The sequence below is a fragment of the Pantoea sp. X-Soil-TKNS-1280 genome, from assembly GCF_059730475.1.
In genome coordinates, this window is record NZ_AP035965.1 from 343,793 (window position 1) to 426,742 (window position 82,950).

86 protein-coding genes and 3 pseudogenes (1 of these 89 running past the window's edge) are annotated in these 82,950 nt (G+C 50.9%); 40 read left to right on the forward strand and 49 right to left on the reverse strand.

Annotation, left to right across the window (positions count from 1 at the left end):
- A protein-coding gene (locus tag AC6I8X_RS26810) for an ISL3 family transposase (protein ID WP_497841776.1) crosses the window boundary here: on the reverse strand, positions 1-483 show its 5' portion. It extends 1,128 nt beyond the left edge of the window; the window shows 483 of its 1,611 coding nt (coding positions 1-483); the start codon lies at positions 481-483; its stop codon lies off the left edge, out of view.
- A 103-nt stretch (positions 484-586) separates the two neighbouring features.
- A pseudogene (gene arsH / locus AC6I8X_RS26815) lies at positions 587-1,153 on the reverse strand (arsenical resistance protein ArsH); the annotation flags it as partial.
- 86 nt (positions 1,154-1,239) lie between these two features.
- On the opposite strand from arsH, the gene AC6I8X_RS26820 reads away from it, so the two are divergent.
- The 3 genes from AC6I8X_RS26820 to arsC are packed head-to-tail and all read left to right on the forward strand — an operon-like array spanning position 1,240 to position 3,332.
- A complete protein-coding gene (locus tag AC6I8X_RS26820) occupies positions 1,240-1,560 on the forward strand; it encodes a transcriptional regulator (RefSeq protein WP_497841777.1) in 321 nt (106 codons plus the stop codon).
- A 44-nt stretch (positions 1,561-1,604) separates the two neighbouring features.
- The gene (locus AC6I8X_RS26825) at positions 1,605-2,894 is read left to right on the forward strand and encodes an arsenic transporter (RefSeq protein ID WP_497841778.1); all 1,290 of its coding nucleotides are present in this window, start codon (positions 1,605-1,607) and stop codon (positions 2,892-2,894) included.
- Positions 2,895-2,906: 12 nt separating this feature from the next.
- Entirely contained in the window at positions 2,907-3,332 is a 426-nt protein-coding gene (arsC, locus tag AC6I8X_RS26830; RefSeq protein ID WP_497841779.1) for a glutaredoxin-dependent arsenate reductase, read from the forward strand.
- A 175-nt stretch (positions 3,333-3,507) separates the two neighbouring features.
- On the opposite strand, the gene AC6I8X_RS26835 is transcribed toward arsC, so the two are convergent.
- Positions 3,508-4,242 carry a metallophosphoesterase family protein gene (locus tag AC6I8X_RS26835; RefSeq protein WP_497841780.1) on the reverse strand — a complete coding sequence of 245 codons (735 nt, stop codon included), beginning with the start codon at positions 4,240-4,242 and terminating at the stop codon, positions 3,508-3,510.
- Between the two features lie 1,070 nt (positions 4,243-5,312).
- Between AC6I8X_RS26835 and AC6I8X_RS26840 the strand changes: the two genes are divergently transcribed.
- From AC6I8X_RS26840 to AC6I8X_RS26860, 5 genes are all read left to right on the forward strand, one after another.
- Positions 5,313-6,206 carry an alpha/beta hydrolase gene (locus tag AC6I8X_RS26840; protein ID WP_497841781.1) on the forward strand — a complete coding sequence of 298 codons (894 nt, stop codon included), beginning with the start codon at positions 5,313-5,315 and terminating at the stop codon, positions 6,204-6,206.
- Between the two features lie 261 nt (positions 6,207-6,467).
- The gene (locus AC6I8X_RS26845; RefSeq protein ID WP_497841782.1) at positions 6,468-6,902 is read left to right on the forward strand and encodes a bifunctional diaminohydroxyphosphoribosylaminopyrimidine deaminase/5-amino-6-(5-phosphoribosylamino)uracil reductase RibD; all 435 of its coding nucleotides are present in this window, start codon (positions 6,468-6,470) and stop codon (positions 6,900-6,902) included.
- A gap of 149 nt (positions 6,903-7,051) precedes the next feature.
- Positions 7,052-7,375 (forward strand): antibiotic biosynthesis monooxygenase family protein, encoded by a 324-nt coding sequence (locus tag AC6I8X_RS26850; RefSeq protein ID WP_313683737.1) that lies wholly within the window; start codon positions 7,052-7,054, stop codon positions 7,373-7,375.
- Entirely contained in the window at positions 7,368-7,760 is a 393-nt protein-coding gene (locus AC6I8X_RS26855; protein WP_497841783.1) for an amino acid-binding protein, read from the forward strand. The genes AC6I8X_RS26850 and AC6I8X_RS26855 overlap by 8 nt, the downstream gene beginning before the upstream one ends.
- Positions 7,757-8,467 carry an ArsR/SmtB family transcription factor gene (locus AC6I8X_RS26860; RefSeq protein WP_497841965.1) on the forward strand — a complete coding sequence of 237 codons (711 nt, stop codon included), beginning with the start codon at positions 7,757-7,759 and terminating at the stop codon, positions 8,465-8,467. Before AC6I8X_RS26855 ends, AC6I8X_RS26860 begins: the two co-directional genes overlap by 4 nt.
- 194 nt (positions 8,468-8,661) lie before the next feature.
- Here AC6I8X_RS26860 and AC6I8X_RS26865 read toward each other — a convergent pair whose 3' ends face one another.
- A complete protein-coding gene (locus AC6I8X_RS26865) occupies positions 8,662-9,906 on the reverse strand; it encodes an MFS transporter (protein WP_084879014.1) in 1,245 nt (414 codons plus the stop codon).
- A 134-nt stretch (positions 9,907-10,040) separates the two neighbouring features.
- On the opposite strand from AC6I8X_RS26865, the gene AC6I8X_RS26870 reads away from it, so the two are divergent.
- Both AC6I8X_RS26870 and AC6I8X_RS26875 read left to right on the forward strand, forming a co-directional pair.
- A complete protein-coding gene (locus AC6I8X_RS26870) occupies positions 10,041-10,814 on the forward strand; it encodes an AraC family transcriptional regulator (RefSeq protein ID WP_497841784.1) in 774 nt (257 codons plus the stop codon).
- A gap of 83 nt (positions 10,815-10,897) precedes the next feature.
- Positions 10,898-11,797, forward strand: a complete 900-nt coding sequence (locus tag AC6I8X_RS26875; protein ID WP_313683758.1) for a DapH/DapD/GlmU-related protein — start codon at positions 10,898-10,900, stop codon at positions 11,795-11,797.
- 122 nt (positions 11,798-11,919) lie between these two features.
- Here AC6I8X_RS26875 and AC6I8X_RS26880 read toward each other — a convergent pair whose 3' ends face one another.
- Positions 11,920-12,798, reverse strand: coding sequence for a LysR family transcriptional regulator (locus AC6I8X_RS26880; protein WP_497841785.1), 879 nt, complete (start codon positions 12,796-12,798; stop codon positions 11,920-11,922).
- Positions 12,799-12,931: 133 nt separating this feature from the next.
- On the opposite strand from AC6I8X_RS26880, the gene AC6I8X_RS26885 reads away from it, so the two are divergent.
- From AC6I8X_RS26885 to AC6I8X_RS26895, 3 genes are all read left to right on the forward strand, one after another.
- Complete coding sequence (locus AC6I8X_RS26885) at positions 12,932-13,555, forward strand: glutathione S-transferase family protein (RefSeq protein WP_497841786.1); 624 nt, start codon at positions 12,932-12,934, stop codon at positions 13,553-13,555.
- A gap of 21 nt (positions 13,556-13,576) precedes the next feature.
- Complete coding sequence (locus tag AC6I8X_RS26890) at positions 13,577-14,347, forward strand: enoyl-CoA hydratase/isomerase family protein (protein ID WP_497841787.1); 771 nt, start codon at positions 13,577-13,579, stop codon at positions 14,345-14,347.
- Positions 14,348-14,424: 77 nt separating this feature from the next.
- On the forward strand, positions 14,425-15,150 hold the full coding sequence (locus AC6I8X_RS26895) for an SDR family oxidoreductase (RefSeq protein WP_497841788.1): 726 nt from the start codon (positions 14,425-14,427) through the stop codon (positions 15,148-15,150).
- 40 nt (positions 15,151-15,190) lie between these two features.
- Here the strand turns inward: AC6I8X_RS26895 and AC6I8X_RS26900 are convergent, their stop codons facing one another.
- On the reverse strand, positions 15,191-16,303 hold the full coding sequence (locus tag AC6I8X_RS26900; protein ID WP_497841789.1) for an alkene reductase: 1,113 nt from the start codon (positions 16,301-16,303) through the stop codon (positions 15,191-15,193).
- Between the two features lie 499 nt (positions 16,304-16,802).
- On the opposite strand from AC6I8X_RS26900, the gene AC6I8X_RS26905 reads away from it, so the two are divergent.
- Positions 16,803-17,204, forward strand: a complete 402-nt coding sequence (locus tag AC6I8X_RS26905; RefSeq protein ID WP_084879005.1) for an H-NS family histone-like protein — start codon at positions 16,803-16,805, stop codon at positions 17,202-17,204.
- 61 nt (positions 17,205-17,265) lie between these two features.
- On the opposite strand, the gene AC6I8X_RS26910 is transcribed toward AC6I8X_RS26905, so the two are convergent.
- The 15 genes and pseudogenes from AC6I8X_RS26910 to AC6I8X_RS26980 form a co-directional block, all read right to left on the reverse strand.
- On the reverse strand, positions 17,266-17,991 hold the full coding sequence (locus AC6I8X_RS26910) for an alpha/beta fold hydrolase (protein ID WP_497841790.1): 726 nt from the start codon (positions 17,989-17,991) through the stop codon (positions 17,266-17,268).
- Positions 17,992-18,016: 25 nt separating this feature from the next.
- Positions 18,017-18,254, reverse strand: a pseudogene (locus AC6I8X_RS26915) (AzlD family protein).
- Between the two features lie 18 nt (positions 18,255-18,272).
- Positions 18,273-18,503 carry a hypothetical protein gene (locus tag AC6I8X_RS26920; RefSeq protein ID WP_497841791.1) on the reverse strand — a complete coding sequence of 77 codons (231 nt, stop codon included), beginning with the start codon at positions 18,501-18,503 and terminating at the stop codon, positions 18,273-18,275.
- The gene (locus AC6I8X_RS26925; RefSeq protein WP_497841792.1) at positions 18,500-18,661 is read right to left on the reverse strand and encodes a hypothetical protein; all 162 of its coding nucleotides are present in this window, start codon (positions 18,659-18,661) and stop codon (positions 18,500-18,502) included. Before AC6I8X_RS26925 ends, AC6I8X_RS26920 begins: the two co-directional genes overlap by 4 nt.
- Positions 18,662-18,692: 31 nt before the next feature.
- On the reverse strand, positions 18,693-20,195 hold the full coding sequence (locus tag AC6I8X_RS26930) for a sigma-54 interaction domain-containing protein (RefSeq protein WP_497841966.1): 1,503 nt from the start codon (positions 20,193-20,195) through the stop codon (positions 18,693-18,695).
- A gap of 316 nt (positions 20,196-20,511) precedes the next feature.
- The gene (locus AC6I8X_RS26935) at positions 20,512-21,120 is read right to left on the reverse strand and encodes a Fe-only nitrogenase accessory AnfO family protein (RefSeq protein WP_497841793.1); all 609 of its coding nucleotides are present in this window, start codon (positions 21,118-21,120) and stop codon (positions 20,512-20,514) included.
- A gap of 14 nt (positions 21,121-21,134) precedes the next feature.
- Positions 21,135-21,629, reverse strand: coding sequence for a pyridoxamine 5'-phosphate oxidase family protein (locus AC6I8X_RS26940; RefSeq protein ID WP_497841794.1), 495 nt, complete (start codon positions 21,627-21,629; stop codon positions 21,135-21,137).
- Entirely contained in the window at positions 21,629-22,051 is a 423-nt protein-coding gene (locus tag AC6I8X_RS26945; RefSeq protein ID WP_497841795.1) for a hypothetical protein, read from the reverse strand. The genes AC6I8X_RS26940 and AC6I8X_RS26945 overlap by 1 nt, the downstream gene beginning before the upstream one ends.
- Positions 22,052-22,086: 35 nt before the next feature.
- Positions 22,087-23,475, reverse strand: coding sequence for a Fe-only nitrogenase subunit beta (anfK, locus tag AC6I8X_RS26950; protein ID WP_313683753.1), 1,389 nt, complete (start codon positions 23,473-23,475; stop codon positions 22,087-22,089).
- Between the two features lie 13 nt (positions 23,476-23,488).
- Positions 23,489-23,833 (reverse strand): Fe-only nitrogenase subunit delta, encoded by a 345-nt coding sequence (gene anfG / locus AC6I8X_RS26955; RefSeq protein WP_313683754.1) that lies wholly within the window; start codon positions 23,831-23,833, stop codon positions 23,489-23,491.
- Entirely contained in the window at positions 23,830-25,401 is a 1,572-nt protein-coding gene (anfD, locus tag AC6I8X_RS26960; RefSeq protein WP_497841796.1) for a nitrogenase iron-iron protein, alpha chain, read from the reverse strand. The genes anfG and anfD overlap by 4 nt, the downstream gene beginning before the upstream one ends.
- Positions 25,402-25,460: 59 nt before the next feature.
- On the reverse strand, positions 25,461-26,288 hold the full coding sequence (gene nifH, locus AC6I8X_RS26965; protein WP_084878990.1) for a nitrogenase iron protein: 828 nt from the start codon (positions 26,286-26,288) through the stop codon (positions 25,461-25,463).
- A gap of 407 nt (positions 26,289-26,695) precedes the next feature.
- Positions 26,696-27,592 carry an alpha/beta fold hydrolase gene (locus AC6I8X_RS26970; protein ID WP_497841797.1) on the reverse strand — a complete coding sequence of 299 codons (897 nt, stop codon included), beginning with the start codon at positions 27,590-27,592 and terminating at the stop codon, positions 26,696-26,698.
- 95 nt (positions 27,593-27,687) lie between these two features.
- Positions 27,688-28,305 carry a TetR/AcrR family transcriptional regulator gene (locus tag AC6I8X_RS26975; protein WP_497841798.1) on the reverse strand — a complete coding sequence of 206 codons (618 nt, stop codon included), beginning with the start codon at positions 28,303-28,305 and terminating at the stop codon, positions 27,688-27,690.
- A gap of 97 nt (positions 28,306-28,402) precedes the next feature.
- Positions 28,403-28,780, reverse strand: coding sequence for a DUF1360 domain-containing protein (locus tag AC6I8X_RS26980; protein ID WP_497841799.1), 378 nt, complete (start codon positions 28,778-28,780; stop codon positions 28,403-28,405).
- Positions 28,781-28,933: 153 nt separating this feature from the next.
- Here AC6I8X_RS26980 and AC6I8X_RS26985 point away from each other — a divergent pair, with 153 nt between their 5' ends.
- Complete coding sequence (locus tag AC6I8X_RS26985) at positions 28,934-29,365, forward strand: Rrf2 family transcriptional regulator (protein ID WP_313690166.1); 432 nt, start codon at positions 28,934-28,936, stop codon at positions 29,363-29,365.
- A 64-nt stretch (positions 29,366-29,429) separates the two neighbouring features.
- Here the strand turns inward: AC6I8X_RS26985 and AC6I8X_RS26990 are convergent, their stop codons facing one another.
- From AC6I8X_RS26990 to AC6I8X_RS27000, 3 genes are all read right to left on the reverse strand, one after another.
- The gene (locus tag AC6I8X_RS26990; RefSeq protein ID WP_084878987.1) at positions 29,430-29,645 is read right to left on the reverse strand and encodes a YdgH/BhsA/McbA-like domain containing protein; all 216 of its coding nucleotides are present in this window, start codon (positions 29,643-29,645) and stop codon (positions 29,430-29,432) included.
- Positions 29,646-29,783: 138 nt separating this feature from the next.
- Positions 29,784-29,993: a DUF1471 domain-containing protein gene (locus AC6I8X_RS26995; protein WP_497833531.1), complete on the reverse strand. Its 210-nt coding sequence runs from the start codon at positions 29,991-29,993 to the stop codon at positions 29,784-29,786.
- Between the two features lie 196 nt (positions 29,994-30,189).
- Positions 30,190-30,402, reverse strand: a complete 213-nt coding sequence (locus AC6I8X_RS27000; RefSeq protein ID WP_497841800.1) for a hypothetical protein — start codon at positions 30,400-30,402, stop codon at positions 30,190-30,192.
- 206 nt (positions 30,403-30,608) lie between these two features.
- Here AC6I8X_RS27000 and AC6I8X_RS27005 point away from each other — a divergent pair, with 206 nt between their 5' ends.
- Both AC6I8X_RS27005 and AC6I8X_RS27010 read left to right on the forward strand, forming a co-directional pair.
- A complete protein-coding gene (locus tag AC6I8X_RS27005; protein ID WP_497841801.1) occupies positions 30,609-31,142 on the forward strand; it encodes a P-loop NTPase family protein in 534 nt (177 codons plus the stop codon).
- A 200-nt stretch (positions 31,143-31,342) separates the two neighbouring features.
- Positions 31,343-31,558 (forward strand): YdgH/BhsA/McbA-like domain containing protein, encoded by a 216-nt coding sequence (locus AC6I8X_RS27010; protein ID WP_299451863.1) that lies wholly within the window; start codon positions 31,343-31,345, stop codon positions 31,556-31,558.
- Positions 31,559-31,636: 78 nt separating this feature from the next.
- On the opposite strand, the gene AC6I8X_RS27015 is transcribed toward AC6I8X_RS27010, so the two are convergent.
- Positions 31,637-32,533: a LysR family transcriptional regulator gene (locus tag AC6I8X_RS27015; protein WP_313686076.1), complete on the reverse strand. Its 897-nt coding sequence runs from the start codon at positions 32,531-32,533 to the stop codon at positions 31,637-31,639.
- Between the two features lie 113 nt (positions 32,534-32,646).
- On the opposite strand from AC6I8X_RS27015, the pseudogene AC6I8X_RS27020 reads away from it, so the two are divergent.
- From AC6I8X_RS27020 to AC6I8X_RS27050, 7 genes and pseudogenes are all read left to right on the forward strand, one after another.
- Positions 32,647-32,955 (forward strand): annotated as a pseudogene (locus AC6I8X_RS27020) (type 1 glutamine amidotransferase family protein); the annotation flags it as partial.
- A gap of 4 nt (positions 32,956-32,959) precedes the next feature.
- Positions 32,960-33,907, forward strand: coding sequence for an aldo/keto reductase (locus AC6I8X_RS27025; protein ID WP_313686078.1), 948 nt, complete (start codon positions 32,960-32,962; stop codon positions 33,905-33,907).
- Between the two features lie 160 nt (positions 33,908-34,067).
- Positions 34,068-34,625 carry an NAD(P)H-dependent oxidoreductase gene (locus AC6I8X_RS27030; RefSeq protein WP_313686080.1) on the forward strand — a complete coding sequence of 186 codons (558 nt, stop codon included), beginning with the start codon at positions 34,068-34,070 and terminating at the stop codon, positions 34,623-34,625.
- A gap of 32 nt (positions 34,626-34,657) precedes the next feature.
- Positions 34,658-34,954 carry a YciI family protein gene (locus AC6I8X_RS27035; RefSeq protein WP_084878981.1) on the forward strand — a complete coding sequence of 99 codons (297 nt, stop codon included), beginning with the start codon at positions 34,658-34,660 and terminating at the stop codon, positions 34,952-34,954.
- Between the two features lie 25 nt (positions 34,955-34,979).
- The gene (locus AC6I8X_RS27040; RefSeq protein ID WP_313686083.1) at positions 34,980-36,002 is read left to right on the forward strand and encodes an aldo/keto reductase; all 1,023 of its coding nucleotides are present in this window, start codon (positions 34,980-34,982) and stop codon (positions 36,000-36,002) included.
- 65 nt (positions 36,003-36,067) lie between these two features.
- On the forward strand, positions 36,068-36,427 hold the full coding sequence (locus AC6I8X_RS27045; protein ID WP_299451873.1) for a DUF1330 domain-containing protein: 360 nt from the start codon (positions 36,068-36,070) through the stop codon (positions 36,425-36,427).
- Between the two features lie 154 nt (positions 36,428-36,581).
- Positions 36,582-37,328: an SDR family oxidoreductase gene (locus AC6I8X_RS27050; protein WP_497841802.1), complete on the forward strand. Its 747-nt coding sequence runs from the start codon at positions 36,582-36,584 to the stop codon at positions 37,326-37,328.
- Between the two features lie 94 nt (positions 37,329-37,422).
- On the opposite strand, the gene AC6I8X_RS27055 is transcribed toward AC6I8X_RS27050, so the two are convergent.
- Positions 37,423-37,905, reverse strand: a complete 483-nt coding sequence (locus AC6I8X_RS27055; protein ID WP_497841967.1) for a (R)-mandelonitrile lyase — start codon at positions 37,903-37,905, stop codon at positions 37,423-37,425.
- A 92-nt stretch (positions 37,906-37,997) separates the two neighbouring features.
- Entirely contained in the window at positions 37,998-38,891 is an 894-nt protein-coding gene (locus AC6I8X_RS27060) for a LysR family transcriptional regulator (protein WP_497841803.1), read from the reverse strand.
- A 306-nt stretch (positions 38,892-39,197) separates the two neighbouring features.
- On the opposite strand from AC6I8X_RS27060, the gene AC6I8X_RS27065 reads away from it, so the two are divergent.
- The 6 genes from AC6I8X_RS27065 to AC6I8X_RS27090 all read left to right on the forward strand — a co-directional run bounded on the left by AC6I8X_RS27065 (position 39,198) and on the right by AC6I8X_RS27090 (position 44,853).
- Entirely contained in the window at positions 39,198-39,995 is a 798-nt protein-coding gene (locus AC6I8X_RS27065; protein WP_497841804.1) for a carboxymuconolactone decarboxylase family protein, read from the forward strand.
- 5 nt (positions 39,996-40,000) lie between these two features.
- Positions 40,001-41,344 carry an MFS transporter gene (locus AC6I8X_RS27070; protein ID WP_497841805.1) on the forward strand — a complete coding sequence of 448 codons (1,344 nt, stop codon included), beginning with the start codon at positions 40,001-40,003 and terminating at the stop codon, positions 41,342-41,344.
- Positions 41,345-41,374: 30 nt separating this feature from the next.
- The gene (locus AC6I8X_RS27075; RefSeq protein WP_299451866.1) at positions 41,375-42,283 is read left to right on the forward strand and encodes a LysR family transcriptional regulator; all 909 of its coding nucleotides are present in this window, start codon (positions 41,375-41,377) and stop codon (positions 42,281-42,283) included.
- Positions 42,284-42,396: 113 nt separating this feature from the next.
- The gene (locus tag AC6I8X_RS27080; protein WP_497841806.1) at positions 42,397-43,416 is read left to right on the forward strand and encodes an aldo/keto reductase; all 1,020 of its coding nucleotides are present in this window, start codon (positions 42,397-42,399) and stop codon (positions 43,414-43,416) included.
- Between the two features lie 76 nt (positions 43,417-43,492).
- Positions 43,493-44,479 (forward strand): aldo/keto reductase, encoded by a 987-nt coding sequence (locus AC6I8X_RS27085; protein ID WP_497841807.1) that lies wholly within the window; start codon positions 43,493-43,495, stop codon positions 44,477-44,479.
- A 158-nt stretch (positions 44,480-44,637) separates the two neighbouring features.
- On the forward strand, positions 44,638-44,853 hold the full coding sequence (locus AC6I8X_RS27090) for a YdgH/BhsA/McbA-like domain containing protein (RefSeq protein ID WP_299451863.1): 216 nt from the start codon (positions 44,638-44,640) through the stop codon (positions 44,851-44,853).
- Positions 44,854-44,998: 145 nt separating this feature from the next.
- Here AC6I8X_RS27090 and AC6I8X_RS27095 read toward each other — a convergent pair whose 3' ends face one another.
- The 4 genes from AC6I8X_RS27095 to AC6I8X_RS27110 all read right to left on the reverse strand — a co-directional run bounded on the left by AC6I8X_RS27095 (position 44,999) and on the right by AC6I8X_RS27110 (position 49,443).
- Positions 44,999-45,529, reverse strand: a complete 531-nt coding sequence (locus AC6I8X_RS27095; protein ID WP_313686095.1) for a GNAT family N-acetyltransferase — start codon at positions 45,527-45,529, stop codon at positions 44,999-45,001.
- A 246-nt stretch (positions 45,530-45,775) separates the two neighbouring features.
- Entirely contained in the window at positions 45,776-46,684 is a 909-nt protein-coding gene (gene ppk2, locus AC6I8X_RS27100; protein WP_313686097.1) for a polyphosphate kinase 2, read from the reverse strand.
- A 27-nt stretch (positions 46,685-46,711) separates the two neighbouring features.
- Positions 46,712-48,331, reverse strand: a complete 1,620-nt coding sequence (locus tag AC6I8X_RS27105; protein ID WP_497841808.1) for an inorganic phosphate transporter — start codon at positions 48,329-48,331, stop codon at positions 46,712-46,714.
- A 338-nt stretch (positions 48,332-48,669) separates the two neighbouring features.
- The gene (locus tag AC6I8X_RS27110) at positions 48,670-49,443 is read right to left on the reverse strand and encodes an SDR family oxidoreductase (RefSeq protein WP_497841809.1); all 774 of its coding nucleotides are present in this window, start codon (positions 49,441-49,443) and stop codon (positions 48,670-48,672) included.
- Positions 49,444-49,567: 124 nt separating this feature from the next.
- Here AC6I8X_RS27110 and AC6I8X_RS27115 point away from each other — a divergent pair, with 124 nt between their 5' ends.
- On the forward strand, positions 49,568-50,479 hold the full coding sequence (locus AC6I8X_RS27115) for a LysR family transcriptional regulator (protein WP_497841810.1): 912 nt from the start codon (positions 49,568-49,570) through the stop codon (positions 50,477-50,479).
- Positions 50,480-50,500: 21 nt separating this feature from the next.
- On the opposite strand, the gene AC6I8X_RS27120 is transcribed toward AC6I8X_RS27115, so the two are convergent.
- Entirely contained in the window at positions 50,501-50,830 is a 330-nt protein-coding gene (locus AC6I8X_RS27120; RefSeq protein WP_497841968.1) for a YciI family protein, read from the reverse strand.
- Positions 50,831-50,932: 102 nt separating this feature from the next.
- Here AC6I8X_RS27120 and AC6I8X_RS27125 point away from each other — a divergent pair, with 102 nt between their 5' ends.
- The gene (locus tag AC6I8X_RS27125; protein WP_497841811.1) at positions 50,933-51,826 is read left to right on the forward strand and encodes a LysR family transcriptional regulator; all 894 of its coding nucleotides are present in this window, start codon (positions 50,933-50,935) and stop codon (positions 51,824-51,826) included.
- Between the two features lie 75 nt (positions 51,827-51,901).
- On the opposite strand, the gene AC6I8X_RS27130 is transcribed toward AC6I8X_RS27125, so the two are convergent.
- Together AC6I8X_RS27130 and AC6I8X_RS27135 are read right to left on the reverse strand one after the other, a co-directional pair.
- Complete coding sequence (locus tag AC6I8X_RS27130; RefSeq protein ID WP_497841812.1) at positions 51,902-53,023, reverse strand: glycoside hydrolase family 19 protein; 1,122 nt, start codon at positions 53,021-53,023, stop codon at positions 51,902-51,904.
- Positions 53,020-53,187: a hypothetical protein gene (locus tag AC6I8X_RS27135; protein WP_497841813.1), complete on the reverse strand. Its 168-nt coding sequence runs from the start codon at positions 53,185-53,187 to the stop codon at positions 53,020-53,022. The genes AC6I8X_RS27130 and AC6I8X_RS27135 overlap by 4 nt, the downstream gene beginning before the upstream one ends.
- A 465-nt stretch (positions 53,188-53,652) precedes the next feature.
- Here AC6I8X_RS27135 and AC6I8X_RS27140 point away from each other — a divergent pair, with 465 nt between their 5' ends.
- Positions 53,653-54,177: a lipocalin family protein gene (locus AC6I8X_RS27140; RefSeq protein WP_313687363.1), complete on the forward strand. Its 525-nt coding sequence runs from the start codon at positions 53,653-53,655 to the stop codon at positions 54,175-54,177.
- Between the two features lie 75 nt (positions 54,178-54,252).
- Here AC6I8X_RS27140 and AC6I8X_RS27145 read toward each other — a convergent pair whose 3' ends face one another.
- The 11 genes from AC6I8X_RS27145 to AC6I8X_RS27195 form a co-directional block, all read right to left on the reverse strand.
- Positions 54,253-55,602 carry a c-type cytochrome gene (locus AC6I8X_RS27145; RefSeq protein WP_497841814.1) on the reverse strand — a complete coding sequence of 450 codons (1,350 nt, stop codon included), beginning with the start codon at positions 55,600-55,602 and terminating at the stop codon, positions 54,253-54,255.
- Between the two features lie 11 nt (positions 55,603-55,613).
- Positions 55,614-57,218 carry a GMC family oxidoreductase gene (locus AC6I8X_RS27150; protein ID WP_497841815.1) on the reverse strand — a complete coding sequence of 535 codons (1,605 nt, stop codon included), beginning with the start codon at positions 57,216-57,218 and terminating at the stop codon, positions 55,614-55,616.
- Positions 57,219-57,246: 28 nt separating this feature from the next.
- Entirely contained in the window at positions 57,247-57,756 is a 510-nt protein-coding gene (locus AC6I8X_RS27155; RefSeq protein ID WP_313687367.1) for a sugar dehydrogenase complex small subunit, read from the reverse strand.
- 368 nt (positions 57,757-58,124) lie between these two features.
- Positions 58,125-63,329, reverse strand: coding sequence for a lysozyme family protein (locus AC6I8X_RS27160; RefSeq protein ID WP_497841816.1), 5,205 nt, complete (start codon positions 63,327-63,329; stop codon positions 58,125-58,127).
- Between the two features lie 254 nt (positions 63,330-63,583).
- Complete coding sequence (locus AC6I8X_RS27165; RefSeq protein ID WP_497841817.1) at positions 63,584-64,876, reverse strand: NtaA/DmoA family FMN-dependent monooxygenase; 1,293 nt, start codon at positions 64,874-64,876, stop codon at positions 63,584-63,586.
- A gap of 72 nt (positions 64,877-64,948) precedes the next feature.
- Entirely contained in the window at positions 64,949-66,319 is a 1,371-nt protein-coding gene (locus AC6I8X_RS27170) for an LLM class flavin-dependent oxidoreductase (RefSeq protein WP_497841818.1), read from the reverse strand.
- Between the two features lie 10 nt (positions 66,320-66,329).
- Positions 66,330-67,943, reverse strand: a complete 1,614-nt coding sequence (locus AC6I8X_RS27175) for a dipeptide ABC transporter ATP-binding protein (RefSeq protein ID WP_497841819.1) — start codon at positions 67,941-67,943, stop codon at positions 66,330-66,332.
- Positions 67,940-68,773 (reverse strand): ABC transporter permease, encoded by an 834-nt coding sequence (locus tag AC6I8X_RS27180; protein WP_497841820.1) that lies wholly within the window; start codon positions 68,771-68,773, stop codon positions 67,940-67,942. The genes AC6I8X_RS27175 and AC6I8X_RS27180 overlap by 4 nt, the downstream gene beginning before the upstream one ends.
- A complete protein-coding gene (locus AC6I8X_RS27185; RefSeq protein WP_497841821.1) occupies positions 68,773-69,762 on the reverse strand; it encodes an ABC transporter permease in 990 nt (329 codons plus the stop codon). The genes AC6I8X_RS27180 and AC6I8X_RS27185 overlap by 1 nt, the downstream gene beginning before the upstream one ends.
- A gap of 14 nt (positions 69,763-69,776) precedes the next feature.
- Positions 69,777-71,393: an ABC transporter substrate-binding protein gene (locus tag AC6I8X_RS27190; RefSeq protein WP_497841822.1), complete on the reverse strand. Its 1,617-nt coding sequence runs from the start codon at positions 71,391-71,393 to the stop codon at positions 69,777-69,779.
- Between the two features lie 43 nt (positions 71,394-71,436).
- Complete coding sequence (locus tag AC6I8X_RS27195; protein WP_497841823.1) at positions 71,437-71,970, reverse strand: GNAT family N-acetyltransferase; 534 nt, start codon at positions 71,968-71,970, stop codon at positions 71,437-71,439.
- Positions 71,971-72,217: 247 nt separating this feature from the next.
- Between AC6I8X_RS27195 and AC6I8X_RS27200 the strand changes: the two genes are divergently transcribed.
- Positions 72,218-72,622, forward strand: coding sequence for a nuclear transport factor 2 family protein (locus tag AC6I8X_RS27200; RefSeq protein ID WP_313688996.1), 405 nt, complete (start codon positions 72,218-72,220; stop codon positions 72,620-72,622).
- Positions 72,623-72,659: 37 nt separating this feature from the next.
- Positions 72,660-73,397: a metallophosphoesterase gene (locus tag AC6I8X_RS27205; protein ID WP_497841824.1), complete on the forward strand. Its 738-nt coding sequence runs from the start codon at positions 72,660-72,662 to the stop codon at positions 73,395-73,397.
- A gap of 49 nt (positions 73,398-73,446) precedes the next feature.
- Here AC6I8X_RS27205 and AC6I8X_RS27210 read toward each other — a convergent pair whose 3' ends face one another.
- On the reverse strand, positions 73,447-73,629 hold the full coding sequence (locus AC6I8X_RS27210) for a hypothetical protein (RefSeq protein ID WP_497841825.1): 183 nt from the start codon (positions 73,627-73,629) through the stop codon (positions 73,447-73,449).
- Position 73,630: 1 nt separating this feature from the next.
- Positions 73,631-74,053: a VOC family protein gene (locus tag AC6I8X_RS27215; RefSeq protein ID WP_497841969.1), complete on the reverse strand. Its 423-nt coding sequence runs from the start codon at positions 74,051-74,053 to the stop codon at positions 73,631-73,633.
- Positions 74,054-74,253: 200 nt separating this feature from the next.
- Between AC6I8X_RS27215 and AC6I8X_RS27220 the strand changes: the two genes are divergently transcribed.
- Positions 74,254-75,078 (forward strand): transporter substrate-binding domain-containing protein, encoded by an 825-nt coding sequence (locus tag AC6I8X_RS27220; protein ID WP_497841826.1) that lies wholly within the window; start codon positions 74,254-74,256, stop codon positions 75,076-75,078.
- A 5-nt stretch (positions 75,079-75,083) separates the two neighbouring features.
- Here the strand turns inward: AC6I8X_RS27220 and AC6I8X_RS27225 are convergent, their stop codons facing one another.
- A complete protein-coding gene (locus AC6I8X_RS27225; protein WP_497841827.1) occupies positions 75,084-76,478 on the reverse strand; it encodes an MmgE/PrpD family protein in 1,395 nt (464 codons plus the stop codon).
- Between the two features lie 140 nt (positions 76,479-76,618).
- Between AC6I8X_RS27225 and AC6I8X_RS27230 the strand changes: the two genes are divergently transcribed.
- From AC6I8X_RS27230 to AC6I8X_RS27245, 4 genes are read left to right on the forward strand one after another with little or no spacing between them, the layout of a single operon-like run.
- Positions 76,619-77,290 (forward strand): amino acid ABC transporter permease, encoded by a 672-nt coding sequence (locus tag AC6I8X_RS27230; protein WP_497841828.1) that lies wholly within the window; start codon positions 76,619-76,621, stop codon positions 77,288-77,290.
- Between the two features lie 12 nt (positions 77,291-77,302).
- Entirely contained in the window at positions 77,303-77,968 is a 666-nt protein-coding gene (locus AC6I8X_RS27235; RefSeq protein WP_497841829.1) for an amino acid ABC transporter permease, read from the forward strand.
- 13 nt (positions 77,969-77,981) lie between these two features.
- On the forward strand, positions 77,982-78,761 hold the full coding sequence (locus AC6I8X_RS27240) for an amino acid ABC transporter ATP-binding protein (protein WP_313683637.1): 780 nt from the start codon (positions 77,982-77,984) through the stop codon (positions 78,759-78,761).
- Between the two features lie 15 nt (positions 78,762-78,776).
- Positions 78,777-79,685 (forward strand): aminotransferase class IV, encoded by a 909-nt coding sequence (locus AC6I8X_RS27245; protein WP_313683638.1) that lies wholly within the window; start codon positions 78,777-78,779, stop codon positions 79,683-79,685.
- Positions 79,686-79,764: 79 nt separating this feature from the next.
- On the opposite strand, the gene AC6I8X_RS27250 is transcribed toward AC6I8X_RS27245, so the two are convergent.
- Positions 79,765-81,378, reverse strand: coding sequence for an ABC-F family ATP-binding cassette domain-containing protein (locus AC6I8X_RS27250; protein ID WP_497841830.1), 1,614 nt, complete (start codon positions 81,376-81,378; stop codon positions 79,765-79,767).
- Positions 81,379-82,950 lie beyond the last annotated feature (1,572 nt).

Genomic DNA, 82,950 nt, shown 5'->3' on the forward strand with positions numbered 1-82,950 from the left:
CCATTCATCAATGCCCACATGCGGAGTCATCGTTTCTGTCTGCTCAGGAGCCTGAACCACTCTGCGCAGAAGTGTGTCAGCGCTGGTCTGCACACCAGTGGCTGTAGCTGCTCGTTTTCCGGCTTCGCCACCGGCTATCAATCCCAGTTGGTGTTGCAGTTTCTGCAGAGCCAGTGTGGACTGCTGCCTTGCATCAGCAAAAGGAGCGAGTGATTCAGCAAAGACCTGGCGCGGACATGACGGATTGCGACAGTACCAGTGGCGGATAGCAAAGCTGAGATAGAGGGTCTGTCCTGCGCAGGGAAGATGCTGCAGACGCCGTCGCCGATAGCTGTGTACGGAACGGGTACGTTTCATGCATTCAGGGCAATGTGCTGTTTTACGCGTGGCGCGAAGGTTCAGACTTATACCGTCCGGGCCATTCGATTGTCGAACCAGTTTCCAGCCAGGTGGCAACAGCAACAGAGTTTTAAGAGAGGGCATTAAGTTATCCTTAACTTAAAGTTGATTAGATCTTTGTTAACTAGAAAGTTTCATCCTTTTTTCACCACCCAAGTTGCGGAAGAACCACTATTCCACTAAAGCTAACAATACGATCATACCAGGACGAAGGTTTCATTCGCCCGTTCTCATCGAATTCCTGCCAGGCTTTTGCAACTGAGGACTGGTTGGGGATAGTGAACATCCGCATCCACCGGCCCAGAATGCGCATCTGGTTCACGGCATTGAAGGACTGAGAACCACCACAGACCTGCATCACCGCAAGGGTTTTTCCCTGGGAAGGACGAACAGCACCTTCGCTTAAGGGGATCCAGTCTATCTGCGCTTTCATAATTGCACTCATTGCTCCATGCCGCTCCGGGGAACTCCACACCATCCCATCACACCATCTGACCAGTCCGCGTAGCTCGGTGACTTTAGGGTGTGTATCCGGGGCATCATCTGGCAGGGGCAAACCGGAAGGGTTAAACAGTCTGACCTCTGCCCCCATCGCCGTCAGCAGACGACCCGCTTCCTCCGCTGCAAAACGGCTGTACGAGCGCTCTCTTACCGAGCCATACAGAATCAGGATCCGTGGCTGCTCCTGTACATGAAGGCGCTCAGCGATGTGATGATCAAAATAGTCAGCGTTCAGGGCAGGAAATTGCTTCATTTTTTCTCCTCCGGAATGGGTTGGTAGTTTCAAACTAAATACATATGATTTACCATATGTATATCCTAAAGGGAAGGGAGTGAAAAATGCTACAACCTGTTCAGCTTTTCAAAATTCTGTCAGATGAAACCCGCCTCGCCATTGTCATGCTTCTCCGAGAGTCTGGAGAACTATGCGTCTGCGATATTTGCGCGGCCACCACCGAATCTCAGCCTAAAATCTCGCGCCACATGGCTATTCTTCGAGAAGCTGAGCTGGTTCTTGATCGCCGGGAAGGGAAATGGATCCACTATCGTCTGTCACCCCACATACCGGCGTGGGCGGCTGAAACGATCACGTCGTCCTGGCAGTGTCTGCGGGATGATGTGCGCGAATGGCTGGGTAAATCAGCCTGCTCCTCCTGCTGAAATGGCAAAATACATATGTTAATTCATATATAATGGAGTCTGTAATGCTTCTGGCAGGGAGTATCTTTTTACTGACGCTGATACTGGTCATCTGGCAACCCAGAGGCCTGAGTATTGGCTGGAGCGCAAGTATCGGGGCCGTGCTGGCTCTGGGAACGGGAGTCATCCACATTGATGATATCCCCGTTGTCTGGAACATCGTCTGGAACGCAACAGCGGCATTTATTGCAGTGATCATCATCAGCTTGCTGCTCGATGAGTCCGGTTTCTTTGAATGGGCCGCGCTGCATGTTTCCCGCTGGGGTAACGGACGTGGCCGTGTGCTGTTTACCTGGATAGTACTTCTCGGTGCCGCTGTTTCTGCACTATTTGCCAACGACGGCGCAGCATTGATCCTGACACCGATTGTAATTGCGATGCTGCTCGCCCTGGGATTCAGCAAAGGCACGACACTGGCCTTTGTTATGGCCGCTGGATTTATAGCAGATACCGCCAGTCTGCCGCTGATTGTTTCTAACCTGGTAAATATCGTCTCGGCGGATTTCTTCGAGCTGGGCTTTACGCAGTACGCCTCAATTATGCTCCCCGTGAATCTGGCAGCCATTGCAGCCACAGTGATCATGCTGCATTTATTCTTCCGCAATGATATCCCGGCGACATATGACGTTTTACTGCTGAAGAAGCCTGCGAGTGCGATAAAGGACCTGGCGACGTTCAGGGCAGGCTGGATTGTTCTGTTACTGCTTCTGGTAGGGTTCTTTGTACTGGAGCCGCTGGGAATACCTGTCAGCGCGATAGCAGCAGCTGGCGCAGCAGTGCTGTTTGTAGTGGCGAAGAGGGGCCATGCCATTAATACCGGGAGAGTGCTGCGCGGTGCGCCCTGGCAAATCGTGATTTTCTCGCTGGGCATGTACCTGGTGATATACGGCCTGCGCAATGCCGGACTTACGGAGTATATGTCTGGCGTGTTGAATCTTCTGGCAGATAAGGGGTTGTGGGCCGCAACGTTCGGTACAGGCTTCCTGACGGCTTTTCTCTCTTCTGTGATGAACAATATGCCAACGGTACTGATTGGCGCACTGTCGATTGACGGGAGTGCCGCGACCGGCGTCGTCAAAGAGGCGATGATTTATGCCAATGTGATTGGCTGCGATTTAGGCCCGAAAATCACCCCTATTGGTAGTCTGGCTACCCTGCTGTGGTTGCATGTTCTGACACAAAAAAATATGACCATCACATGGGGATATTACTTCCGCACCGGCGTTATCATGACCCTGCCCGTGCTGTTTGTCACTCTGGCCGCGCTGGCGTGGCGGCTCTCTGTCACTTTGTAATGAGATACTGATATGAGCAACATTACCATTTATCACAACCCGGCCTGTGGAACCTCACGTAACACGCTGGAGATGATCCGTAACAGCGGTAACGAACCAAATATTATTTATTATCTCGATACGCCACCGACCCGCGATGAGCTTATTAAACTCATTTCAGATATGGGAATTACCGTGCACGCATTGTTGCGTAAGAACGTTGAACCCTATGAGAAATTGGGTCTTGCCGAGAACACGTTTACAGATGAACAGTTGATTGATTTTATGCTTCAGCATCCAATCCTGATTAATCGACCAGTGGTGGTGACACCGCTTGGCACACGTCTTTGTCGTCCTTCAGAAACGGTGCTGGATATTCTACCAGAAAACCAGAAAGGCCCTTTTACAAAAGAGGATGGTGAAAAAGTGGTTGATGAAGACGGTAAACGAGTTAAGTAATCAGTCCACTGCATATCACTCTCACCACATCCCGGCGTCTGTCACTAAATGTGGACGTCCGCTTTTCGCTATTACAGAAGCCATGACTCACTAAGCAGATAGCCGGCTTAGTGCAGACGGCAGGTGAACGAAACTCACAAAGAGCCAGAATCGGTAAAAGTAAATCTTAGTATTTCTACATTAGCCCTGATTTTAATGCGTTCAACCAGTCGGGGCGATTATTTCTGATCGCTACTGTCGCAGCCGACTCCCAGTCATAATCCACCGCCCTGAACTCAGCATCCCATACTCCGTTATGTCTCTCCAAAATTGCATAACGTGCATGTGGGGAACCGCTTTCCATGACATGCCGATAGGGAGTGTCATCATCATAGGCCTGTAACCCTACGCTGCCGGGATTAACGATAAGTCGACCATCAGTCAACTGCAATTTACGGGGAATGTGCGTATGTCCGCAAAGGATCAGTGATGCGTGGGTATTTGCCACAAGCGACAATACGCGCGCCTCAGGCGACTGTCGTACGCCGGAGGCTGTAACTTCTTCGAGAAGATAAATGAGGTCATTACCCGGAACGCCGTGCACCATCAGAATATCATCACTAAAAGTTAACTCCGCTGGCAGCTGTTTGAGCCACTGCCAATGTTCAGGGCTAAGCTGTTCAAACGCATGCCTGTCAGACAAGCTCATATCTGAAAAATCCTGTTCAAGGAGTTGCCGTTCGTGATTACCTCGTATAGTTGGAAAATGAAGAGGCATCAGCCTTTCAGCAGTTTCTGCAGGGAATAGCCCTCCCGACACGATGTCACCCAGATTCAGAATATGATCGACTTTTTGAGACTGTATGTCCGTCAGCACAGCCTCCAGGGCTGCAAGATTTCCATGGATATCTGAAATTACTGCAAGTTTCATGTGACTTTCCTTGTGAAGTTATTATTTTTAAAGCAGCTACCCAGACAATTTGCAGGGTGTATAGGGTTATTCAAATTACTAGTTATCTGATTACGATACAAATGCCCTTATCTGTGATTATGATATCTCATCCTCATTTTTAGCAGCATTAAATTTCTAAGGCATAAGCCTGAACCGGCCGTGTTCGTTGAACGCGCTTAGCAGACAGGTTGTTCTGTTGATTGGCAGAGTTGTGCCAGAAGCGGAAATTACTAACATGAGTCTCAGTTAGTTAGCGGAGAGCAGTTCAAGCCACCTTAAGAGGTTTTGAATTTTATGCGTGCTTGTCTTACGTGCTTGCCACTCTTATCCCTTTCAGATAAAATCCATTGAACAAATCAATTAACAACCATATGAAATGACTGGGAAATATTATTTTAGACACTGTTTTTGGGGTTTGATTGGTTTCGGATATCTAGTTTACAACATTCTGAAAGATCTACACGATGGATTAATCTTCCCTGCATATATACCTTATATTCCGTATATTGCCGCCTATTTAACAATAAGTGCAGTCACGTACCCATTTTCTTTTTTTGTTACAAATAAGTTGGCGCTAATAGTAATGAAAAAAGAAACATGGAGTTATTATTTCACTCTGAACGGCCCCTCATGGAATGTCTTTATTTTAGTATACATGCTTTGTGGATTATTATCGATACCACTACTCATGCTTTATCCAATTATAAAAAACCTTAAATCACATTAAAACTTAACCCCCCTGACACAACACCATGTGTTTTAAATCCGCTTCGACTTCTGCAATCATCTCATAACCAAATCCTAATGCTGAAGCCTCAGCCCTCGTAAAATGAGATGCTGGCTGCTCGCTAAAAGGAGAAACCGCTCTCCTTGATTAGCTCCCCGATGTGCCAGGAGCGGACGGCACGCGGCAGGGTCGCGCTGATGTGGCGTGTGGCAATACCAGTAAGTATTTTTTGTCAAAAGCTGTCCCGTACCTACAAAAAATAGTGCATGCTTCATTTCACAACTTCACAGGCAGTGGGCCTTATTAACAAGGAATTTATGGCGTGATTGACTTCACCCGCTTTAAGGAGCGCTATGACCAGCTCAACGATTTGTTACCTTACCCGGATAAAATTAGCGAAGTACAAATCAGTGGATTGTATCTCAGGGTATATGAGCCCAAAACGGTAGTAGATGAAGTTCTTATCGTGTACCACGGTGGTGGAGTTAACTCTGATGCAGGTTACGATATTCTGGCACGACAACTGAGCTATGCTTTACACGTCTGCGTCTGTCTTGTCGATATTCGCGGGCACGGTCGTTCGTGTGGGCACAGGGGCGATGCTTTAAGCCCTGGCCAAATCTGGCAGGATGTGGATACTGTTATTGACTATGTCCACACCTCTTACACAGATGCCAGGATTCACTTGCTTGGGCACTCCAGCGGCGGTGGTATGCTGATAAATTACTTCACCCAGCACGTCCTATCGCGAAAGGTAGACAGTCTACTTCTGCTCGCGCCTGCACTTGGTCCTTTTTCACCACCGGCTTTACACACGGATTTGTCCATTCCTTTTGCGTCAGTTAACCGCTGGGCTTTCATATTCAATGCGCTCAGTGCAGGTTTTTTTGGGGGGCATCGTGCTGGTGTGAAGCTTAATTTTCCCCAGAAGATTATTAGCTCAAGACCTGATTTTGTTCAGGTGTATAGCGTAAATATGGCTAATGCCCTGACCCCCCGCAACCCTGCAAGGCAACTTAAAAAGCTCTCGTTTCCAGTAATAATCTTGCTTGCTGAGCAGGATGAACTGTTTGATGCGAGCCAAATGGATGATTTTTTTAAGAGTAGCGGAAATTCGAATTTAAGCAGTCACATTGTGGAAAACAGCACGCATCTCAGTTGTATTTTTGAGCTTACGGATAGCGTGAGGAAACATTTCGCAGTCCTGCCTTCATGAATGAAGTTCAGATAAAGGATGTAATGTTTTATGCCATGGAAATAACCTTTCCCATAAGTCAAACTTCCGCTCCTCGCTCAAAGCTGCCTGTGGCCTTTCCTGCATCACCTGAAGCCAGGAGCGGACATTCCTGGCATCAATCCTTGTTAATCGACGGGCGTGGCCATAGCTGTTATTTAATTAATCTGAATTATGGACATTTATGCCTGATACCTTAAAAATCGTAAATCTATGACTTACATACTCAGGCAGAAAAAGTGTATGAGCAAAAAACTGGAATTCATGCTGTTGGCGCTTGAATACTCCCGTCAGGCGTTACCACTATGCAGACCAAATCCACCTGTAGGATGTGTGATTGTCCATAAAGGTAAAGTGGTTTCCAAAGGTTTCACACAATCTCCAGGCCACCATCACGCTGAGATAGACGCCATTTCAAAACTAACCTTTCCAATTGGCGAATGTGAAATATTTGTCACGCTTGAACCCTGCTCCTTTCAAGGCAGAACCCCCTCCTGTGCTTTAACACTCGCTGAGTTGAAGCCACAACATATCTATGTTGCTATTGAAGATCCGCATCCAGGAAACAGGGGGAAAGGACTCAATATTTTAAAGAATGCAGGTATCAGCTATACGACAGGTATCGGCAAGCAAGAAGTAGAGGATTTTCTGTCACCTTATTTGGTGAGGTCATATTAGGCTGCCTGCAAATTTCAAAACTGTCCCTCGCCCCTCGTTCTCTTTCCATCCCGACAGCCTTCTAACGCACATGCATCCTTCGGTGCTGACCGAAGCAACCTGCCTCCGTCAGCAATAAACTAACCTGAAATTAACGATGGAGTAGACACATGATTGCGGTACTTTTCGAGGCAGATGCCCTGCCTGAGGCTCAGGAAAGATATTTTCAGCTTGCTGCTGAGCTGAGGCCTTTATTGTCAGACACACCCGGGTTTATTTCTATTGAGCGCTTTCAGAGCCTGAATACGCCGGGAAAAATCCTTTCGTTGTCATGGTGGGAAGATGAAGAGTCTGTCGCCGGATGGAAGCAAAATGTTATGCATAAGGCAGCACAGAAAGAAGGTAAGCAGTCAATTTTTTCATTCTACAGAATACGCATTGCCCGTGTATTCCGTGACTACTGTTCTGACAAGGAGGCACATCAGCATGTATGACATTCACGTTATTCTCAGCAATATCCCGGGCTCGCTTGCTTCACTTGGTACTGTGCTGGGCAAGAATGGTGTGGGGCTTGAAGGCGGCGGAGTATTTTCAGCGCCCGATGCCGGACACGCGCATTTCCTTGTTGAAGACGGTGAAAAAGCCCGTAAGGTACTGTCGGATGCTGGCTTTGACGTCAGTAGCATCAGGCAACCTGTGATAAGAAAATTGCCTCAGGAACGGCCTGGAGAGCTGGGAGAAATCGCTGCCACCCTTGCCAGGCATGGTATTAATATTCTGGTACAGTACAGCGACCACAGTAACCGACTCATTCTGGTGACGGATGATGATATTCGGGCGGCTGAAGTTACTCAAAAATGGGCAATACCTTCGAAATGAATCTCCATAACAGTCAGCGCGATTCTGAACCGGATGATGCTCTTGAAACATCAATGGTAATGGTTGCTTCTGCGATATCTGACCCATCAAGGGTCAGTATTCTGTGCGCCCTGATGGATGGGCGCGCGTGGACAGCCACTGAACTCAGCGCAGTGGCTGGCATTGCCGCATCCACTACCAGCGGACATCTCAGTCGGCTCCTCAGCAATGGGCTGGTTATTTGTCTAACGCAGGGGCGTCACCGTTATTACAGCCTTGCGGGCCATCATATCGCCGGACTGCTGGAAAACCTGATGGGGGTATCCATGCAAACTCCCAGGGCTCCTGCGTCCAGCACGCCGGTATCTCTTCGCTATGCTCGCACCTGCTATGACCATCTGGCGGGCGAGCTTGCAGTGAATATTTATGAGTTTATGCTGCGGGAAAAGTGGCTTGAAGCTGATGGTTCGGCGCTGACGTTGGCAGGCAAAAACCATTTTGAGAAACTTGGTGTGGTGCTTAACTCACACTCTCGCCGTAAGCCCTGCTGTCCTTGTCTTGACTGGAGCGAAAGACGTTTCCATCTGGGCGGTAATGCGGGCGCGGCACTCATGGATCTTTTTCTTAAGAAAGAATGGATAACCCGCATCCACGGGTACCGCGAAGTGAACATGACCGACAGTGGCAGAATTGGCATGGGCCGCCTCTTTAATTTGAGTTTCATCTGAACTCAAATATTGCGTGTGCGGGTTTAGTGGCCGAGGTATACAGCGGAGACCTTATCCAGAAACGCGTACAGCTCCCAGGGCATCAAAATATTCATGTACGATAAAATGTATGCGCATCCGCCATGGTTCCATTAAATGCTTCGATTACTACCGGCTTTAACCCGGCCGCGCCTGCAGCCGGAAAAAGATCGTGGTCAGGCCGTTTTTTTCTGCCCTGTACGGGTCTCGGGCATAAATAAGGTCGCAAAGCCCAGTAACGGCAGGAAAGCACATAAGCCGTACACCCAGGCGATACCGTACATATCCGCCAGTTTGCCCAGACCGGCAGCTGCGAGGCCACCGACCCCGAACATCGTGCCGAACATAATTCCGGCGACCATGCCAGCCCGGCCGGGAACCACTTCCTGGGCGTAGACAACCAGCGCGGCGAAAGCTGAGGACAGCACAAGCCCGATGACGATGGTCAACACTATCGTCCACAGAAGATCCACATGCGGCAGAATTAAGGCAAATGGGATCACGCCAAGGAATGACAGCCAGACAACAGCTTTACGGCCAATGCGGTCACCTACCGGCCCACCAGCAAAGGTACCGATAGCCACAGCAGCAAGAAATGCAAACAGGCACATCTGGGCATGCTGCAGCGGCAGACTAAAACGCTGAACCAGGTAAAAAGTGAAGTAATTACTGAGTGATGCGATATAGGTAAACTTGGCGAACATCAGAATACCGACGACGGCCAGCGCCTGAATCATTTTACCTTTGGTTAATTTTTGCAGAGGCACGCTACTGTGACGTGCCAGATGTGCGTGGCCATGCTGTACTGACCACCGGCTGATTTTCGTCAAAACGACAATGGCGATAAGCGCACAAATCATAAGCCAGGCCACGGACAACTGGCCATGAGGGATGATGAGCAGCGCTGCCAGTAATGGTCCAAAAGCGGAACCCGCGTTCCCACCCACCTGGAAGGCGGACTGAGCGGTACCAAAACGTCCACCTGACGCCATGCGTGCGACACGGGATGCCTCCGGATGGAAAGTTGATGACCCCACTCCCACCAGCGCGGCGGCCACTAAAATCATCATGAAATTACCGGCAATGGCCAGCAATCCAATTCCGAGAAGCGTCACCCCCATCCCCGCGGGGAGCAGAAAGGGTTTGGGATGTTTATCGGTATAAAGTCCCACCCAGGGTTGCAGCAGAGAGGCGGTTAACTGATAAACCAAAGATATCAGGCCAATCTGGGTGTAGGAGAGCGTAAAACTGGCTTTAAGCATCGGATAGATGGAGGGCAGCACTGCCTGGATCATATCGTTACATCCATGAGCCAGTGCCGTTGCTCCCACAATGCTGACTAAAAAACCCTGAGCTGGCCCGGGTGTTTTATCAGCAGTCGTCGCTGAAGCATTACCGGAGCCGGATGAAATTGAAGCCATATACATATCTCTTTGCAGATGAAGGTGATTCGATTTGAGGTTGTGTTTATTGCTACAGTTGTCCCTGATAGCGGTGTTTTACCGGTCTGGACGTCAACCGCAGGATAATCATAATTGCAGGGCCTTAATCTGAAATGCCAAACAATGTAGACAAAGCGCCAAGACACGATGAGGCGATTGGATGGTCGAAACTCGCCAAAAGTTACAGACGGGGTGAGGTGGATCTCCCTCATTATCATGTCGAGGGACAGCTACTGTTTGCGACCCGGGGGGTGATGCTGGTTGAAACTGGAGAGAACCGCTGGGTGATCCCACCCCAACGGGCGCTCTGGCTCCCGCCGCTTCAGGAGCACAGCTACAGCCTGCTTTCACACACTGAACTCCGCACCATTTATTTCAGCCGCAGCCTGATTGAGGCCTGCACCAGCTTTACAAAAAGCAGCTACGTGCATGTGATTACGGCTACGGCCCTGGTGAAAGAACTGATAACCGGGCTGTTCAGTGATGAGTATCAGGCAGCCAGCCACCGGACGATGGCCCTTTTGTTAATGGAAATCCTGAGTGAAGCAGAACAGTTGTCAGCCGAGCTGCCTATGCCGCAGGATGAACGTTTGTCGCGTGCTGCGCGGGAGTTACTTGTCAACCACCGTTGGGAGGCGTCATTGAGCGACCTGGCTGACATCGCGGCCATGTCGGAGCGCACTTTTTCTCGCCTGTTTATTCGGGACACTGGTTTCAGCTTCAGAACCTGGAAGCAGAGGGCCAGGATTTGCGCTTCGCTCGATCTGCTCTCTAATGGCATTCCCATCAAACAGGTCGCTTATCAGCTCGGTTTTTCGTGCCCTGCTGCTTTTACCGCAACATTCCGTTCCACACTGGGCACAACCCCACGTGAATTTTTGACGTAAATTGTGTCGTTACAGGAACCAGAGGTTTTTACCCGTAAGGAACGAAATTTTCAGTGGCTGAACCTGAACAGGAAACAAAAACGATGGAAAATAGAGTTAAGCGAAACGGTAACCGCTACGTTGATATCCAGACGAATAAAACGATTGATGCCTATTATCCGCAGGGAGAATTCCAGAATCGTTCCTGCCTCGCGGTGAAACATAACATCATTCGGTGCGAACCTTTTGAAATTGAGATTGATATTTCAAAAGACATCATATCTACAGAAGATGCTTACCTCCGACTCTGCCTGCTGTCTTTACGTGAATACAAACCAAACGAAATTAACCTTGAAGGGCTCTTTCAGTATCTTCCAAACATTGCCTGGACAACGGCAGGCCCGGTATTTCCTGATGATGTCCAACGACTGCGACACCTTGTCGCCGGGGACTATCATCAGCTCAATGTTTTCAGCATTGATAAATTTCCCCGTATGGTTGATTACGTCATTCCTTCCGGTATTCGTATTGCTGATGCCGACAGAGTTCGCCTCGGCGCTTATATCTCTCAGGGCACGACAGTGATGCATGAAGGCTTTATTAACTTTAATGCGGGCACGTTAGGACAGTGCATGGTTGAAGGACGAATAACCCCTGGCGTCACGGTTGAAGATGGCAGTGATGTCGGTGCCGGGGCATCTATCATGGGAACCCTCTCCGGCGGTGGAAAACAGAAAAACCGCATCGGCAAAGGCTCATTGCTGGGTGCCAATGCGGGGATAGGTATCTCTCTCGGTGATTCATGTATTGTCGAGGCCGGTCTGTACGTGACGTCCGGCACCAAAGTGACTTTACCAGATGGAACGGTCAGCTATGCACGAGATTTATCAGGTAAAAATAATCTGTTATTCCGCCGGAATAGTCTCACGGGCACAGTGGAGGTGTTATCAACGGATAGCAGTGTCTGGGGAGGAGTAAATAGCATCCTGCATCAGAATGACTGAAGACCAGATAACAGATGCTGATGTTGGTAAACAACATGCTGTAGTCTGGTAAAACGCCTGATGCAGAAGGCTTTATGCGTGAGCGGGCCCAATCTGTTCTGGAGCAGTTCACGCGCCGCAAATTACCCCTGTATCACGCTCTCAACAAACGCCGCAAACTGGCGGGCTTTGGCGGTTGCCATACGTCCGCCAGGAAAAACTGCCCACAGATCTATGTCTGGCAATGTCCAGTCGCTGACCAATCGCTCGACGGTTCCGTCGGCTATTTCCTGAGAAAACATCCAGTCTGACGCAACGGTTATCCCCATATGCGCCAGCACAGCTGCCCGAACGCTTTCCGCTGCGCTGAGATGCAGTCGCCCTTTTAACTCGACATTCTCAACCTCATTTCCCCGGCTGAACTGCCACGCATCAGTCAGCTGGCTGAAAACCAGCGCTTCATGTTGACTCAACGCCTTCGGATGCGCCGGGTAACCGTGACGGGTTAAATACTCCGTCGTTGCCAGAACCGAACGTGGTGAGGTTGCCAGCTTGCGCGCCACGGCCCCCGAGTCCTGCAGGGTTCCCATCCGCAGACAGATATCGATGCCTTCCGCAACCAAATCGATAGGGCGGTCGTCGAGTTTGATATCGATTTTCAGCTGCGGATGCTGCGACATAAATTCGGGCAGGTGCGGAATGACATGAAGCCGGGCAAAGGTCGGTGCGGCGGCAACCCGCAATATGCCTGAAAGACCCTTGTCAGCGCCGCGCGCTGCCATCTCCGCTTCTTCCGCTTGCTGCAAAGCAATACGGACGCGTTCATAGAATCGTTGCCCCGCTTCGGTTGGTGTTAGCCCATGCGTGGTTCGCAGCAATAAACGGACTTCCAGATACTTTTCCAGCTGAGCGATGGTCTTCGACACCGCGGGCTGACCAATATCCAGTATGCGCGCCGCTGCCGAAAACGAACCTGCATCAACAACCTGAACATACATCTGCATCGCCTGAAAGCGATCCATGATATTCCTCCTGGGAATAGCAATTATGATTTTTGGCCATCTGCCATGCCCCATGACATTAGCAGATACTCCACTTCAACGACAACGCGGCTGAATTAACAGCCCGCTAACCCGCCAAATGTGGAGCCAGACTATGTACGAACTTTACGCCTTCGCCACACCCAACAGCATTAAACCCGCCATCCTGCTGGAAGAACTTGAGCAACCGTGGGAACTGCACCCTATTAACGTTCACCAGGGTGAGCAAAAACATCATGACTTTCTGCAACTGAATCCCAACGGCAAAGTACCGGTTCTGTTTGACCACAATACCGATACGGTGCTGAGTGAGTCAGCGGCCATTCTGGTTTATCTGGCTGAGAAGCACGCCTTGCTGCTTCCCTCATCGGGATTGCCCCGCGCCAGGGTTTTTGAGCAGCTTTTTTTCCATGCCTCGGCGGTCAGTCCGGCATTCGGACAGGCCGGATTCTTCACCCGGCTTGCCAGTGAACCCCAGCCACTGGCACAGCAACGTTTTAACGCTGAAGCCATCAGGGTCACCAGCCTGCTGGAGCGCCAGCTTGCTAAAACCTCCTGGCTTGCAGGTGATGAATACACCATCGCTGATATCGCTCATTACGGGTGGATGTGGCGACGTGAATTTGCTGGCGTCAGTCTCGAAACACTCCCTAACCTCACCCGCTGGTTTGCAGCCGTATCTGCACGTCCCGCAGTCATGCGTGCTGTCGCAAAACTGAACGCCTTAATCGAATCCTGATAACCCGGAAGGAAAATAACTATGTCCCGTTTCGAAAATTACCGTAACAGCTTCAACAATGCGCGCCTTACCCGCACAGACACCGGTGTACTGGAAGTAATGTTTCACACCGATGGTGGCGCTTTGCTGTTTAACGGCCATACGCACGAAGAATTTGTCGAACTGTTTCATCAGATCGGTGCCGACCCGGATAACCGCGTGGTTATCCTGACAGGGGCAGGCAATGCCTTTATGGAAAATATCAGCCCGGACGGGTTCGATTTCTTCACGCCTCGTGGCTACGACAAAATCTATCGCGAAGGCAAAAAGGTACTGATGAATCTGCTGGATATTGAAGTACCGGTGATTGCGGCATTAAACGGCCCGGTACGTCTGCATTCAGAATACGTACTGCTCTCTGACATCGTGCTGGCAACACCCGATACCGTATTTCAGGACAAGCCTCATTTCGAATTTGGCATTGTGCCGGGAGACGGCGTCAACCTGCTGTGGCCTGAAGTGATAGGCAGCGTGCGTGGCCGCTATTTTCTGCTGACGCGTCAGGAGCTGGATGCAGCAACAGCAAAAGACTGGGGCGTTGTGAATGAGATTTTACCGCGTGACACCTTGCTGGCACGCGCCCATCAGCTGGCAGAATCGCTTGCCGCCCTGCCACCACTGACAAGCCGTTATACCCGTATCGCCCTGACACAAAAATTGCGTCGCATCATTGATGAAGGAGCGGGTTACGGTCTGGCGCTGGAAGGGATCAGTGCTGCCGATGTGGCTTTACAGGCAGCATCTGCGTCTTAACCTCAATCCCAGGATCCATTCTTTTTCCGGCGCAGATCACTGCGCCGGTTTTGTCGTTCCATCTACTGGAGGATGCTATGAATCCGCAAAGAACATTTCTCATTACCGGCGCCAGCAAAGGTATTGGTTACGCATTATCTCAACGCCTGGCTGCGGCAGGGCACACCGTGATAGGCATTGCCCGTCACGCCCCTGAGCGGGGTTATCCCGGCCATTTCATCACGCTTGACCTCGCCGATACTCCGGCAGTTCAGCTGAAGATGCGCAACTTAAATGCTGAATTTACTCTCGACGGAGTCATAAATAACGTTGGCCTGGTGCGCCCACAGTTAATGCCGGATGTGACACCTGACGTACTCGATGAGGTACTGAGGGTTAACTTACATCCCGCGCTGCTAGCGGCTCAGGCTGCCTTGCCGGGTATGCAGGCTCGCGGCTGGGGCAGGATTATCAATATTGCCAGCCTGACGGTACTCGGCGTGCCTCAGCGAACGTCATATGCTGCCGCCAAGGCTGCATTAGTCAGCTTTACCCGCAGCTGGGCGCTGGAACTGGCTACGCGGGGCATAACGGTGAATGCCGTCGCACCTGGCCCGACTGAGACGGAGCTGTTCCGCGCCAGCAATGCGCCGGGCAGTGAAGGTGAGCAACGCTATCTCGCCAGTGTCCCAATGAAACGCTTCGGGAAACCTGATGAAATTGCTGCTGCTATTCATTTCCTGTTATCAGAAGAGGCGGGGTTTATTACCGGACAGACGCTGTATGTCGATGGCGGCGCTTCGATAGGGGTATCTCAGATGTAGTGCCCACAGATAAGGGCAGCCATCTGGCTGCCCTTATTAATTATTTCGCATAGGCTGGAAAATCAGTATATCCCCGGGCGTCCCCGCCAAAGAAGGTATCGCGCTGATAAGGTGCCAGCGGGTACCCATTCCTGATTCGCATTGGCAGGTCAGGGTTCGAGGTAAACAACCTGCCGAACGCAATTAAATCAGCCTCACCCGCATCCAGCATTTTTTCAGCAGCTTCAGGCTTGAAGCCTCCTGCTGCGATAATGATGCCGTGATAAAACTCCCGTAGCTGACGACTGGCAATGGGTTCAGCGTAGTAACCCGTCTCCCGATCTTCAGGCCCGACAATCCGAGGCTCGATAATATGCAGATAGGCGAGCGCGGCGTCATTTAGCTTCCCGGCCAGATAACTGAAAGTCGCCGCCGGATCGGTATCGTGCATATCACCATAAATACCGCTGGGCGAAATACGCACCCCCACCCGACCCGCTCCCCATACGTCTGTCAGCACTGAAACAGCTTCCAGCAGGAAGCGTGCACGGTTTGGCCGGCTCCCACCCCACTCATCTTGACGGTGGTTACTGCCGTCCAGAAGAAATTGTTCGGGCAGGTATCCGTTCGCTGCATGAAGTTCAACACCGTCGAAACCCGCAGACTTTGCCCTGACCGCGGCAAGACGAAATTCTTCTATGATTTCGTCGATTTCGTGCGTATCCAGCGATCGGGGTTCAGGGAACAATTTTCCCTCATAACTACCGTCTTCATTTTTACCCACGCCGTAAGTATCGCGCGCCAGCAAAGCAGAAGGTGCGACGGGTTGATGTCCCTCTGACAGTTCCGGTAGCGACTGCCGTCCAGGATGCCATAGTTGCAGCACAATCTGGGCCCCCCGGGTATGTGCGACATCCACCACACGTTTCCACCCCGCAGTCTGAGCATCATTGAAGATACCGGGAGCATCGGCATACGCATTGGCGAAAGGTGAAATTGCGGTAGCTTCGGCAATCAACAGCCCACCCTGACTGGCGCGCTGCCGGTAATACTCAACCATTAAATCACCGGGGATGCCGCCAATATCGGTGCGCATCCGCGTTGCCGGTGCCATAACGACACGATGCTGAAGACGCAGTTTTCCAGCAGTGATGGGGGTAAATAATGTGTTCATTTGTCGCTCTCTCATTGAATGATGAGGAAAGCATAAAGAGATGAGTTAATGCCAGAAACGCGTCCACCCGCATAACCGCTATGCCGCTCAGGAATACGGCATGAGCTTTAAGCACAGTATTTTCTCATTGATCGCTCATCGACATTCAGCATTTCCTGGCTCGCAGAGGGCAATGGGATGTAATCATTTCGCACATAAATTATCTGCTCGATTACACGGGTGCTGTGTTCTCTGCGAAATGGTGGAAAATAACAAAAGTAAATATTTTTTTGTGCGCTGAGATTAATATTTGTCTGAAAAATTGCACGATGATCAAAGTCTCCGCAGTTGTTAAAAAATATTGTTGTGCATGAAAGACACAAATTAACTTCTTTTTTATTAACCTCCATGTTTTACTTTTCAGTAATGCTGTGTATGTATATACTCAGTTTACGGCTGTAAACTATTTTTAAAAGATACCTTCTTCATACAATTAACAACTCAGATTTTGGAGATCTCCATGAGTGAGTCACTTAAAGCGTTAAATAATATTCGTACACTGCGCGCCCAGGCACGTGAACTGGCTCTGGCTGATCTGGAAGAAATGCTTGAGAAATTCAGCGTGGTTGTGGCTGAGCGTCGTGAAGAAAGCCATGCTGAAGAAGCAGCCGTTCGCGAGAAAGCAGAAAAGCTGGCCAAATATCGTGAATTACTGTTGGAAGACGGTATTGATCCCAATGAATTACTGGGAGCCTTGCAAGGCGCTGGTAAACCGCGTGCCAAACGTGCGCCGCGTCCTGCTAAGTACAAATATACCGATGAAAACGGCCAGGAAAAAAACTGGACTGGTCAGGGACGTACCCCCGCTCCGATTAAAGCTGCTATCGACAGCGGTAAATCACTGGATGACTTCCTGATTTAATTACGTTTCAGTCTTAATTATTGCTGACAGTTATGTGGGGTTAACTCCCCACATAACTGTTTTATTTTATATCAACTTTCTCCTGATTCGATTCCGACACCCTCAGCCAATGGATAATAGTTTGAGCCAGATCTTCAGGCTGCTCCAATGGGATCATGTGCCCACTTCTGTCAAAAATCTGAAGTGAGGCGTCGGGTATCGCGGCAACTAATTCGCTCGCTTCATCAAGGGAGCGAAGACCATCATTAGCACTCGCAATAACCAGTGCAGGACAATGGATGGTTGCTGCCGGAACGTCAGTGCGGCGTAGTGTTGATTGTTCGACAAACGCCTGGTAACCCAAACGGCATCCCATCTGTTTAATATGCGTAATCAGCTTTGTATCCGATGCATTATGCGGATGCAGTGATTTGGTGATCGATATACGGCTCAATCCTTTGAAAGTTGATGCGGAGAGCGCTTGTATGGCTTGCTGTTTTGACTCCATCTGCTGTTCGGTATCTTCGCGCAGGGAACTGGCGATGATCACTAATGATTCCACCCGGTCCGGAAAATCCGCGGCCAGCTGCCTGGCAATATATCCACCCAGCGAGAAACCAATCAGTACGAATTTGGACGGGAGATGATCGGCAATAGCATGGGCTATTTCCCTGATCGTTTTGCCACCGGCCAGTGATGCGTCAAAGACGGACCATTGTTGCGGCAGGTGTTTTCTGAATTCATCCCAGAGTGTCTCATCCAGCATGTAACCTGGTATCAGAACAATTGAGTATGGATACGTCTTCACTGCGATCCCCATTACGTGAGAATAACTAAAAGTTCCTGATTAAAGCTGCCGCGACGATACCGCAACTGAACGCCGGTAACGGCTTTTTCAGCAACAACATGATAATTGTCGTAGTCAGCAATGCCATACGCGCACCGTTATCCCCTGTCACCGATCGGCACCAATGACATAATGTAAACTTCCGCCCAGCGGGTTACCAGAGTGACCACAGCCATCACCAGAATAATGATCAGCGAACCTGTTCCTGCGGTATCAATATTCATTTTTCTGCGCTCCTGAGATTATCCAGCAGCACCACCCACCAGCGCGCCAACAATAACGTGGCTGTTTTCCTGCAGATACCGGTAAGCCATCAGTGATGAGATATCGTGCCAGCTTTTCCGAGTCAGGATCGGGCTGTTACGGATAGCAAAGAACCTAACGCAATTTACCCTGTCCGATATAGGCTCTCTGTGGGAGCAAAAGACGGGTGCCCGGCTGAGTTGCCACACCGTGGCCAGCTTCTTCTTCATGATTTCGTCTCTTGCGGCAGTACGGTGTAAATCACCAGATTTTTCGGGTTGTAAACGCGCGATGCCACCGCACGAACACCTTCAGTGGCAATAGCTTTATCCAGTGAGGAAACGCGTGAGAGATAACCGGGATTATCGAAATGGCGGTAACTGAGCATCAGACGGCGCTGAAGGGTGTAGTAATCATTATCACACTCTGCCGCGATAAGATTTGTAGTTGAGCTGATATTTATCCAGCCTCAGTCCCAGCGCTCGCCGGGTGATATTCAGATGTGCCGCAGCGCGGGAAACGTTGCCCTGAAAGGTCGTCATTGCATCCACAATCAGGTCATATTCCACCTGCGCCAGGCGTGCTTCCAGCCCTTCTTGCTCGGTAAGATGCTCAATGATCGGCTGCAGATTAATCGGCAAATGGTAGCTGTGAATAATGCCTTCATCCGCTAATAACACTGCCCGTTCCATGACATTCTCCAGCTCACGAACATTCCCCGGCCATTCGTAATTAAGCAGCATATTCAATGCCGGTGTCGCGATGGCGGGGAGATCCACGCCCTGTTCACGGGAAAAGCAGGCATTGAAGTAATCCGCCAGAATCAGGATATCGTTGCCACGTTCGCGCAACGGGGGAATGGTGATAGGAAACACGTTCAGTCGATAATAGAGATCTTCCCGAAACGTTCCCTGTACCACCATTTCATGAAGATCGCGGTGCGTGGCGGCAAGAATGCGCACATTCACGCGTAAGGTCTCGTTGCTGCCTACCCGTTCAAAACTTCGCTCCTGTATGACCCGCAGCAGCTTGGACTGCGCAGAAGGAGACAATTCCCCGATTTCATCGAGAAAAATGGTGCCGCCATCCGCTTCTTCAAAACGCCCGGCACGACGCGAGATGGCACCGGTAAAGGCCCCCTTCTCATGACCAAACAGTTCAGATTCAATCACACTTTCCGGCAGTGAGGCGCAGTTAAACTTGATGAATGGCCCTCCGGCACAGGGGCTGTTTTGATGAATGGCCGTCGCAACGCGCTCCTTGCCTACGCCGCTCTCCCCCAGAATCAGCACCGTGGTGCGCGCATGGCTCACCTTCGCCATCATGCGGTACACGGACTGCATCGCCCGCGAGTTGCCGATGATGTTATCCGGCTTGAACTGGCCATTAGCCAGCAGCGAGCTATGTGCCTGGGTGATTTTTTGGTGCGCGCGTTCCAGCAGGTGTAATTCAACCGCCTGAGCAATAATGGCAGCAATCACGCGCAGGACTTCCAAATCAAGAAAACGCAGCTGGGTATTGTTGTATATCCGCTCGATACCGATCGTACCCATGACTTTTGAGCCACGAATGATCGGTACGCAGATAAAGGAATGCTGCCCGTCGCGCTGTTTATCCCAACTGCCGGTGCGATTTAAAAACAACGGATCGTCAGCAATATGCGACACAATTATCGGCTGGCGGGTCTCAATGACTTTGCCGGTGACCCCTTCCCCCAGCGCATACACGCCCTTCTCTGCCTCCTCAGGTGATAACCCGTAGCTTTCATGGATATAAATCTGATCGTTGTTGGCATCGTATAAAGTGATCATGCCCCGAATCACCTGCATGTGTTTTTGCATCAATTCCAGCACCAGCTTTAACGTGCGCGATAAGCTTCCACCGGCGCTCACCACGTTGCTCACTTCCGACAACAACGGCATTAATTCGGAGCGACATTCTCCCAGACGACAACTGAATGACAGCACTGGCGGCAACCTGCTACTCACAGCAAGGCCTCTTTTCTCATGGCGCATCACGTTTCTCCCGGTAAATCCGACATCAGGCACAAAGGCGAACCACGGCAAGGTATGCGGTTTACGGCATCACCGCATTTGACTGATGGTGCAAAATCAGCGCCATGTCAGATAAAAAACCGCGATACATAACGGTTTGATAAATGAACATAAAAAACAATAACGCGTTCCACCTAAGCGAAATCGTTGTTCCTTTTGGAACAGTGGTGTCGTATTTCGTACCTCAGGGAACCTTTTTACTGACCACCACCTGCAAATTTCCATCAGGTGCACGGTCGCTGACCACAAACAGCTGGTACTCAGCGAGACGGTCGAACCACTTCGGCACATGGTCGCAGCGAATCTCCAGGCGCGTGAAACTTTCCTGTTGCATCAGCGGCACCAGCAATTGCTTTGAGGTATGGCTGCCGCCACAGCGCAAGGCAGCAATCAGATCGACATAAAATTCTCCCGGATTGGGTCCCACATGAACAAACGCCTGAGGCAACTGCGCTACCGGCTCAGAGGGCGCTGGCAGCTGCTGTGCGATGAGGTTTAGCGCGACCTCGGGCGTACCCGCAGATTGCCACATGGTAAGTCCCAAGCCATCGAACCAGGCAAGTAGCGCGCCATGGATCTCCCGGGCAATAAAATGGCGGCACTCCGGCATCAGCGCCAGCATTGCCAGCGTGTGCTGGCGGATCTCCGCCAGCGATGTCGTCCCGGCAAGGGTAAATGGCATCTCTCGACACATACGCCAGTGTTGGTTTTCGCGGGTGTACAACATCACCGTACCCGGTTCGGTTAGCGCTGCGATCACACCCTGTTCATTGAGAAAAACGGCAATCTTCATGGTCTCCCCCGGGTTCAATAGCCGTGTTGTTTACCTTTCAGCGAAGTAATATCGATGCGGATGACCTGCGTCGCTGTCAGGTTAGCGGCTGGGAAGGTGAAGGTTTTATCGCTAAAACGCGCCATCAGCCGGTGCAGCATGGTCACTTTTTCGCTGTCATCATCGACAAAATAGGTTTTACCCAGACCAATCACTGTGCGATGCCGCGCCTCAAAATTACATGCCAGCGGATCCTCGATGATTCCGCCATAGCTGGAGACGGCAAAACAGATATTGGCGTTACGCTTCATCATGTCGATCTTGCTGCCGCTACGTGCCGAATGAAACCATAGTGCTGTGCCATCCCAGACATAAAACACCGGTAGCAAAAACGGCATATCCTCGCAGGCCAGGGCGATATACATCACGCGCCCCTCCTGCAAAACCGCGTCTATCTGCGCTGGATCGGTAATCTCCCGCTCTTCGCGTCGCATTGCACCGTGCGGATGGGCTAATGGTGTGCTGCTCATCACTGCGTCCTCCAGGTGGCATCGTGCCGTTCGCGATTAATCAACGCATCCAGCTCATCACACACCGCCAGAATGCGGAGTTTGTCATCTTCATCTGGCGTTCCATGGTGGTAGTCATCCACCGAGCAGATACCAAAAATCGTATCCAGTGCCAGAATGTTGCTGCGCAGCGTCTCGCTAAAGGTGCTTTTTTCCTCTGCGCTGGCAAGCAGGCTGCGGTAGTTATGGTTGAACGGCATTTCACCATGCAACAAACAAAGCGCAATCAGGTAGCACTCCACCGCAATGGCAGCAACGTTAAACACCAGACTGGGTGAACGGGACTGCTGCACCAACAACCGGGCGCGACGATGGTAGCCAAACGCATGTTCGTAACAACGGGTAAAGCGTTGTTCATCACTTTCGAACAATAACTGAGTCATAGCGTTATCCTGTGATTAGAAGCCGGGGTAGCGGGTTACCAGACATTCAGGATCCACTCTTTATTTTTCTTGTATTCCATATCGGTAAACAGGGTGTTTGCCATCTGCTCCGCCAGCCAAATCGCCCCGGCATAGCCCACCACCGGGTGCCGGTAATGCCCGGCACGGTCATAGGTGGGGAAACCAACACGCACCATCGGAATTTGGTTATCAATCGCGGTAAAGCGCCCTTTGGAATGACCGAGGATCAAATCCAGCTCCAGCTCGCCGTCAGTAATACGCTTTTCCATCTCCCACAGGTCAGCGTTAGTGATGATTTCCATCCTGTAATCCACCTGTTGTTGCAACGCCTGAATACGTGGATCACTTTTATAGGTGGCGTTATCGTCACCCAGCAGCAGCAACACCGGTTTCATTTCCAGATCGAGACAAAACTCCGCCAGCCCCACCACCAGATCCGGGTTGCCATAAATTGCGACCTTTTTATCGGCAAGGAACATATGGACCAGGTCGGTCAGCGCATCAAGCGCAATACCACGCTCACGCACCAGCGACGGTGGGATCGGCTTACCGGTTAACGTTTTCAGGTTATGCAGGAAGGTATCGGTATTGCGGATGCCAATAGGCGTAGGGCCGATCATCGCCGGGACCTGGAAGGATTCCTCCAGATAGCGCGCCGCTTTCGCCCCTTCATAACGATTAAGGGCAAGGGTCGCGCTGGCGTTGGCGGTATCGACCAGATCAGCAATGGTGGTGTTACCGTGCGACACCGTATTGCCGGACGGCATCAGCGGTGAGTCGAAATCTTCGATTTCAAATAACACCGTGGCATCAATATCCATGGCCTGCAACAGGTGCTTCAGCGCCGTCACATCGCCAGGATTCACCCAGCCGGTGATCAGATTAATTTTGCCGTTGGGCTCCCCTTTACGCGCAAAATATTTGACGATATCGCGCACCGCCACATCGTAGCCACTGATCATACTGCCGACAAAACTCGGGGTGTGGATCGGGATCAGGTGCACTTCGCGCCCGGCATACTTCTCCTGCAACAATCCTTCGTTGAGTTTGCGGACTACGCCGTCAACGTCATCCCCGATGACCTCAGTCGAGCAGGTGGTAATGATCGGGATAACCTTAACGTGGGGATAGCGCATCAGCAGCACATCGACCGCCTGTTCTACGCGATCCAATGCACCAAACACCGCCCCGTCTTCATGTACCGACGACGACGCAATTTCAAAACTCTCTTTCAGATGCTGAGAAATGAGCAGGCGGACAAACATCACGCAGCCCTGACCGCCATGGACGATACCGATACAATCTTTGATGCCGATACTGACGTACTGCGCACCCGCAGGCTGGCAGGTAAAGATGGGGTTGATCACCCCAGTGCGGTCTTTCGCTTTCAATTCACAAGACATGGTCAACCCCCCTTTAGTAACGCTTATCCGTCAGTTCGGCATTCAGCGAACCGGTGATTGTCAGGTAATCAAGGCGCTGGTGCAGCGCCGTCATCAATGTCGTTATCGCTTCGTGGCTCATCGCCTGCAGCCAGGCAAAACGGGTGCGGTACGCATCGGCGAGCACCACCGCATCCACCCAGTAGCAGCGATCGGCAGGTGTGCCCAACTCAACCGACTCATCACAGAGCAGCTGCCGTGTTTTGCCCAAAATCCCGGCATTCTGTTTTTCCCGATCCCAGTTACGGGAGTGAAACTGCCACAGGCAATGCTTCATGATGTAATCCACCATCAGTTCCACCTGTTCATCCTGTGTCATACCGCCTCCTGTTGATTCGGTGCCGAGCCGGAAAAATCGGGATACTCACGCTCGCGTAATTTGCTGACGCTGTCGTAGCCGCCGGTGTATTCGCGCCAGGTGTCGTGATGACGTATCTCGTCGCTAAGGCTGACGTCTGACAACATGCGGGCAGTGGAAAAACCCTGCTCGGTGGGAATTTCATCCTGGCTGATATCCAGCTTCGCCAGTTGATGAATGGGAGAATAGATGGCGTTATAGATATCGCGTGCAAAGCGCACCCAGCCTTCAAACCCTTTGTAGGGTCCGTTGTGGTAAGCATGGGCGTTGAGATAGGGCACGCGGATTTTTTTCGCCACTTCACCCGGGCGTTTACCGGTGAAAATGACATCCGGTTTGAGTTTGTACATGGCTTCCAGCGACTCCAGCTCATTGGGATCGTCGATCGCCAGCGCACCGGCTTCACAACGGGCAATGCCCTTCTCCATATCCCCCTGATGGCCGAACTTGGTATAAACCGATACCACTTCGACACCCATTTCGGCGTGAATAACGTGTGCCCAGTGCCACAACTTGGAACCCCCCGGCCACAAACACACTTTCTTGCCTTTCAGCCGCGCTTTGTACCAATCCAGCTCAGGTTTCCAGCGGGCTACCTCCTCATCGATAATCGCCTGGGCACGGTCTTCAATACCGAAGAACAGGCCAATTTTGCGCAGGGAATCCGCCAGCGGTTCAAAGCCAAAGCCGTCAATATCCAGACGTGGAATGCCATAGCGCACGCGCAATTCGTTGCAGATATATTCCGCTGAACGGGCGCACTCCAGTACATTCAAATGTGCTTTGTGCATCGCACGCAGATCATCATAGGAACCGTTGCCGGTAAAGGTGGACAGTACCTGGATTCCCATCCGTTTGAAATAATCGACCATCACTTCCTGATCGCCCTGGATATTATATTCACCCACATAGTTGATGACATAATCGCTGGTGATCGTCGGTTCAACCGTGCCAACTTTTTGATTCACCCAGGCAATATTGATTTTGTGGTGTCCACCGGATTGGCTTGGACCCGCAAAGCCCGGTGAATTACAGACGAAAATATCAACATCGGGACGCTCATCCATCACCTCCTGTGCAATGGCAGCGATATCATCACCAATCAGGGCAGAGGCGCAGGTCTGATAAATGGTCATTCTCTTGATATTGGGATGTGCATCAAATGCTTCGATAATATTATTCTTCAAAACCTTCTCCGCACCGAATACGATGTGTTTCTCTTTCATGTCGGTGGCAAAGGTATACTTCAGCTGAAAGTTATCGTTATCGCTGATATAACGTTTCGTCTGCCAGGTGTCATAAGTACAACCGACCGGCCCATGACTGATATGAATAACATCCTTCATCGGCGTACCGATAACGTGTTTTGCACCACAATAGGCGCATCCCCGTTCAGAAATGGTTCCCGGAATGGTATTTAAATACCCCAATGGTAGTGCAGAGGTTATATCTTCATCCGGGCCTTTAACGACCGCATGTTGTTTTCGTTCCGGAATACATTTACTGCATTCAAACTCATGATAAGGCATAGTGAATCCCTCTTCCGGGAGTGATGATAAATATATCGACCAGAGTTAATGAGCGGGCATCAATCCATAAAACCGTATTTGACGACCATTTTTTCCAGTTGATCCATTGTCAGGGGGCGCGGGATGACCAGATCTTCGTTCTCGATAATCTTGCGCCCTAACTCCCGGTATTCCTGCGCCTGGTTGGCATTCGGGTCGAATTCGGTCACGGTTTTCTTGTTGAATTCCGCCTTCTGAACGATGTTGTCGCGCGGTACAAAGTGGAGCATTTTGGTGCCTATAGCGGCGGTGAACTCTTCCAGAAACTCCTTCTCACCGTCTACGTTGCGGCTATTACAGATAATGCCACCTAAGCGTACTCCGCTTTGTTTGGCATATTTCACCAGCCCTTTGCAGATATTGTTCGCCGCATAAATCGCCATCATTTCGCCCGATGCCACGATATAAACTTCCTGCGCTTTACCGTCACGAATCGGCATTGCGAACCCGCCACATACCACATCACCCAGCACATCAAAGAAAATAAAATCGAGATCGTCGGTATAGGCTTTATTATCCTCCATCAAATCAATCGCGGTAATGACGCCTCGACCGGCACAACCGACGCCTGGTTCCGGGCCGCCTGATTCAACGCAGCGAATATTAAATACGCCGGTTTTCACCACCATTTCATTGGTGATTTTTTCGGCCCCTTGATCGCGCAGCACATCCATCAGCGTTTCCTGTGGCTTGCCACCGAGAATAAGACGGGTGGAATCTGCTTTTGGGTCACAACCATGAATAAATACTTTTTTACCGTGGAACCAGGCAAGTGCGGCGGCGGTATTCTGCGTCGTCGTCGATTTACCGATCCCTCCTTTGCCGTATATAGCCAGCTTGCGTGTCATGATGCTTCCTCTTGATAAGAAAAATTAAGAAAAGCCCGTATAGTCATGTACAAGAGGAAAATGCAAAGCAGGGACCAGTTTTTAATGAGCCTATAAAAAAGGGTATTTTAACGTTGTAAGTTATTTATATTTATTGGATTAATTATTTTTTAGGCTGGCGGGGAGAAAGAATAAGATGACAGGAAACGTGCATCTGCGAACATTCCGGTAAAAAAAGATACGTGATGGTAAAAATCGCACGCAGGTTTCGTTCAGTCTGGGAGAGCAGGAGTATTTGTTGCTGAAAAGTCGCATGACTACGTGGTTTGCATCATTCTTCCTGTCATTCCTTTGCATTTCTGGAACAGGCCAACTTCCACAATGCTGAGCCAAAATAGCAACGAGGCTTCTGGCTCATCCGTCGCGATTCAATCCATGTATTGGTCAAAAAAACGTTTCAGGGCGCTGGCAACGGCTTCGGGTTGCTCCTCTGGCTGGAAATGACCACAATCCGCAATCTGCTGACTATGAATATCATCCCCAAATGCTCTCAGCGTTGCAGCCATATCAGGAATGGACCCCTGGTCAGCAGACAGCCCCAGCACCGGCATCGTCAGGCGTCGCTCTCTGGCAAGTTCAGCGTTCTGTGTCGCTGATAAAGAGAGCGCCCGGTAAAACTCAAGTCCAGCGCGCAATCCACCCGGTGCTTTGAGCAAACGTTCATACTCCGTAATTTCGGCTTCGCCATAACAACCGGGATTGGCCGTTTTTTCGCGAAAAAACCATTCCAGATAAATACGCTCACGTCCTGCGAGCAATGCTTCCGGAAGGTCTGCTACAGCATGGAAGGAAAAGTGCCAGGTCTTCCATGATTTGTCGGAAGACGACGGCAGTTTGTCCGGTAACGATACCCCTGGAATACCCGCATCCATCAAGGTGAGAGCCCGTATTTCCTCGCCGAACATCATCGCGTAGGGAAAGGCGATCCAGGCACCTACATCATGTGCGGCCAGGAAGTATGAGCCTAAGTTTAACGCAGAGACGAAGCGATGCAGTCGCGTGGCTACCGTTCTGGTGTCGTAACCGGAAAGGGGTTTGTCTGTGTCACCTTGTCCTGGTAAATCGGCAGCCACAATCCGGTATTTGTCTGCCAGATATGGCATCACATGACGCCAGGCAAACCAGCTCTCGGGGAACCCCGCCAGTAATACCAGCGGAATCCCATCCTGGCGTCCACCAGAAACATAATGAAAACGCAGACCCTCTACACGGATAAAATGATGGCTAAAACCATCGGGCGCATCAGGGGGTATGAAACCAGACATAACGGACTCCTACAGTAAAAGCATACTGCCAGCCAGCAGCAGAGCGGCAACATCGCTCCGGCAAGGATGGCAACAATGACGAACATCAACAGGACTTACTCCAGTAGCTTTAGTGCCTGAGCCACGAAGCCGTCGCCATCATTGGTCAAAGTCGAGGCCTTGCCAATCACACGCATCCCTTGCAGTAACGCCAGGATCACTTCAGCAGCAGCATGCACGTTAGTTGTCATAGCAATGGAACCATCCTGTTTACCCAGTTCAATCAGGGCCTCAAGGGCAGCCTTGCGCCTGGCAAGTTGATCTTCTAAATTACCGGCAACGGCGCCAAGCTGGTCGATATGAGTGACACCGGCAACCACCATACAACCCAGTTTGCCGTCTCTTCCCTGGCTAAGCTCAGCATAATCTCGCAGCAGTTCTGCAATTTTGGCTTTGCCGTTAGCAGCTTTTTCAAGGCGTAATTTCAGGCTCTCTTCACGAAGTGACACATAGCGCTCCAAAGCTCTGGCGAAGACACCTTCTTTATCCTGATAGGCTTTGTAAATGCTACCCGTCGTGAGGCCCGTGGCTGCGGTAATGTCAGTGATACTGACGCCGCTAAATCCCCGGCTGCGAAAGAGCGTAATAGCCCCGTCAAGAAATTTCTCCTCGTCAAAAACCCGTGGCCGTCCCCGTGAGGGCTGAGCAGTATCTGCATGGGAAAGTGATTTCATCGCTAATCCACATTTAGGAAATGATCATTTCCTTTTTAACTGCACATGGTCTGGCTGTCAAGAAAAGATGAATTATGAAATTTACGCAACGATACCACTACTTGTGTGAGTTCAGTGTTTGTTGCGCTTCATGTTTCATTACATGAGTGCGAACCGCAGCCTGAAAAACTTTAAACAATAACCCATTGATAAATGTAGTGACTGTCAGCACGACAAAAGCGGTCACCAGCCAATCGACCAGCCCGATGTCACTATGCAAAAGTGTCGACCGGTAGAACAACATACCCGCCGCAACCATCCAGTGGCTCATGCAGTAAAAACAACTAAAAAGATGCCCCAGCATGCCACTTTTTCGTGCTGTCCATGCCCGTAACGGTGCAAAAAGTTCGGTTTGGGTAATTGTCATCGACAGACTGGCAGATGCCAGGGCAATCATCAGGCAGGTTGAGATATTTGAAGATAACTCGGGAGTCATTACTGGTTCCTTTTACATCAACGGTTGCTATTTTTTCCGCGAACATCACGCTGCGGTCCTTTCATGTAACTTATAAAATCACATGATATTTGCCGTTGTCAATCTCATGTAACATTGTAAGATACATGAATGTAATCGGAGAGAAGAATTGAAATGCGTCAGGACAACAAGCTTTCCCGGACACTGCACGTTTTACTGCACATGGCGTGTCACGACAAAGTTTATACCTCGGAACAAATTGCCATGATGCTTGGAACGAACAGCGCTGTGGTAAGACGCACTTTGGCTGGGTTACGCGATGCGGGTTTTGTCTCCGCGGTAAAAGGCCACCATGGCGGCTGGCGTATTGCCGGTGATCTCAAGGGTATCAGTCTGCTTGATATCTATCGTGCGGTGGGCGCTAAGCATCTTTTTGCTATCGGCGGAGGAGATGAAAACCCGGAATGCGCTGTTGAAGCTTCGGTTAATCAGGCACTGGGTAATGTGTTGGATGAGGCTGAACAACTTCTCCTGGAGCGTTTTTCTGAAATTAGTCTTGAAGACCTGAGAGTAGGTTTCAAACGTCACTGTCCTGAAGAACTGTAGTCAAACATACGAAAAAGGCCGCCTTGCGGCGACCTTTTCCGGCACTTCCCTGTACGACCATCCGTTATTTGTACAGTTCTGCGGTCATGTGAACACGGTTATTGGTGTTCGCTTCAGTAATTTTGTACTGCGCGCCCTGCTGTGCTGCCTGAGCAGCGATTTTTGCTTCCGCCCCGTCCAGAGTTGAGGAGGTTACGGAGATGCTCTGAGCAAAGCTGCCAAATGACATCAGTGAAAGAGCAGCGACAGCGGCGATGGACATGGCTTTGATAGTTTTCATGGTCTTAATCCTTAATTTGTCTGTTTAGAAGGCTGTGCGCCTTCGATGGAAGTAATAATAACCATAGTTATTGTTTCGATATTGATAATTAGTGCGATCATTGTGATCTGGCTAATCATTACTTCCCGCGTTAACCGTTTATTTAGTCAGTTCAGCTGACAGGTAAGCACCGTTATCCACGCGTGCACCGGTGATTTTGTAAGAAGCGCCAGCCTGTTTAGCCTGAGCGGCGATTTTGGCTTCTGCGCCATCCAGGGTTGAAGCGGAAGCGGTGATGCTCTGTGCGAAGCTGCCGAAAGAAACCAGTGACAGGGCCGCAACTGCAACGAAATTTTTGATAGATTTCATGGTCAATTCCTCAGAGATAGTTTTTAGTAGGTGGGGCGTTGTGCCCCGATGTGAGAAAGAATAGACCTGTAACCCGGCGAGTAAAAGCTGAGGGATTTGCTGAAATGATTCAAAAAAACTGAATGAAATTTAATCGGGAAATCGGCCCCGATATTTCCGTATTATTCAATTGGGGACGATATTACGGCTGTGACGATCATCGATTCTTTGCTGAATCTCCCTGCTCCTTAACGTTTTCGCCGGTAAACTCACTCTGTACGATCTTACAAACCGGGCGATATTGCAGTTCTGACGCCCTCTTTTTCTTTAAGGTTTTGTCTTTATTGCCCGTCGGCCAGTAGATAAAAAAATCTGCAATCAGCTCAAGCAAGTCTCTCATACTTTCCTCACTTATCTTTTCTGCCAGCATAGTTGATCATGCGAGCCCGTGTCAGTCACTGCTCTTATAAATTCATGTTTCAATAAGAAAAAACCAATTCGTTATTGACTGCGTCTGCTATTGTTCAAATGATACCGGAACGGGAGAACACCAGTCGGTCTCATCCCGCGAACGAAAATCAACGATAGCGTCTTCAATTTCTCAGAAAATCATAAGGAAATGCCTGAGGTTAACGTATGAATACAATCATTCCATTAGAAGGGCTCGGCCCACGCATATGCATCATGGGGCCATCAAACAGCGGAAAGTCCACGCTTGCTGAGGCAATAGCACGCAAAACATCCTTGCCCGCCATTCACCTTGACAGGCTTTATCACATGCCTGACTCAAACTGGGTACCGCGAGACAATGCAGAGTTTCTACGCCTGCATTCTGATGCAATCAGTCAGGAAAAATGGGTTATGGATGGTAACTACAAAAAATGTATTCCGGAGCGCCTCGAACGCGCGACGGGTTTAATTCTGCTTGATTTGCCAACCCATATTAGCCTGCTGCGCTACATCCACAGATGTTACTCAGCAAATCCGAGAGTGGGTGGTCTTAAAATTGGCAGGGAACATGTTAAATGGGACATGATAAAACACATCACCTTAGTCACTCCCGGAAACCGAAAAAGCTACAAAAAAATGTACGAACAGATTCCGCTGCCAAAGCTGTTACTGGCGACGCCAGAAAACGTTAAAGAATATTTTAAGCACTGGAAGCTATAAATATGATGTGGAAAGTCTGAACGGAGTTTTCCCGCATGGCATCCAGCCTTAATGCTGCCAATCGACGTTGCCTATCACCGCAATAGTTAGCATGTTAACAATTGCAACATTTATTGATAATATTGCAATAGTCACCATGGTTATCATTATCCCCATCGGAGGCACACAGTCTCCCACCCAAATAAACTAAGGAAATGACCATGAAAACTATCAAAGCAATGTCTATCGCCGCTGTCGCCACTCTTTCTCTGATGTCATTCGGTAGCTTCGCTCAGAGCGTCACTGCTTCTGACTTAACTCTGGATGGTGCTGAAGCGCAAATCGCTGCTCAGGCAGCACAACAGGGCGCACATTATAAAATCACCGAAGCCAGCAACAATAACTTCGTGCATATGACTGCTGAACTGTACAAATAACAGCGAGTTGTTAGAAGAAGTATCAGAGGAGGTCGCCCCGGGGCGGCCTTTTTTTGTTTGAAGCTTTGATTCCTCGCCTCAATGCATTTTCTTTAAGAGAAAATCGACCAGCACTTTGATTCTTTTTGTTTTCCCTGCGCTTTTCAGGTAATACAAATACACGGGCGGATAGGTTCTCCAAAAAGGTTTCATCACCGGTACGAATTTTTCTTTATCAGAGAGCAGTTCATATACGGGTTCGAAAATTCTGCCAATCCCGAGGCCATTACGTATTCCATCTGCCATAACATCAATATCGTTGCTCATTAACTGAAACGGCATTTCCACCGTTAATTGCTCGCCCTTTTCTTCCAGAATCAGCGGCAGAATACGGTTATTGGTGATAAACCGATACCCTATCAATTTATGCTGCTGAAGATCTGCAGGGACTTGCGGCATACCATATTCCTTAAGATATGCGTCCGAAGCGTACAAGCCTTCACGGAAAGGTTTCATCAACTGGCGGGCAACCACGCCCCCATCAAGGATGTCGCCAAATCGAATCCCCAAATCATACTTCTCATCAATGATGTTGATCGTTCCGTCATACACGGATATCTCAAGCTGTATTTCTGGATAACACTGGCAGAACTCAGCCATAAAGGGTTTGAGAATAAGCACATACGCAAATCGTGAGAGGGTGATTCGTACCAGTCCGGATGGCACCTGATTAAGGTCCCGGACATTTTCCAGCGCGGTTTCCAGTGATTCGACGGCCTGTGACGTCTGCTGCAATAGCTGCTGGCCCGCATCGGTCAATTCGATGCGACGGGTGGTGCGAATGAACAACGGATGCCCCGTATATTGTTCCAGCAACTTCAACGCCTTACTTACCGATGGCGGCGTGATACCCAACTTCCGCGCCGCTGCGGAAATGCTGCCCTCCCGGGCAATGCTCTGGAAAATACGTATCTGGCTATAAATCACGTTGTTCATTACTTCATCCTGATGCAATGCACCTGACCATTATTAACTGCAGGCTAAAAATCTTTGAGTCAAGGATGACCTAATCTGATGGGAAAAGCGAATTTATACTTCCCGTGACTAACGTGTCAGCGGTTTGTCACGGACCGGCAGCCCTGGTAGACGTCAAACTGGGTAACGGTGAATACCTTGTGAACGGTAAAAGCGTTACGGCTTTTACAAACCGGGAAGAAGACGAAGTTCAAGATAACGATATCGTTCCGTTCCTGCTTGAAAACGCTTTGGTTGAACATGGTGCAAAACATCACCCGTCACCAAACTGGTCTGAAAATATTATTATCGGTGGACGTTTAATCACCGGGCAAAATACAACTTCCGCTCACGGAGTGGGGGCCGCTGTATCACAGGCACTCTTCTTATTCGAGAGAGAATAGCGAAATGAAAAAATTACCAAAAATTGCGTTAGGTACCTGGTCCTGGGGCACGGGATTTGCCGGAGGCGATACCGTATTTGGCAACCACCTGACTGACGATCAAATGAAAGTTGTATTTGAATCAGCAATGCAGGAAGGGTTGAATTTATGGGATACCGCCGCCGTATACGGCATGGGCAGTTCGGAGGCTGCACTGGGGAAACTCGTACGCCAATATCCGCGTGAGCAAATCGTATTATCGACAAAATTCACACCGCAGATTGTGGATCAGCAGGCAATAAATCCCGTCGAAGATATGCTGAACAAAAGCTTAACGCGCCTTGGCGTAGCGGATATCGACATTTACTGGATTCATAATCCTGCAGATGTTGAAAAATGGACTCCCGGACTTATTCCGCTACTAAAAAGTGGCAAGGTCCAACGCGTTGGTGTATCCAACCACAGTCTGGCACAAATCATGCGCGCTAATGACATCCTTAAGGCAGCAGGATTCGCCGTGTCTGCCGTACAAAATCATTACAGTCTGCTTTATCGTTCATCTGAAGATGCGGGAATTCTTGATTACTGTAACCAGAATGCCATTACCTTCTTTTCCTATATGGTGCTGGAACAGGGTGCCCTGAGTGGCCGGTACAATACCCGCAACCCTATGCCTTCCGGTAGTGGCCGTGCCGAGACCTACAACAAGATATTACCGCAGTTGGAAAAATTAACCGCGGCAATGCAGGCCATCGGCGAAACCCGGGAAGCCAATGCTGCACAGGTGGCAATAGCCTGGGCAATTTTCAAAGGAACATTGCCAATCATCGGAGCAACCAAAGTCCATCATGTCCTCGACGCAGCAAAAGCAGCATCACTCCATCTGACTGCCGATGAGGTCTCCACGCTTGAGCGGCTTGCGGCTGCGACCGGCGTAGATACGCGTGGTTCGTGGGAAAAACCGATGATTTAACGCTTTCTCATGCCATCGGCCGGGTATTACAGACGCCAGTTTAAGTAAAAAGATTATTAGCCAGTGGCTAATAGTCTTTAAGCTATTGATGCTCTAAAAAACAGAACACACCCGACCTATACTGGACACCATTCAACCAACTCATTGTTAAGAATCAAAAATGCAAAATGTGTTAATTATTTCCGGTCACCCGGACCTGGCGCAGTCTGTCGGGAATGCCACCATCCTGAAAGAAGTTGCCGCTGCCCTGCCCGGAGTGGAAATTCGCTATCTGGATACACTTTATCCGGGTTATCAGATTAATGTCGCTGCAGAACAGGCCGCGTTGTTAAAAGCAGATGTGATCGTCTGGCAATTTCCTTTTTCCTGGTATTCAGTACCCGGTTTAATGAAATTATGGATTGATCAGGTATTTCTTCACGGTTTTGCCCATGGTTCAACGGCGCAACTTAATGGTAAAAAACTCATCCTGTCATTTACCACGGGAGCTCCACAGTCACTGTACTCACCTGAAGGCTTTTTCGGGCATGATCTTGAGGATTATTTAATTCAGTTCAAAACCACGGCCGCGTTGTGCAATCTTGAGCTGCAAGCTCCGATTTATACCTGTGGCATCAGTTACGCTGGCCGTGACGAAGCTAAAACGGCTGAGCAGATGATTGTTGCAAAAGAACATGCCTCGCGTTTGATTAGCTTCATCAAAAGCATGGCTGCCTGAATTAATAAACATCCATTAAATGGTGGAATAAAATGTACATCATCAATATAACTGTTAATGCAGAGATCAGTGCAGAACAGCACGAAAGTCTTTTTCCGCAACACGCCGCCTGGTTTAAAAAATATTTCGATGCAGGCAAGTTCGTTATGATCGGCCCTTATGCTGATCGGGAACGTGCGGGTATTATCATTGCCAGCACTGAAAGCCACAGTGAGCTGGAGACTATTCTCAGCGAGGATTCTTATTATCCCGATCTGGCCAATTATGAAATCCGTGAGTTTATCCCAAAAATGATTTCCTCCGATCTGGAGAAATTTCAGCTAGCGTAACGAAAGAAATGTCGGAGATTATGCAATGCAATATACCAAACTTGGTAATAGCGACCTGATGGTCTCCCGTATCTGTATGGGATGTATGGGCTTTGGTGATCCCACCATTGGACAGCATAACTGGACACTGGGAGAAACCGAAAGCCGCGATATCATTCGATATGGTCTGGAAAACGGCATCAATTTTTATGATACCGCCATTGCCTATCAACTGGGTTCGAGTGAACGTTATGTCGGCAAAGCCCTGCGCGATATGGCTAAACGCGATGAAGTGGTGGTTGCCACCAAATTCCTGCCACGAACAAAAAAACAAATTGCCGACGGGATAAGCGGCCAGCAGGCTATCGCCCAATCACTCGATACCAGCCTGCACAATCTCGGCATGGATTATGTCGATCTCTATATCTACCATATCTGGGACTATAACACGCCGGTTCTGGAAGTGCTGGAAGCCCTGGATCGTGCCGTCCGCACTGGGAAAGTCCGTGCCATTGGCATTTCCAATTGTTATGCCTGGCAGCTCGCCAAAGCAAATGCGCTGGCTGAACGCGAGGGTCTGACCCCGTTCGTTTCGGTGCAAAGTCATTACAACCTGATTATGCGTGAAGACGAGCGCGAACTGTCTGGATTATGCCATGAAGACAATATCGCCATGACGCCTTACAGCGCATTGGCGAGCGGACGCCTTTCCCGCCAAAGCGACGTACAAACCCAGCGAGCAACCAAAGATGATTATGCGAAAGGCAAATACGATAAAACCGCCGGGCAAGACCAGATAATCATTGACCGCGTGGCTGAACTTGCCGCCCGTCATCATATCTCAATGACGGAAATTTCTCTCGCATGGTTATTAACAAAAGTGACTGCCCCTGTAGTGGGCGCAACGAAAAAGCACCATATAGAGGGTGCAGTAAGAGCGGTGGAGCTCGCCCTGAGCGAAGAAGAAATCATCTTCCTTGAGGAATGTTATTTGCCACATAACCTTTCCGGCATCATGGCACAAAATACGCCTCAGACTAAAGACAATAAACAGGTGTGGACGCGCTGATATCGCCTCTGAATTATGCATAAATTAATCGATAATTATTTATTCACTTAACAAGAGAATACTGCATGTTAAAAAAAATAATGTTGTCTGCTCTGGTGATGGCGTCCATGACAGCTCACGCCATGGCGAGTCGCCCTGCTTATTATGTTGCTGAATTTCAGGCCACGGATCCGCAAGGAATCAAACCCTATAGCGAACAGGTTGAATCGACGTTTAAACCTTATAGCGGACGCTTTATTGTTCGTGGCGGAGTACTGGATGTCAAAGAAGGCTTCGGTGCACAGGGGCGACTGGTTATCATCAAATTTGACAGCTTAAAACAGGCACAGGACTGGTACAATTCTGCAGGGTATCAGAAAATCATTCCAATCCGTCATCGCTCAGGTAATTCACGTACTTATATTGTCGAAGGACAGCCTGATTAAGCATAAATATCCGCTTCTATTAATCACTCATTGTTCATCATTATTATTTCATTCATTTGTGAGAATTACTCATAACACTATCCTGAGAAATGGCATTCCCAATATATTGATGGTGGCGATACCATTTCATTATCCACATTACGGAGATAGACCAATGAGTAACGGTATTAAAAATAAAGTGGTTGTTATCACTGGTGCCAGCAGTGGCCTGGGCGAATGTACTGCACGCCACCTGAGTAAGCTGGGTGCCATTCTTGTTTTGGGTGCCCGCCGTGCAGAGCGCCTTCAATCACTGGTTGCCGATATTGAAAAACAAGGTGGTATCGCCATCGCCGTCGCCACGGATGTGACGCGTAAAGCACAGGTTGAAGCCTTGCTTAAGGCAGCGGTTGATAAGTTTGGTCGTATTGATGTGTTGCTCAATAACGCCGGGCTGATGCAGCAATCACGCCTCGACAGCCTGAAAACGGATGAATGGGACAATATGATTGATGTGAACTTAAAAGGGACACTGTATGGCATCGCTGCCGCGCTGCCTTATATGCAGGCGCAAAAAAGCGGCCACATCATTAATGTCTCATCCGTTGCAGGCCATAAAGTGACGCCAGCGGGTTCAGTGTATTGCGCTACCAAACATGCCGTCCGGGCTATCAGCGAAGGGCTGCGCTCTGAAGTGAAAGCATGGAATCTGCGCACCACCATTATTTCGCCCGGCGCCGTTGCAACCGAACTGACCGATCATATTACGGAAAAAGACATTGGCCAGGGTATCCGTAATTTCTACCAACAGCATGCCGTAGGCGCGGATTCTTTTGCTCGCGTTGTTGAATTTGCTATCTGTCAGCCTGCGGAAGTGGATATTAACGAAATCCTTTATCGCCCCACCAGCCAGGAACTCTGATTACCCTCACCGGTTCAAGGCGTGCCTGACCTGTGCAGTCACGCCTTTGGTAGCTGAACCCATCCCGTGACTGATGACGGGTGAATACCCGCTATCACTGGAGATATTGTGCGTCTCCAACCTTTTCCAGCCAGTTAACATTGGTTCCTTCGTTGCTGCTTTCCTGAATAGCGATATGGGAAACGCTGGTTGTCAACGTTGCGCCATGCCAGTGCCTGACGCCAGGAGGGCAGCTCACCACATCACCGGCATGGATTGTTTTCTTCTCTTTTCCCCATTCCTGCACCCATCCAGTACCCGCCGTTACCACCAGCGTCTGGCCCAACGGGTGGGTGTGCCATGCCGATCTGGCTCCCGGCTCAAAGGTGACTACCGATGCTGACGTACGTTGAGGAGCAACAGGCCTGAACAGGGGATCAACCCACACCCGGCCGGTGAAGTTTTCCTGTGGTCCCTGAATAAAATCACGGCTGCCACTTTTAGAAATCGTCATCGCTGGCATCTCATTAGCCAGTGCCGATAACGAAAACAACAAGCCAAATGATAGTGAAAATGCAGCAGTTTTTTTCTTAGGCATCATAAACTCCATAAGGTTATTGAATAAAAAGGTCAACACTCACGATTTAAATTAAAAATAGATATTTCACCAGGCAGGTCTTTTCAATGTCATTATTTATAAAACCGCAATGCATCAAGCAGTAAACTAAAGGCTTTTGAAGGCTGTCTGCGTCCTGGATAATAGATATAATAGCCATCCCAGTAAGGACACCAGTCGTCAAGCACGCTGATCAGCGCCCCTGAATCGAGATATTGCTGGGCAATATCCCGTGGGACATAAGCCAGGCCATAGCCTTCAATAGCAGCATTTAATATTTGGTAGATCCGGCTAAATATGAGTTGCCCCTGCACTTTAACATTAATCCCCTTACCTTCTTTCTCAAATTCCCACGCATACAAATTCCCATGGGTTGGAAAGCGTAAATTGATACAGCTGTGTTTGAGCAGGTCGTTAGGCTGTTGCGGTTTATCATGATTCGCAAAGTATTCCGGCGCACCGACAACAGCAAAACGAACATCTGGCCCAATCTTAACGGATACCATCCCATTGGCGATTTGTTCCCCAAAGCGGATTCCTGCATCAAAACGACCAGAGACAATATCAGTAAGCGTATAGTCATCAATAAGTTCCAGCTGAATTTCCGGGTAATCGCGTAAAAACTGACGAACTTTGGGCCAAATCAGGGTATTAATGGCGTAATCCGATGTTGATATACGAATGCAGCCTGCGGGTTGATTACTCAAATCCTTCAGGGACAGCAATTTATCCTGAATGCCATCGATGTATGGCCCGATATCATTCAGCATTGTCTCACCGACTGTCGTGAGTGAGACACTGCGTGTTGTTCGGGTAAGAAGTTTCACACCAAGCCGGCTTTCAAGCGTTCGCAGGCTATGGCTCAACGCGGATTGCGATATACCAAGCTGCGCGGCAGCTTTAGTGAAGTTCTGCAAACGTGCGACAACAATAAAAGCCGTAAGATCGTTCAAATTTTCTCGTGCCAAAAAGACCCCTTTCACTTGTTCAGATGGCAAAACTTTTAACCGCGATACTGTTCTACTTGACACCAGGATTCGATCGGAGTCTTAACATTTTGCAGCATGATTAATGAGTAATCCTCATAACACTTTCAATTTATCGTTGCTTATCAAATGCCTTGTTTGCAGGTATAGTCCCTCCACTATTCAGGCAAAACCTATTTAGCTGGACTTTCACCCCCTCAGCTTATTGTTATTTCTGAAAAGAATTAGCGGCATCACTATTTTATTACATCGTCTGGTCATGCAATTTAATAACGGAGAATTAATCCGATGTTAAACGCTTCCCTTTTTAATTATCACCGCGCTAAAAATTTCGCCATCGTTACACTTCTTGGTTTGACATCTGCTTTTAGCGATGCAGCCCCTGATATTAGTGAGAAAAAGTCAATGCAAAGTTCTGATAATTCCCCGACGCAAGTGAAAACCGACATATTGTCTGCTCGCCAGCAAGCCATTATTCCAGTGGCGGCATTCGGTGCAGCAGGCACCATAGACAAACTTAATACCGCGCTGGGCGCAAGCCTGGATGCTGGCCTGACAGTCAATGAAGTAAAAGAGGTGTTGATACAACTCTATGCCTACGCGGGTTTTCCGCGCAGCCTGAATGCTCTTGGCGAGATGATGAAGGTACTGGAAAAACGTAAACAGCAAGGAATTGAGGATGTTCCAGGTAATGAACCGACGCGGGCTATTCCCGAAGGAAGCGCATTGCTTGAGGCTGGTACCCACAATCAGACACGCTTGTCTGGTGCCCCTGTCCAGGGACCCCTGTTCGACTTTGCACCAACGATTAACCAATACCTCAGAACACATTTATTTGGTGATATTTTTGAGCGGGATAACCTCGACTGGCAAAGCCGTGAATTGGCGACGATAAGCATGTTGTCTGCCCTTCAGGGTGTCGATGCTCAGATACAGGCCCATATGCGGATCGGCATGAATACCGGTTTATCTGCAGACCAGTTACGCCATCTGACCCAGGTACTGGCGGAACGTGTCGATGAACGATCCGCACAACGCGCACGCGAAGCGCTGGAGAAACACCTTGCGACGGTTGCTGGAAAATAGAATCGATGCATGATGCCCCGTCAAAGAACCAGGCAAGGGCGGCACTCAGTGCCGCATTGCTCGGTTTTTTTATCATCACTCTTGATGCTGTCGTAGTGAATGTCGCACTTCCCACCATCGGACGCGAACTGAAGGCGAGTATTACCGATCTCCAGTGGATTGTGGACAGCTATACCCTCGCGTTTGCCGCACTGCTTCTTTTTGCTGGTTCGCTATGTGATCTGATAGGTGCGCGCATGACCTTTGGTGGCGGACTATCCCTTTTTGTGCTGGCATCAATAGCCTGCGGGATGGCGAAAAATACCGATACCCTGATTATTGCGCGTTTTACTCAGGGAATGGGGGCTGCGTTAATTATGCCTGCCACAATGTCGCTGATTCGGCATCACTTCGCTGATGCCGCGCAGCGAGGACGTGCTGTTGCCATATGGGCAATGGGCGGCTCCATTGCTTCCACTTCCGGACCGTTAATTGGCGGTGTGCTGACGCAGATAGACTGGCGATGGATTTTCTTTATCAATATCCCGGTCGGAGTGATTGCCCTGGCATTATTGACACGTATTCCCGCTTCGCCCAAACGCGCCGTGCCGTTTGATTTTCTGGGACAGCTGGCTGCTACCCTGTTTATGGGCTCACTGATTTACGGCACCATTGAGTCTGGCCGACATGATATGGAGGGCTTCTCTGTCTGGTTATCTTTCATGCTCACGCTGGTGTCTCTGGTCTTGTTTATTATTGTGCAAAAACGCATCCACCATCCTATGATTCCAGAGGCGTTAATCGCGTCCGGAAATGTGAAAATTTCCATGCTGGTGGGTTTCACGTTTATGGCTGGATATTTTGGATTGCCCTTTTTGATGAGCCTTTATCTGCAACAGGACATGGGTCTTACCGCCGCTCAAACCGGCGTGATTTTCCTGCCCATGATGTTGACAGGACTGGTCATCACGCCTTTCTCCGCCCGGCTGGTTCAGCGATTTAATGCGAAAAATTTAATCGTCTCCGGACTGGTGTCGATGGCTGCGGGTCTGCTGTTGCTGACGTTGCTCCCCGTATCGGTGTCAGTGGCGTGGATTTCACTCACGATGATGCTGGTTGGCATCGCGGGTCCTTTGATTGCCCCGCCGGTAGCGGCTTTACTGCTGAACAGTGTCTCGCCCGCACTGGCCGGTATTGCCAGCGGCATTTTCAATACCAGCCGCCAGGTCGGGGGCGCGATGGCGATTGCCGTATTTGGTGCCATCCTTGCGCAATCCCCGTCTTTTATACCGGGTTTCCATATCAGCCTGATTCTGGCCGCCTGTCTGTCTCTGGGAACCGCAGTCTTTGCATTGAGATTACATTCATAATTTACCAGAACACATTTCTGAGTCGCCACTATGCAAATGAACCGAGCCGATATGGCAGATTTAATCTACTTTTGCGCCATCGCGCGGCACCAAAGCTTCAGCCGGGCCGCCATTGAACTGGGCGTCAGCGCATCCGCACTCAGCCATGCCCTGAAAGGGTTTGAAGCACGCCTGGGTGTTCGTCTCCTTAACAGAACGACAAAAAGCGTCACCCTGACAGAAGCGGGAAAAACGTTAGCGCAGACGGTGCAATCACCCATTGAGACCATTGATTCGGCACTGGAGAAACTTAATTTATTCCGTGACACGCCTGCTGGTCGTATTCGCCTGAATGTCGCTGTTGAAGCGTCGACATTATTGCTGGCCCCGATACTGCCTGATTTTGTCGACCTCTATCCTGACGTTGAACTGGATATTGTGGCCACCAACCGCATTGTGGATATGACGGAAGAAGGATTTGATGCCGGAATCCGTTACGGCGGTACAATCCCGGAAGATATGATTGCCCAGCGCTTATCCGCTGATATCCGCTGGGTGGTGGCGGGTTCTCCGGAATATCTCGATCGTTTTGGGACTCCCCTGCACCCGAATGATCTGGACAAACATCGGTGTGTCAGTAACCGGTTGGGTGACAACCGCATCTATCGGTGGGAATTCGACCGGGGCGACGAATCGCTGGCGATCAAAGTGCCGCCATTAATCACGGTAGATCAGGCTGAGACCGGGCTTGTCGCGGTACTGAAAGGCGTGGGCCTGATGTATTACCCTGAGCCGTTGATTGCTAAATACGTCAAAGAAGGCAGCCTGCGACTGGTGCTTACCGATTGGGCCTCGATGGGTTCCGGCTTTCATATCTACTACTCCAGTCGCCGCCAGTTACCAACAGGTCTGAGACTATTAATCGATTTAATACGAAAAATTCAGCCGCTCGGCTTGTAATTGATTGATGAGAAAAACTCAGCACGGCGTTAAATAGGCATAGGTGGTTTCAGGATGCCTGAGAAATTATTATAAAAATCATTAAGCGATGATATTTTCTCAGGAGACCACCTATGCAATATCTCAATCTTGGACGCAGCGGTCTGAAGGTTTCACGACTTTGTCTGGGGTGTATGAGTTATGGAGAACCCAATCGTCTGCCACAAGCCTGGTCACTTGATGAAGAAGCGTCACGCCCTTTTTTCCGTCAGGCGCTGGAGGCCGGAATTAATTTTTTTGATACGGCGAATATCTATTCCGGCGGCAGTTCAGAAGAAATTGTCGGCCGAGCGCTTAACGACATGGCGCGACGTGATGAGATAGTTGTGGCGACCAAAGCGTTCTTTCCCTGGAAAAACTCACCCAATGCCGGCTTTCTTTCGCGGAAATCACTGATGCAGTCAATTGACGACAGCCTCACTCGCCTCGGGATGGATTATGTCGATTTATTCCAGATCCATCGCTTCGATCATAGTACACCTGTCGAAGAAACCATGGAGGCGTTGCATGATATCGTGAAGGCCGGTAAAGCCCGCTATATCGGAGCTTCATCAATGGAAGCATGGCGTTTTTCCAAAATGCAATACGTCGCTGAACGCCACGGCTGGACACGATTCATTTCCATGCAACCGCAATACAACCTGCTCTACCGTGAAGAAGAACGCGAGATGCTGCCGTTGTGTGAAGACCAGGGGGTCGGTGTTATTCCCTGGAGTCCAATGGCGCGTGGCAGGCTCACCAGAGACTGGAGCGAAGCAACGCTCCGTACTCAGAACGATGCTTTTGCGCTTAAGATGTATCAGAACACCGCAGAACATGACCGGCAGGTCGTCGAAATCGTCACGCGTATCGCAACCTATCATGGTGTGCCGCGCGCCCATGTCGCGCTGGCCTGGTTGCTTTCAAAATCAGCAATCACATCCCCGATTATTGGCGCAACAAAACCAGACCATCTTTCAACCGCTCTTGGCGCACTGAACTTTTCGCTATCTGATGAAGAAATTGCTGCGCTGGAGGCACCTTATGTGCCCCATCCTGTCGATGGCATTATTCCACCACTGTCAGATCAGCCGCTCATGCTCTCCCCGGTTTAACTTTCAGGGATTAACATTTTATTGATTCCCGTACTTCATTGTTACGGGAATTAATTAAGTTAACAGGAAATTTTATATGCAATATACCCATCTCGGCCGTGCCGGACTGAAAGTCAGCCGCCTTTGTCTCGGCACCATGAATTTTGGCGATGCAACTGATGAACAAACCAGTTCCGATATTATGGATGCCGCGATCGACGCTGGAATTAACTTTTTCGATTCTGCCGATGTTTATGGCGGTCCACAATCTCCGGACATGGCCAAAGGTTATGGTTTATCTGAAGAGATTATTGGCCGCTGGCTTGCCCGAAGTGGTAAACGAAACCGGATTGTACTGGCGACTAAAGTCTATCAGCCGATGGAAACCGGCCCCAACGATAAATACCTTTCGGCTTACCATATACGCCGTGCCTGTGATGAAAGTCTGAGGCGTCTGAAAACAGACCACATCGATCTGTACCAAATGCACCATATTGACCGGTCTACGCCCTGGGAAGAAATATGGCAGGCGATGGAGCAACTGATCCGCGAAGGTAAGATTACTTATGTGGGCAGCAGCAACTTCGCAGGCTGGAATATTGCCACAGCGCAATGCTCAGCCATCTCACGTAATCTGCTCGGCCTGTCATCAGAACAGAGCCTGTATAACCTGACGCAAAGAAGCATCGAACTTGAAGTGATCCCTGCCGTTCGCCATTTTGGTCTGGGCTTGATTCCGTGGAGTCCTCTGGGCGGCGGATTACTCGGTGGTGTATTGCAGAAGACACGCGAAGGCCGCAGGGCATCTCCGGCTATGGAGAAAAAAATTGCGCGTTTTCGCGAGCAACTGGAAGCCTGGGAAACGCTCTGCAATGATCTCGGCGAACGTCCGTCAGATGTGGCTCTCGCCTGGTTATTGCATCATTCCGCAGTTACCGCGCCCATTGTTGGCCCCAGAATACCGGAACAGCTCACCCAATCATTACGGGCATTAGATATTTCTTTATCTGAAGACACGCTGCGTTGCCTTGATGAAATCTGGCCGGGTCCGGGTGGACAGGCACCTGAAGCCTACGCATGGTAAAAAAATAAGGTGGTTTCAACTGGCAGCACCTATTGCCGCGATAGTTAGCATGTTAACAATTGCAGCATTTATTGATAATATTGCAATAGTCACTATGGTTATCATTATTCCCATCGGAGGCACACAGTCTCCCACCCAAATAAACTAAGGAAATGACCATGAAAACTATCAAAGCAATGTCTATCGCCGCTGTCGCCACTCTTTCTCTGATGTCATTCGGTAGCTTCGCTCAGAGCGTCACTGCTTCTGACTTAACTTTGGATGGTGCTGAAGCGCAAATCGCTGCTCAGGCAGCACAACAGGGCGCACATTATAAAATCACCGAAGCGAGCAACAATAACTTCGTGCATATGACTGCTGAACTGTACAAATAACAGTTCATGTTACTTAGCAGTACCAGAAGGGGTCGCCACAGGGGCGGCCCCATTTTTATGGTTCATAGATGCGGAATAACTGTGACGCCTGTTCTATTTCCGGGTGCAGCCAGAAAAGCTGTAAAGGAGAGGAACAACAATACCATTACTCTCCGTGCCATTGATCACGGGTGATATTAAACATCAGGCTTGGTGGCAACCCGTCAAAATCGCAGACCTTTTTGAGAAATGTCAGTCCCGCTTTTTCCAGTACCCTGCGTGAAGCAAGGTGGTGCTCACGAACGACCCCCACAATTTCTTCCAGACCAACTTCTTCAAACCCATAGCGCAGCGCTCTTAAGGAAAGCTCGGTCGCATACCCTTTTCCCCAGGCATCGGGGGCAAAGCGGTAACCCAGGTTGTTCGTCTGGCGACCATCAAACTGGCTGACGAAGACACCGCCAAAACCGATAATTTTGTCGGGACTGGACTTTTCAAATATCGTCCAGTCACCGAAGCCGTGCTCTTTGTAGATATTTAACGTACGTTCCAGCGCATGACGTGAATATTCGATATCAGGATGAGGTCCCCGGGGATTAAATTTATGCGTTTCCGGGTCACCATATATTCTGAACAAATCATTGAGATCGGCGGGAGTTGAGTGCCTGTACAGTAACCGCTCTGATTCCCAAAACATTCTTCTTTCCTTAGTTTTTTATGCGGAGAGGCCTGTGGCTGAGCGAGTTTGCAGCCACAGGGAGACCTCAATCATCTTGATTACTCTTGCGGTAAAAATCGAGTGGAATATTAAGTGGATGTCTGACTCAGTTATCCACAGTTAAGGTGCATATCCGGCTCAACACCCTGTGGATAACAAAGATAATGCCGCGCAGGATGCCAGCTGGCGGAGAGGTGATCATTTCCCGACCAGCTGGCTACGCATTTAATAACAGTCTGGTACCAGCATACTCTCCGGAACGGGGTGCCGGGCATAATCAGCATGATGAATGCGCGAGGGTAAGGTAATCGGAGTGCCTTCTTCAGCCTCATAAGGCACCTGCTGCAACAGATGGGAAATACAGTTGAGACGGGCTTTTTTCTTATCCACGCCCTGCACGATCCACCAGCGGGCTTCCTCAATGTTGGTCCGTTCCAGCATGATTTCTTTGGCTGCGGTGTAGTCCTCCCAGCGACGGCGGCTCTCCAGATCCATAGGACTTAGCTTCCACTGTTTTAATGGATCATGGATACGGCTCAGGAAACGCGTCTCCTGTTCTTCATCGGTGATGGAAATCCAGTACTTCACGATTTGAATACCGCTGCGGACCAGTAACCGTTCAAACTCCGGGGCGCTATGAAAAAACTCTTCGTACTCCTCGTCGCTACAAAATCCCATCACTTTTTCCACGCCAGCGCGGTTGTACCAGCTGCGGTCAAACAGCACGATCTCCCCCGCCGCAGGCAGATGTGACACATAACGCTGGAAATACCACTGCGAACGTTCACGCTCGCTGGGTGCAGGCAGCGCGGCCACCCGACAATAGCGGGGGTTCAGCCGCTGCATGATGCGCTTGATGACGCCCCCTTTACCGGCCGCATCGCGGCCTTCAAAAATCACCACCAGACGATGGCCCGTGCGGACCACCCAGTTTTGCAGTTTGACTAATTCACCCTGCAGATGCAGAAGTTCGCCAAAGTAACGGCGGCGCCAGGCCCTTTCATCCGGGTCAGGCCGTGCTGCCGGATCCAGATCCTCCAGTTCCAGCTCAAGCGCTTCATCGTAACTGTCAAAGAACTCCTGCAAAAAACGCGCATCAGATTTATTGTTGTAATCAATTTCATGTGCAGACATCGTCTTATATCCCTGTCGAAGCGAGCGTTACAGTGAAACCATCATCCAGTAGAGAGCAGCAGAGAGCAGTGCAGCAGCAGGCAGCGTTAACACCCAGGCCAGCACCATGTTGCGAATCGTCCCCAGCTGCAGGCCGCTTTTGTTAGCCGCCATGGTGCCTGCAATGCCTGAGGAGAGCACATGTGTGGTGGACACCGGTAAACCAAAGGCATCAGCCGCCCCGATGGTGCCCATTGCGACCAGTTGAGCACTGACGCCCTGCGCGTAGTTAAGGTGGCTTTTGCCAATTTTCTCTCCCAGGGTTGCGACAATGCGACGCCAACCCACCATGGTGCCCAGTCCGAGCGCCAGCGCCACGGCCACTTTGACCCAGGTCGGGATAAACTGCGTTGACGCATTCAGTGCTTTCTCCAGTGTCTGAAGAGTCTGGTGCGTGGTAGCCGGTAAGGTCAGCGTCTTATCGGTTGTCAGATGTTTGATGGTCTGCGCGGCAAGATACATATCATCGCGCACAGCAGGCATCTGTGCAGCAGGAATGGTTTGCAACGAACCATAGTGGCTCAGCGTGTCGCCAATTCGTCCCGTGGTCTGTGCCAGCGCGGCTAGCACCGTGGCATGGCTTTCACCCGTACGCAGATAGGTGGTCAGCACATCCGCTGCGGGCGCAGAGAGGACAACCGACGTTTGCTGTAACAGCTGAGTTTTGCTGCTGTCTGCCAGCGCAATAATATGCGGAACTTCAGACTGCGGCAGGGCACGGTTAAGGGAATAGGTCACCGGCAGCGCAGCGACCAGAATCAGCATCATCAGTCCCATCCCCTTCTGCCCGTCATTCGAACCATGGGCAAAAGAGACACCAGTACAGGTCAGCACCATCAGACCACGGATCCATAATGGCGGAGCGCCTTTCTCTTTCGCCGTCTGATACAGTTCTGGCTTTTTCACCAACCGCTTCATCAGCACCAGCAGCAGTGCCGCACAGACGAAGCCTACGATCGGCGAAAGGATAAGCGCGTTACCGATATTTAACGCCTGGCCCCAGTTCACTCCGCTCATTGCGCTACGTCCATGCATCACCGCATTGGCAATACCGACACCAATAATCGAGCCAATCAGCGTATGGGAAGAGGAGGCAGGCAACCCGAGCCACCACGTCGCCAGATTCCAGATGATGGCGGAGAACAGCAGCGCGTAAATCATGACAAAACTTTCACTGCTGCCCCCCTGAATAATTAATTCCACCGGCAAAAGAGAAATGATGCCAAAGGCGACCGCCCCGGTTGAGCACAGGACACCGAGAAAGTTAAAGATGCCAGACCATACCACTGCAACAGTGGGCGATAGCGAGCGGGTATAAATGACGGTGGCGACCGCATTGGCGGTATCGTGAAAGCCATTAACGAATTCAAAGCCCAGCGCGGCCAGCAGCGCAATACCTAAAAGAACGATGGGCAGATAGCTGCTAAATGTCAGCCCGGTTTGCTGAATCTCGCCAAGGAATTGTGTTCCGGTGAAAATAAGACCAGCAATGATTAAAGCGCCAAAAAGAAATAACGGTTTTTTACTGTTTCCCTGATTGACTTCTTCGGAGGTGGATAACGGAGTTGCGGTAACACTCAAAGCCTGAGGCGTAACGTAATCGCTCATTAGTGAAAATTTCCTATAGATCGCTAAAGCAGCAAAAGCACAACGATTTGTGTGACCACCATATAGAAAATTTATGAAAGTTTTATGACAGAACTGTCAAAAAAGCGTCATATGGAAAAGTGGGAAAGACGGGGAATTCATCATTAACCAATGAATAATCAATGAATTAAATTGAATGTGAAAAAATCTCAATTTCGTATTTGAGTTAGAGGATTGTCATAAACCTGTCACAAAACCCCGGATAATGATAACCAGTATTAACATTTACCATAGGTAATAATTATCTTTATAACGCCATCAATTCAGGGCCTCGTTAATTTAAGAGGCCCTTCTGGTGCTTATTTCGTCGTATATCCGCCGTTGACCAGGATGGTCTGCCCGGTCATCCACCAGCCATCACTAACCAGAAAACGTACCCATGGCACGATGTCTTCAATATCTGTCAGGCCGGTTTTGCTGAAGGGGGAAAGTGCAGCGGCAGTTTTGTGGTAAGCCACCGCCTCCGCGCCCTCTGCCGGATAAAAAAACGGCGTATCCATCGGGCCGGGGCCGATCGCAGTGACCGAGATACCACGTTCACCCAGTTCTTTCGAGGCAGCACGCGTAAAGTGCTCGACCGGTGCCTTCATCCCCGCATAAGCAGCATAGAACGGCGTGTAAGCTCCCAGCAGCGATGTCACCAGGGTACAGATTTTTCCTTTATCATTGATATGCTTACCGGCTTCCTTCAGAAAGAAGAACGCGGTCTTCGCGTTAACCGCACTCATATCATCAAACTCTTCTTCCGTGATGTCCGCCATCGGCTTCTTCAGCACTTTACCCACGGTGTTGATGGCAATGTCAGGCCGACCCACTGCAGCCACAACATCGGCGAACAGTTTCTCCATCGCAGCGGCTGAGGTCAAATCCGCCTGAAAGGCGCAGGCCACTGCCCCGGAGGCCTGAATGGCGTTCACCGTGTCTTCGACGTCCTGTTGCGTAGCGGCACTGTTATAGTGAATGGCAACAGCACGGGCCCCCTGCCGGGCAAAGTCACGGGCAATCAATCCCCCGAGATTTTTAGCCCCTCCGGCGATAAGGACAGTTTTTCCTTTGATGGCATGGTCACTCATGATTCAGCTCCTGATGCAGTGGTTTTCGGGCAAATCCCGTAATCAACAGCTTAATGTGAATGAAAAATAGATAAATACTGATAATCTGCATGCACTGTGCATAATTCACGAACAATCAGGGCCTATGGATACGGTTGATCTGTTTAAGATATTTCTGCGGGTGGCGGAAAACGGCAGCTTTATTCGGGCAGCGGAAACACTCAATCGCCCCGCATCCACCATCTCGGCGGCGATCCGGGAGCTGGAATCCCGGCTGGGTACGCGCCTGTTCCACCGCACCACACGCACCGTTTCACTGACGCATGACGGCAGTGCTTTCTACGCACGCTGTCAGGTGGTGGTTCAGGATGTAGAAGAAACGGAGAATCTTTTCAGGCAGACCAGCAAAGAGGTGTCCGGGAAGATCCGCGTCGATGTGCCCGGGCGGGTTGGCAGCCGCATTATTATTCCCGCCCTGAAGGATTTTTTTACTCGCCATCCGGGTATCCAGATCGAACTTGGCGTCACCGACAGAAGCGTAAATCTTGCTGAAGAAGGCATAGATTGTGCTGTTCGCGTCGGCAGGCTGAATGACTCCGGCATGGTATCGCGTTGCATAGGCTATCTGCGCATCATTAACGTCGCGTCTGAGGCATATATGGCGGGTTCTGGTGAGTTGACCTCACCGGGTGAACTCAACCGCTATGCAGCTGTAGGGTATGCCTCACCCACTACCGGTCGCCGGGAGCGCTGGGAATGGGTGCAGGAAGGAGAGATCCTCAATGCCGACGTTAACAGCCAGCTCACCGTGAACAGCGCTGAAGCCTATATTGCCGCCTGCGTTGCGGGTTTGGGTATCATTCAAATCCCTGAGTATGACGTCAGTGACCTGTTGGCCGCGGGGGCACTGCGCCAGGTTATGACCGATTTCCAACCGGGTCCGCTCCCTGTCAGCATTCTCTACCCTCATCGGCGACACCTTTCCCGCCCTTTACGCTTATTCACCGACTGGCTGACTCCGCTGTTACAGGAAAAGATGAGCCTGCTGCCTGCGTAGTAAGGTCTCTCCTCACCTTTTTCAGTCAACCAAATCCTGCAGTTCACTGACAGTGGTACGGCTGGAAAACCGATTCAACTCGCCAAACAGCGGATCCCACTCCTGAATATCCAGATGCGCGATAAGATCCTCACGCGCAAACGGGTCCGCATTGACCATCGCCTGAACCTCATCCAGCGTGTCTGCCTGGAAAACCAGAAAACCCGCCCGTAGCGGGGTGTTCTTCAGAGGTCCGGAAGCCAGCAGTTTCCCCTGATTGATCAATACCTTCAGGTAAACCACATGTTCACGAACAAAAGCATTCCACTCCGTGCCATCCGGATGGTCCATTCTGACCACAAAGATACCCATCATTAACTCCGATATGTTGGTTAGGAAAAAAACCAGCATAATGAGCACTGACAGTATTTAAAACAGACCAGTATTGCGTTCTGAAACAACCAGAGGTTGTTAATGCTTGATAAACTTACGGGTATGCGGACCTTTGTTGCTGCGGTGCAAACCGGATCTTTCGTCGCCGCCGCAGACAAACTCAGCATGTCGCCACAGATGGTGGCACGCCATATTGCCGCGCTGGAACAGCAGCTGGCGACTCGCCTGCTGAACCGGACGACACGCAGGCAAAGCCTGACGCCTGCGGGTTGCCAGTATTTCAGGCGATGCGAGGCTATCCTGAAGGCGATTGAAGACGCCGAGCATGAGGCCAGCGGTACCACCGACGTCCCTGCGGGCACGCTGCGACTCAACGCCCCGGTCACGTTCGGCCGCTATGCCTTAGTGAATTTTCTCAGCCAGTTTCTCCAGCGTTATCCGCAAATGAGCATTGAACTTACGTTGTCCGACGAAGTTATCAATCCGGCAGCGGAGAGTTTTGATATGGTTATCCGTATCGGAGATCTGGATAAAAACCTTCGCTTTGCTGCAAAACCGTTACCCGCCTGGCGGCTGATTGCCTGTGCCGCGCCTCAATACCTGGCAAAACATGGCTGGCCACAGCATCCCTCCGATCTGCGCCATCACGAGTGTCTGGGCTTTTCCCCGTGGCCTGCGGGACTCACTCATCAATGGCCATTCCTCAGCTCGGAGGGACTTACTGGCGTGACAATCAACTCCCGCCTGACCATTAACAACTGGGGCGCCATTCTGGAAGCGGCAATCCAGGGAACGGGCGTGCTGATTGGCTACGAAAGGGGGCTTGAGCAACCGATTAAACAGGGGCAGCTCGTCACACTTTTGGCCGACTATAAAATTCCCGAACGGGCGATGCATCTGCTGTATGACCCTTCCCGCGCCAGCGAAACCCGCTATCAGGTTTTCATTGATGAGTTATGCGCGTTTTTTAATTAGCTTCTGGTGTCCAGAAATACAGGTGGGGGGAAAGTTCTTATATTTTAAAAAGCATCATCCCTGATGCAGATAGACTCATGAGAGCGCCTTCAACATGGCTTTTGAGTAAGCAATACGGTCTTCGAGATTGATCTTTGCCGTTCCGTTCACCCGCTCCGTCAGGGTCACGAGATTCCAGCTGTCGGCGAGCGGAAGGCATTTGCGACTTTTCAGGTACCAGCAGCCAGAAACGGCGGCACCCTCAGGACTTTTACACCATTCGGCAGCCTCTTCGACGGGCATGTTTAGGTAATTTGCAAAATCCTGATATTCCGTTTTCCCCGTCAGTTGGATAAGCCCGCGGCCTCGGTAACGATAACCATCTCCGGAGGCTTCATCACCATTACCTAATCGGTTGGCGTAGACCCTATTTGCCAATTTAATCGGTTGACGCAAAAACTGTTCAGCTTCCTGCTCATCTTTAAAGTGGCGACCAAAAATCTTCATCAGCCGGTTTAATGTGGTGTAGTAAAGATGTTCTTCCAGTTCAGAAAAAGTGGGCCCCGCTTCAACCAGAAACTGGCCTAGTGCGGCAGCTACACGCTGACTGGAATTTAATTCAAATTTCTCAAATGCGTGAGTTAAAACCGGAACCCAGATATCGGTATTCAGATGTGGACTCGTTTGTTTTAGCGCTTTCTCCAGGATCGTTTGTGGCGTTGTCGCCCCCCCTGTTTTTACACCACTATCCACAACAGGAGGGATGGCTATTGGTTGTTCCATCATATTTACTGATGAGCGTGCGTCCTGGTTTCCATTATTTTGGCTATCTGATTTCCCACTGATCTCACCTGGACTACTGGACGTTCCAATATAAGGTGAGATCGCTGTTTTGATTCGGGAATTAAAACTTCCTTCAATAAAATCAACGCCTGCATAACCGGCGGCAACAACAGCCATCAGCAATTCCGAGTCGAATGTCGTTGAAAACCTATCCAGACCAATGGTTATCCCGGAAAGTCCCCCAGCAATAAAACCAATCATCAGTGTGACCATTAAATAACTTGCACTAAAGTTTTGTGTGTCGTCTTTGTTTTCAATCTGCAAATACCCCGCTTTACGCAACCCAACAACGGCGCGAATACCTTGCCCTGTCATTCCTGCTATACCACAGAGTAATAATGCCGGTAAGGCGGAAGCTAATGTAATAGTTGTCATTGCTGCACCTCGACGTTAGCAGCACTCAGCCAGATAACGCCATTATTTTTATCGGTTGCAATGACAATAATATAGGGATCAAGTCGATTGCCAATATCAAACGACTTCCGAACCCGTAACGTTGTCATAAAAACTGCAATTTTATCTTCTTCAGGAATAAACATGGTTTACCTCGGTAGTCTGACCCAGATGAAATGACAATTGAATAGAATATTTTCTCTTCTGTTAAAATTTTCATAGCATAAGGAAGAAGTACACAGCAGTTGCACCTCCATATCATCGTTGGATGGTTTTATGAAAAGATCAAGGCCAGAAAGAGAATATATAGAGAGTCAGAAATAAGATTCACCACCAAAAACAAAGCAACCATAAAATAAACTAAATAATTAGCAAAATAATAAATTGACTGCCTCGGGGAGATTCATTTTTAGCGCAATAACTTCCTGCGAATGGAAGTACTCAGATAACGTTGGGCTACCACAGTGACGATAAGATAACACGTTAAAACTATGATGAATTGACCGGTCCGGCCAGACATAAAGCACCTATGCAACCACAAACCTCAGTAATTCAGTGCCGGTTGTTTGCACTACACTGTAATCCCAACCGCGCTAATGAAAGGAGTTCTCATGAAGCTATGGCATGTTGTGACCGGTGTTACTATCGCGCTGAGCCTGGTTGCCTGCAAATCGCCCACACCGCCGAAAGGGGTAACGCCCGTCACCGGTTTTGACGCCGGTCGTTATCTGGGTAAATGGTACGAGATAGCCCGTCTCGAAAACCGCTTCGAACGTGGGCTTGAACGCGTCACCGCCACCTATGGTAAGCGCAGCGATGACGGAATCAGCGTACTCAACCGGGGTTACAATCCACAGACGCAAAAATGGCAGGAAAGTGAGGGCAAAGCTTACTTTATCGGTGATCCGGCCACCGCCGCCCTCAAAGTTTCATTCTTTGGACCGTTTTATGGCGGTTATAACGTGATCAGGCTGGATGAGAATTACCAGTACGCGCTGGTGAGTGGCCCCAACCGTGATTATCTGTGGATCCTCTCCAGAACCCCCACCATCCCGGATGCAGTGAAACAGGATTACGTTGACACCGCACGCAAGCTCGGCTTCCGGGTTGATCAATTGTTGTGGGTGAAGCAGTAAAATCCTTATTCATCAAAATGTTGAATCTATCCTGTCTGGCGAACCACACCAGACAGGACAGTCAACGCGCGACGACTATTTGCGTTGTTTTCTGCGCATCAGCAGCAGCAAGGCCAGCAACACAATCACGCCACCAGCAATCATGCCGCCTTTAGCCACGGCCAGCAGCGATGACGGTTTGCCACCCGCACGCAGTTCCTTCACCCGCTCCTCTGTCGTCTGTACCTTAGCGTCGCCAAAGTTCTGGAACAGGTAGTTCACCAGAGTCGCAACCTGCTTGTCATCCATCTGACGAGAGAAGGCAGGCATTGCCTGGCCCTTGTCCGGCACCAGACCATCCAGCACCGCCATCACGGCGTTATCCGCCACCGGACGGCGGAACACCGCGTTGCCATAAAGCGCTGGCAAACCGTTACGCCCTTCCCCTGACAGCTGGTGACAGGTGGCACAATGGTTGTTGTACAGCGTGGCCCCTTCTGATGCATTACCTGACATCAGATCGAATTCACTCATCGGTTTTGCCGGAGGAAGCTGCGCTTTATCAGAGGTAGGATTGATTTGCTGGGCCGGAACATCGCGCAGATAGGTCGCGATAGCGCTGAGATCCGCCGATGACAAATGACTGAAGCTCTTGTTAATCGCCTCCAGCATCGGACCACCCGCCTGCGAACCTTCACCGGAGTTACCGGTTGAGAGATAAGAAATCAGCGCTTTGTCAGACCAGCCACCAATCCCCGCATGCACATCAGAGGTGATATTCGGTGCAAACCATGTCCCCAGTGAGGCACCCGCCAGCGACTTATCTGACTGCTCAGCCATCAGCACATTACGTGGGGTGTGGCAGGTTGAACAGTGAGCCAGCCCTTCTACCAGATAAGCCCCTCGGTTCCATTCAGCAGATTTACTGCTATCTGGCGTGAACGGTTTACTGTCGGCAAACAGCAGATTCCAGCCCGCCATCGACAGACGGATATTGAACGGGAATGGCAGGTCAGTCTGCGGTCCTTTGTCATCAACCGGCTGCACGCCATGCATAAAGTACGCGTACAGCGCCTTCATATCCTCGTCGGTAATCTTTGCATACGAGGTATACGGCATGGCCGGATAGAGATTAGCCCCGTCCTTACGTACACCGTGTCGCACCGCCTTTTCAAAATCACTCAGGCTGTAATCGCCAATACCGGCGGTTTTAGAAGGAGTGATGTTGGTGCTGTAAATGCTGCCCAGCGGAGTCTGTAATGACAATCCACCAGCGAAAGGTTTACCCGCAGGCGCGGTATGGCAGGCGCCACAGTCTCCGGCAGTCGCCAGGTACTGGCCTTTGGCGATTAACGCCGTTGAGGAATCATCGTCGGCATGAGCCGATGCGCTGAGTGACAGTGCCAGAGCCAGTCCGGTCAGGCTTAAAGAAAGCGATTTTTTCATGGTGGCTCTCCTTAAATTTTGCCCAGAATGGCGTCGGCGGTACGTAAGCCAAGCGCGCATGCTGTCAGGGTGGAGTTGGCGGTCGCGACCGTCGGCATCACGCCGGTTGATACGATGTACAAATTGTCGTATTCCCAGGCTTTACCGTGGTGGTCGGTCACTGAAGTTTTTTCATCAAAGCCCATCGCCAGCGTACCGGTAATATGCTGGTTATTGCTGTAAACGCCCGGTGTGGAGTAACGCACATCAGTGGCACCCAGCATCCTGGCAATATCGGCATACACCGCCAGAGAGTGCTGCATCCCTTTCTCAACATAACTATCAAATGAGTAGGAGAACGACGGCGTCGGCAGACCCAGCGCATCCTTTTTCGAGGTGCTCAGCATGGTGCGGTTATTCGGATCGGGCAGCTGTTCAAGAACGTTTTTAATACTCAACTCGTGAGAAGCACGGAAACGGATAGCATCATCCAGCGCCTGCCCGGTAAGGCCCTCTTTGATCGCGCCAGCAGTGACACCAGCAACCCGTGATGAGTTGGAAATATCGATACGGAACGCGGCAGATTCAGAACGGAAAGCACCGTCACGCAACTGCTGAATAGAAGACGGGCTCATCGGGCCACGACCCGGCCACAGTGGCTCATCGACATAAAAGGTTGCCGAATTGGAAGGGTGATCCATCAGATTGCGTCCCACCTGGTCATAGTTATTGCACAGACCATGCGGGTTTTTCGCATCGGCGGAGAGGAACAGAATTTTGGATGATTCGATCGCGTTGGCGGCCAGCACCACGATTTCGGCTTCCACCCGATGCGATTGCTTATTCCAGTCGTAATAATGTACGGCGGTTATTTTGCCATGACTGTTCTGCTCCAGCTTATACACCACCGCCTGGGGAAGCAGCTGAACGCCAGCTTTTTCTGCGGCATCGGCAGCGATACCGCCGTGATACTGAGCATCAATCGGGCAGATAGGCATGCAGTTGTTATTGCCGCAGCACTGAGGACGTCCATCATAAGGCAGCGAATTGCGTCCGGTGGTGTTGGTCAGCACTTCATACTTTGGTGCCAGACGTTCCGTGACCCGTTGTTCCAGATAGGATTTTTTCACCCCAGGCATCGGAAAGGGCTGTTTGCGCGGCGAATACTTTGCCATTTCGTCCGGACCGGACACGCCCCACAGCAGCTCGGCCTCATAATAATAAGGTTCCAGGTCGTCATAGCTGATCGGCCAGTCACGCCCTACCCCATACTGGGTCTTCAACCGGAAATCGGCGGGAACCAGACGCCATGCCTGCGCAGCCCAATGCCAGCTGGTACCACCCACCACGCGCAGGTATTCAGGTTTATAGGCCTGCGGGCCGGTTTGATCGAGATAGCCGTTATCTTCCGGTTTATAATCCGGGAATGGCGCGATTTTTGAATTGGGATAAGGGGCAATAAAATCGTCTTTACGTGCCGAGTGGCGAAAGTTGCTGACGATGGTATCGCGTTGAATACGGGGACCCGCTTCCAGCATTAACACCTTGCGTCCGGCCAGCGCCAGCTTACGGGCGGTTAATGCACCCACCACACCGGAACCGATGACAACAACATCAGTAGTAATAGTTTCAGACATGTCAGTGACTTATTCTCAGTTGAGGGATTTAACCGATGGTTAACGGTGGTTTTGCAGCCCAGCTGCCATACGCGCCATAGGCGTAGGTCGGTGGCCTGAGTACGTCGGCAACAACCTGATTCGCGAAGGCTTCGACATAAGCCACGCAGATGGCCTGATCGCCTTTGCCGACGATGCCCAGATACCAGCCCGTCAGAATGTCTGCGGGAAGATGCGCGACATCGGCCATGGAAGAGTCCGCCGCCAGCTTGCTGCTGATCTCGCTGGCATTCAGAGACTGCTGTTCAATCCACTGCTGAAGTTTGCTGACTTTACTGCTGAAGTTACTGTCGATTCTGGAGAAGGCGGAGAGGAGAACCCGAGTAAAGTTTTCCGGGAGTTGCGCTTTTCCAGTCAGAAGCGTGGAGATTTTGGTGAAATCATCATCCGGGGAAGCGCTTGCATAAGAGGGAAACACTGGGATAACCGCAGCCGCAGCCAGTATCCCCATGCCTTGCAACATACGCCTGCGCGAGACACGACCTGATTGCTCAAACATAAATTTCCTGCCAATTATGATTTGTTGTTATGACTCAATAGTCACCGAGGCCGGGTAATACCTGGCATCTGGGCTAAAGATCTTTTAATACCTCAATCATTATAGGGTGATAAAATTTAACATGGATCACAAAAACGTAGGAAAATGATAACGATTAGCGCTAATTGTTATCATTAGTTTATGAATGGTAACGGAATGTGTTTGTGAAACACCGTTGGCAGATTGTCGGGATCGGCAGCAAATTGAATTTCTGAAGCGAAGCCAGCAACATCTGATAACCCAGCCGGATCTCCAGCCGGGCGATAGGACCATGTGCCTCGTGATACGTTTACTGTCCCGATGGTCTTGTTCCACCAGGTTGTTAAGATTTAGTGGGTACGGATATAATCCGCAATGTCTGGTGGTACTGGGTTGCTGTAATGTACTCCCCCACCCCACTTAACAACATATTGAAAGAAAGTGAGATTTAATCTGTCTTTCATCTCACCGTAAGATCCGATCCCACCCTTGGGTAATTTTGCTATTTTATCTTCAACAGAATCAACCGTTGGCGATATAACTGTGGACTCAGTGTTTGAGAAAAGCTTATCCAGTTTATCATAAACAACTTTCGCACTATTCCCTGTTAATCTGCCAAACAACATCTTCCCACCCGGAGTTAATGAATTCCAAAATTCCGCGGCACTTTTCCACCCTTGCCTTCCATTATTTATTAAAACTGAAGACGTATTTTTAAAAAATAATGCCAGTATCTCAGCTTTGCTTTGTGGGTTTTTTATAAATTCCTGGGCCGCATTGGTTGCAAAATCACTCAACTTATCCATGCTTGCTTTTGAAAGCGCTCCAGCACCAATATTCACCACCCAACTAATTAATGCATCCCGAACATACCTACCTTGCTTTTGAGGGTCATCTTCAATTGAGGCCTTGATTAAGGAAGATACGCTATTTAATAAACTAATACCATAATTAACGGCTGGAGTTATTTTCATAGCTGGTCCCCACACAGGATATGCAGAAAGAAACAGCTGTAATGAATTGGCTCCATAGGTTACATTGGATTCAAAGCTACTCCAGGTGGCGAAATCAAAATCGCTCTTCTTGTTACCAACAAGGGTTGGCGTAAGAATTTCGTCTACTTTCCCCCTCACACCAGATTTAATTGCGAATTCCTTATCAAATGGAGGGGACTCATTGGGTATTATTTGATAATTACCAACATTTCTCAGAGAGATGTTTTCTTTTTTTGAAAGACCTTCGTTAATTGCCGCCCTTAATTCTTGAGATATATTTTCCTCTCTCATTAGTTTAGAGTAACTCACAGGTTCAAACCCTGGACTTGTGCTAAATATATAGCCCTTGTGGAAGAAAAGATTTGGCACCACTTTGCCACAAAAAACTACTTGTGTAACATCATTAAGATCGGCCTCAGTAACCATTCCTACAGGGCTGTTGTTTTGGTGGGTAATATTATAAAGCTCAATGCTCGCCTTTGCATTTTGTTTTACATGATCACGAATTTCATTCGTATGACTATCCAGGGCGGTCTCATATCGGTTTTCCATATAACTCACTAAAAAACCATCATTTAATTGATGTTTCAAACTATCAGGGTAGTCCGATGGCCATGTAAATTTAAATCCTGTGCCAGCAACTTTCCTCAATAGAGTATTGTTTTCCTCAATAAACTTCCGCGCTGCCCCATTAGCAATGTCAGCGGGAGTAAAACCTTCCTCAATCTTTTTCTTTAAAACCTGTGACTTAAACAAGCCAACAAGATCCCAGGAATTATCAACTTCCACCTTTATTCGATCGTTTTTAATTCGACTGCCTGGATTTGATATTCCATTTGAGGAATATGCTTCCTCCAGTACATCGTTAGTGAATTCTGATAACGGTTGTTTTACGTCAATCTGGACGTTCCTATCCAGAGAATTTTCAAGCGCTCGATTTCGCATCATTCTGGTGAGGCGCGTTTCTCGAGGTATCTCATCCAGATTATCATTACTGGTATCAGGTGGTGAGGATATCCTGGCCGTTTTTCTGGAACTGAACAGAGAATTGCCTCCAAAAGCAAAGTGCAGCCCATCAGTATTATTTTCATCGTTCGCATCAAGGTTAATGTTAACCTTCCCTGCCATGCTGTGGTCACCTGTCCGCAATCCCATCAGGGTCGCCGTAATGTTGCGGGTCTCCCTCTCTCCTTTCCCCCACAGATGGGTCACCTCGTGGCGCAGCAAGTCTTTACCAGCAGCGCCTTGCCGAATAAAGATACGGCTGTCGCCCTCCCTGACGCAGGCATTAAATTCAGGCTGCCCAGGCTTACTCTTCCCGAGAATAACCAGCTGGTTGGCGTTCTCACCGCCTGTCTGGTAAGAGCGCAGCCTCTCAGACTGGGCATCACATGCCGCTATCAGGTCCTTCGGTGTCAGTCCTCTTTCTTTTATAAAATCACGCTCTGCTTTTGTCAGGGTGCCGTTTAACCTGGCTTTTTCCTGTTCAAGATCTTTCAGTGCATCGTCGAGGGCGCGGTCAATCATCGCAACTTCGTCTTTCCGCATGCCCTCAGGACCTGCCCGCCCACGTCTGGCAATATCAGCCATCTCTCCGACGGCCTGTTCCACATGGTCTCCCTGCCCCCGGTAAGGGAACACCTGATTGCGCAGTGACGCCTTCTCCATGGTATCAGTGATAAATTCTGCAGCCGCCCCGACACCTTCTCTTACCCCGGCAGCAGCCAGCGTGGTTCCAGAACTGATGAGGTTATTCGCCACGAAATGATTACCCGCCTGCTCCATCGTATGAGCGAAGCCGTTCTTGCGGATGTCACTCAGCATCGCCAGTCCGTTTTTGGTATCCCTGAGGACCTGCGGCATTGCTGCATCGACGGTCAATGCCGCAACAAATTTCCAGGTGTCCTTTCTGATGTTGGAAAGAGTTCCGGAAGGCAGGGCACCGCCGGGCATGACCGAATTTCTCGCAAAATCAAAACGTTCATTCCCTGCCTGAAGAATTAAACCTGCTGACACAGCGCCACGGATACGCCCCCATGCACTGCCCGCGACGCCTCCCGGCAGAAAGATGTTGACACTCTGTGAAATCAGTTTGCGCAATGTCAGACTAACGAGCGAACTCCCCAGCTTGGCTGCGCCCCTGTCTGTCATCAGATTTGCCCACTTCAGACCCGGCTCTGCCAGAACTTCCCTGTACGTGCGGGGAAGTTTTAACGTGCCGTCACATTTTTGCCCGTAATATTCTTTAATCAGTGCAGCAAATGCCTTCCTGTCATATCCGGGTGTGTCAATATCTCCGGCAAGCTTCTCCGCCAGCTCCTCTGGCAGGGCGAGTTTTTCCGCCGGACTTAACCCCTTTATTTCATCCGCCCGCTCTGCCAGCACCAGTGCAAGATATAGCGCCACTCTCTGCTGTGGGCCGTAAACCTCAGGCTCCCGGTGTGTGACCTCCCGAAGTGCTGCGACCGCTGTCCGCATCACCCCCTCAGCCTGTAGCAGAATCTTTGAGGCTGGCAGCCCCACTTCGGTTTTTGTTAACCGGTCCTGCGAATACGCCAGGGCCTCTGCGCTTCCTGCCGCCTCACGGGCTTCATTCACGGCCTTTTTAAATCCGTCGTGACACTTTTGAATGTCGAAAAGAAATCGTCTGAGAGTATCCACCTTTTTTCGCTGCAGACTTATGTCTTCAGGTCGTGCAGGGAGTTTGTGGCGGTCATCTTTTTCCATCACGCTCAGCTGTTCTTTCGCCAGGGCGAATTCATGCTGACTGGTCGTATGCAGCGCGTGCAGTGTTTTTTTGGTTTCCTGCCAGCGGTGTTCAACGAACGAAAAGGCTTCTTTCAGCTCAGTCCGGGCTAATGAAATGGCTTCAACACTTTTTGTGCGCATGTCGCTCACATTGCTCAGGGAATCAGTGCCCTTTCTATGCCCCAGCGTCTTGGCCACTTTATCGGCAGCTTTAGCATTCCCTGCCAGTGCCTTGCCCTTAAGCTCGAACCAGTGCAGTGATGTAAGCAACGGGTCACTTTTTACCTCAAGCAGATCAGTCAGTTTTTTTCTCTCTGCTCCGGGCGAACCCATCTTTTTAGTAACACCTTTCACGGCATGTGCTGCTTTGGCACCCGAACCACGAAGCGTCACCGCCATCTCTTTCAGCTGTGTCAGTGTATCTGTCGCGATATCAACAGACTGCACGTTCCGGGTATTCTCGCGTACCAGGCTAAACGCCAGTCCGGTTTCCCTGAGCGGCTGTTTAAGCTCCTGCGACTTGATACTTTTATGTTCATGAATGAGTTTCTCCACAGCCTGATTAAACACGTCACGCTGCGTTTTCGGCTCATCAGTAGTGATGCCGGAACCCATAAGTGTTCTGTACATAGCAATGGCAGCAGTAGCGGCCTCTTTAAGCTCCTTCGCGCCGGCTATGGTTGGCGTTTTCCCTGATGCCAGCGCCTTCAGGTGCGGCGCCAGCAATTCGCAAAATGCCTGCAACCTGCTGACAGCATCCCTGACCTTCCCTTTCGGTAAGGTATCGACAGCCTGTGACAGCGTTTGCGTCGCCTCCCGGATATAAATCCGCTCCCGGTAAACACCTTTTTCAAGATTTTGCTGATGTGCTTTCAGGTTACTCAGGACATCGGTCACCGGGTCTTTTTTGCTGCCGGGGATGGATACTTTCAGGAGTGCAGCTTTTACCCTGCCGGATTTATCGGGATAAGTGCTTTCAAGAGATTCATTTCTTCTTTTCTTCACGACCTTAAGCGCATCTTTTATTTTACGCTGGGCGTTGCTCAGTTTCTCCATCAGTCCAGGAACATCACTCCCCGTGGCTGCTGCCCTGACGCTCTTCAGTATGTCAACCGCGCCTTCCAGTGCCGCAGACAGGTCTTTCAGCGCTTCACAGGCGTCAAGGCGTACCTGTTTTTCTTCCGCTGACAGACGTTCTGCGGTTTCAGGCTTGTTAACAGCCTCCATACTGTCCTTCATCACCTTAACGGCCGCCGCCAGCACACTGCGATCTTCCGGGTTGGCCAGCTTTGTTTTCTGTGCGTCATCCAGACTTTCCACTGCCGCTTTCAGTTCCGATCCCAAATCATCAAGGTGCTCCCGGTTTCGTCCCCCCTCCCGGATGAATTCATTCGCAGTGGCAACGATGCGTTCACGGGTCTCCTCATCCAGCAGCAGACGGAGGGTCTGAACATCAACAGCCGCTTCTTCTTTCGCTTCCGCTATGGCTGGCTGCATTCCTGTGAGTTTATCCGTTCTGGCCTGGCTTTCTGCCACAGATGCTGCCACATCCTGCAGGAACACTTCTGTGGAGTTGAGAAGGTCTTCGGCCATTTTCGTGAATCCGGCTTCTTCAGGGATGTCCTTACATTCTTCGGCGGGAAATTCCTCCCACAATGCCTGCCAGTTTTTGCAGGCAAAGGGGGCGTCCAGCTCACCGTTCTTTGCTATGTATCCCCTATCCGAGAGGCTCTGCCTGAGAGGGGGAAAAGATTTCTGGTAATCATTCAGTAACCGGAGAGCTTCTTCATCAGCTTCAGGCATTTGTTTCATTACATTGCATCCCAGAGAGACTACAAACGCACAGCCCATGTCCTGATGGGTGGCTGTGCTGTCATTCCTGACGCTAGCTGCCGGAGCGATGGAATTTACACTTGGGTGCAGTTTGGGGGCGTGCTGAAACGTTATTGTGGCGGGCATTAGGGTATTTCCTGGTCAATTCTGGTTTAATTGACCGGGACTTTATCCTGTCACGACAGAAGGCTCTTTTGGGTTACGCTGATTTTTTATGTTTTTTTGCATTGCCGTTATCGGAGCGGTGCCAGTTCAAGACTGCTGCGGAAGTCACTGCCCTGATATTCCGAATCCAGTAATCTGCGTCGCCGTAATTCAGGCAGCAAACCGTTTAACAGCAAATCCTGTTGATCCGGCTGCCCCAGCCCGTGTAATGAGATCACGTCCAACACCCCGGCCTGATAACGTTGTTCAATAGCATCCGCCAGCGTCTCCGGCGTTCCGGCAACAAACCAGTGGCCGGTTTCTTCGGCTTTGATGATCAGCTCGCGCAGGGTCAATCCCTCCAGCGCGTATTGGCGGAAAATGGCCGCACGCCCCTGGCGACGATGGACCTGCGCCACTTCCGGGATCAGTGCCGCGGGTAACGGGCGATCCAGCGGTAATTCCCGAAGATCCACCTCACCGCCCAGCATATCTGCTACCCGCAGGCGACCCTGTTCCTCGTTGATGCGTTCATGCTTCTCTCGCAGGCGGCGTGCCACATCCGCCTCGCTGTCGCCAATGATGGCGTGGAATGAGTTCATGATCAGCGGTGGATTGTGTTCCCGACCAAAGCGCCGCGCACGCTGCTGCACATCCGCCACAAACGCCTGGGCGGCGTCAAAGGTCGGCTGAGAGGTATAAATCACCTCGGCATAACGTGCGCCCAGTGTTACCCCGGCGTCGGATTGTCCCGCCTGAAACTGCACCGGACGGCGCTGCGGTGAAGGCGGTACGTTAAGCGGCCCGGCGACCTGAAAATAGTCGCCACGATAGTCAATCGGATGCAGTCTGGCAGGATCGATATGTATCCCGCCGCTGGCGCGACGTTGCACAGCCTCGCGTTCGTTCGCGTCATACAACGCATTCATCACCTCGATAAATTCGGTGGCACGCGCATAGCGTTCCTGCGGCGGCGGCAGAGGGCTGTCGCCAAAGTTCTCTTCGCCCACCGATGACGTCACCGCATTCCAGCCAGCACGGCCGCCACTGACATGGTCAAGCGTACCCACCTGGCGCGCCAGGTGATAAGGATGCAGCCAGCTGGTGCTGACCGTGGCAATCAAACCAATCTGCGAAGTTGCCTGACTCAACGCCGCCAGCGCAATCAGCGGGTCCTGACTGCCGGTGGAGCCTGCCAACCCGGCCGGATCGGCCTGTAACAGATCGGCGGTGAACAAACCGGTGATCTTTTCACGTTCCGCAATCTTCGCCAGTTCAATGGCGCGTGCAATGCCGATTCCGGGCTGGCTGTCATTCACCGCCGAGATCACGCTAGTGGCACCCACCAGCGTCTTCAGTTTTCTACGATAAGGTTGCGACACGGTATTCTCCTTGAGGACGGGCAAAATCAGCTTGTACTTTTTGTAAGGCATCGACCTGCTCACCCGCCGCCGTTAACCACTCGCCCTCCGGTTTCCGTCAGTACCTGCGACAGGCTGATGACGACGGCGTTGTGCAAACTGGTTTTCCGGCTCCGCCAGTCCGAGGTTTTCGCGCAGTGTCTCGCCGGCATATTCGCGGCGATAAATCCCGCGCTGTTGCAGCAACGGGATCACCTGTTCGGCAAAATCCTCAAACGCGGTCGGGGTGCCGCCGCGAACGATAAAACCATCGGCTGCGCCCGCGAGGAACCACTGGGCTAAGCCGTCTGCCACCTGCTGCGCCGTACCGAGGAAGCCTGGTCGTGGCGTCGCTTCTTCCAGCGCAACCTGGCGCAAGGTCAGCCCACGTTCGCGGGCATTGCGTTTAATGGTATCGGTGGTGCTGCGGAAGCTGTTTTCGCCCAGGTCACCGATTTCCGGGAAAGGCGCATCCAGCGGATATTGGCTGAAATCATGATGTTCGAAATAGCGGCCAAGATATTCCAGCGCTTTATCGATGCTCACCAGTTCTGCGGTCTGCTGATAACGGCGCTCCGCTTCTTCTTCGGTGTCTCCGATAATGACGCTGATACCCTGGAAAACGCGAATGTCATCGGCATTCCGCCCCTGCGCCACCAGACGGCTGCGCACATCTTCGCGAAACTCACGTGCCTGCTCAAGGGTCTCCTGGCGGGTATAAATGGCGTCGGCTGCTTCAGCGGCAAAAGCCTTACCCGCTTCCGAAGCGCCCGCCTGAAACACAATCGGCCTCCCCTGCGGTGAGCGCCCCACATTGAGCGGTCCCTGCACCGAGAAGTATTGGCCTTGATGATTGAGGGTATGCAGTTTGTCTGCATCGAAAAACTGGCCGCTGGCTTTATCACGCACAAAGGCACCTTCTTCCCACGAATCCCACAGCCCCTTCACCACCCGTAAATACTCGCTGGCAACGCGATAGCGTTCGTCATGCTCAGGATGGGTAGCGCGCGAGAAGTTCTTAGCCGATCCTTCCAGCGGTGAGGTCACCACGTTCCAGCCAACACGTCCGCCGCTCAGATGGTCAAGGCTGGCAAACTGGCGGGCTACGGTAAAGGGTTCGCTGTAAGAGGTGGAGAGTGTCGCCACCAGACCAATGTTTTTCGTCACCAGCGACAGCGCCGACAACAGGGTGATGGGTTCGAAGCGATTGAGAAAGTGCGGGATCGACTGCGGGGTGATGTACAGGCCATCGGCGACGAACAGGAAATCAATTTTCGCCTGTTCCGCTTTCCGGGCCAGGTCCAGCACGTAGTCCACGTTGATACTGGCATCGGCCACCGCATCCGGGTGACGCCATGCCGACATGTTGCCGGAAGCTCCCTGAATAATGGCACCCAGCCGTAGCTGGCGTTGTGTCTGACTCATGCGCTTCTCCTTAATATGCGGTCGCGGGCTGCCAGTCAGGAAGGACCGGTAGCGCCTGTAAAAGTTTTTGTGTCCAGGGATGTTGTGGCGCAGCAAACACCTGTTGCAGTTCCCCGCTTTCCACCACCTGACCGTTCTGCATCACCAGCACACGGTCGGCCAGATGCTGGATCACCCCAAGATCGTGAGAAATAAACAACAGCGCCGTGCCGTGTTCGGCCTGCATATCAGCCAGCAGATCCAGCACCTGTGCCTGGACAGAGACATCGAGCGCGCTGACCGGCTCATCCGCCACCAGCAGCGCCGGGTTCGGAGCAAAAGCGCGAGCAATCGCGACACGCTGGCGTTGACCGCCAGAGAGTTGCTGCGGATAACGCTGCAGAAAGCGATCGCCCAGTTGCACTTCGTCCAGCAACTGGCGCACCCGCTGACGGCGCGCATCGCCGTAAATGCCGATGCTGTCGAGGCTTTCGCCGATAATTTTTTCCACCGTGTAACGTGGGTCGAAAGAGCTGAAGGGGTCCTGGGCGATCAATTGCAGGCGTGCGCGCCGGGCGCGACGTGCTTTCTCATTGAGGCCCTGCCAGCGGCTGCCTTCCAGCAGCAGCATGCCGCTGTCAGGTTCGGCCAGGCCCATCACCACTTTCACCAGCGAGGTTTTGCCGGAACCGGACTCCCCCACTACGCCAAGGGTTTCCCCGGCGTGCAGGCTGAAGTTGATGTTATGCAGCACCTGACGCTCACCGTAGGCCTTGTTAAGCCCGATCGCCTCCAGCAGAGGCACCGCAGCGGGTGCCGGGCGCGGCGGCAGCGGTGTCGGTTCGGCAGCGCTGAGGCGTAATCCCCGGGTAGCGGGTGTCGGTACAGCGCGCAGCAGACGCTGTGTCCAGGCATGCCGGGGGCGCTGGAGCAACGTTCCGCTGCTGCCCTGCTCCACCACTTCACCATCACGCATCACCAGCACCCGATCGGCCAGTTCGGCCACCACCGCCAGATCGTGGCTGATTAGCAACAGGCCATGCCCGTCACACTGTCGTTGCGCCAGCAATTGCAGGATTTGCCGCTGCACCGTCATATCCAGCGCCGTGGTGGGTTCATCCGCAATCAGCAACGCCGGGCTGCCCGCCAGGGCGGTGGCAATCAGGGCGCGCTGACGCTGTCCACCGGAAAGCTGATGTGGATAGCGTGCGAGACGGCTTTCTGCATCCGCTATGCCTGCCGCGCGCAGCAGTTCAAGGCTTTTTTCCTGCAGACTGACATCACCACGATAGCCTGAGGCACGCAGTGCGTCCGCCAGTTGCTGACCGATGCGCCGCAACGGGTCGAGTGAAACCAGCGCATCCTGCAGCACGTAACCAATACGGCGTCCACGCAGCACACGCCAATCCTGGTGGTGGGCGTTGCGCATATCACGTCCATCAATGACAAAACGATCCGCACTGACAACCGCATCATCCGGCAGCAATCCCAGCAGGCTGCGGGCAGTGAGGGTCTTGCCTGAACCGGACTCCCCCACCAGCGCCACCGATTCCCCCGGCCAGACCTGCAAATTCAGGTTCTTCACCACCTGCTGGGCACCAAAGCGAATGGAGAGGTTTTCAATATCAATCACCGGTTGCGTCATAGTGTTCGCCCTTCAAAACGCGCCTGCCAGTAGCGTCCCAGGGTATTCACCGCAATCACCGTCAGGGTGATAAATACCCCCGGCCAGACGGCAATCCACCAGGCGTTACGCAGATAGTTACGCCCTTCGGCCAGCATCAATCCCCATTCAGCCGTCGGCGGCTGCGGCCCCATCCCCAGGAAGCTCAGCCCCGCAGTGCCGATAATCGCCGTGCCGAGACCCAGAGTGGCCAGCGCGGGCACCTGCGCCATCGCATGTGGCAGAATATGACGCCCGATCAACGTAAAGCGCGACAGGCCGAAGGTACGGGCCTGTTCCACGTAGCCGGAGGTCATAACACTGTAAGTCTGGGTGCGTACCACGCGGGCAAAACGCGGCACCGAAGCCACGCCGAGAGCGATAATCAGGTTATTGGTACCCGGGCCGGTGAAAGCGATCAGCATCAGCGCCAGCAACAGATCGGGAAAGGCTGAGATAACATCCACCGCGCGACTCAGCAGCTCATCCACCACCCCGCGTGCCAGTGCCGCCGTCAGACCAAGCAAGGTGCCGAAGATCACCGCCACCGCCATCGCCGCGACGCTGATCAACAGCGAGTAACGGCTGCCATAAATCACCCTGGTCAGCAGATCGCGCCCCAGCTGATCGGTGCCAAGCCAGTGTTGTGCCGAAGGCGGCAGCTGCGCGTTAACCGGGTCAGCCAGCAGCGGATCGCTGTGCGTCAGCCACTGCGGAGCCACCACCGCCAGCGCGACCAGCAGCAGAAAGAACAATGCGCTCCACACTGATACGGGCAGAACAAGAGAAAATCGTTGCAGGATGGCTTGCATTATTTGCCCTCCCCACGCAGGCGTGGATCGATCCATAGCGCCAGAATGTCCACCAGCGTGCTCATCACCACGTAAATCAGTGCCGAAAGGACGGCAACCGCCAGCACCACTGGCAGATCTTTCGCCAGCACCGCATCCACCGTCAGCTTACCGAGACCGGGACGACCAAAAACCTGTTCGGTGATCACCGCGCCGCTGAGTAATCCGCCCACCAGCCAGCCGGTTAACGTCACCGCAGGCAGTGCGGCGTGGCGTAACGCATGACACAAACGGATAGTGGTTTCCCCCACACCCCAGGCCCGTAACGTCAGGGTAAAGGGGGACTCCAGTGCACGTTCCAGCTCACGCCGCAGGACCTGCGCAATCACCGCCCCCTGGGCCAGTCCGAGGGACAAAGCTGGCAGTACCAGCGACGAAAGATGACGATCTCCCGCCACCGGAAACCAGCGCAGCGTAAAACTGAAGATGAACAACAGTACAATTCCCATCCAGAACGACGGCGTGGAAGCCAGCAGCAGCTCCAGGCCATTCGCAATCCGGCGGCCCCAGCGGCGATGTGCCGTCGCTACCGCCATCACCACCGCAAACACGGCACTAACCAGTAACGCTGCCAGGGTGAGTTTCAGGGTGGGCCACAGCTGGGTCGCCAGCAGCTGGCTCACCTCGGTGTTGAGAATGTATGAACGTCCGAAGTCACCGTGCAGCACGCGCCACAAATAGTGCAGGTACTGCCACCATAACGGGTGATTCAACCCCCACTCGGCGCGGATGGCCGCCTCAATCGCCGGTGTGCGCTCCTGCTCCCCAATCAGCAGGCTGACGATATCGCCTGGCGCCAGATGCACCCCAAGGAACGCCAGAGTGACGGCTGCCCACAACACCAGTACGCCACCCAGCAGACGTCCGGTGATACGACGCGTCAGTTCGCTACGCCATAGCGATGGCCGGGGCGCTCGCGGGTTACGGGTTACGATGCTCTCCAGACTCATCCTCGCCTCCGAAATTAGTGTGCGCTCAGCCACACGTCATAGACGTTTTCAGGCATTTGCTTGAAGCTGCGGAAACCGACACCGTGTACATAACTTGCCGCTGCAATCTGGTCTTCCGGTTCATACAGCGGCACCGCCAGCGCCTGCTGTGGCAGGGCATACTGCTGTAACTGGCTGTAGAATTTACGGCGCTGATTAAGATCCAGTGTGGCGGCAGCCTGATCGAGCCAGCCGTTTATTTCCGGGCTGTTGACGCGACTGTAGTTGATCGGTCCACCCGCCTTCACCGGGCGATAGTGGTTTTCGATATCGATGCCGTCAGTTTCAGTATTGGAGTTAGCGATCGAGCCGAATTTGCCGGTGTTACGCACATCAACGTAGGTACCGGAATCGACATAACGCAGCTTCAGCTCTACACCGAGACGCTGGCGCGCCTGAGCCTGGATCGCCTGCAGCAACACATCACGCTGGTCACGTACCGTCGCCTGTGCCTGAATCACCTCAATGCTCAGGCGCTGGCCATCTTTGGTACGAAAGCCATCGGTATCTCGCGTCTGCCAGCCCGCCTCATCCAGCAACTTATTGGCGGCAGCCGGGTTGTTGCCATATTTACCTTCCAGATCGTTGTTGTAGAGCGGATCGATCGGTGACGTGATGCCCCAGGCGCGGGTACGCTCGCCGCGATAAACCGATTTGAGGATCGGGTCGATATCCAGCCCCTGCAACAGCGCCTGACGCACTTTGACATCCTGAGTCGGGCCGTATTCCACGTTAAGAAACAACGAATACGGCGTGCCGGTATTAAGCGCATGCTGGTAGGTAAAGTCGCTGCTGTCTTTGAACTCTCCCGCGTCATTACCGGAGATGCCTTCAATCACATCGACCTGCCCTGACAGCAACGCGCCGGTCCGCACTGAAGATTCCGGCAGGAAGCGATAAGTAACGCGATCAAGATAAGCCGGTCCCTGATGATGCGCCGTGGCAGGTGCCCAGTTGTAATGGGGATTTCTCACGAAGGTGACCTGCTGCCCTTTTTCGTAACTTTCGAGAATAAAGGGACCGGTACCGGCAATCTCTTTGCCGCCGGATTTGAGCTGTGATGAGTGCCAGCTGGCCGGAGCGAGGATCTGCAATTTGGCGGCGAAGGCGAGGAACGGGGAATAGCCCTGTTTCAGGGTGATCGCTACCGTATGGTCGTCCGGCGTGGTGATATTCTCAATGCGCGCACCCACCGCACACAGGCTGCTACCAGCACAATAGGCTGCATCCTGCAGATGACGGAAGTTCTCAGCTACCGCATTGGCATCCAGTTTCTCACCGTTGGAGAAAGTGACGTCACGCCGCAGGCTGAAGCGATAGTTTTTTCCGTCCGGGCTGGCTTCATAGCTTTCAGCCAGCCAGGGGACAAAGCTGCCGTCATTACGGCGTGCCAGCAGCGATTCCCAGACGTTGCGCAACACCACTTCCGCTTTCGACTGGCCGTTAAGCTGCGGGTTAAACGGCACGGGTTCGGTTTCGACACCCCAGGTCAGGCTGCCACCGCTGCGCGGTTGTTCAGCAGCAAAAGTATGGAATGCGCTTCCCAGCAGGCAGGTCAGACCCAGCGCGAGAGTCAGTGAATTCGCTTTCATATTATCCTTGGCGGTTGCAGGTGTTATTTTTTAATGGCCTGAATCAGGCAGTACGTACTCTTTTTTCCGGTGAGGTTTGCGCATTGGCCGTAAATTCCTTTTTCAGGAAAACCAATGCTTCCCCTAATTGATTGGTGCGATGATAAAAAGGTTGATAGCCGCGACGCAGATACAGGTCGCTAAGCCAGGGATGTTTGGTCGCAGTAGCCAGATAAACACCCGGTGCTTTTAAGGTGTCTTTCAGCAGGGTTTCTTCTGCCCAGCTGATAATTTCCCGGCCATATCCCTGACCTTTAAAATCCGGGTCAACAGCAAACCAGTGAATAAAAGGTAATGATGAAGGTGCTCTGTCATCCTGCTGCCACGGGAAACGCACCGTTACTGTCGCCACGGCACGTTTCCATTTGCGCAGTACCAGCACGGTTTCCAGCTCAATGGTGCGCCGTACCTGCTCCACCGAGCCGCGCGAGATAGTAAAATGCACATCCAAAGCGACCAGCGCGGCATAGGCGCGCTGGAGTAACGCGAAGATTTCTTCCGCGTCGTCGGACTTTGCTACCTCAATCGACTGACTCATTATTTCCGCTTCCTTGATAAATCACCGGGAAATTATTGAAATCCGCCCATGTAAAGTAAACTGAAAATAATGGCAATCGTTTTGTTAAATACAGGAATTAACCGCCTGATCCGGTCTATTACAAATATAATGCATAAGGTAATGTAGCCGTCGAATAACAGCACGCTGGTAGAAGGTAATTGACTGAGACCATTCATTCAGACTAGAAATAGATGTGTGTTTTTGACCACAGAACAGGAGTCACCTGATGTCTTATCAACAACCTGCTGATGTCATTAAAGAATTTTTCAATCGCCTTGCGTCCGCAGCGGATGTTGCTGCCATCGCAGCACTGGTCAGTGAAGACGTTGACTGGTTCGTGGCGGGCGATGTTGCCACTGTGCCCTGGATTGGGCGTAAACACGGCAAAGCGGGTGCGGCTGAATTTTTCCGCCAGATTCGTGAGCAGATCACTTCTGATCACTTTGAAATCAGTGAGATGCTGGTTCAGGGCAACCGGGTTCTGGTGCCGGGTAAACTGGCTTCCCGGGTGAATAAAACCGGCAAACTGATCGAGACAGAGTTTGTGTTTGATTTTGTGGTAAATGACGGCTTGATCACGCGTTTCCGTTTGTTTGAAGACAGTTTTGCAGTGGCTCAGGCTTGCCGCTAATGTGTAGATTTGCAGCCTGAATCATGATGAGGCAGACATGCTGATAGCGCAGGTTTCGGACATCCACGCTTCTCCTGACAATGACAATCTGTCGCGATTTGATCGCGTGCTGGCATGGCTGGCGCATCTCACCCCGGACATTCTGGTGCTGACCGGTGATCTGATTGATGAACAGTGGCATCAAGGTTATCGGTTGATTGCCGACCGTCTGCACCAGCAGGCGTATCCCTGGTTACTGCTACCCGGCAACGCTGATGATCGCCAGCAGATGCGCGCAGTGTGGGGAGAGCATGGCTGGGCAGCTGATGCATCGGACGATTCCCTGCACTTTACGCATCAGCTCGGTAAGCTTCGCCTCATTGGGCTGGATTCAACGCTGGAAAACCAAACGTCAGGCGATGTATCTGGGCATCTTGGCTGGCTGGAGAAACAATTCCGGGATGCCGGTGATACTCCATCACTGTTATTCCTGCATCATCACGTCTTTGCATCCGGCATTCCCACGCTGGATAAGACGATGTGTCAGGGTTCCGGAGCGCTGGCAGCGCTGGTCAGGCAGGTTCCTCATCACCTGCTGGCGATTTCCAGCGGGCATGTCCACCGCCCCATAGCAGGCATATTTGCGGGAATACCGGCCTATATTTGCGGGTCAGTGTGCCCGGCTAATCCGGTCTGGTTTGGGACAGAAAATATTCCCCCTGCTGACGATCCACCGGCGCTGATGGTCCACCGGTTTACCGGCAATGCCGTTACCAGTTATCACGTTTCGGTTTGAGCGGGACAATATGATCTATCGGGAGCGAAAGAAGGAATATAGCTCGCCTTTACTTTCTACCTGGCCAACGTCCAGCCTTTGCTGAATCAATCAATAACTGAATAGTCAGTAGATCATGTTTTTTACTAAAGTCTTCGGGAAAGTGCGGACAACGTTTGAAGGTAAATAGCCTTCGCCCGTTGTATTCTCCTGCCAAATCAAACACTGCTTTTTCAATATCCTGTGTCACCATATTAGATCATCCTTGTTAACGATTCGGTTATAACGCCCCCCCATTTCATATTCTGGATCACCACTCTGTACCCATCAGGATCTTCGAAGGTCACACCCCTTCTCTCCCAGTAGGGGTTAAAAGATGCCACCCTGACAAATCGCGCGTGGTCCATGTCTGAACAGGCGCTTTCCCATGCCTCCCTTTTCGGGACGTACAAAACCAACAGGTCTTCGGGTGAGGAAGACGGTATCACCGGATGGTGGTGGCACTGGGTGAACTCAAGATGCCAGGGTAAATCCTCCCGACCTAACATGCATCCACTGAATCCATCGTGATCGGTAAACTCGCCTAACTTTGTTAGCCCAAGTCCGTCGCAGTACATTTCACAGCTTCTGTTAAGTACACGCACCGGCCTGGCAATACGCATATGCTGAAAATTCATCGCCACCTCTCTGTGTTTATCCATAGTTAACACAAAAGTTCTTAGCGGTCATTGCAGCCTTCGTCATGCTCATGCCGTTAATAACCTTATGGAATTAGATAATAGAAATAGCACTATTACACTTATATAAAATTTCGCTATTTTGTCGCCTGAATTGCATTTCACTTTTCATTCTTTTCTTTCTATCAGGGACCATCAAAATGACAATCAAACTACACAAAATCGTTCTGCCTTTGCTCATGGCTGTCGCCCCCTTTTTCAGCCACGCGGAAGAATCGACCTGGGACCATATCAAACAAACGGGCGAACTGCGTATCGGCGTCGCACAAGGCGAACCCTGGTACTTCAAAGATCCGGCGACAGGTCAGTGGAATGGTATTGGCTATAACGTTGGCAAAGTGCTGGCGAAAGATTTAGGGGTAAAACTGGTCCCGGTCGAAACCACCTGGGGTAATGCGATTGCGGCGTTGCAGGCAGGCCAGATTGATACCATGCTGGTGCTCGATCCCACCGATGAACGCCGTAAGGCCGCAGACTTCTCCGATCAACCGTTCCTGTGGTATGCCCAGGGGGTGCTGATCCGCGATGGTATTCCTGCGGCAAACTGGGAAGACCTTAATCGTCCTGACATCAAAATAGGCGTCACCCTCGGCAGCAGCCCTGACCTTATCCTGACGAAAAAATTACCGAAGGCGCAGCTGGTCCGCTTCACTAATATGGATGAAGGCGTTGCGGCATTCTATGCGGGCCGTGTCGATGCACTTTCTTACGTCCATCCGGCACTGGCATTGCAACAGGCCAAAGTACACAAGGGCAACCTGATCCTGCCGAAGCCTATCATCGCCATCAGTACCGGTGGTGCAATACGCAAAGAAAGCGACCCGCGTTTCCGTAATTTCCTGAATGAAGAGTTCGTTAAAATTTATAAATCCGGCCAGAGTAAGCAATTCTATGAGGACGCCCTTAAATTGCGTGGCGTCGATGTCAGTAAGGTTCCGTCTGTGATTAAGGAAGAGTGGCAGTAAGACCTTCATTCCAGCATCGGGGCCAGCAGTGCCCCGATATCCTCACATCGTTCCAGATCGAGTAACCGCGCTGCTATCCCTTCTGCTTTCTCTGCGGGCAACCGTGATGACAGGTTGGCGATAAACTTATCCATAATCTTCTGCTCCGAAAGCGGGTTTTCCTGCGAGCCTAAGGGAAAATCGATGGTGTCACCGGTAACAACGGCATCCTCAGTAACCACTTCCACACGGGCTGCCGGGCGACGAAATTCCCGCATCAGTTGATCAAAATGCCCTTCGGACAGCACCTCCACCTTATCCGCAAATGCCAGAAGCCACGCGGAGGTACGCACCTCTTCACTACTCCATTGATGGCGAGGAATATTGAATGCCAGGCAGGCAATGGCTAAAGGCAGGCTGAATTGCGCGTCTGTGCCGCTCTCAGGCCGGGTATCGGTAAAAAAATCGGCCAGCAACTGACTGCCATACACCCGTACCCGCTGGATCTTTTCAGGAGAAGCGATAGCTTTCAGTACGCCTGCAAACGACTCCAGCGCAGTATGCATCCAGCGGCACGTCGGGTAAGCCTTAAAACTGGCATGCGGCAATAGCCAACTGGAGCCGAGGTTATCCGTGAGGATTTCAGGACGGAACGTGTCAGAACCCATCATGCGCCAGAACCCCTGCTCCCCTGCCAGTACATCACGCGGCCCGACAATGCCGGACAGATGCATTTCAACGGCACGCACCCCCGCTTCCGCGGCTGGCGCATTGTAGTCTTTAAAGGAAACCAGTGGACGTTGCTGCCAGTTATATTTGTGCAATGACGGAAGCGGGGTGAGCGAGGCTGCCAGCCCAAGACAGTTTTCCAGAGCTCTCGCATCACAGCCACGCAACAGACCGAATGCGATTGCAGCACCGAGAGATTCATGCTGGCAGACGCCATAGACTTCGCGAAAACGTTCCGGGCTTGGTTGCTGCGAAAGAATCACCCGTCCATTGATTTCCCATGCAGCAACCAGTGCCGTCAGCAAGGCCTTGCCACTGACAGGTTGCGAACCTATCGCCGCCAGTGCCCCGGCGACCAGAGTCGCCCCCGGATGTCCCATCCCCCGCCCTGCGACTTCAAAACCATCATCGTAATCCAGCGCATTGATCGCTACGGCATTAAGGAATGCGGCACCACTGGAAGAGAGTTGAGAGCCACCATCCAGCGTAATACTGCTGCCCGCCGCGTATTGTGACCGTGCCAGTTTAGCGCTCATCTGCAACACCCGGTCGTTACGTGCTGCCACCCCACACCCCAGGCTATCGATAAAATGCAGGATGATTTTCCGTTTCCAGCAGGCAGGGATTGCGTCAGGAGTGAGTTGACAGGCAAATCGGGCCAGTTCGAGTGTCAGAGAGGTGGCGTGGGTCATAGCTATCCTGGTCAAATTTATATATCAAAAAGAGATAATAGCGTCATTTTATATTATTTATTTATCACATTTTCGTACTGATAAGATTATGCCGTTCTAACGTACTGAAATTGGATTGAGTATTTTAGGGGTTGTGTCGTATGTCATATCAGTGGGATTTTGCCGCCATCTGGCCATACCGGATGTTATTACTTGAGGGGCTTTGGGGAACGATTCAGATCGGTGTGACCAGCATCGTTTTTGGCATGCTCGCGGGGATAATACTGGCGATAATGAAAAATTCGCTGCTTCGCCTGGTACGAATCCCGGCCATCATGATCATTGGTTTTTACCGTAATACTCCTGCCATCGTGCATTTTTTCTGGATCTACTACGCGTTACCCGTGGTATCACCTCTCACCCTCTCCCCATTTGCCGCCGCAGTGCTGGCGCTGTCGGCCCAGTCCGCTGCATTTTATGCGGAAGTCTATCGCGGCGGTATCCAGTCAATCAGCAACGGGCAATGGGAAGGTGCCAAAGCGCTGGGCATGCCACGCGCCACAGCGTTACGTCGCATCATCCTGCCGCAGGCATTACGCCGGATGCTCCCGCCGTTCCTTGAACGCTCTTTCGAATTACTGAAATCCACTGCGCTGGCTTCTTCGCTGGCTTACAGCGAACTCTTGTATCAGGCGATGCAGGTCAATAGCCAGACCTATCGTCCGCTGGAAGTGTATACCCTGATTGCCGTGATGTACTTCACCCTGCTGCTGTTCATCAGCCAATGCAGCCAGATGATTGAAAAACGTCTCGCGGTTTCTGATGCGCGCTGATGAGGTAATAAGATGAACTATCAATGGGACTTTTCGTTAATCTTCCAGAACTTCCCGGTGTTACTAAAAGGTTTGGGGGTGACACTGGAACTTTGGCTTCTTGCAGGCATTAGCGGCACCGTTATCGGGCTGCTGCTGGGGATTGCCCGGACCAGTCCACAGCGCTGGGTTACGGCATTGACACGGAGCTTCGTCGAAGTTTTCCGTAATACGCCGGTACTGATCCAGCTGATCTGGTTTTATTACGCCTTCCCGGTACTGGTCGGTATTCAGTTTTCTACTTTCGGCGCAGCGGTTCTGGCTCTGACGTTATATACCGCTGCCTACAGTGCGGAAATTTTTCGTGCGGGGTTGCAGTCCATTGAACGCGGGCAATGGGAGGGCGCAAAAGCGCTTGGCATGTCTCAGGCCAAAGCGCTGAGACGCATCATCCTGCCACAGGTCTTCCGTCGCATGTTACCAGCCCTGACCAACCGCATGATTGAACTGGCGAAGGTAACCTCACTGGCGTCGATTCTGACCGTCAACGAACTGATGTATCAGGGACGGTTGTTAAGCAGCACTTATTACCGTCCAGTGGAAATCTTAACGGTGGTTGCCCTGCTCTACTTTGTCCTGATTTGGCCCGGCAGCTATCTGGCCTCACGCCTTGAACGCCGCTATCGCGCCCTGCCTTAAGGAAAGAAAATTCATGTCCGATCAACAACCCGTGATGCGTATCCGTGGGCTGCAAAAACAGTTCGGCGATCAAGTGGTTCTAAAAGGAATCGATTTAGATGTTTACCCGGGAGAGAGAATCGCCATTATCGGCGGCAGCGGTTCCGGTAAAAGTACCCTCCTGCGTTGTCTCAATTTTATGGAAACTCCCAGCGCTGGCACCATTGAACTTGATGGGAGAGTGCTGGGCAGCACAGGCAAAAACAATCAACGTATTTACAGCGAAAAGCAGCTGTGTGAAGTACGTGAACGCATCGGCATGGTGTTCCAGCAGTTCAACCTTTTCCCACATCTCACCGTGCTGGATAACGTCTGTGAGGCATTGGTATCGGTAAAAAAAATGCGTCGGGAAGAAGCCAAAAACATTGCCCAGCGACAACTGGAGAAGGTCGGCCTGAGTCATAAGCAGCAGGCCTGGCCGGGCAGTCTCTCCGGTGGTCAGCAGCAACGTGTAGCTATCGCGAGAGCGTTAGCCATGGCACCGGAAATCATGCTGTTCGATGAACCCACCTCTTCCCTTGATCCTGAGCTGGTGGGTGAAGTGTTGCATACCATTCGTGAACTGGCGGATGAAGGCCGCACCCTGCTGCTGGTGACACATGAACTTGGCTTCGCGTGGCACTTCGCTGACCGGGTGATCTTTATTGAGAACGGTGTCATTCACGAAATGGGTACGCCGGATGAGGTTCTCAAACATCCGCGTCAGCCACGTACCCGTGAATTTCTCTCCCGCTTTACCGAACGTGCATTTTAATAAAAAGGAATCGACATGAGTGCCAGTCAAAGCAGCCAGGCCTATTTGCAGGATTCAAGGAACGATAATGTTCAGGTTTATGTGAATGGCGAATTTGTCCACCGGGACAACGCTACCGTATCGATTTTTGATTCCGGATATGTCTGTGGTGATGGTGTATGGGAAGGTCTGCGACTGGTAAATGGCAAACTGATTGCCCTGCAGCGCCATCTTGATCGCCTGTTTGCAGGAGCCGCCGCCATCCAGCTCGACATTGGTCACACTCGAGACGAAATCACGGCGATTATGTTCAAAACGCTGGAGGTTAATGGCATGACAGACGGCGCGCATCTGCGTCTGATGATAACCCGAGGCAGAAAACGTACTCCCAATCAGGATCCCCGTTTTATTATTGGCGGGGCCACCGTGGTTTGTGTGGCCGAATATAAAGTCGTGGATTATGAAGCGAAAAAACGAGGCCTGGCGCTGTTCACTTCCAGCTATCGCACCAGCACACCGGATGTTTTCGACCTTCGACTGAATTCTCACAGTCGTCTGAATCTGATTCAGGCGTTACTTCAGGCACTCGATGCAGGCGCTGATGAAGCATTGATGCTTGACCCTCATGGCTTTGTCGCCAGTTGCAATTCCACAAATTTCTTTATTGTCCGCAACGGAGAGCTGTGGACCTCGAACGGCCTGTATTGCTTCAACGGCATCACCCGCCAGACGCTTATTGAACTGGCGCGACAAAATGGGATGACTGTTTATGAAAAACCCTTCACGCTGGCAGAGGCGCTGACCGCGGATGAGGTGTTTGTTACTGGCACACTGGCCGGTATCACTCCGGTAAGGAAACTGGATGGCCGGACGTTTGATGTCAGCCAGAACCCGGTTACTACACAGCTTGCGCAATGGTATCAAAACTATCTCAACAACATCTAAGCACATCCATTCATAGCAGTGTTCCTGCGTTATCCGGCTGGCAATCAGTGGATATACGCAGGGTTGCTGCCTTTTCCGCTTAGAGGGTCTCCAGCCTCCATCCATCTTCAGTGGCTATTAGTCTGTCGGTAAGCCCCAGGCTACTCAGAAACGCGTCATCATGTGATACCACCATCAGAGAGCCGTGATAGCCGCGTATCATGGCTTCTAATGCCCCGACAGAGGGCAAATCGAGATGATTATTAGGCTCATCCAGCAATAACAGCTGCGGTGGGGTTGCTGCATAGATGATGCAGGCCAGAGCCCCCTTGAGACGCTCTCCTCCGCTTAGCAAAGCAGCCGGAGTTACGATCTTTTGTGCATCCAGTCCCAGCTGTGCCAACCGCATGCGCATCACACCTTCACTCATTGCGGGATTGATTGACCGCAGCTGTTCAAACACCGTCTTCTCTGGTGGCAGATTATCTAATCGTTGATCAAGCCACGCGACTGGAACATTCACATTTATTTCCCCTGCCTGAGGTAGCTGCCGCCCCGCAATCATCCGAAGCAAGGTTGATTTACCACAACCGTTGGGTCCGATTACACCTATGCGCTGCTGCCCGCTGATTACCATACTGAGGGTACCTGTCACAGCCCCTGCATAGGGCAAAACTACGTCTTTTAATTCTGCTATTCGACGCTTAATTTCCCGGCTTACAGGTATCTGATGCAGATTGATGTGCGCTGCATCTTCGATTACCCGCTCAGCTTCGCGTATTCGTTGAGTGATGTTTTCCTTGCTGGCAGCCTGATTCCTCTGCAATATTCCTGCTGATTTTTCACTGCGTTCTTTCTGTCGGCCCAACAGAATTCTGGCCTGATTGGCATCCTTTCCCTGCCTGTTACCGCGCGCACTGCGTCGTTCCTGCCGTTCATGCTGCTTCTGTATTTCCTGAGACTGCCGCCGACGTTCATTTCTTAATTCATCCAGGTTTTGCTGGGCGGTTTGCTGTTCGTTTGTTCTTGTCTCCACATAGAATGAGTAATTCCCCCCATAACTTTTTAACGTCTGAGAAGACAATTCAACAATCCGCTGCATAGAATCCAGCAATTGCCGGTCATGACTGACCACAATTACCCCCCGTGACCAGTTCTGCAACTGCTCGATCAATGCCTGTCTGTTGGGTCGATCCAGGTGGTTTGTCGGTTCATCCAGAATCAAAAAGTCGGCATCAGACAACATTGCACCTGCTAAAGCTACACGCATTGATTCGCCACCGCTCAGAATGCTGGCAGGGGTATTAGCCTCAAGATGGTCCAGGTTATGGCACTGCAGCATGATGTTGAGCCTCTGGCGTATATCCCAGTAATTGCCAACAACATCAAAATCCTCTGGTGCGGAATTGCCTGTCTCGATACGTTCCAGCGCATCAATGATGTGTTTTATTCCTGCCAGATCAGCAACAGTGTATCCGTCAGGATAGGCTACCTGTTGGGCAAGGTAGTGAACCGTACCACTATAGTGACAACTGCCATGGGTTGGAGGTAATTTCCCGGCGAGTATTTGTGCCAGAAAAGTTTTTCCCACTCCGTTACGACCAACCAGGCCGGTGGGACGCATATCGAACTGCTCATTCAGGTCAGAGAAAAGTACTCTGCCGTCTGGCAGAACGCAGGATAGGTGCTTAAGTACGAGATTTTTATTCGTCATAGTGTGTTCCAAAGATGCCTGAGCTCCCCCTGTAACCAGGGACTGGTGGAGATTGGCCGTTATAAAACGGCGGCATCAATAGCGCATTGGACGAATACCTCGTGTGCAGGGAAGGGGGGGAAGAACAATCGAAGATGATATTTTCTGAATTTACCCCGGGAATTTCATATTGAAATAATTAAAATAAATACTTATATATCAACAGATTACGTGAGTTTTCTTGCCGGGTTCATTTGAGGATTTTTGTGAAATCCCTTCCTTCATTTCATCACCCTGAGTATTCAATATCCATCCTCAATGACCAAACCTTACTGCCGGATACGCATTGTTCAAAATGACTGGGAGTGCGAGAAATGAATGATTCTGTGTCACCTGGTCACAGCTTACATGCAATTCGACATGCGTTCGCATTTTTTTGCATGTACTTCTCAGTTTCAGGCGGCTTGCTTTTAAATTCTAAAAAACCAGTTTGATACTGATTTTGGATTTTGAAAAGTAATGATCACCAGAAGTGGTATTTATTGAATGATATGTTATACCCTATGAAAATTAATTGATATTATTCAGTATGTTACGCTGAGATGCATGAAATTGTAAACTCGTTGACGTTGCTACAGCAATTCTGGCGAATTGGCAGGGGTATTCTCTGTCAATTTTCACGTAGCGACGGCAACATTTTCGTGTTTTTGCTGTGTAGATACTGAAGCAACGTCAGAAATATTCACAATAGATGATCAGTAAGTGAAATCTGAACATGTATACAAATGATAGAAATGATGTTTTTGGTATGGTCATCTTTTATGAAATTGGAAAATTGCGGTCCAACATTCATAAACTGGCCATCAGCTGATGATTATTGCGATTCCTGTACTTCATAAACACAAAAGGATGAAGTTGAGGGGTTTGCTCATGGTGGGTCTGAGTTAGGTCTTTTATCCGGATTTAAAATGGAGTAGGGAGCTAATCACTGGCATCCATGATTTTTATTCAGTAAAAGGGCGATACTTAATTTTTGATGACATCAAAATTTATCATTACAACAGAATCACTCATAGAAGCCTTCACGAAAATACCTTCTGGAAAGGATCAGGAGTCACATGGGAAGGTGTTTTGAATTGATGAAGACGTGTGATGAATCATTAAATGTGGAAAAAATACTCTATTTTGGGTTATTTGTACTTAAATTTTATGAAGATTTGATGGGTATTTCAATCTGAAATTATTCAAATAAATTGATAATAATCAGTATCTTACAAAACTTAAACCAATGGGAGAGTCGTTATCATCTTCGGGATGCAGAGTCTTATGTAGGTACACCTATATAAAAATGAACCGGATTATGGGTGAAAAACTTGATTCGTGATTTTACTGCTGTTTTTCTGTTTTCCCTGAGTCACAAAAGTGAACGACTCATTTTCTCCTCTGGATAGCCGATATGTACTATGCATACTTCCGCTGCGTTGTTATATCGCGCTCAGAAACTTATCCACGTTATTAACAGGCTGGATCCAATAATTTGATCTTAATACGATCTTATATCGATCCTATAAAAGCCAAAACGATCCCGGATCG

Excerpts from the sequence above, each read along its gene's own strand:
- AC6I8X_RS26820 (WP_497841777.1), top strand. The coding sequence starts at position 1,240 with ATGCTACAACCTGTTCAGCTTTTCAAAATTCTGTCAGATGAAACCCGC.
- AC6I8X_RS26825 (WP_497841778.1), top strand. The coding sequence starts at position 1,605 with ATGCTTCTGGCAGGGAGTATCTTTTTACTGACGCTGATACTGGTCATC.
- arsC (WP_497841779.1), top strand. The coding sequence starts at position 2,907 with ATGAGCAACATTACCATTTATCACAACCCGGCCTGTGGAACCTCACGT.
- AC6I8X_RS26835 (WP_497841780.1), bottom strand. The coding sequence starts at position 4,242 with ATGAAACTTGCAGTAATTTCAGATATCCATGGAAATCTTGCAGCCCTG.
- AC6I8X_RS26845 (WP_497841782.1), top strand. The coding sequence starts at position 6,468 with ATGAGCAAAAAACTGGAATTCATGCTGTTGGCGCTTGAATACTCCCGT.
- AC6I8X_RS26850 (WP_313683737.1), top strand. The coding sequence starts at position 7,052 with ATGATTGCGGTACTTTTCGAGGCAGATGCCCTGCCTGAGGCTCAGGAA.
- AC6I8X_RS26855 (WP_497841783.1), top strand. The coding sequence starts at position 7,368 with ATGTATGACATTCACGTTATTCTCAGCAATATCCCGGGCTCGCTTGCT.
- AC6I8X_RS26860 (WP_497841965.1), top strand. The coding sequence starts at position 7,757 with ATGAATCTCCATAACAGTCAGCGCGATTCTGAACCGGATGATGCTCTT.
- AC6I8X_RS26865 (WP_084879014.1), bottom strand. The coding sequence starts at position 9,906 with ATGGCTTCAATTTCATCCGGCTCCGGTAATGCTTCAGCGACGACTGCT.
- AC6I8X_RS26870 (WP_497841784.1), top strand. The coding sequence starts at position 10,041 with ATGCCAAACAATGTAGACAAAGCGCCAAGACACGATGAGGCGATTGGA.
- AC6I8X_RS26875 (WP_313683758.1), top strand. The coding sequence starts at position 10,898 with ATGGAAAATAGAGTTAAGCGAAACGGTAACCGCTACGTTGATATCCAG.
- AC6I8X_RS26880 (WP_497841785.1), bottom strand. The coding sequence starts at position 12,798 with ATGGATCGCTTTCAGGCGATGCAGATGTATGTTCAGGTTGTTGATGCA.
- AC6I8X_RS26885 (WP_497841786.1), top strand. The coding sequence starts at position 12,932 with ATGTACGAACTTTACGCCTTCGCCACACCCAACAGCATTAAACCCGCC.
- AC6I8X_RS26890 (WP_497841787.1), top strand. The coding sequence starts at position 13,577 with ATGTCCCGTTTCGAAAATTACCGTAACAGCTTCAACAATGCGCGCCTT.
- AC6I8X_RS26895 (WP_497841788.1), top strand. The coding sequence starts at position 14,425 with ATGAATCCGCAAAGAACATTTCTCATTACCGGCGCCAGCAAAGGTATT.
- AC6I8X_RS26900 (WP_497841789.1), bottom strand. The coding sequence starts at position 16,303 with ATGAACACATTATTTACCCCCATCACTGCTGGAAAACTGCGTCTTCAG.
- AC6I8X_RS26905 (WP_084879005.1), top strand. The coding sequence starts at position 16,803 with ATGAGTGAGTCACTTAAAGCGTTAAATAATATTCGTACACTGCGCGCC.
- AC6I8X_RS26920 (WP_497841791.1), bottom strand. The coding sequence starts at position 18,503 with ATGAAGAAGAAGCTGGCCACGGTGTGGCAACTCAGCCGGGCACCCGTC.
- AC6I8X_RS26925 (WP_497841792.1), bottom strand. The coding sequence starts at position 18,661 with ATGCTCAGTTACCGCCATTTCGATAATCCCGGTTATCTCTCACGCGTT.
- AC6I8X_RS26930 (WP_497841966.1), bottom strand. The coding sequence starts at position 20,195 with ATGCCGTTGTTGTCGGAAGTGAGCAACGTGGTGAGCGCCGGTGGAAGC.
- AC6I8X_RS26935 (WP_497841793.1), bottom strand. The coding sequence starts at position 21,120 with ATGAAGATTGCCGTTTTTCTCAATGAACAGGGTGTGATCGCAGCGCTA.
- AC6I8X_RS26940 (WP_497841794.1), bottom strand. The coding sequence starts at position 21,629 with ATGAGCAGCACACCATTAGCCCATCCGCACGGTGCAATGCGACGCGAA.
- AC6I8X_RS26945 (WP_497841795.1), bottom strand. The coding sequence starts at position 22,051 with ATGACTCAGTTATTGTTCGAAAGTGATGAACAACGCTTTACCCGTTGT.
- anfK (WP_313683753.1), bottom strand. The coding sequence starts at position 23,475 with ATGTCTTGTGAATTGAAAGCGAAAGACCGCACTGGGGTGATCAACCCC.
- anfG (WP_313683754.1), bottom strand. The coding sequence starts at position 23,833 with ATGACACAGGATGAACAGGTGGAACTGATGGTGGATTACATCATGAAG.
- anfD (WP_497841796.1), bottom strand. The coding sequence starts at position 25,401 with ATGCCTTATCATGAGTTTGAATGCAGTAAATGTATTCCGGAACGAAAA.
- nifH (WP_084878990.1), bottom strand. The coding sequence starts at position 26,288 with ATGACACGCAAGCTGGCTATATACGGCAAAGGAGGGATCGGTAAATCG.
- AC6I8X_RS26970 (WP_497841797.1), bottom strand. The coding sequence starts at position 27,592 with ATGTCTGGTTTCATACCCCCTGATGCGCCCGATGGTTTTAGCCATCAT.
- AC6I8X_RS26975 (WP_497841798.1), bottom strand. The coding sequence starts at position 28,305 with ATGAAATCACTTTCCCATGCAGATACTGCTCAGCCCTCACGGGGACGG.
- AC6I8X_RS26980 (WP_497841799.1), bottom strand. The coding sequence starts at position 28,780 with ATGACTCCCGAGTTATCTTCAAATATCTCAACCTGCCTGATGATTGCC.
- AC6I8X_RS26985 (WP_313690166.1), top strand. The coding sequence starts at position 28,934 with ATGCGTCAGGACAACAAGCTTTCCCGGACACTGCACGTTTTACTGCAC.
- AC6I8X_RS26990 (WP_084878987.1), bottom strand. The coding sequence starts at position 29,645 with ATGAAAACTATCAAAGCCATGTCCATCGCCGCTGTCGCTGCTCTTTCA.
- AC6I8X_RS26995 (WP_497833531.1), bottom strand. The coding sequence starts at position 29,993 with ATGAAATCTATCAAAAATTTCGTTGCAGTTGCGGCCCTGTCACTGGTT.
- AC6I8X_RS27000 (WP_497841800.1), bottom strand. The coding sequence starts at position 30,402 with ATGCTGGCAGAAAAGATAAGTGAGGAAAGTATGAGAGACTTGCTTGAG.
- AC6I8X_RS27005 (WP_497841801.1), top strand. The coding sequence starts at position 30,609 with ATGAATACAATCATTCCATTAGAAGGGCTCGGCCCACGCATATGCATC.
- AC6I8X_RS27010 (WP_299451863.1), top strand. The coding sequence starts at position 31,343 with ATGAAAACTATCAAAGCAATGTCTATCGCCGCTGTCGCCACTCTTTCT.
- AC6I8X_RS27015 (WP_313686076.1), bottom strand. The coding sequence starts at position 32,533 with ATGAACAACGTGATTTATAGCCAGATACGTATTTTCCAGAGCATTGCC.
- AC6I8X_RS27025 (WP_313686078.1), top strand. The coding sequence starts at position 32,960 with ATGAAAAAATTACCAAAAATTGCGTTAGGTACCTGGTCCTGGGGCACG.
- AC6I8X_RS27030 (WP_313686080.1), top strand. The coding sequence starts at position 34,068 with ATGCAAAATGTGTTAATTATTTCCGGTCACCCGGACCTGGCGCAGTCT.
- AC6I8X_RS27035 (WP_084878981.1), top strand. The coding sequence starts at position 34,658 with ATGTACATCATCAATATAACTGTTAATGCAGAGATCAGTGCAGAACAG.
- AC6I8X_RS27040 (WP_313686083.1), top strand. The coding sequence starts at position 34,980 with ATGCAATATACCAAACTTGGTAATAGCGACCTGATGGTCTCCCGTATC.
- AC6I8X_RS27045 (WP_299451873.1), top strand. The coding sequence starts at position 36,068 with ATGTTAAAAAAAATAATGTTGTCTGCTCTGGTGATGGCGTCCATGACA.
- AC6I8X_RS27050 (WP_497841802.1), top strand. The coding sequence starts at position 36,582 with ATGAGTAACGGTATTAAAAATAAAGTGGTTGTTATCACTGGTGCCAGC.
- AC6I8X_RS27055 (WP_497841967.1), bottom strand. The coding sequence starts at position 37,905 with ATGCCTAAGAAAAAAACTGCTGCATTTTCACTATCATTTGGCTTGTTG.
- AC6I8X_RS27065 (WP_497841804.1), top strand. The coding sequence starts at position 39,198 with ATGTTAAACGCTTCCCTTTTTAATTATCACCGCGCTAAAAATTTCGCC.
- AC6I8X_RS27070 (WP_497841805.1), top strand. The coding sequence starts at position 40,001 with ATGCATGATGCCCCGTCAAAGAACCAGGCAAGGGCGGCACTCAGTGCC.
- AC6I8X_RS27075 (WP_299451866.1), top strand. The coding sequence starts at position 41,375 with ATGCAAATGAACCGAGCCGATATGGCAGATTTAATCTACTTTTGCGCC.
- AC6I8X_RS27080 (WP_497841806.1), top strand. The coding sequence starts at position 42,397 with ATGCAATATCTCAATCTTGGACGCAGCGGTCTGAAGGTTTCACGACTT.
- AC6I8X_RS27085 (WP_497841807.1), top strand. The coding sequence starts at position 43,493 with ATGCAATATACCCATCTCGGCCGTGCCGGACTGAAAGTCAGCCGCCTT.
- AC6I8X_RS27090 (WP_299451863.1), top strand. The coding sequence starts at position 44,638 with ATGAAAACTATCAAAGCAATGTCTATCGCCGCTGTCGCCACTCTTTCT.
- AC6I8X_RS27095 (WP_313686095.1), bottom strand. The coding sequence starts at position 45,529 with ATGTTTTGGGAATCAGAGCGGTTACTGTACAGGCACTCAACTCCCGCC.
- ppk2 (WP_313686097.1), bottom strand. The coding sequence starts at position 46,684 with ATGTCTGCACATGAAATTGATTACAACAATAAATCTGATGCGCGTTTT.
- AC6I8X_RS27105 (WP_497841808.1), bottom strand. The coding sequence starts at position 48,331 with ATGAGCGATTACGTTACGCCTCAGGCTTTGAGTGTTACCGCAACTCCG.
- AC6I8X_RS27110 (WP_497841809.1), bottom strand. The coding sequence starts at position 49,443 with ATGAGTGACCATGCCATCAAAGGAAAAACTGTCCTTATCGCCGGAGGG.
- AC6I8X_RS27115 (WP_497841810.1), top strand. The coding sequence starts at position 49,568 with ATGGATACGGTTGATCTGTTTAAGATATTTCTGCGGGTGGCGGAAAAC.
- AC6I8X_RS27120 (WP_497841968.1), bottom strand. The coding sequence starts at position 50,830 with ATGGGTATCTTTGTGGTCAGAATGGACCATCCGGATGGCACGGAGTGG.
- AC6I8X_RS27125 (WP_497841811.1), top strand. The coding sequence starts at position 50,933 with ATGCTTGATAAACTTACGGGTATGCGGACCTTTGTTGCTGCGGTGCAA.
- AC6I8X_RS27130 (WP_497841812.1), bottom strand. The coding sequence starts at position 53,023 with ATGACAACTATTACATTAGCTTCCGCCTTACCGGCATTATTACTCTGT.
- AC6I8X_RS27135 (WP_497841813.1), bottom strand. The coding sequence starts at position 53,187 with ATGTTTATTCCTGAAGAAGATAAAATTGCAGTTTTTATGACAACGTTA.
- AC6I8X_RS27140 (WP_313687363.1), top strand. The coding sequence starts at position 53,653 with ATGAAGCTATGGCATGTTGTGACCGGTGTTACTATCGCGCTGAGCCTG.
- AC6I8X_RS27145 (WP_497841814.1), bottom strand. The coding sequence starts at position 55,602 with ATGAAAAAATCGCTTTCTTTAAGCCTGACCGGACTGGCTCTGGCACTG.
- AC6I8X_RS27150 (WP_497841815.1), bottom strand. The coding sequence starts at position 57,218 with ATGTCTGAAACTATTACTACTGATGTTGTTGTCATCGGTTCCGGTGTG.
- AC6I8X_RS27155 (WP_313687367.1), bottom strand. The coding sequence starts at position 57,756 with ATGTTTGAGCAATCAGGTCGTGTCTCGCGCAGGCGTATGTTGCAAGGC.
- AC6I8X_RS27160 (WP_497841816.1), bottom strand. The coding sequence starts at position 63,329 with ATGAAACAAATGCCTGAAGCTGATGAAGAAGCTCTCCGGTTACTGAAT.
- AC6I8X_RS27170 (WP_497841818.1), bottom strand. The coding sequence starts at position 66,319 with ATGAGTCAGACACAACGCCAGCTACGGCTGGGTGCCATTATTCAGGGA.
- AC6I8X_RS27175 (WP_497841819.1), bottom strand. The coding sequence starts at position 67,943 with ATGACGCAACCGGTGATTGATATTGAAAACCTCTCCATTCGCTTTGGT.
- AC6I8X_RS27180 (WP_497841820.1), bottom strand. The coding sequence starts at position 68,773 with ATGCAAGCCATCCTGCAACGATTTTCTCTTGTTCTGCCCGTATCAGTG.
- AC6I8X_RS27185 (WP_497841821.1), bottom strand. The coding sequence starts at position 69,762 with ATGAGTCTGGAGAGCATCGTAACCCGTAACCCGCGAGCGCCCCGGCCA.
- AC6I8X_RS27190 (WP_497841822.1), bottom strand. The coding sequence starts at position 71,393 with ATGAAAGCGAATTCACTGACTCTCGCGCTGGGTCTGACCTGCCTGCTG.
- AC6I8X_RS27195 (WP_497841823.1), bottom strand. The coding sequence starts at position 71,970 with ATGAGTCAGTCGATTGAGGTAGCAAAGTCCGACGACGCGGAAGAAATC.
- AC6I8X_RS27200 (WP_313688996.1), top strand. The coding sequence starts at position 72,218 with ATGTCTTATCAACAACCTGCTGATGTCATTAAAGAATTTTTCAATCGC.
- AC6I8X_RS27205 (WP_497841824.1), top strand. The coding sequence starts at position 72,660 with ATGCTGATAGCGCAGGTTTCGGACATCCACGCTTCTCCTGACAATGAC.
- AC6I8X_RS27210 (WP_497841825.1), bottom strand. The coding sequence starts at position 73,629 with ATGGTGACACAGGATATTGAAAAAGCAGTGTTTGATTTGGCAGGAGAA.
- AC6I8X_RS27215 (WP_497841969.1), bottom strand. The coding sequence starts at position 74,053 with ATGAATTTTCAGCATATGCGTATTGCCAGGCCGGTGCGTGTACTTAAC.
- AC6I8X_RS27220 (WP_497841826.1), top strand. The coding sequence starts at position 74,254 with ATGACAATCAAACTACACAAAATCGTTCTGCCTTTGCTCATGGCTGTC.
- AC6I8X_RS27225 (WP_497841827.1), bottom strand. The coding sequence starts at position 76,478 with ATGACCCACGCCACCTCTCTGACACTCGAACTGGCCCGATTTGCCTGT.
- AC6I8X_RS27230 (WP_497841828.1), top strand. The coding sequence starts at position 76,619 with ATGTCATATCAGTGGGATTTTGCCGCCATCTGGCCATACCGGATGTTA.
- AC6I8X_RS27235 (WP_497841829.1), top strand. The coding sequence starts at position 77,303 with ATGAACTATCAATGGGACTTTTCGTTAATCTTCCAGAACTTCCCGGTG.
- AC6I8X_RS27240 (WP_313683637.1), top strand. The coding sequence starts at position 77,982 with ATGTCCGATCAACAACCCGTGATGCGTATCCGTGGGCTGCAAAAACAG.
- AC6I8X_RS27245 (WP_313683638.1), top strand. The coding sequence starts at position 78,777 with ATGAGTGCCAGTCAAAGCAGCCAGGCCTATTTGCAGGATTCAAGGAAC.
- AC6I8X_RS27250 (WP_497841830.1), bottom strand. The coding sequence starts at position 81,378 with ATGACGAATAAAAATCTCGTACTTAAGCACCTATCCTGCGTTCTGCCA.